The sequence below is a fragment of the Prevotella sp. P6B1 genome, from assembly GCF_000702825.1.
Classification (GTDB): domain Bacteria; phylum Bacteroidota; class Bacteroidia; order Bacteroidales; family Bacteroidaceae; genus Prevotella.
Map to the genome: position 1 here is coordinate 173,015 of NZ_JNKF01000014.1, position 115,343 is coordinate 288,357.

Here is a 115,343-nt window from a genome sequence, read left to right on the forward strand (position 1 = left end):
TGACGAGGAGCGCCAGATGCAGCTGTTGCAGCAGATAGCCCGCAAGTCGCTCGAGCAGGGCATTCCCCTATCCCACGCCCAGGGCATGACGCTGGAGCACCCGCTCTTCCACAACGATCCCGACCTGGTGAAGAGCGTATTCGCCACCACCTACGAGATACCGCTGATGGAGGACTATCGCAAGCAGCACAAAATAAAGCCGCTGAAGAGTGTGCCTCAGGAGACGCTACAGACGATGCGAACAGAGATATTCCTGACTGCCAACTACGACATGCGAAAAAACCTGATGACCGGCGTGGCAGAATATCGTATGAAATATGCTGAGGATCAGACCTTCAAACCTCTGACTGAGGAGGTGCGCAACGATATGACCATCGAGGCGCGCGAACAGGGACTGAAGTCGTGGGACCAGGACGTGAACCGCTTTATCGACTCGACCCGCATTGAGCAATACGACCCTGTGAACACCTGGCTCGACCACTTGCCCGAATGGGACGGGCACGACCATATAGCCGACCTGGCAGCCCGCGTGCCAACCACTCAGCCACATTGGCCCAAGTACCTGAGATACTGGCTGACGGGTATGGTGGCGCAATGGCGCGAGAGCGACAAGCAGCTGACTGGCAATGCGTTAACACCGCTATTGATAGGTCGCCAAGGCTGCGGAAAGACGCGATTCTGCAAAATCATCCTGCCTCCGGAACTGCGCGACTACTACAACGACAAGCTGAACTTCAAGAATGAGTTCGACCTGAATATCGCGCTGACGATGTTTGCCCTCATCAATCTCGACGAGTTCGACAAGACCACCAAGTCGCAGCAGATTGTGCTGAAATACCTGCTATCGTCGAGCGAAGTGAAATTCCGCCCACCCTACGGCAAGACCATCAAGCTGTTCCGTCGCTACACCTCGTTCATCGGCACCACCAACGAGCAGCAGCCACTGGTAGATCAGACGGGATCGCGCCGATTTGTCTGCGTGAGCATACCCAAGGACCAGAATATCGACTATACCGACAATGTAGACCACGAGCAGCTGTTTGCTCAGGCGCTCCACCTATTTAATAATAAGGAGCGCTTCTGGCTAGACGATGAGGAGATCAAGGAGCTGATAGCGGAGAACGAGCCTTTCCAGAAGACTGTTGATCTGCTGGATATGATCGAAGACAGCTTTGCCAAGCCCAACGGCAATGAGGGCCGATGGTGGAAGGCGAGCGAACTGCACGCCTACCTGGATGCGAAATACGCTTACTTCGACGCCAAGGTGAACACGCCCAGAGTGCTTGGCAGGGCGATGAACAACTATAAGTTCGGATTCAAGCGCCGCACTGTCAACGGCATCTCAGAATACTGGCTGCAAGAGAAATAACAAAAGAAATAGCCTCCATCAGCTGGAGGCTATTTCTTTTTGTTTATGAGATCTGTTACTTAATGCGGGGATGTGTGGGGCGAGCCTCAACGGCAGGGGCATCAATCATACCGCGGGTGTGATAATGAGTGCCTCCCCAGTTGTAATAGTCGGCAGACCTACGAGTAGAATTATGCAACTCGAAGCTTACTTCCTTGTCGCCATCCCAGAAGCGGCCACGGAACCGGTTTGAGGTCAATGAGTAGTTGCGGATCTCTACACGGGCGTTGTCCTCAAAGAGGATATAAACAGTACCGTACTCAACGTACCATGTAAAACGATATACCTCGTAGTCGTTGGGTCCATAGTAGTCGGCCCAGAGACCATTACCTTCTGTATATGAGCTGGGATAACGGAGGAATGTGATTTCTGACTCAACATACGACTCACCAAAATTATCGGCTATCGACATGTTACCTACCCATGTTCCTTCGAGATCGCAGGCGATTTCTTCATCGGTTTCGCAAGAGGTGAACGACAGTGTCATCAATCCCATCATTGCCATCATCAGTGTTGTGTAGAGCTTCTTCATAACTGTACCCTTTCTATTTCTTTTGTTAGACATTCGATTATTTTTTGATATTGCAAAGTTAGATAATTTAGTGAACTCCTACAAAGGAAAATCCATAAACCATGAGGGGGAATTCCCTAAAGTAGAGAGGAAAGTTGGTTAAAGTCCATATACCGATAATCGGATATCTGGATGTCGGACAATGCGCGGATTGAATCTGCCGGATTAGTGGTAGTCAATCCAACAACCTTCATCTTGGCAGCCTTGCCAGAGCGGAGGCCATTGAAACTATCCTCAAACACGATGCACTCATCGGTTTGAGCACCTAAGCGTTCGGCAGCTTTCAGATAGCAATCGGGATCGGGTTTCGAACGCTCGAAATCCTCAGAGGTGAGGATGGCATCGAAAAGCTGCTGGAAGGTTGGTTGATAGCGATACACAGCCTGCATCTTGGGCAGATTAGAGCTGGTGACGACAGCTGTCTTCACGCCATGGGCGTGCAGATCGGCTATCAGGCGCTCGAAGCCTTCGATATAGTCGTAGTGCATCTGGCTCTCGTAGTTGTTCAGGCGCTCAGTGATGATGGGCTGCTCTGAAAGCAAAGGGCCACTGAACCACTGATCATAGATCTGCGTGAGTGTCTGTCCTTTGATTTCGTGCTCCAATCCTGGGCGCTCAGGATGATAGAGACGACACTGAGAACCCCAGAAAATAGTATACTGGGGTTCTGTGTCGAATACTACACCGTCGAGGTCGAAAAGTGCGGCTTTCAATGTGCTCATTTCTTCTCCTCCACTGGTACAAGATATTTATCGCCTGTCTGCTTCAGCAGATCGCGGGCATACTGCTCTGGGAATCCTGGACGAACCACACGGGCACCATTGCCATAAGGTGTGCGCAGGAAAGTGCCGTTGGCATCTGTTGGCTTAATGGCCATATCGTTGAACTTCACAATCAGGAAGAAGGCCAGTTTCTGCCAACGGGCAATCATCTCGTCGCCCTTCTGACAGCTGTAGTTGGTGAGGAATTTCACACGCTCCTCAGCAGTAGGCAATGCGAGTGCCTTAGCCTCGATCTCAGGCTGCAGCTTGTCGTAAGAGGCATCGAGCGAGTCGCGCACCTCCTTGAGCGATGGGAACATCATCGAGTAGCGGGGATAGACCATGTTACTCACCCAGTTGCATACCCAGAAAGCGTTGTCCATCGAGAAAGTGACATCGTCGGCACCTTCCTCAGTAAAGCACTTGGGGCGACGTGTGATGCAAGAGTACATGGGGGTGTAAGCCACCATGTTGCCATCGTCGTTACCAAACCAGAAGCAGGCGCCTACCTCGCGGGGCATCCAGCTACGCATCTGTGAGATGAAACTCCAAGCGGTCTGCTGGGTTGAGATGGGGCGCTCGTTGAACACCTCCTGCTCGCCCACCTTGAATGAGAGTGGTGATGGACGATAAGGCATCTGGTAGATTCCGCCACCGATATTGGTATCGAGGGCGAATGGTGTGCCCTCATCGTGATCGCGCATGGCATCGCGCAGATCCTGAATAGTCACCTTCTTGTTGGGGATAATCCAGAGGGGCATCTCCTTGGCGTTCTGCTCCTTACCGGCTGCGTAAGGCACATACTCAGAGAAATCGTCGGCAAAGCGATTGAAGAAGCTCCATACACGAGCCTCGCAGTAGCGGCGACCAGAGAAATCAGGGGCAGCGTAGGCTGCGTTGTAGCTGAAGTCGGCATCCTTACCATCAAACCAGCCCATAGTGCGTGCGTAGCTCACTACATTGTCTGAGCAGAGCATCAGGTTGGTGATAGGCTTCTTGGCATTGAGCGCATACTTCTTGCTGAACAGGTCCTTCATCTTCACACGGGTGTAGCGACCATCAAGGAACTTGGTGATGCGGCTCTGGTTGGCGTGAGCTGCTACAGCATTATCAGGAATGCGGATAGCCACCCAAACGGTGCGCTCCTTCGACTTTTCGCGATCAGGACCGCAACCCATCATCTCCAGCATCCAGGCCTCGTCCTTATCTGCTACAGAGAAGGTCTCACCCTCAGAGTAGTAACCATACTGCTCTACGAGCGATGTCATAATCTGCAGGGCCTCGCGAGCGGTCTTAGAACGCTGCAGGGCGATGTAGATGAGTGAACCATAGTCGATGACACCTGTTGAGTCGGCCATCTCGTGGCGACCACCAAAGGTAGTCTCACCGATAGTTACCTGCCACTCGTTAGAGTTACCAATCACATTATAGGTCTCGGCAGCCTCAGCTATCTCGCCCAGATACTTGTTGGTATCCCACTCGTACACCTTACGCATATCGCCAGGCTGATGCTTGGCAGCGGGATAGTGATAGAGGGGCATAAATGCGCCGTACGAGTCGGCATTATAGGTGACAAACACCGAGCCGTCGGCGCTGGCTTTCTTGCCAACGATAAAGTTTGTACATGCCGATGCATCCATCACGGCCATCAGCGAAATTGCTAGTATCAGTTTTCTTTTCATATACCTTATTATATATTAGTCACAAGCCTTAAACGACATGTCGAGTCCCTTAACAGAGTGTGTAAGCGCACCAACGCTGATGAAATCAACACCCTGCTCAGCATAATCGCGGATGGTGTCGAAGGTGATACCACCACTCGATTCCGTCTCATAACGATGGTTGATAATCTCAACCGCCTTCTTGGTATCGGGCACGCTGAAGTTGTCGAGCATGATACGGTCCACACCACCATGATCGAGCACCTGCTGCAGCTCGTCGAACGAGCGCACCTCGATCTCAATCTTCAGGTTCAGGCCCTTCTCTTCGAGGTACTTGTGGCAACGGTCGATGGCGTTGGTGATACCACCAGCAAAGTCGACGTGATTATCCTTCAGCAGAATCATATCGAACAAGCCGATACGGTGATTACAACCTCCACCAATCTTAACGGCCTGCTTCTCGAGCATACGCATACCAGGTGTGGTCTTGCGGGTGTCGAGCACACGGGTATTGGTGCCCTCCAGACGCTTCACATACTTATCGGTCATCGTAGCGATACCACTCATGCGCTGCATGATGTTCAGCATCAGACGCTCTGTCTGGAGCAGCGAACGAATCTTTCCTGAAACAATCATCGCGATATCACCTTTCTTCACGCGGGTTCCATCCTGCATCAGCACCTCAACCTGCATGGTGGGGTCGAAACGGTGGAACACCTCTTTAGCGATTTCTACACCTGCCAAGATACCATCTTCCTTAATCAGCAGATGGCTCTTACCCATCGCATCCTCAGGGATGCAGCACAGGGTAGTATGGTCGCCATCGCCTATATCTTCGGCAAACGACAGATCTATCAGTCTGTCAACCAATTCATCAACACTTAACATATTTATATTACTAATTAAAAATAAAGTCCAAATCCTATGCGCACTCCGAAACCTGAATAGTTAGAATCCTTGGTACTGTGCTCATAATACACCTCAGGCTCAACAGTCAGTTTGCCTGTCAGGAAGTAAGCATAGCCTACACTCAGCTCAGGACGGAAATCGCTGAAGTCGTCGCACTTGGCATATTTGGCTGTAGCACCTGCGTACAGTCCGCAACTCTCGAAATAATAGCGTAAACCAGCACCTAGCTGTACGACATCAGGCATATCGGTCTGAGCGTCATAGCCCAACTGACCTACCACCATCCAGTCGTCGGCAATCAGATAGCCCGCCTTAGCCTGCAAGTTTAGATTCCAGTCGCTACCCTTATGATAGCTCAGACTGGCGCCTGAGGCCGAAGCTCCTACATAGAACTTACCCTGGCTGAAAACCTTTTCCGAATCGTTCAGATACTGTGCCTGAGCACCGATTGCCATCATTAAGGCGATGGCTGCCATCATAAGTTTTTTCATAATCATCCGTTTTAGTTTTTATTCTTTTTATACCATAATACAAACCAGGCGATAGCAATTATCAGGCAGACGATGCCGTAGATATAGCCATCGTTACCAAGACCTAACATCTGTTTCGAAACGAAGAAGTAGGTAGAGCAAACCGTTGTCATAAACAAGGCAGGAATCAGCGTAAGCCAGAAACACTTCTTGTTGCGAACCAGATAAACGGTGATGGTCCAGAGCGTGAATACGCTGAGTGCCTGATTGCTCCAGCCGAAGTACTGCCAGATGGTGTTGAAACCATCAGGATTCTCGATCTGCCAGATCAACATCGCGATAGAGCAAGCAAACATGGGGACGCAGATCATCAAACGCTTGGGGATGGGACGTTGGTCCATCTTCAACCACTCGGCCACAATCAGTCGGCCAGAACGGAAAGCTGTATCACCCGAAGTGATAGGCGCAGCAACCACACCCAACATGGCGAGGATAGCACCAACCACACCCAGCCAATCGTTGCATACCAAGTTGACAACTGCTGGTGCCGATGTATGGAATCCAGTTGTAGCCTGTTCGATGAGTTCGTAGCCAGGTGCTGGATTACCATAGAAGAACCACGATGATACCGTAGCCCAGATAAGCGCTACAATACCCTCGGTAATCATGGCGCCATAGAAAATAGGGCGGCCCATCTTCTCGCTCTTGACGCAGCGCCCCATCAGCGGGCTCTGGGTAGCGTGGAAACCAGAGATAGCACCACAGGCCACCGTGATAAAGAGGGCTGGGAAGATGTTATCCTTCCAGGTATCAGGCTCGGTAGCAGCACCCAAATTATAGAAACTGTTCCAAAGCTCAGGCACTGTGGGCCAATGCAGGAACAGCCACACCATCAGCGCACCTGCCATAAACAGCAGCGAGAAGGCGAAGAGTGGATATACCTTACCAATAATCTTATCGATAGGTAGCATAGTAGCAATGATGTAGTAGCAGAAAATAATGGCTACCCACATCATCGTCTCACCGCCGATAGAATGCAGAATCTCAGCAGGGCTGTAAACAAACACCGTTCCTACCATAATCAGCAGCAGCACGGTGAATACCAACATGATGTTCTTGGTGGTCTTGCCCAGATATTTACCGATCATCTCGGGCAGTCCGGCACCATCGTGGCGCATAGACAGCATACCAGAGAAATAATCGTGAGTAGCGCCGGCAAAGATACAGCCGAACACAATCCACAGATAGGCCACCGGACCAAACTTGGCACCCATGATAGCACCGAAGATAGGTCCTGTTCCAGCAATGTTCAGGAACTGAATCATAAAGATCTTCCACGAGGGCAACACGATGTAATCCAGTCCGTCGGCCTTCGCTACGGCGGGCGTCACACGATCATCTGGGCCAAATACACGCTCTACGAGTTTACCGTAGAACAGGTAGCCCATCACAAGAGCCGCAAGACTCAACACAAACGAAATCATCTTTCTTTAGCTGTTTTTGAATAATTTTTGTGCAAAAGTAGTGTTTTTATTTGAGAAATGGAAAAAATAAGCTAACTTTGCACCAAAATTCGTAAAAAAAGCAGCATTTTGAAGACAATTATACATATTTTCGTGCTTTTAGCACTAGTGCTAAGTACAAAAGCAAACAACCCGAAACATGAAGTCAGAGCCGTCTGGCTGACCACCATCGGTGGCATCGACTGGCCCCACTCCTACTCCTCGGCTAACCAACAGCGTGAACTGATAACGATTCTCGACCAATTGCAATTGGCTGGTATCAATACCGTCATGATTCAGACACGCGTCAGAGCAACCACTATCTTTCCGACAACTATCGAGCCTTGGGACGGATGCATCACGGGACATCCTGGTAAATCGCCAGGCTACGACCCGCTGCAGTTCTGCATCGAAGAATGTCATCGTCGCGGGATGGAGTGCCACGCATGGATTGTTACCATACCCGTTGGCAAATGGAACGGCACTGGTTGTAAACAACTCAGAATCAAATATCCCTCACTCATCCGCAAGATCGGCGATGAAGGATATATGGATCCAGAGAAGCCACAGACGGGTGACTATCTGGCACAATTCTGCGCAGAGGTAACACGACGATACGATGTGGATGGTATTCATCTCGATTATATCCGCTACCCCGAAACCTGGAAGCTGAAAGTGTCGCGTCCACAAGGTAGAGAGTACATTACTAACATCGTCAGGAAGATTAATCATAGGGTTAAAGCATTAAAGCCATGGATTAAGCTATCATGCTCGCCTATAGGCAAATACGACGACTTGGCTCGCTATCGCAGTTCAGGCTGGAATGCCAATACTACCGTATGCCAGGATGCCCAAGGATGGCTGCGCGACGGACTGATGGACGCCCTCTTTCCGATGATGTATTTCCAGGGTAATAACTTCTACCCTTTCGCGGTTGACTGGCTGGAGCATAGCTACGGACGTATCGTAGCACCAGGACTGGCAGTCTACATGATGCATCCCCGTGAGAAGGACTGGGCGCTCGAAGTGGTTACACGCGAGATGAGTGTACTGCGTGAACTTGGTATGGGCTACACCTTCTTCCGCAGTAAGTTCTTTACCGACAACACCAAGGGTATCTACGATTTCACTTACGATTTCAATAGCGTTCCCGCATTGATTCCGCCAATGACCTGGGCAGGCAAACTGGCACCATCGCCTGTAAGTAGGCTGGAACTGAAACGCAGTATGACCGCCGACAGACTCATCTGGCAACAGGCCGTCGACAATTCGGGTGCCGACTACCTATTATATAATGTGTACGCCTCGGAATCGCTGCCGGTAGATATCAGCAATCCTGAGAATCTGATAGCAACCCGCCAGCGCGAGTTAAACATCACCGTGCCCCACAAAGGGCGCACATTATACTATGCCGTTACGGCCATGAACCGCTATGGTATGGAGAGCGAGGCAGTAGCTATACCATCGTCAGCAACAGCCGGTCCAGGCAAACCATTGGATTTTAGAGCGCTGATGATGGGAAATAAGCTAAAAAAATACAAATCTGCAAAGAAATGAACTAAAATAGCAATGCTAATTGCTGAGAAATCACTAATTTTGCAACATTCATTACAACAAATCAAAAATAGAACTAATTATGGAAAGAACATGGAGATGGTTTGGCAAGAAGGACAAGATTACTCTTGCACAACTAAGACAGATTGGTGTTGAGGGCATCGTTACCGCCCTGCACGATGTGCCTCTGGGTGAAGTTTGGACACGCGAGAAGATCCGCGACCTGCGCGAGTACATCGAGAGCTATGGCATGAGATGGAGCGTGGTTGAGAGTCTGCCCGTCGTTGAGACAATCAAATACGGCGGTCCAGATCGCGATCATCAGATCGAAGTCTACAAAGAGAGTCTGCGAAACCTGGCTGCCGAAGGCATCCACTGCATCTGCTACAACTTTATGCCCGTACTCGACTGGGCTCGCACCGACTTGTTCCACGACAATCCCAACGGTGCCACTAACCTCTATTTCAACTATGCCGAATTTGCTTATTTCGACATCTATATCCTAAAGCGTCCAGGCGCTCGTGAGGAATGGGAGAAGTTCCAGTTCCCCGAGGGATGGGGCCAGGACCGTAACGTGATTGCCGAGTGCGACGAGCTGGCTAAGACCATGACACCCGAGAAGGACCACAAGCTGGTTGAAAACATTGTAATCAAGACACAGGGATTCGTAAGCGGTAACTTCAGCGAGAACGACGAGGCTCCTGTACAGAAGTTCCGTGAGTTCCTCGACCTCTACAAAGGGATTGACAAAGCTAAGCTGCGTGCCAACATGAAGTACTTCCTCGAGGCCATCATGCCTGTTTGCGAGGAGTGCAACATGAACATGTGCGTACACCCCGACGATCCCCCTATCGAGATTCTCGGCTTGCCACGTATCGTACGTACCGAAGAAGATATCCAGTGGTTCCTCGACGCTGTACCCAACAAGCATAACGGTCTGACATTCTGTGCTGGTTCGCTCTCAGCAGGTGCTTATAATAATGTGGTTGAGCTGGCCAAGAAGTTTGCTTCGCGCACACACTTCGTTCACCTGCGTTCGTGCCACATCTTCCCTAATGGCGACTTCACAGAGGCCTCTCACCTGGGCGGTCGTGCCGACCTGATTGAGCTCTGCCGTATCTTCGAGAAGGAGAATCCCGCTCTGCCAATGCGTGTGGATCACGGTATGACCTTCACCGACGAGCCTGGAGGTATTATGGACGAAAGCAGTCACGGTCATAATGCCGGTTACACCCTTTTGGGCCGTATGTTCGCCCTTGGACAGGTACAAGGTATTCTCGCCACCGTTGATCGCGAGTTAGGCATCGAATACAAGCAGCCTGGATTCTTTGATTAATTAATTTAGCAAAAATATGAAACTTAATGATATTTTTAGCGGTAATTATAATGCCGCAGAGTGGGAAGCCAAGGGCTACCAGCTTCCTAAGTTTGATATCAAGGCTGTACGCGAAAAGACAGCCAAAGAGCCCACATGGGTACACTTCGGTGGCGGAAACATCTTCCGCGCCTTCCCTGCTGCCATCCTGAACGATGCGCTGAACACAGGTAAGTACGACCGTGGTGTCATCGTGGCCGAGACCTTCGACTTCGAGGTGATCGACAAGGCTTACACCCCATACAACAACCTCTCGCTACTGGTATCGCTGCAAAGCACAGGCACCATCGAGAAGAAGGTGATTGCTTCAGTAACCGAAGCCCTGAAGGCCGACCCACAGTTTGAGGATTGGAACCGCCTGGTAGAAATATTCAAGACCCCAAGTCTACAGATGATTTCGTTCACCATCACCGAGAAAGGTTATACCTACAACGAGGCTGACCTGGCTCGTGGACTGAAGCCACTCTTCGCTATGGGTAAGGTTTGTGCCCTGCTGCTCGAGCGCTTCAACGCCGGACAGTTGCCACTCACCGTTCAGAGTATGGACAACTGCTCGCACAACGGCGACAAGGTGAAGGCTGGTGTATTTGCTTATGCAGAGCGTTGGGTGAACGATGGATTGGTACCCGCTGCCTTCCTCGACTACCTGAAAGATGAGAAGAAGATCACCTTCCCTTGGTCGATGATTGATAAGATTACCCCTCGCCCACACGAGAAGGTGAAGGAAATGTTGGCTGCTGATGGTTTCGATGACAACAACTACATTGAGACTGAAAAGCACACCTTCACCGCTCCATTCGTAAATGCCGAAGAGGTACAGTACCTCGTTATCGAAGATAACTATACCAACGGTCGTCCGCCATTGGATCTGGGTGGCGCACTCTACACCACTCGCGAAACCGTCGATAAGGTTGAGACCATGAAGGTGACTACCTGTCTGAACCCTCTGCACACAGCTATGAGTATCTATGGCTGCATGCTGGGCTATACGCTGATTTCTGCCGAGATGGCCGACGAAGACCTGCGCCCATTCGTTCAGAAGCTGGGTTATATCGAGGCGATGCCAGTAGTAGTTGATCCAGGCGTACTGAACCCCTACGAGTTTATCGGCGCTGTCATCAATCGCCGCTTGCCAAACCCATTCATGCCCGATGCTCCACAGCGTATCGCCATGGATACCAGTCAGAAGCTGCCTATCCGTTTCGGCGAAACCCTGAAGAAGTACATCGCTCGTGGTTTGGATAAGAGCAACCTGGTGCTGATTCCTCTCACTTTGGCTGGTTACGCCCGCTACCTGAAGGGAATCAAGGACGATGGTACAGCCTTTGATTGTTCACCCGACCCCATGCTCGAGGAACTGCAGGCTATCGTAGCTCCATTGCAAATTGGTAAGGCCGATCAGGATTGGAGCTGCCTGAAGACTCTTTACAGCCGCAAGGATGTGTTTGGACTCGACCTGTACGAGGCTGGCATGGGCGAGCAGATTGAAGGAATGGTTAAGGAACTGTTTGCTGGCAATGGTGCCGTTCGTAGCACGCTGCACAAATACGTTTCAGCCCGCTAACAATAAACCCCTAATAATAGAGCCCACCGTATTTGGTGGGCTCTATTATTTTATTTGCACTTATCGTACCATTCACGTAAAGCTGCACGCGGTGTTCCTTGTTTGACAGACTGGTCTAATGCCGCACGGGCCTCTTTCTTACGTCCTAAGCGCAACAGCACATCCACTTTTGATGCCGTAAGATCGACCTTCTCCGGAGCCAAGCGTAAAGCTTCATCCCAATCGTAAAGCGCCGCATCATACTGTTGCAGCTGGGTTTCGAAAGCCGCACGAGCCGCGTAAGCATCGGCACTATCAGGGAACTGCTGAACGGCGCGGTTCAACTCGTCGGCTGCTTCAGTACGGCGCCCCAACAGCTGCAGAACATGGGCCAGCCCCAAGCGCGCTTCGAGATGCTCGGGCTGAATGGCCAGAAAAGCATCGTAATCGGCACGCGCCGCATCGTAATGACGCAGTTGGGTATGACAGAAAGCACGGAAGTAAAGTGCCGCCAGATTACGTTCATCGAGCTTCAGAACAGCCGAGTATTCATCGCGTGCATACTCCCACTGCTGAAGATTGATATTAGCCTCAGCTTTCTTCAGTCGCAGGTCAATATTTCGCGGATGTAGGTTCACTTGCTCTATCAGCACCGATACCGAATCGCGCCACTGTTTGGACGTCTGAGCCGATACGTCCAGCACCGCAAACAAGGCTATCGTCAATAGATATTTACGCATTCTTGATATAGTTTACAATCCACTCTCCTACTTCGCGCGTACCGTATTTCTCGCCACCCTCGACCTGAATCTCAGGTGTACGTACATTAGCATCAAGCGAAGCAGTAACAGCCTGACGGATGAGTGCGCCCTCCTGGTTCAGTCCGAAGTGTTCAAGCAGCATAGCAGCAGAGAGAATCTGAGCGATAGGGTTAGCCAGATTCTGACCAGCAGCCTGAGGCCATGAGCCGTGTACGGGTTCGAACAGTGGTGTATGCACACCTAATGACGATGAAGGCTGCAGTCCCATCGATCCTGTGATACACGAGGTCTCGTCGGTCAGGATATCGCCAAAGGTATTCTCAGTCACAATCACATCGAAATAACGAGGCTCAGTGAGTACACGCATCGAGGCATTGTCGATAAACATGTAATCGGTGGTTACCTCGGGATACTGCGACTCCATCTCCTTGGCAATCTGACGCCACAGGCGACTTGAAGCCAACACATTGGCCTTATCAACAACCGTCAGATGCTTCTTACGGGTCATCGCCATCTCGAAACCTACTTTCAGGATTCTTTCTACTTCCGGACGAGTATAGATATTGGTATCGTAGGCCTTATCATTATCCTGATATTTTGCACCAAAATACATACCACCAGTCAGCTCACGAATCACCACGAAGTCGGCTCCCTTCAATAGTTCCTCCTTCAAAGGAGACTTGTGCAGCAGGCAGTCGAATGTAGCTACAGGGCGCACGTTGGCAAACAAGCCTAATTTCTTGCGCATAGCCAGCAATCCTGTCTCAGGACGTATCTTAGCGGTAGGATCATTATCGAACTTCAGCGAGCCAACAGCCGCAAACAATACGGCATCGGCCTGCATGCACACCTCGTGGGTGCTATCGGGATAAGGATCGCCCACCTCCTCGATGGCATGAGCGCCACAGATAGCGGGTGTATATTCAAACTCGTGACCGAACTTGGCGGCAATCGCATCCATTACAGCCACACCTTGTTTCATAATCTCTGGGCCTATTCCATCGCCCTCTAATACAGCAATCTTCAGTTTCATATTCTATAATTCATTGTTTTGTTCGTTCTCATAAATGTTCAGCATCTTGAAGGTAGCCTTGATGGCCGCCTCGGTCTGGTCGGCATCCAGTCCGCGTGTGCGCAGAATCTTACCATTGTCGTTCCAGGTGATGACGGTCTGCACCAACGCATCGGTTCGTCCACCAGGAGGAATAGTCACAGCATAGTTCTGCAGAATGGGGAACGTGCGATCGAGATACTTCTTGTAGATGTATCGCAGACTCTTCACGAAGGCATCATACTGACCGTCGCCCGTGGCGCTGGCCTCATACTCGCGTCCGTTAATCTCTACCTTGATATTCGCTCCAGGCTTCAGTCCATAAGCCGTTGATACCACATAGCTTACCAACTTAACCTTATCCTCAGGCGCATCATGTTTCAATACGTCGGAAACGATGAACGGCAGATCTTCCTGCGTCACTATCTCCTTCTTGTCACCTAATTCCGTGATTCGCTGAGTCACACGGCGTGTCTGCTCGGGCGTGAGTTCGAGTCCCAACTCTTCCAGATTCTTGGCAATGTTTGCCTTACCGCTATTCTTACCGAGCGCATACTCACGCTTACGTCCGAATCGTTCAGGTACCAGCGCATTACAGTACAGATTGTCCTTCTTGTCGCCATCGGCATGCACGCCAGCTACCTGAGTAAACACATTGTCGCCGATAATCGGCTGATTAGGCGCAACTGCAATACCGCTATAGCTCTCCACCATACGCGAGATATCGTTCAGTTTATCCTCACGGATATTGGTTCGGGCATTAAACTGGTCCTTCAGAATTACCTGAACACTCGATAGCGGTGCATTACCACAACGCTCACCCAGTCCGTTCACGGTTACGTGCAAGCCTTTCGCCCCACTCAGCACAGCAGCCAACGAATTTGATACAGCCAGATCGTAATCGTTATGAGCGTGGAAGTCGAAATGTGTATCGGGATAACGCTTCAGCATCTTACGGAAATACTCAATACACTGCAGCGGATTCATGATACCCAAAGTATCGGGCAACATAAAACGACGGATGCCCACATCGCACAGCGCATCCATCAACTGATACACGTAGTACGGCGATTCCTTCATGCCGTTACTCCAATCCTCAAGATACAGATTAACGGTAACGCCCTTTGTGTGGGCATATTTCACCTCGCGATGAATATCCTCAATGTGTTCCTCTGGTGTTTTCTTCAACTGTTGGGTGCAGTGCTTCAGCGAGCCTTTGGCCAACAGATTCACCGTCTTACAACCACAGCCAACCGCCCAGTCGATACTCTTACCGCCATCGATAAAGCCCAGTACCTCTACCCTCTCGAGGGCATCGATACGGGTAGCATAGCGACAAATCATGCTTACCGCCTCACGCTCACCATCCGATACACGTGCCGATGCAACCTCGATACGGTCCACGTTCAGATCGTTGAGTAGCATACGGGCCATCATCAGTTTTTCATGAGGCAAGAACGATACGCCACTGGTCTGTTCACCATCGCGTAACGTAGAATCCATGATCTCTACAAACGGCTGAATGCGCTTATACTTATTTACTTGTTCGCTTGTTCCCATGCTTCTGTTTTCTGTTTATTCTCAACCAAGAAGTCGATATCGTCTAATCCGTTCATCAGGCAATGCTTCTTGTAGCCATTGATATCGAAGTGTTCACTGCGACCTGTAGCCTTGTTGGTTACCGTCTGATTTGGCAAATCTACCTCTACTTCGGTCTTGGCATCAGTCGCTATCGAGGCAAAAAGTTCAGCCAAGAAGACTTCGCTCACCACTACGGGCAACACGAAGTTATTCAGTTCATTGTTCTTATGGATATCGGCAAAAAATGAGCTGATGACCACGCGGAAACCATATCCAGCGATAGCCCAAGCTGCATGCTCACGACTACTGCCAGAACCGAAGTTCTTACCAGCTACCAGGATGCAACCCGAATACGCCGGATTGTTAAGCACAAAGTTCTCGTTCAGCGTGCCATCGGCATTGTATCGCCAGTCGCGAAACAAGTTGTCGCCGAAGAATTTCTCCTCGCGGGTAGTAGCCTTCAAGAATCGGGCAGGTATGATCTGGTCTGTGTCCACATTCTCCATCGGAAGTGGCACACAAGTGGATGTTATGATGTCGAATTTCTGTTTCATTGTTCTATTCTTCTTAAATTAACTCTCGTGGATCAGTAATTACACCCGTAATGGCTGCTGCAGCAGCGGTCAGAGGCGATGCCAATATGGTACGGGCACCAGGACCTTGGCGACCTTCAAAATTGCGGTTCGAAGTTGATACCGCCAACTTGCCAGCAGGCACCTTATCATCGTTCATTGCAAGGCAAGCCGAACAGCCTGGCTGACGGATAGCGAAACCAGCTGCCTCAAATATCTGATCAAGACCTTCCTCACGTATCTGCTTATCAACAGCCCACGAGCCAGGCACCAGCCAGGCTACCACATCGGGCGACTTATGGCGACCTTTAACCAGATGGGCAAAAGCACGGAAATCCTCAATACGACCATTGGTACAAGCGCCTAAGAAGACATAGTCCACCTTCGTACCCAACAATTTCTGCCCTGCCTCGAAGCCCATATAGTTCAATGCCTTCTCGAAACCAGCTTCGGGTGAATTGGCTTGTTGCGCATTACCGGGTATTGCCTCAGTGATACCAATACCCATACCAGGGTTGGTGCCATAGGTGACACGAGGTTCTATGTCAGCCGCATCGAAGGTCAGTTCCTTGTCGAATACAGCATCATCACCGCTCTTCAGTGTCTTCCAGTATGCCACAGCCTTATCCCAATCCTCACCCTTTGGCGCATATTCGCGACCTTTCAAATAATTAAAGGTGGTGCTATCAGGTGCTATAAAACCACCACGTGCCCCCATCTCGATAGAGAGATTGCAAAGTGTCAATCGGCCTTCCATCGACATTGCCTTAACAGTCGAACCTGCATATTCGATGAAGTAGCCCGTTGCACCGCTGGTAGTGATCTGCGCCATCAGATAGAGTGCCACATCCTTGGGCGTTACCCCCTTACCTAATACACCATTAATCGAAATGCGCATCGATTTAGGTTTCTGTTGCAGGATACACTGCGAAGCCATTACCATCTCAACCTCACTGGTACCGATACCAAAGGCCACAGCGCCCATAGCACCATGTGTAGAGGTATGCGAGTCGCCACAGACAATCGTCATGCCTGGCAGGCTCAGGCCTTTCTCGGGACCTACCACATGGATAATACCATTATCCTTCGACATCATGCCATAGTGTGTCAATCCGAACTCAACCGCATTCTTTTCGAGCGTATCTACCTGCGCCTTCGAGATAGGGTCTGCGATAGGTTTGTCCTGATCATGTGTAGGTGTGTTATGATCGGGCATACAGTAGATTTGCTTCGGACGGAAACATTTCAATCCGCGAGCACGCATGCCGTCGAATGCCTGAGGCGATGTTACCTCGTGACAATACAAGCGGTCTATATATAACTGTGTGGGGCCGTCGGGTACTTGCTGCACCACGTGTTTATCCCATATTTTATCAAAGAGTGTATTCATTAGTCTTCCTCCTTCTTAAATTTGTTGATACAATCGACATAAGCCTCAACACTGGCGGTTACGATATCAGTATTGGCACCAAAACCATAGTAAAGTGCACCATCGTACTCCACTTGCATGTGAACTTTACCCACATCGTCAGAGCCCTTAGAGATGGCCTGAATGGTAAACTCCTTCAGCGTCATCTGTTTCATGATAATCTTCTTAAGAGCTTTGATAGCCGCATCCACAGGACCGTTACCAGAAGCTGCCGCCTCGAATTTCTGTCCACTGATGTCGAGCCCGATACTGGCCACACTCTTCACGCCCTTACCTGTAGTAACCTGCAAGAAATCAAGGCGAACGGCGTGTGTATCAGCTGTATCTGCACCAGCCAGCATCAGGGCATCAGCATCGCTCACCTCTTTCTTCTGATCAGCCAGCACCAGGAACTTCTCATATACTTTATCCAGTTTTTCCTCAGTCAGATCCACGCCGTTCACATGCAGACGATGCTTCAAGGCAGCTCGACCAGAGCGGGCGGTGAGTACAATCGAGTTATCATCAATACCCACGTCTTTGGGGTCCATAATCTCGTATGTCTGCACATTCTTCAGCACACCATCCTGATGGATACCGCTTGAGTGTGCAAAGGCATTACGCCCCACGATAGCCTTGTTAGGCTGAACTGGCATGTTCATCAAGCTCGATACCATACGGCTGGTGGGATAAATTTTGGTAGTATTGATATTGGTCTCGATGCCTAACTGCTTGTGACACTTCAGTATCATCGCGATTTCTTCGAGCGAGGTGTTACCAGCACGCTCGCCAATACCATTGATGGTTACCTCCACCTGACGGGCACCAGCCATCACACCACTGAAAGTGTTGGCTGTAGCCATACCCAGGTCGTTATGGCAATGGGTTGAGATAATGGCACGATCGATATTATCAACATGCTCCTTCAAGTACTTGATTTTCTCGAAATACTCCTGTGGCAGACAATACCCTGTGGTATCAGGAATGTTCACCACCGTCGCACCAGCCTTGATAACAGCCTCTACCACCTGAGCCAGATATTCATTATCCGTACGTCCAGCATCCTCGCAGTAGAATTCCACATCGTCTACAAATCGCTTGGCATATTTGGTAGCTGCAACTGCACGCTCCAGAATTTCTTCGCGGGTAGAATTGAACTTATACAGAATATGCTCGTCGCTAGTGCCGATACCCGTATGGATACGCTTGTGTTTGGCATACTGCAGGGCTTCGAAAGCCACGTCGATATCCCGTTCAACGGCACGTGTCAGCGCACAAATCACTGGCCATGTAACCGCTTTCGAAATTTCAATCACACTGTTAAAGTCGCCTGGACTTGAGATAGGGAATCCTGCTTCGATCACGTCCACGCCCAACTGCTCAAGCGCCTTTGCCACCTGTATCTTCTCTACAGTGTTCAATTGGCATCCGGGCACCTGTTCGCCGTCGCGGAGCGTTGTGTCGAAAATAAACAATCTGTCACTCATTTCTTTTGTTTCTTAATTAATTGTTTGACTATATATTCCAAGAAAAAAGCCTTTCACACTCGGAAGTGAGAAAGGCTCTATAACATTCAGTATCATTACATCTAACTTATATACGCACCTAAATCACTTCCGCCTGCCCCATGCAGTCGAATAATAATCAGGCCGTTAAGTAGATTCAGACTCTTCATTTTTGCTTACTTCATTATTTTCGGCTGCAAAAGTAATCATTTCTTCTGGAACAAACAAACAATTCGTAACTTTTTTATCTATTTTCCTATCATTTTATCGTTTTTACCCAATATTTACTTGTTGTTCGTTAGCAATCCGATAGATTTTACGCATATCGTCGGGTGTCAAAACCTCCATCGCACCGATATTCATCTTGCCACCTCTACTGCACTTATCAACGAGGGCATCAATTTCTTCGTCGGTAAGAAATCTATCCAGCACATCAGGTATTGTCAGCGGCATCTCTATCGACATGAAGAAATCCTCGAGCGCCTTGATACCGCGCATGGCTGTTTCGCGAGGATTGGTGAAATCCTGTGGTACACGCATCACATTGACGGCGAACTTAACGAAACGATTCAGATGCTTATCCATCACATAGTAAGCCCACGAACTCCAGATGGCAGCCAGACCAGCACCATGGGTCACACCGAACATACCGCTCAGCTCGTGCTCCAGTTTGTGGCAAGCGAAATCCTTCTCTGTGCCGCACTCCATCAGATCGTTATGTGACAGCGAGCTGGCCCACATGAGCGCAGCGCGATACTTATAGTCCTCCGGCTCGAGCAGCACCTCGGGCAACGCCTCAATGACGGTACGCATCAGCGCTTCGGCTAATGCGTCAGTAAGCATAGCATCCTCATATTTCGAGAAGTAGCGTTCCATCGTATGCATCAGGATATCTACACCTCCTGCAGCAGTCTGATACTCGGGCAAGGTGAAAGTACGCTCTGGATTCATGATAGCGAACTTACAGCGACACAGATCGCTATTCACGCCACGCTTCAGCATGCCCTCATCATTGGTAATCACACAACTCGACGACATCTCAGAGCCAGCAGCAGGAATGGTCAGCATGGCACCGATAGGCAGACACGACTGCGGTATTGCCTTTCCCGCCCAGAAGTCCCATACATCGCCCTCGTACCCCACACCGTAGCCGATAGCCTTAGCCGAATCAATCACGCTTCCGCCACCAACGGCTAAGATAAAGTCGACGTTCTCACGCTGACAGAGCGCAATTCCCTCACGTACCTTACTTAAAAGAGGATTGGGAACTACCCCAGCCAGCTCAACGTAAGCAATACCTGCTTCACCCAGCATCTTTTCGACCTTATCGAGTAATCCTGAGCGACGGGCACTACCTCTACCATAGTGTACCAGCACCTTCGTGCCACCATATTGCTTAATCAACTCTGGAAGTTTCTCCTCACTCTCACGACCGAATACCACGCGTGTTGGTGCATAAAAATTAAAATCCTTTATCATATCGCTAGTTTTTTACGTTATTTTGATTGCAAAGATAAGAAAATAATTTGTAACTTTGCACCCGAAAAGATGTAAATAAATGAAAAAGGTATTAATATCTATTATATCACCCTTTATACTGCTGTCGGCATCCACCTACCTGATTGGCAAGCCCATGCACCAAGGTATGCAGCTGAACACGCATTTCCAAGCATCAGCCACTCCTGTTAGCGATACACTGAAGCAGGATAGCAAACCAGATTTCGGCGACGAATTCAAATACTATTTCGACCGTCATAACGTGATGGACGAAGGTTATGAGATGGTGGCAGCTTTTGCCAACGGCAAGCGCCTGACAATAGAGCCCGCCCGCCGTCTGACCGTCTGGAACGTAGGTCGCTGGCGTAACCGCCAGCACGAGGGCACCGTCCTCACCACCGACTCTGCAGGTTTCACGGTTATAGGCATCTATGAGGCCGACACCATCAAGACAGGTATCCGTGTTGACACCTTAGGTACCTATTTGGGCGACTTCAAGGGCATAGAAGCCGACGGTCACGGCGCCTATATCGCCGAAGGCTGCTATTTCGAAGGCCACTGGGCAGAGAACCAGCGCGACGGTTTTGGCATCCAACTACTCACGCCTGCCAACGACAATCCCCGTCTGCAGGTAGGCGAATGGAAGAAAAACCGCTTCTGGGGCGAGCGCATGAAGTACACCTCGGAACGTATCTATGGCATCGACATTGCCCGCTATCAACACGGCAAGGGGCGCCAGGTATTTCCTATCAACTGGAAGCAGCTCGGCATCAGCTATTTAGGACGTAAAAGTCATAAGAATGTACACGGCACAGCCGATTATCCCGTATCGTTCATCTTCATCAAGAGTACCGAAGGTACCACGGTACGCAACAAATACTACGTTTCCGACTATGCCGCAGCACGCAAACACGGCATCCCCATCGGCGCATACCATTTCTTCTCACTCAAGACCTCGGGCGCAGCTCAGGCACAACACTTCATTAATAACACCCTATTCAAGAAGGGCGACCTCCCCCCCGTACTCGATGTTGAACCCAGCGATGCCCAGATAGCAGCTGCTGGCGGCCCTGAGAAGATGTTCCAACAAATCCGTATATGGCTTCAACTGGTAAAAAGACGCTGCGGCGTATCACCTATCCTATACATCAACCAGATGTTCATCAACAAGTACTTCTCGCTGGCGCCAGATATCAAGCGCGACTATGACGTGTGGATAGCCCGCTATGGCGAGTACAAGCCCGATGTGCGCCTGGCCTTCTGGCAGTTGTGCCCTGACGGACGCGTCAAAGGCATACACGGCGATGTGGACATCAATGTGTTTAATGGCTACAAGAGCCAGTTTGAAATATTCGTACAACAAAAATCCATCAAATGAAGACGATACTGATCCTGGTGGGCAAGACCACCGACAAGCATTTTCAAGCAGGCATCAACGACTACTGTGACCGCATAGGCCACTATATGCCCTTCGACTTGGTAACCATCCCCGAGCTCAAGAACACCAAGAGTCTTTCAGAAGACCAACAGAAACAAGCAGAGGGCGAACTGATACTAAAACAGATTCAGACCAGCGACACCGTAGTGCTGCTCGACGAGCATGGCAAGGAGTTTCGCAGCATTGAGTTTGCCAAGTGGCTGGAGCAGAAACGCAATACGGCCCGCCGACTGATATTCGTCGTAGGCGGACCGTATGGATTTTCACAAGATGTCTATGCCCGTGCCAACGAGCAGTTGTCGCTCTCAAAAATGACATTCTCGCACCAGATGATCCGCTTGGTATTTACAGAGCAGATCTATCGTGCCTGCACCATCATCAAGGGCGAGCCTTATCACCACGAGTAATTACAGATCATTATAGTTCTGAACGCTGAAGGTAGTGATACGCATATCACCCGTTTCGTAGCCGCGCTTCAGCCAACGCTTACGCTGATCGCTGGTACCATGCGTAAACGATTCGGGCGTAGCACGCCCCTGCGCCTTCTTCTGCAGCCAGTCGTCGCCGATAGCCTTTGCCAACTCCAAGCCCTTTTCCAGATCGCCATACTCCATTGAGTGATTGATGGCATCCTCATAGTGCGCCCAAACGCCTGCATAGTAGTCGGCCAATAGCTCCAGTCGCACACTAATCTGATTAGCCGTCACTTTATCTGTCTGATTCATAGCCGAATGTGCCTTATTCAATGTACCAGTCAGATACTCTACATGATGGCCAATCTCGTGGGCAATCACATACGCATAAGCAAAAGTATTACCTTCGACACCCAACTGACGTTTCATCTGCGTGAAGAACGACAGATCAACATACAGTTTCTGGTCGGCCGAACAATAGAACGGCCCTACAGCAGCCGTAGCCGAGCCACAAGCCGAGTTGACCTGGTTGGTAAACAGCACAAGTGTAGGATACTGATACTCACCCCAACCATTCTCCTGAAAGACCTTAGTCCACACCTCCTCCGTACTGGCCAGAATCTTCTTACAGTCAGAGGCCAACTCCTGTTCCTCCTCTGTAAAATGCTCCTCACCAACGGTCTCTGTAGGCGCCTGCATAGTTTGCTGTACCACATTCTGCACCACATCCGTCACATCACCACCCTGTAGAAATGTAAACAGCGCTATCAGAATAATGCCGCCGATTCCACCAATACCAGCCTTGACACCACCGCCCATGCCGCGACGGTCATCAACATGCGAGCTTTCACGTCTTCCGTCTAATCTCATAGCTTGAAGGTTTTATTTTTTAATATTCTTATCACCGTACCGTCATGTGAAAACAGCCTTGCTTCACCTCGTATTTGATGTAGCAGCGACCTTGTTCGCGCATATCGCGCAGCACCTCTGAGAGTACATATTTCAGCGAGTCATTACGCACCGCACGACGGGCTGGTCCATCAGGATCCTCCACCGTTTCATAACGGTTATAACAGATATCGAATGTGGTACCATAGAGGTGGCATGAGTTCTCTGTAGCGTTCCCATTGTGGCGACGCAGTTTGGCCACATCCTCCTGCGAGCGGAGTACGCTGGTCACTATCGGACGATGCAAGGGAATGCCCTTGACATAGAGACTGTCGAAAAACGCCTGACCGATATCCTGCAGTAACACAGCCGCACGAGGTACCAGATACGGGATGCTGGAATAGAGGCGATCGATATGATAATACGGATTTGCGCCCACATATACCAGTTCGTTTTTGCGTTTCTCTGCATCTTCGCGATTTTTTACGCGTTTCACCCCCCACTTCATCGCAGCAGTCAGCTGCACAGCCTGCGTATCTGGGAAACAAGCCTTGAAACTTGGTACTGAATATATTTTGTGAGGTTTATCAGTTTTCAACTGAGGACCGACGATTTCTTGAGCTACAGGCTCTACCGATGGCTCATCACTTTGGCTCTCAGCCACCTGTGGATACGCTGCACGAATTGCCGCCAGCAACAAAACCATCGCCGTAAACCCCATTAAATATCGTTTTTTTGTCAGTTTCATCTAAAAATTTTCTTTTGCGTTGCAAAGATACAAATAATTTTTGTAACTTTGTGCCCAAATTTTAAAAAACTTCAGCTTTTGATAGAGAAACATATCGTATTAGAAGACATTGACCCCGTCATATTCTATGGGGTTGGCAACGGGCACTTGCAGATGATTCGCTCGCTATATCCAAAACTGCGCATCATGGCCCGTGACAATGTCATCCGTGTGTTAGGCGACGAGGAACAGATGGCAGCTTTCGAGGAAAGTGTTGAGAAGCTGCGCGCCCACGTACTCCGCTTCAACTCCCTTGGCGACGAGGATATCCTAGACATTATTAAAGGTAAGCGCACGCGCGACGACGTGCCTGATGGCGTTGTAGTCTACTCCATGTCAGGACGCCCTATCAAGGCCCGTACACCCAATCAGCAACGACTCATCGAGGCCTACAACAAGAACGACATGGTGTTTGCCGTCGGACCTGCTGGTACAGGTAAAACCTATCTCTCTATCGCTTTGGCCGTCAAGGCGCTGAAGGACAAGACTGCCAAGAAAATCATCCTCTCACGTCCCGCCGTCGAGGCTGGTGAGAAACTCGGCTTCTTGCCAGGCGACATGAAGGAGAAGATTGATCCTTATCTGCAACCGCTTTACGATGCCCTTGAGGATATGCTTCCACAAGTGAAGCTGCAGGACATGATGGAGAAGCACATCATCCAGATTGCCCCATTAGCCTTTATGCGTGGTCGTACGCTCTCTGATGCTGTAGTGATTCTCGACGAGGCACAGAACACCACGCCTGCCCAGATCCGAATGTTCCTCACCCGCATGGGCTGGAATACCAAGATGATCATCACGGGCGACATGACCCAGATAGATCTGCCCCACTCACAGAAAAGCGGACTCATCGAGGCCTTGCATATATTAAATAATGTAGAAGGTATCGGGATTGTAAACCTGGACCGCGGCGACATCGTACGCCACAAGCTCGTAACCCGCATCGTGAATGCCTACGAGGAATTCGATAAGGAGATGAAAGGTGAATTTGATAATAACACAATAAAGAGATGAAAGCATTAACTAAGACGGACTTTAAGTTCGCAGGACAGAAGAGCGTGTATCATGGAAAGGTACGCGATGTGTACAACATCAACGACGATCTGATGGTGATGGTAGCCACCGATCGTATCTCAGCATTCGACGTTGTGCTGCCTAAGGGAATCCCTTTCAAGGGTCAGGTACTCAACCAGATAGCAGCCAAGTTCCTTGATGCCACTACCGACATCTGCCCTAACTGGAAATTGGCCACCCCCGATCCTATGGTTACCGTAGGTTTGAAGTGCGAAGGTTTCCGCGTGGAGATGATTATCCGCTCTATCCTGACGGGTTCAGCTTGGCGCGAGTACAAGAACGGTTGTCGTGAGCTCTGTGGCGTAAAACTGCCCGACGGCATGAAGGAAAACGAGCGTTTCCCCGAGCCCATCATCACTCCAACCACTAAGGCCGACGAAGGTCACGACATGAACATCTCGAAGGAAGAGATCATTGCTCAGGGCATCGTATCAGCTGAGGACTACGCCATCATGGAGGATTACACCCGCAAGATTTTCGCTCGCGGACAGGAGATTGCTGCCAAGCGTGGACTGATTCTTGTCGACACCAAGTACGAGTTTGGTAAGCGCGATGGAAAAGTTTACCTCATCGACGAAATCCACACCCCCGACTCAAGCCGCTACTTCTACGCTGATGGCTACGAGGAGAAACTCGCTAAGGGAGAGCCCCAGCGCCAGCTCTCTAAGGAATTCGTTCGCCAGTGGCTCATCGAGCACGACTTCATGAACGAGCCCGGACAGACAATGCCTGAGATTACCGACGAGTATGCAGAGAGCGTTTCCGACCGTTACATCGAACTCTACGAACACATTGTCGGCGAGAAGTTTGAGCGTGAAACCAGTGACGACGACATCGCCGAGCGTATCGAGAAAAACGTCAGCAACTGGTTGACAGCCTTCAAGTCTCGTTAATAGTCTACTTCAATTATCAATTGTCAACAAACATGTACGAGCAGGAGAAGATCAAGCCATACGGCGATGGCGAGAAAGCCTCACAGGTAGAACAGATGTTCGACAACATCGCGCCTACCTACGATAAGCTGAACCACCGTCTGTCGTGGGATATCGATAAGGGGTGGCGCCGCAAGGCCATCAAGGCTTTGCAGCCCTATACCCCACAGTCACTGCTCGATATCGCCACTGGCACAGGCGATTTTGCCATTCTGTCGGCCCAGATGCTGAAGCCCGCCCGCTTAGTGGGCGCCGACATCAGCGAGGGTATGATGGAGATAGGCCGTCAGAAGGTAAAGGCACTCGGTCTCGACCATATCGTGACTTTCGAGAAAGAAGACTGCCTGAACCTGTCATACCATAGCGACACTTTCGATGCCGTGACCGCAGCCTTCGGTATCCGCAACTTTGCCGACCTCGATGCCGGTTTACGCGAGATTTACCGTGTACTCAAACCAGGCGGTCACCTCTCTATCGTCGAACTTACGTCGCCCGTCTCGTTCCCCATGAAGCAGTTGTTCCATATCTACGCACACACCGTGCTGCCTGTATATGGACGACTGATCAGCAAGGACACCAGCGCCTACTCCTATCTCACCAAGACCATCGAGGCTTTCCCACAAGGTGAGCGCATGGTCGATATCCTGCTGAAGGCCGGCTTTGTCGAAGCTTCATTCAAGCGGTTAACGTTTGGCATTTGCACGATGTATTTCGCAACTAAATAGGTATTATAAAAAAATGGACAAGTACGGACTTATCGGCTACCCCTTGGGCCACTCATTCTCCATCAGCTACTTCAATCAGAAGTTTGCCGATGAAGGTATCAATGCCAAGTACGAGAATTTCGAGATTCCCACCATTGACGATCTGCCCGAGATCATTGACCGCAATCCCAATCTGAAGGGACTCAACGTCACCATCCCTTATAAAGAGAAGGTGATTCCTTTCCTCGACAGCATTTCGCCCGAGGCACGAGCCATTGGCGCTGTTAACGTCATCCGAGTGGTTCACGAGAAGAACAAGACGTTGCTCAAGGGCTACAACAGCGATGTCATTGGTTTTACTCAAAGCATCGAGAGCATGCTCGATCCAAAATGGCACAAGAAAGCCCTCATTCTGGGCACAGGCGGTGCCTCAAAAGCCATCAACTTCGGTCTCAAGTCATTAGGCATTGAGCCCGTGTTTGTTAGCCGCTACGAGCGCCCCGACACGATTCAATACAGTCAGATTACCCCCGAGGTAGTCAAGGAATACAACGTCATTGTCAACTGCACACCATTAGGCATGTACCCCAAGACCGACGAGTGCCCCGACCTGCCCTACGAGGCAATGGACTCACATACCATCCTCTACGACCTGATTTACAACCCCGACCAAACACTGTTTATGCGTAAGGGGGCAAAATACGGTGCCGAGGTGAAAAACGGTCTCGAAATGCTACTCCTGCAAGCCTTTGCCAGTTGGGAGTTCTGGCACGGAAACGATAAATAAAAAAAGATTATGGACAACAGATATATGATGCGAGGCGTAAGTGCCGCCAAGGAAGATGTGCACAACGCCATCAAAAACATTGATAAGGGTATTTTCCCACAGGCCTTCTGTAAGATTATTCCCGACATCTTAGGGGGCAACCCAGAGTATTGCAACATCATGCACGCCGACGGCGCTGGCACAAAATCGGCCCTTGCCTACATGTATTGGAAAGAGACCGGTGACCTGTCAGTATGGAAAGGTATCGCTCAGGATGCCATCGTTATGAATACCGACGACTTGCTCTGCGTAGGTGCCGTGGATAACATCCTGGTATCAAGCACCATCGGCCGCAACAAGATGCTCATCCCTGGCGAAGTTATCTCTGCCGTCATCAATGGTACCGACGAACTGCTCAGCGAGCTCCGCGAGATGGGAATCGGCATCTATCCCACTGGTGGTGAGACAGCCGATGTAGGCGATCTGGTTCGAACCATCATCGTCGACAGCACCGTTACCTGCCGTATGAAGCGCGCCGACGTCATCGACAATGCCAACATTCGTCCTGGCGACGTCATCGTCGGTCTTTCATCTACAGGTCAGGCCACCTACGAAAAACGCTACAACGGCGGTATGGGATCTAACGGTCTCACCTCAGCCCGTCACGACGTGTTCGCCAAGTATCTAGCAGAGAATTACCCAGAGAGTTATGATCACGCTGTACCCGAAGAACTCGTGTATAGTGGGAAATACAAGCTCACCGACACTGTAGAAGGCGCTCCCGTGAATGCAGGTCAGCTTGTTCTTTCGCCAACCCGCACTTACGCTCCTGTCATCAAGAAGTTGCTCGACGAACTCCGTCCTGAAATTCACGGTATGGTTCACTGCACAGGCGGTGCCCAGACCAAGGTGCTCCACTTTGTAAATGACAACTGCCGCGTAGTGAAGGACAACATGTTCCCCGTTCCCCCACTTTTCCGTGCTATCCACGAGTGTTCAGGCACCGACTGGAAGGAGATGTACCAGGTATTCAACATGGGGCACCGCATGGAAATCTACGTAAGTCCAGAGATTGCCGACAAGGTGATCGCGATATCAAAGTCGTTCAACATCGACGCTCAGGTAGTTGGTCACATCGAGGAAGGAAAGAAGAGCCTCACCATCAAGAGCGAATTCGGCACATTCGAATATTAATCATTTTTTTAACCTATACAAGCACAGCGGAGGCCCAATTGAGACCTCCGCTGTACTTTTAAAAGCCGTCATCGCCACGAAAAGAAGTACAAGCTATTAAAGCATACACGCGCGCGAACATTAAATATAATAGTAAATAAGCCCTAGCCCTTCTGGTACCAACAACTGCTTCGTGCAAAATTTTTTTGCACGTACAACTACCCAAAATGTAAACGCTTGCACGGCATTTTGTGTTAACATTTTATAAAATTAATCGCTGTGTAGGCACACATTGACGATTCATCAAAAAAAAACGCCAAAAAATTTGTAAGTTTCCGAAAAAACCCTTACCTTTGCCAACGTTATCCTGAAAACAATCTTTTTACCTTAGAAGACTAATACCTATTGAAGATATGGAGCGATCGCTTGCGAAAGTCATCGCTTTATTTTTTGCCCGCGCTCGAATAGTTAAACTTTCATAAATCTTACTACTTTTTACTATTTACTATTCACTATTATATAAAAATTATATACCTTTGCACCCCGTTAGAGTCCGTTGGGGCAGAGTTAAGTGTGTACGAACGTATGCCGCCTCGCGGAAAAACCCCTAAATACAAATAAAAGCAAAATGTACGCAATTGTAGAAATTCAGGGTCAGCAGTTCAAGGCAGAGGAGGGCAAGAAGCTCTTCGTGCACCACATCAAGGATGTTGAGGCAGGTAAGACTGTTGAATTTGACAAGGTACTGCTCGTAGATGCTGACGGCGCAGTGAAGGTAGGTGCTCCCACCGTAGATGGAGCAAAAGTAGTGTGTGAAGTAGTGAACCCACTCGTAAAGGGTGACAAGGTCATCGTTTTCAAGATGAAGCGTCGTAAGGACTATCGCGTTCGCAACGGTCATCGTGAGCAGTTCACAGAAGTAGTAATCAAGTCGGTAATCGCTTAAAAACGTAGGAGGAACAACATTATGGCACATAAGAAAGGTGTAGGTAGTTCTAAGAACGGTCGTGAGAGCGCAGCTCAGCGACTTGGCATCAAGATCTTCGGTGGTCAGCAGTGCGTAGCTGGTAACATCATCGTTCGCCAGCGTGGTACAAAGCACAATCCTGGTAACAACGTTGCCATTGGTAAGGACGACACTCTCTACGCTCTCGTAGACGGTACCGTAAACTTCCACAAGGGCAAGTACAACAAGAGCGTTGTATCAGTAATTCCTAATGCTGAGGCCTAAGGTAAAATTTTAAAGAAACAACTTATTCCAAACAAACAACAGATTCCCGCACTCCGCAAGGAGTAGCGGGATTTCTGCATTTTTAAGGCTATTTTCTTGGCTATTTAATCGATTATTTGTACCTTTGCGCCTTAGAAAAAAGAATATAAACAAATAAATACGTATTTGATATGTTAACACTCAAACTCATCAATGAGGAAACAGAACGCGTGATTCGCGGATTGGAGAAGAAACATTTTGCTGGCGCTAAAGAGGCCATCAATCAGGTTTTGGCCGTTGACAAGCGTCGTCGTGAGGCACAACAGGAGCTCGACAAGTGTCTGAACGAGCAGAAACAGCTCTCAGGACAGATAGGCCGACTGATGAAAGAAGGCAAGAAGGACGAGGCTGAGCAGGTAAAGGCTCAGGTGGCCCAGTTGAAGGAGAAATCAAAGGAAATGGACGAGACTATGGCCAAGGCTCAGGAAGAGATGACTACTCTGCTCTGCCAGATTCCTAACATTCCATACGACGAAGTGCCCGAAGGCAAGGCTGCCGAGGACAACCACGTAGTGAAGAGCAACCTGAAGGAGTGCACCGCCGACGATACTGTTGGCAACTGGGACGTAAACCCCAAACTGGGTATTGCCAATCCCCTGCCCCACTGGGAGCTCGCCAAGAAATACAACCTCATCGACTTTGATCTGGGCGTAAAGATCACTGGTGCCGGCTTCCCTGTTTATATCGGCAAGGGAGCCCGTCTGCAGCGCGCCCTCATCAACTTTTTCCTCGACGAGGCCCGCAAGAGCGGTTACACAGAGATTATGCCACCTACAGTAGTTAACGCTGCCTCAGGCTATGGCACAGGCCAGCTGCCCGACAAGGAGGGACAAATGTACCATTGCGAGGTAGATGATTTCTATCTCATCCCAACAGCCGAGGTACCTGTAACCAACATCTATCGCGACGTGATTCTCGACGAGAAGGATCTGCCTATCAAGAACTGTGCTTACACAGAGTGCTTCCGTCGTGAGGCAGGCTCATATGGTAAGGATGTTCGTGGTCTGAACCGTCTGCACGAGTTCTCGAAGATTGAGATTGTTCGTATCGATAAGCCCGAGCACTCAAAGGAGAGTCACAAAGAGATGCTGGAGCACGTTGAAGGCCTGCTCAAGAAGTTAGAGCTCCCCTATCGTATTCTGCTACTCTGCGGCGGCGATCAGAGCTTTACAAGCGCCATCTGCTACGACTTCGAGGTATACTCAGAGGCTCAGGGGCGCTGGCTCGAGGTATCAAGTGTATCTAATTTCGACACCTATCAGGCCAACCGCTTGAAGTGCCGCTATCGCAATAGCGAGACCAAGAAGACCGAGCTGTGCCACACGCTGAATGGTTCGGCTCTGGCTCTGCCAAGAATCGTTGCAGCTCTGCTGGAGAACAACCAGACAGAGAACGGCATTAAGATTCCTGCAGCACTCGTTCCCTACATGGGTTGCGACATGATTGATTAATCAACAACTTACAAATACTTATGAACAAAATCGTTAGAAAAGAGCAGTTCTCCGAGAAGGTTTTTCTTTTTGAGATCGAAGCTCCACTGATTGCGAAGAGCCGTAAGGCAGGCAACTTCGTAATCGTGCGCGTAGGCAAGAAAGGTGAGCGCATGCCGCTGACCATCGCTGGCGCAGACATCGACAAGGGTACCATCACACTCGTAGTACAGATGGTGGGACTCTCATCCAAAAAACTCTGTGCCCTGAATGTGGGCGACTATGTGACTGACGTGGTTGGTCCATTAGGTAACCCCACAAAGATTGAGAACTACGGAACAGTAGTCTGCGCAGGTGGTGGATTGGGCGTAGCACCTATGCTGCCCATTATCCAGGCACTCAAGGCCGCTGGCAACCGTGTGCTCTCAGTAATGGCTGGTCGCTCTAAGGACCTGATCATCCTTGAAGACAAGGTACGCGAAAGTTCTGACGAAGTAATCATCATGACCGATGATGGCAGCTACGGCGAGAAAGGCGTAGTAACCGTTGGTATCGAGAAATTCATTGAGCAGGAGCCACATGTGGACAAGGTATTCGCTATCGGCCCTCCTATCATGATGAAATTCTCAAACCTTACCGCTCAGAAGCACAACATCCCTTGCGAAGTCAGCCTGAACACCATCATGGTCGACGGAACAGGTATGTGTGGCGCATGCCGACTCACCATCGGAGGCAAGACCAAGTTCGTTTGTATCGATGGTCCTGAATTCGACGGCGCACTGGTTGACTGGGACGAGATGTTTAAGCGTATGGGCACCTTTAAGCGCGAAGAGCAGGAAGAACTGGCCCACTACGAGGAGCATCTGGACAGCCTTAATGCCGAGGAGAAGGTCGAGACCAAAAACACCGATGTGGTGATGGATGCCGACCCAACCAACGACACCATCGAGGTACTGACCGATCGTAACGCCGCTTGGCGCGATGAGCTCAGAAAGAGCATGAAACCCAAGGAGCGCACACAGATTGAGCGCGTAGTGATGCCAGAGCTCGACCCCGTTTATCGTGCAACCACCCGTACTGAGGAGGTGAATATCGGCCTGACCAAGGAGATGGCGATGACAGAGGCCAAGCGTTGTCTGGACTGCGCCAAACCTACTTGTGTTGAGGGCTGCCCTGTAAACATCAATATCCCCTCATTCATCAAGAACATCGAGCGTGGTCAGTTCCTGGCAGCCGCTAAGGTACTGAAGAACACCTCTGCCCTCCCCGCTGTCTGCGGACGTGTTTGTCCTCAGGAGAAACAGTGTGAGAGCAAATGTATCCACCTGAAGATGAACGAGCCCGCTGTAGCCATCGGCTATCTGGAGCGTTTCGCTGCTGACTTTGAACGCGAGAGTGGCAACATCTCTCTGCCTGAGATTGCACCAGCCAACGGCATGAAGATTGCCGTAGTAGGTTCTGGTCCTGCCGGACTGAGCTTTGCAGGCGATATGGTGAAGAAAGGTTATGATGTATATGTATTTGAAGCCTTACACGAAATCGGTGGTGTACTGAAGTACGGTATCCCCGAGTTCCGTCTGCCCAACAAGATTGTCGACGTAGAAATTGAGAATCTGGCCAAGATGGGTGTACATTTCCAGACCGACGTCATCGTAGGTAAGACCATCAGCGTAGAACAGCTTGAGAAGCAGGGCTTCAAGGGCATCTTTGTAGGTTCTGGCGCTGGTCTGCCGAACTTCATGAATATCCCTGGCGAGAACTGCATCAACATCATGTCGTCGAACGAGTATCTGACCCGTGTGAACCTGATGGACGCTGCCAACCCAACTACTGACACCCCATTGAATCCAGCCAAGAGCGTGCTGGTTGTAGGTGGTGGTAACACTGCTATGGACTCTTGTCGTACAGCCAAGCGTCTGGGCGCCGACGTGACACTGGTTTATCGCCGTTCTGAGGTAGAGATGCCAGCCCGTCTGGAAGAGGTGAAGCACGCCAAGGAAGAGGGTATCAAATTCCTCACACTCCACAATCCTATCGAGTACATCGCTGATGAGACTGGTGCTGTAAAACAGTCCGTTCTCCAGGTGATGGAGCTGGGAGAGCCCGATGCATCAGGTCGTCGCAGTCCTGTTCCTGTTGAGGGCAAGACCGTTACACTCGATGTCGATCAGGTGATTGTGGCTGTAGGTGTGTCGCCCAACCCACTGGTACCCAAGAGTATCGAGGGCTTGAAGCTGGGACGCAAGAACACTATTGCCGTAAGCGAGGAGATGCAGTCTTCACGTGCTGAGATCTTCGCTGGTGGCGACATCGTGCGTGGTGGTGCAACAGTCATCCTCGCTATGGGTGATGGCCGTCGTGCTGCATTGAATATGGATAAGCATCTGCGTGGAGAAGCCTAATCAAGATAAAGAGAGCCATCGCCTCTGGCATCGTCTCAATGAGCGTTTTGTCAAGGCGATGGCTACTTATCATCTGATAGAAGATGATGACCACATACTCGTGGGCCTATCGGGTGGCAAGGATTCGCTCCTGTTACTCGAACTGCTGGCCAGACGTTCGCGCATCCAGCATCCACGATTCAAGGTAGAGGCGCTGCACGTCAGGATGGAAAACATCCACTATGAGACTGACACCAGCTATCTACAGCAGTTCTGCGACAATCTGGGCGTCGAGCTTCATGTACTGACAACCCGCTTCGAGGTTGATGCTGCGACAGAATCGGGACAACCTACCGATGCAGCCCGTCGCCGCAAGCAGAAAACACCCTGTTTCCTGTGCTCATGGAACCGTCGCAAGCAGATGTTCAATCTGGCACAGGCGTTAGGCTGCAACAAGATAGCCTTAGGCCACCATCAGGACGACCTGCTGCACACAGCGCTGATGAACCTAACCTTCCAAGGGCGATTCGACACCATGCCTGCCCTGCTGAAGATGCGCAAGATGCCACTCGCTATCATCCGTCCGCTATGTATGATTGAGGAGAACGACATCAAGCAGTATGCCCAACTACAGGGCTATCAGAAACAGCAGAAGCTCTGTCCCTACGAGACCTACTCGCATCGCGCAGACATTAAGCAGCTATACGACGCCATTGAGCGTATGAATCCAGAGGCCCGCTACAGCATGTGGAACGCACTTAACGAAGACAATAAACTAATTGAAGAATAGATATGAAACTAAGGAAAATTACAATACTGATATTGGCACTCTTGCTGGCACTACCGATGGCAGCACAGAAGAAGAAGCGCATTAAACCACGCCCAAAGCCAGAGCCTGTAGTCGAAGAGCCACTGGAAGACCCACGTATCACCAACATGCGTGCGATGACCCAGCAGATTATCTTCATCGACAGTATTGTAACCAACAAAGAGCAGTTTCTCTCAGCCATCCGCCTATCGTCGGAATCTGGGCAGCTCATGAATACGGGCGCCTTCTTCCGCAATCAGCTCAAAGGCTGTCTCTACATCAACGAGATGGGCAATAAGATATATTTCAGTCAGCAAGAGGGCAAACAGCAGCAACTGTTCACATCCGATAAGTTAGGCAACGAGTGGAGCCATCCGCAGGCCCTGCAGGGCCTCAACGAAGGCATCGACGAGGCCTCCTACCCCTTCATGCTTTCAGATGGTGTCACCTTCTACTTTGCAGGCAAGGGCGAAGAGAGTATTGGCGGCTACGATATCTTCATGACACGCTACGACTCACGTAGCGGCAGTTTCCTGAAACCAGAGAATCTGGGCATGCCCTTCAACTCTGAGGCCAACGACTACATGTACGCTATCGACGAAACTAATCGTATTGGTTACTTTGCCAGCGACCGTCGCCAGCCTGAGGGTAAGGTCTGCATCTACATCTTCATCCCAGCCGATGCGCGTAAGACCTACGATGCCTCGAAATATTCAGAGGAGAAGATACGTCGCTTTGCCGACATCGCAAGAATCGCCGACACCTGGGGCAATGGTCAGGAACGGAAGGCCGCACTCGAGCGCATCAAAAACAAATATGCCGCTAATGGTGCTTCAGGCGAAATGGTGAGCACTGATGGCGAAGCTTCAGCAGTACATTTCCAGTCGAAAGAGGCAAAATCGCTTTACCAGAAGCTGATGAAAGAGCAGTATGAGCTCGAAATCGCCAACTCACGTCTGGACCAGCTGCGTCAGGAGTATCACAAGGCCAATACCAACGAGAGAAAGCAGATGAAGAGTGAGATTCTGAAGCTTGAAGACGAGGTCATCAAGCTGAACGCTCACGTCAAACAGTTGGACAAGGCCACACGTAATGCCGAAATCAGTAGTAAACAACAATAATACATACAGTCTATGAAAAAGAAATTTCCAGAATCAGAACTGATTATCAATGCCGATGGTTCATGTTTCCATCTGCATCTGAAGCCTGAACAGCTGGCCGACAAGGTGGTGCTGGTAGGCGACCCAGCCCGTGTTGACACCGTTGCTGCCCATTTCGACTCAAAAGAGTGCGAGGTGTCGAGCCGCGAGTTCCACACTATCACAGGTATGTATAAAGGCAAGCGTATCACCTGTCAGAGTCACGGTATCGGCTGCGATAATATCGACATCGTAGCCAACGAGCTCGACACGCTCGCCAACATCGATTATAACACCCGCGAGGAGAAAGCCGAGCACCGCACCCTCACCATGGTACGTATCGGTACCTGTGGCGGTTTGCAGCCCAACACCCCTACAGGTTGCTTCGTGGCATCGGTAAAGAGCATTGGTTTTGATGGTCTGCTCAACTACTATGCCGACCGTAACAAAGTGTGCGACCTGAAGCTTGAAGAAGCCTTCAAGCAGCACATGAATTGGAACCCCATCAAGGGCGCTCCTTACGTATCGGTAGCCGATGCTGAGCTCATCGACCGCATTGCCAAGGACGATATGGTTTGCGGCTACACCATCTCGTGTGGTGGATTCTACGGCCCTCAGGGACGTGTACTCCGTGCCAATATCGAGGATCCCAAACAGAACGAGAAGATTGAAAACTTTGAGTATGATGACCTGAAGATCTGCAATTTCGAGATGGAATCGAGTGCGCTCGCTGGTATGGCGTCGCTGCTGGGTCATCGCGCTATGACCTGCTGCATGGTCATCGCTAATCGCTACGCCCAGAAAATGAACACAGAGTACAAAAACTCTATCGACACACTTATCGAAAAAGTACTCAACCGCATTTAAATGAACGAAACAATCTGCGCTCTCGCCACAGCCCCAGGTGGCGCTATAGGAATTATAAGAATCTCAGGCCCTAAGTCGCTTGAGATTCTTTCTCATGTATTTTCAAAGGACCTTACACAAACTCAGCCCAACACCATTCATTATGGGCATATCAAGAACGGCGAAGAGATTATCGACGAGGTTCTGGTGAGCGTATTCCGTGCCCCCCACTCTTATACGGGCGAAGAGAGTGCAGAGATTTCCTGTCACGGCTCGCGTTACATTCTGAATAAGGTGATAGCCTTACTGATAGCCAACGGTTGCCGCCAGGCTGGCCCAGGCGAGTTCACCCAGCGTGCCTATCTGAACGGCAAGATGGACCTCTCGCAGGCCGAAGCTGTGGCCGACCTGATAGCCTCTACCAATCAGGCTACCCATCAGATAGCCATGAGTCAGCTGCGCGGTCATTTTTCATCAAAGCTCGCCCAACTGCGCGAACAACTACTCAAGCTCACCTCGCTCTTGGAGCTCGAACTTGATTTCTCCGACCACGAGGATCTGGAGTTTGCCGACCGTAGCGAGCTTACAGAGCTTACCCAAACAATTGACAATCATATCACCCGTTTAGCCCAGAGTTTCAAAACAGGGCAAGCCCTCAAGCAAGGCATCCCCGTGGCTATTGTAGGCAAAACCAATGTAGGTAAATCCACCCTACTCAATCGCCTACTGAAGGACGATCGCGCCATCGTTTCTGATATTCACGGCACCACCCGCGACACCATCGAAGACACCATCGACATCCATGGCGTCACCTTCCGTTTCATCGATACTGCAGGTATCAGAGAGACCTCTGACACCATCGAACAGATAGGTATCGACCGCACCTACCAAGCTATTCAAAAGGCCCGCATCGTTCTTTGGCTCATCGATACCAAACCTTCAAGAGAAGAAATAGACAATATTAAGCAACATTCTGAAAATAAAAAACTTATCATCATCAAAAACAAATCTGATAAAGATAGTAACAATAGTTACAATTTGTTAAATACGTCATTTATCGCCATCAGCGCGAAGTTTGGCACTGGGATCGATGAGTTAGAGCGAGCCATCTACGAGGCTGCCGACATTTCCACCCTCACAGAGAACGATATCATCGTCACCAACGCTCGCCACTACGACGCTTTGGTTCGCGCCCACGACAAGATCCAGCGTGTTATCGACGGACTCGAAATGCAACTAAGCGGCGACCTTCTCAGCGAAGACCTCCGCCAAGCCCTCGACACCCTTGCCGAGATCACCGGCGGCCAGATAACCCCCAACGAAGTATTAGGAAATATATTTAAAAACTTTTGCGTGGGAAAGTAGAATACGATTAACGGTCATCACTCGATATTACAAGATATGACATAAATCGTTTATTTCCAAGCAATTCCACACCCGCAATATCATCAGCGTTAATCGTTGATGATATTTTTTTCGCTCATTTTTGTACGTTATTTGTACGTTCGGGAAAAATCCCAACGTCGGCAAATGCTAACTCAATGTCTCCGACTGGCACACGTTGGACACCATTGGATTGCTAACTGATGTCCTCGCGTGGCACACGTTGGACACATTTGGACACTATTGGACACATTTGAACAGTATTAAGGAATAGTAACATACAAAAATTGGACATATGGAAATAGTTAAGAAATGCGAATGGTGTCACAAAACATTCATTGCACAGATGGTTACGGCAAGATTTTGCAGTAGTAAATGCTGTGATCATGCCTACAGGTACAAAAGAAAGATGCAATCAGGGAAATACACACCCGTAGATGGCAAAACTGATTTGAGTACCCTATCACGAAGAGTGGACGAACGTAAGCGTTTCAAGGAATCTCTAAAGGATAAGCAATTCCTTTCTCCCTCAGAGGCAGCAAAGCTACTTGGCGTTTGCAGAAGTACCATCTACAATTATCTTTGGCTACACGAACTGAAGGCCAAGCAGTTTCGTGGTAAGACTATCATCAGAAGAAGTGACATTGAGAAACTCTTCGATGCAGCTCCTTCCTACAAGAAGCGAGGCAATGTGCAAAAGGGAAAGAAAACTCAAAATGAGTATTACTCCCTTAAAGAGATGATGGAGAAATTTAAAATCAGCAAGCGAACTGTCTACCGTAGATGTGAACAGTTCGGTATTCCCCAAATCGTTGAGGGAAAAAGAACTTTCTGGCGAAAAGAAGACGTTGATGTGCATTTCGCTGAATTGCTTGTTCAATACGATTTAAAGGACTGGTATAATGCCCAGCAAATAGAGGAAATATACGGAATGAAGCGTTCCGCCCTTAATAGGTATGTCCTCCGTCATGATGTGCCACGTATCCAGTTTCAGAACGTCACTTATTACTCGAAGAACCACATCGATAATCTTAAACGGCTTGCAACAATGCCGGACGAGAACTACTACACCGTTCAAGACATTGTCAAGAACAGCAGTTTCTCTACGTTCCAAGTTCGATATTATACCAAAAACGAGAAACTGAAAGCGAAGAGAGTCAACAGGTTACTACTTATCTTGAAGACTGACTGGGATTCCTTTGTTGCAAAATATCAGGCAAACCATCTCCCAGAAGCTCCCAAGCCACAAGAACTCAACCCATTCTACACCATTGATGAGATTATAGATAAATATAAGGTAAAGGAAACAACGGTCTATCGCATTGCCAAAGCCCAGAATATTGATGTCTTTACTTTAGGGGATAAGAAATGCTTCCCTAAAGCAGCCATTGACAATTATTTCGTCAAGGACAATCCAAGCCCAGAACTGACACAATGGTACACTTGTGAAGATATCCAAGCGAAATACAGCATGACTTACAATCAAGTCGCTTCTTTCGTCTGTAAACATCATATCCCTCGAAAGTACGTCGGCACAAAGCCGTACTACTCAAAGCTGCATGTTGACAAAGAGAAGAACATACTCCAGCCTGAGGATGATTACAAGACAGTAGAGGAACTAATGGCCATGTATCAGATGACTGTCCATCAGGTAAGGGAAGTGATTCGATTCTATCATGTACCGAAGAAGAAATGTGGCAAGTACATCAAGCTCTGTTTACATGATTTCAACCGCATCATAGAGGAACGTAAGCAAGGCATAATACCTGCGAAATGTGATATGATGCCCCAAGATTCATTGTCAGTATAGTTTATTCACAGTTTATGGCGGTTTATGGATATACTGGCGATACACTCCCTAATTTTGCGCCCAGATTTTCAAAAAGAAGTATAAACGATTAAACATTAACGCATTATGAACAGAAGTAACACATGCACAAAGGTAACCGTTCGCCAGGCCAAACTCAAAAACGGAATGATCTCACTCTATCTGGATTTCTATCCTGCCATCCGCAATCCTAAGACAATGAAAATGACTCGTCGAGAGTTCCTTGGGATTTACATCTATGCCAATCCAAAGAATCAGACGGAAGATGGATTTAACAAAGACATGCTCATGAAGGCCGAAGGTATTCGTTGTATTCGTGTACAGTCGCTTATCAATGAACAGTTCGGATTTCTCGACAAGACAAAGCAGAAGGTTGACTTTCTCGCTTATTTCAAAGAAAAAGGCCGTACTAAGCAACAAAAGTGGGACATGGTGTACAAGCATTTTTTCAAGTACGTAAACGGGAAGTGTACCTTTGGGGAAGTCACTATTGAACTATGCAGAGGATTTCGCGAGTATCTTCTCAACGCCCATCAGTTGAAACACACCCGACTGATGCTAAGTCAAAATTCTGCGGCCAGCTACTATTCCATCTTCAAAGAATTATTGTATATGGCTTATAGAGAAAAGTGGCTGAATGAAAACATCAATGATTATCTCGAAAAGATTGAGACTGTCGATGTACGCAAGGAAACACTCACTCTTGATGAGTTGAAGAAACTAAACCAGACTCCCTGCAAGATTCCTGTATTGAAGCAGGCTGCACTATTCTCTTGTCTGACCGGATTGCGTGTTAGTGACATCCTTAGATTAAATTGGGATAATATCCGCATTGGTAGTGATGGTGGATATGTTATCCAATATCGTATAAAAAAGACTGGCGCAGAAGACACACTCCCTATAAGTGAAGAAACATTGGAGTTTTGCGGTGAACGCAGTACAGGCAAGGTATTCAAGGGACTTCGTTACAGTATTGTCGGCTATAACTTAAAAGAATGGCTGGAGGCTGCTGGTATTGACAAGCACATTACTTTCCACTGTCTTCGTCACACTTTCGCATCCCTTCAGGTAAGTATGGGATCTCCCATCTACACCGTATCGAAGATGCTTGGTCACAAGAATGTGACTACGACCCAAATCTATGCTGATTTGAACGATGCCAACAAGCGTAAGGCTTCCGAGCTCATTTCTCTGAAATAGTTGTCACAAGACATCATTAACAATCAAGCCCTATCTTTCTTATTTTCATAGTTTTATGGAGAGAAGGATAAGGCTCGATTTCCCTTAATAAAAAGTTTATTTTTCGCATCAAATATTACTCGTTATCACTAATAATTAGTACCTTTGCAGCCAGTTTTTAGGATAACAAGTAATGAGTATTGACGAATATTTTCACAAAACGCTGTTTGCAAGCATCATTGTTGGGCCAGCTCTGGCAATGACGCTGCCCTTGGCATACTGGGTTCAATACCAGCACATGTTGCTATTCCCCAGTCTACTCTACTATGTAGTGGCTACTGCATGTATCTCTGCTATGTTACACTTCTTCCTATACGTTGTACCAGAAAACTGGCGTAAACGAAAGAAAAAGATGAAGCACGTAGAACTACGGATGCTCCCCGTTCTCACATCTGATTCATCCCGAGAAGAAAACATACCTATAGCCGACTCCAATACATCCGAGCCTTTTGAGACAGCAGAATTTGTTGAAATAACAGAGCCTAATGAAACAGTAGAGCCTATTATATATAATAAGGTGATAGAGGAGCCTCCAACTCTTTCCCCTTTAAGCCCCAACGCAATTAATCAAGCTCAACAAGAAGAGTCAACAAAGTACAAGAACCTCTTTTATGCCTTTGTTGATAAACACGTTAAGGGGATTATACCAGATGAAGATGCCAATATTCTTTTGGATGATATTTACCTCGCTGTAGATAATCGGTTGTTGGAACTGAACACAACAGGACTAAAGCCCCATCTTCCCTACACAGTTAAGGCCACATCAAAATTCTCGGGTCTCGTTACGGAAGACATCTACCACATTGGTTTTGTAGTGAAGTTCTTCCTCAAAAAACGTAATGAATATGGTGCAGCCTTCATAAAAGAAGTATTTCCTCATCAGCTTAAAGACGTAGAATTCAGCACCGTTGCAACAAAGTTGTCTTCAAGCGAGTCGAAGAATCTATCTATTCCAATTCCAGAAGTATGTTGGGGTGACAATCGCTGTATATCGAAGAAATTCAGCGGTCGTATAACAGAAGAACTTATCAAACGAATATAAACGATAATCACTGGGAATAAGCTTAATAGTATAGTTTATTCCCAGTTTATTTTAGTTTATAGCGGTATAAGGATATACCATTGATAAACCCTGTTCCTTTGCGGCGATGTTCCACTAAAGGGACTGGATTTTATAATGATAGAAGAACAAATACAAAATCTGACAGAGAAAGTCAATCAGCTTACACAACTCGTTTATGAGTTGTCGAAAGCGATTACTCCATGTGAGCAATCATCAGTATCTAACCACCATGTCCTCACTGACATTGAAGGAGCCATGCGTATTACTGGCAAGGCAAAGCCCACCATCTATGCCAATGCCCGTAAAGGTATCATCCCCCACTACAAAAGAGGTAACAAGCTCTACTTCTACGAGGATGAACTCTACAAATGGATTGAGGGAGGGAAACAAGACTGCTATGGCATCAATTCCGAGGAGATGCTGAAGGAGATTCGGCAGCGAGTTCATCATCTGCCCAGTAATAACCGCTAATCGTCTGTACTATGATTAACCAGCAGTGTTTACCTTTTGAGTGTTTGCAGGTGGAGATTCAAGACATCATCAAGAACTTTGTTGATGTCTATCAGTGTGATGCAGACATCGTTATCACAACCATCTATGCCATTGTGAGTATTGCCGTCAACAAGTCCATCAAACTGTTTGACGGCAAATACACCAACTATCCCTCTATGTGGATATGCCATGTGGCTCCCAGTGGCAGTAACAAGAGTGCGCCAGTGAAGATGCTATTCAAGCCAATCAATGAGCTGAACGAGGAAGCTGTGATGGCTTATTACGAAGAACTACGTAATACCGATAGAGGCGATGGGAGCAATAAGCCTAAGCCCATCTGTAAGAAACTGTCACTCACAGATTCCACTCCTGAAGCCATTTACAAGGCTCTATCCTTTATGCCGCAGATGATATGTCGTGATGAAATCAAGGGAATGATTGATGACTTTGACCGCTATAATCGCAGCGGTATCATAAGTAACTTGCTTTCCATTTGGGACAGTACCAGTTTCTGCATAGACCGTAAGACAGAAGACCCTGCTTTTATCCGAGAGCCATTTCTGGACATGCTTGGTAGCATCCAACCAGGGCTATTAAAGTCCACGTTTGGTAATCCACAGTTGATGGTCAGCGGCTTTAACCAGCGTATCCTCTTTGTTTTTCCCGACAAGGTTCCTGTCAACTACTATTCAGACAAGCAGCTCAGTGAAGCTATTATGCCCTATTGGACGAACTTCGTGAGGGAACTCATTAAGTTGGAGCCTACTACGTTATCACTAACCCCTGAAGCGAAAGATTATTATTGCACATACTACAATATGTTGCAAGACAAAAAGAGTTCTGCCGATGATTACATGCAGTATGTCTATAGTAAGTTGCAGATTATCATCCTCCGCTGGTCTATCGTTACCCATCTGTTATGGGAGAAGAGTTTTGAGTACTATAAAAAAGACACTATCTCTGGAGATGAAATGCTTCATTCAGTCCAGTGTATGCTCTATTTTGAATGTGCTGCTGAGAAGGTCTATCAAGAAATAAGCGGAGGAATGTATCAAGGTTACACCAAAGAGCAGAGTTTGAAGATACTGTATAACTCCTATGGTGGTGAGGTTAATCTTCAGAAATTGGCTGACGCACTTGGCTGTTCACGCCAATATGTGAGCAAGGCAGTCAATAAGAAAGACCTAAGTTGACAGGTTGCGCTAAAATTTGAAGTTATGGACTGGTTATCAATAACATACATAACAAAAGACCGCAACCTCGCAACCTTTGCGACGAATATGGCAGACAAAAGCCCTCCGCAGGAGTTCTCTGCCACTCTTCCTCAGAAGGGTGGTAGCCCACTAGCACCCTAAAGAGTGCACATGGGCTCAGGGAAGCATTCCCTAAGAACCTTTCCACAAGGGCTTCGCCCCTTGACCCCATCTTTTGAAATATAAATCACTAAAGCAACAAAAACAATATGGGAAAAAAGACATGCATACATTTCGACCCTGTTAAGCCAGGGTGTGAGATTCACAATTGGCGTATGAAGGAACTTGATTATGTCATCAAGGGACTTACACTAAACAACGAACACTGGGTTGATCCTCGATACGAAGGAAAGACCTTATCAGATATTCGCAAAGAAATCGCAGAACGTTATCAGGCCACCGTCGGACAGAAGATGCAGGCAAAAGCAGCTCCTATCCGTGAGGCAGCTGTCGTCATCAAACCTGATACGACGATGGCTGACCTGCAACTGTTGGTAAAGCAACTTGAAAAGGAGTTTGGCATCAAGTGCATTCAGATTCATATCCATAGGGATGAAGGTTTCAGCAAGACCAATCCTGACCCTTCGAAGTTGAACCTGCATGCTCATTTTGTGGCAGATTGGACACACGACGATGGCACTTCACTTCGTCTGGGGCGTCCAGATACCTCAAGAATGCAGACCGTTGCGGCAGAATGTCTTAAGATGGAACGTGGCAGCAGTTCTAACGTAAAACACCTCAATGCCATACAGTACAAAGAGAAAAAGGCTCTTGATAATATCTCTTCCCTTAGGTCACTTGTTCGCAAGTCTTTTCTCTCCAAGGATGCTAAAAATGCACTCTACAAGAAAATCGACCAACTAGTAGAGGATCTAAAGGCAGACCCATTGAACATCGAACTTCAGCAACAGGTGGAGCAACTGACAGAAAAAGTCTTGCAACTTCAGGCGGATATAGAGCGACGGAAACAACTGCACGAACAGGATCAAAAAGTCATTTCGGCTTTAAGGGATGAAAACAAGCTTTTGCGCAACAACAATGAACAGAATGCAGCCCTCAACGAGAAGGCTCATAAAGAGATTGACAGCCTACGTAAGGAGAATATGGATTTGAGACGCAAAGCATATCCAGAGCGATATGTCCTACCCTCCTTCATCGACGTAGAAGCCACCCATGCTTATAAGGACAAACAGGGACAGTGTCACATTACGATGAAGTTTACAGGTGGCTCCAAGCAATATAATGAGATAATGAGCAACGAGGACTTTATGGCTTTCAAAAATGGTAGCCTAACGAAGGAAGAAGTTATTGCCAAGTATCACAAGTCCCGCATCGAAGCCTATATCCGCAGAGAGTTTTCACGACCCGACAAACGTTCTGCCACTTTATCCCTCATAGAGAGAACCATCTTCAGTTATATGAAACTCTACTCCAGTTCTGCTTACGTCCCTCTATCCAATGGTGACAACAACCCTCGCAAGCGAAGAAGCTATGATGACATAGACGATATGAACGACGAAGAACGTAAAGGGATAGCATATAAGTGATGCTTAACCTTCAGTTCATCTCTCATTATGAGTAGTCTTTACCGAAAAATTGACCAAATTCATCTCATTTTATGTAATTTTTGAACTTTAAGATACCATAATTGAAGAATAATGTGTATATTTGCATCGTGTTTCGTATGAGGCACAAGACATAATAGGCTCAACACTTCCAATCACCACCTCGGACAAAAGAGCCCAATTGCAACAAGAGCGTCAGCGCTTACTTGCGCAGGCGTTTCGACGGTTGCAATGGCTTGTGGTGAGCCGGAAGTGCGTAGAAATGGCCTGCGCATTTTGTATTTGAAAAAAGAAGCTCTGGAATGAATAGAATGAGATACTTTCGACTTATGGACGGTGTAGATGCCAATACTGAAATCCACCAATATATGGATTTGGACTACTTATTACGTCTTCTTGAAACACGTTCATACTATGTAAAACAGAAGCAAGAATTCCCAGATAAGCACGAAAGCAGATTACCACTAAAAGCGATGTTTAGTTTACAATCTGTTGAACTAAGGAGCTATAAAGGAAAAACAACAGATATAGCAGAATCTTTAGAAAGGAGAAGGAAATTCACAGAAAGTGGTCGTATGTTTACTGCTTGTTGGACTGAACGGAGAGGAGAAGGTGCTTTAATGTGGAAGAATTTCACGACAAAGATTGGAGGATGTATTAAGTCTACCATCAATAATTTCGTGGCTTCTTTTGCAAATGATGACTATGATATTTGTTGTGGAAGGATGTCGTATACAGGTATATATGCGGGACAAGATTTCGTGGAAAGCCTATTCACCAAAGACAAAGCATTTGAAGAGGAAAAGGAAATCCGCTATTATTTCACCCCGAAGAAGGATATTTCAAATAGTAAAGGTATATCTATACCTATCTTGCCTGATGTGATGATAGACGAGATAATACTATCCCCATATATTGAGTCTAAGGCACAGGACATATTAAAACAAATCATAAGCGAAAAATACGATATTAACGTTACATCCTCAAAAATAGAACTGAAATTATGAGACAACTATCTAAAATTGTAAGTCTGCTAACAATTATGCTTTCCCAAAGTATATGGTCATATTCTTATGATTTTGAAGTGGAAGGTATTTACTATGGTTATAATCCGAGTAGTCAAACTGCATATGTAACTAGTGGAGATAAAGAATATGAAGGAGATATTACTATTCCTTCGACAGTGACTTTCAATGGAAGAACCATGAATGTGACAAGTATTGCATCTAGATCATTTTATAGAAACCAAAAGTTACGTTCGATATCTATTTCAGACGGAATAACTTCCATTGGGGATGAAGCATTCTATTGTTGCACACTCTTAAGTAGTATTACGTTACCTAATACATTATCTTCTATTGGTATTGATTATTATGCAAGTCAAGGGGTGTTTTATGGTTGCCAAAGTCTTAAATCTATTATAATTCCTGATGGAGTAAAATGTTTGGAGCGCAGAACATTTAGAGTATGTATCTAAACGGGTATAAACAACCAGGAATATCTAATACTAACTGCGCATAAAGCGCTCATTTTCAATAGCTTTTGATTTTTAACACTTGATGGTTGGAATTTGGTAGTAACCGAATTTCAGTATATTTTTGCAACGTATTTCTACCGCGAGGAATTTACGGGGCTTCGATTTCATCACTTTGCGGACTCAGTTGACAAAGGGTTACGACGGGATGCAAAGGGTGACAAAAAGGGACGGACGGATTCAGTTAGAGTCACGAAGCGGACGGAGTTGGCATAGGTTGACGAACGTGGAGTATGGTTGACTTAACGGTAGGGATGACAAAATGAACGTTGAACCATCAAAAGTGACAAGGAAATGAAGCAAGTCAGAAAGTGCAAGTATTGTGGAAAGGAGTTCGTGGCAAGGAGCGGAATGCAGAAGTATTGTTGCGAGGAGTGTCAGACGAAGGCGAAGGAAGCCAGAAAGAAGCGGCAGCAGGACTTCATGAATGCTGTGGAGCCAGTCATTGGGTTACAGAATCAGGAGTACCTCACGTTTGCCAAGGCTGCAATACTGATGGGATGCTCTCGTCAGTATGTGTATAAACTGGTGAACGAAGGGAAACTGGCGGCATCGAGAATCAGCAGTCGTATGGCTTTTATCCGCAAGGCAGATATTGAGAAGATGCTGGCGGGGAATCCGTATCATCGGGTGTTACCAACGAATAGGCCGAAGAAGTCCACGCCCCAAACGACAAAGAGAAGTAAGTCAAATGTCATGAGTGTGGAGAGTAATGTCCAAGAGTCGAAGGTACTCGACTATATTTCCGGCGAGGAGGTCATGAGAATATATAAGGTCAAGAAGTCATGGCTCTATACCTCAGCGAAGCGGAACCAAGTGCCAGTATGCCGGATTGCTGGGATGAACTACTACAGCCGCAAGCACATGGACGCATTGTTTGGCAAGTCGGCTGAAGTGGAGGCCGTCAGTGAGTGGCTGACTATGAAGGAGGCTCAGGAACTCTACGGCATGAGTGCTGCATCTGTCCGCTCCAACGCTTATCGCCATCATATTCCTACAAAACGGGAATATGGCCAGACCTACTACTCAAAAGACCATTTTGGGCAATTGAGACGCACAGACATCGTGAATGATAACAGCTACTACACTGTGAGGGAGGCGGCAGAGAAATATGGGATGAGTACTGCCAACGTCGGCATCATCGCCAAGAAGAATAGCATCGTCACTGTCAAGGTTGGCGTGAAGAATCTTATTCCAAAAATGGACTTCGACAGGGTAATGGCTGAAAGACTGGCCCAATTTGGCAGCTACTCCCTTGTATGAATAACTAAGTAAATCCACCGATTATAAACAATCAGAATGGGCATTATCATGGTCAGCACCTCACCAACCAACATTATCTGTCAATTATTGACGCATTATGCGAAATAATGTTGATAATCGGGGAATAATGAGGTAATTTTGACCCCGTGAAGAAACACTTCACCGACGAGTATTCACAAAAATATAATAATGTATATGAGCAACATCTGTAAGACCGTGACCCTCCGCACACGGAAAATCAAAGGCGGAGAACAACTATCGTTCTATCTGGACTACTATCCGGGTTATCGCGACGAGTCAACAATGAAGGTTATGCGCCACGAAAGCCTTGGTATCTACATCTATGCCAAGCCGAAGAACCAGCGCGAGAAGGACTACAACGACCGTATGCGCGAGAAGGCCGAGGCCCTGCGCTGCCGTCGCTATGAGAGTATTGTCAACGAGCGCTACGACTTCTTCGACAAGGAGAAGATGAAGGGCAACTTCCTCGACTACTTCAAGGACAAGGCGTACAAGAAGAACACGAAGTGGGAGAATGTCTATCTCCATTTCAAACAGTTCTGCAATGGCAAGTGCCGCTTCGACGAGATCAATGTGGACTTGTGCAACCGCTTCCGTGAGTATCTCCTGACAGCCCACCAACTCAAACATACCGAGCAGCTTCTGCACATCAATAGTGCTGCGGGCTATTGGTCAACCTTCCGCGCCGTGCTCCACACGGCCTACCGCGAGCACAAGATTGTCGAGAATCCCAATGGCTTCCTGGAGCGCATCGACACCATCCCCACGGAAAAGGAGCACCTGTCTCGTCAGGAATTGGTCAACCTTGCCAATACGCCATGCTCTTCACCTGTGCTAAAGAAAGCCTTCCTCTTTTCTTGTCTGACGGGTTTAAGAAAAAGTGACATCAAGCAGCTGACTTGGAACAAGATCCAGCCCTATGGTGACGGTTCTATGTACATCACCCTCCGCATGCAGAAGACGAAGGAACTGGTGAACAACCCCATCAGCAACGAGGCTCTGGAACTGATAGGCTATAATGATGGCGATGAGAACCGTAAACCGACAGACAAGGTCTTTGTCGGCTTCAACGACAGCCTCACCCAGGCCCCGTTGAAGAACTGGCTGAAGGAGGCTGGCATCACCAAGCACATAACCTATCACTGTAGCCGCCATACACTGGGTTCGCTACAGGTTGAGGCAGGCACCAGCGTCTATACCGTCCAGCATATTCTTGGCCACAAGAACGTCGCCACGACGCAGATCTATGCCGCCATGGCCGACTCCAGTAAGCGCGAGTCCGTTGACAAAATTACGCTGAAATCCGCGAAAATAGCCCAAATGAAGGTCGAAGAGGTTAAAAAGGCTTTACAGGAGTGTTAAATTTTGAAGAATAATTTTCAAAGGCATGGTTATTTGTGGTTTTTGATTACCTTTGCCCGCAAATTTCAGGACAACAATTAAATTCAAGTAATTATGTATCACAAAACAGTTAGTATTTCAACTTCGACCGTTCTGCCTGCGGCATTCTTCGCAGCCATCAGTGCCGTGGCCTTGGTCGTGTCATTCATGGCTGCGTCATATCTCTACGCAAGAAGCACGCTCATTCCATATGGCGTACTTCTTGCCTTGTCGTTCATTCTGCTCGAACTTATGATTGTGGTCTATTTCTCATTGCTTTCAGAGTTCTGCAGCAGCATCTTTGGCAAGAAGAAAGACATTCCTGTTCTGGACCAGGTCGATATTGTGCAAGCCGTTCCTGCACAACTGATAGATGTGCAGGCAAGTCCTGTCCCGCCAGATCCTGACAACATGGGCCAAACACAGCCAGTCAATGAGGAACAAACGGAAGAGTTGCAGGCTCCAGACCCAACAAGTGAGGAACGTGCTATCTCAACCGGTCATGAGTCTGCATCCACCGATGTCACAGTTCCAAATCCTGCCCAGTCAGAAGAAACGAACAGGAAAATTGTTGAGCTCATGAGTCTCAGTGCAGAAGAGCAACAGAAGAAAAGAGAGAAGTTCGCCCAAGACCGAAAGGAAATCATGCAGGAGTATATCTATTACTCGCTCGGCCCTCTGCTGGACGAACAGGACATTCTTGCCGTATGGCTTGAATATGAGGGTTGGATAAGCAGCAGTACCTATCAGCCCAAGCCCAGACTCTGCAAGTGGAAGGAAAAGGTAACCAGCCGCGACGTGCGCCATCTGACATGGAACATAGCCAAGCGCATGGGCATGGAGAACGGATATAAGAGCGAGACTTGTGGCCGTTTCGTGAAAGCCATGTTCCCAGACCTGTGCGTCAAGCGTGACGGTTCACCTTGTACGGACAGCTACCTGTCGCAGAACCTACTGGAGGAAAAGCCCAATGACCTTATCAAGATTGACAAGCCTGAACCACATTCAATAGCTTTCCACTTCCGTAATATGGAAATGAAACAGGCTGTCTGATCATCTTACAATACTGACTCTGCACCGCCGTACAGATTCTTTGCTGGATCTGTGCGGCGATTTTCTATGCCTATAAGTGAACCTGACTATTAGCATACCCGCCCCTCCCGCTGCAATAAACAACCATTCATAACCAGAGGCGACCATAAAAAACCAGCGCCATCCACATTATACCATTATTATCTGTGCATGGTGCATCATAAACTTCATAACGCAATGATAATGCAGTTCCTTTGCAGCCGAGACACAAAGGTCTCATCGTATCATATGAAGAACGTCGAATTGACATTCAACGACCTTCCGCAGGTCGTTGCCGAGCTTCGGGATGAAGTCATCGGCATGAAGGTACTGCTGTCTGACCTTCAGAAAGGACAAACACAGCAAAAGATACAGCGCGTGCGTCGCACGATGAACGTGGAAGAAGCGGCAGACTATCTCCGCATGCCCCTGAACACCCTCTACATGAAGTTGCAGAAGGGCGAGGTGCCAGGATCGAAACCCGGCAAGCGTTGGGTCTTGTTCAATGACGAACTCGACAAGTGGTTGGAGGTGAAACGCAAGAATGCCGTACCCCTGACCACTGAGGAAGAGAATGATGCCATCCTTTCGTCCCATCGTCGTAAACCCAACAAGCGTGACTGGCAACATGTCTGACATGACTGAGTGTACAATGTATAGGGTGTATCAGTTGTATGCAATGAAGACAATGGCAACAATGTCCACAACGTATCTGGTTTCTGTATTGGCTACAGCGTATGTGTATATAATGTTTATACTGGCTACAGTATATACAACGGTTACAATGTCTGCAATGTATATGTTGTCTGCAATGAAGACAATGTATACAGAGTATTCAATGAATACAATGAACACAGGAAATACAATGTCTATAGCGTACAAACTGTATTCACGATATACAGAGTATACAAGGTCTATAATGGCTAAAATGTACACAATGTATTTAATTTAAACAACAAGATTATGAGTATAATCATCTTATTCACCAACATCAAAGGAGGCGTAGGAAAGACCTCCTGTTGTGCGCTCTTTGCGCAGTATTTGTGTGAGAATGGTTATCCCGTGAAGGTTCTGGATGCAGACATTCAGGCATCCTTGTCCCGTCACAGGGAGAGGGAATTGGCTGCCAACCCAGATGCGGTTATCCCATGGGAAGTGAGTACTGTTGATACGACGGACCGCCAGAGCCTGCAGTCATCCATTGAGGAGGCGATGCAGTTCGACGGTGTTGTCCTCTTTGACATGCCGGGAACCCTCAATGCCGCCAACCTCGACCTGCTGTACAAGGCGGCAGACCTCGCCGTGGTGCCTATCTCCTACGACTTCGACACCATCGATGCCACTGGTATCTTCATTAAAGTAATCAAGCGTGTGAAGGACATCCAACTTGTATTCCTGCCCAACCGAATCAACACGACCGAGAACCGTGCCGACGATATGAAGCAGCGCGAAGAGACGGTAAAAATTCTTGGCAGGATAGGCAGGGTTACACCGAGGATCAAGCAGAGTGTTGTCATCAAGCGTTACTCAACCATTTACGCACTTGACAAGTACCAGAAGGCTGCGGTTGAGCACGCTTTTAACGCTATTGTCGAACATATTAAACTGTAACGGATATGAGCGAGCAGACGTTTCCACTTGGTGATTTCAATGACCTCGAAAGCAGTGTCAGGAACATCACCCAGCAATCGAAGCCTCAGAAGCAGCAGGCGAAACCTCAGGAGCAGCAGATGCCCAAGGATGCCGACGCCAGCAAGCGGGACTGGATGCATTTCACGTTTATCTGTAGCATAGAGATTGTGGATAAGGTGAAGGCTATTGCACACAAGGAAGGTTTCTCAATTCGTGATGTCGTGGAGAAGTATCTGAAGGACGGTATCGCCCGCTACGAACAGAAGCACGGCGCAGTCACTAAACAGCGGAGGGACATCGATGAAATCCTGTAATCACGGCCAAGCAAACAGGACGTTCCCAACGGTCTGGGACACTCTTGTCGTACAGACAATGCCGGTAGAAACCGAAACTTGCCTTAAGATATGCCAGTTGGAGTTTCGTGCTACCAAAATCGCTATGGCTCTTTTGGCAGACGAACCGAACTGGCAATGCTCGCAGGCTCTCATTGGGGGAGGCGTTCGCTGGCTCACACCTTTAATAAATGTATACTTATGACAGTAGACAGAAACGAAATAGTGATATTCCAAGGCTCGCAGCTCATAGAGAAGACGAGACCTGAGAAGGGCTTCTTCATCAAGTCGAAGAAGCGGTACCTGTCGCCCAAGGACGGCAGGGAACACAGCAAGTTCTCATGGGAACCCGTAACGGTCGGTGACCTATGGGTGGATGAGACTGACAGGAAATGCCAGATGCACTTTGTCGTCTATCGGAGTAGTGGCAGCATCGAACAGGTTGACCAGCCTATCAGCCGACAGAGTTACACGTTGTTTGGCAGTTACAAGCTGGATGCCCATCGCGTGGACCTGATCGACAAGGTGCTGCGTAAGAATCGGACGGGACTGCGCATCCGCAAGTGGACTGCCACAGAGATGCTGCACCTGAAAGTGACGAAACGACTGATGGATGAACTTCTCGGGAATGCGGAAAAATGCGGACAGAATCTTTCGCAGTATTGTACGACGCTCCTGAGCGGCAAGCATCCCCGAGCAGCGTTTACCGACGAAGAACTGGACCTGCTCAGGAACCTGAAGAAGTCACGTGGCGACGTACTACTCCAGTTCAATGCAATGGTGGCAGAGTTTGCACATAAGCCGGACGAAGAACGTTTCAGGGCTGTCATCCACGGCAAGAGTTTTGACTGGTGGCGCAATCACCTTATTACTGCCCTGGAGTTCTTCGACAGAATGAGGGACAGGACGTTAAACATGGGAGGTTAGCGTATGGTCATCAAGATGGACACGATAGGCGGGGCGCATGCCGCCAACGCCATCAACTATGTGCTCGACAAGGAGAAGGCAAGGAAGGAGGACAAGCCCGTCTTCCTCGCCGCCAACAATATTGAACTGAATCCGATGACGGGTAAGCCGTACTCGCCCGTGGAGGTGCTGATGGACATGCAGCTGCTGCAGGCGGCATCCAGACACAGGGCAGAAAAGCCGTTCTGGCGCATCGAGCTGTGTCCGCCGCCGGAGGTCTGTCAGGACTGGACGATGGAGCAGTGGGACAAGTTCTGTAAGGACTGTGTGGAGGTACTGGACGCTACCCACTTCAAATGGGAGCCGGTGAAGGCCAAGGACGGCAGGCCAGTCATCGACAAGAGGACGGGACTGCCCAAGGTGAAGTTGAGCGGCAAACACACTATGCTGGCCAACAGCCAGTATGTAGCCACTATACACTTTGACACCGGCAAGCCGCATGTACACATTGTGGCCAACCGCCTGACGATGGACGGCGAGATGCAGGACACGCACAAATGCAAGGAGCGGGCGAAGATGGCGGCTGACATCATCGCGATGAAATACGGGTGGACGAAGGCCGAGGAGAGGGAGAACAAGCGGATGGAGCGGATTCACGATGCTGCAATGAAGGTGCTGAAGGGAATGGACAAGTGGGACATCGAAGCGTACTTTGCCGGGATGCGCAGGAACGGGTTCGAAGTGGAGCCGACGTACGACTCGAAGGGCATTTGCCGGGGCTACTCCGTTGGCGAAAAGTTGTATGACCTCGATGGGAACTATTCCAGTACGGTGATGTACAAGGCTTCGGCTAAAGGGTTCGGGCATGGGCGCGACCTGACGGTTTCCAAGCTGTTCGGCACTTGGCAGAAGCAGCATCCTGAGCAGGAAGAGGCGCGGACGGAGAGCTATCGTTGGCAGCAGAATCGGCAGGAAGAGGTGATTCCGCAGAAGCCGTCGAGGTCCTCGCAGTCAGATGATGACGATGCATATCTGCGACTATTGAGGATTAAGGAGGCGGCAGAGAGGAAGAACGCTGAGAAACCGGTAGTTCCGACGCCCGTGAAGCAGACGGAGCCTGCTCCCCGTAAGTCCACGGAGGCCGAGAGTGACCGTCGGACAGCCGTCTGGCTTGCGCTGAATGCCATCAAGCGCTTTGTGAAGAGTCCGTTCAGGACGGAGTTTAGCCCGCTTGATAAGGAGGACATCCTGCCAGAAGGCATCGTGGCTAAGGCTATCGATATGGGAGAGCGCGAAGGTTCTTCGTTCAGTGAGGAGAACCTGAAGAGTGCTGCAATGGAACTGCTTGATCAATTTGAATGTAGTGCCGAACGTGCGGGTGAAGCAGTCGAAGCTATGCTTGATGTCGTTGCGAACCTTGCCCTGCCGGAAACTCAGCCGTCCCTTGGAGGCGGTCAGAGCAATAACAACCTACCGAAGAAGAAGGACGAGGAATGGTATTGGTGGAAGAAGAACGGGTTTATCAGACAACAGAATAATAGAGGACGAAAAAGATAAGTTAAATTTATGTCTAAAGATTATCGAAGCATGCTTCCCTCTGGCGATAGTCAGATACAGGGAGGCAACAGTGAGACTGGGGGACGGCAGGAAAGCCCCCGAAAGCAGGAGAAGCCGCATACTATCCTGCAAGTTGTTAACAAGTTGAAGGAGCTTTTCTGTGGTGGTCATAAACGTGCGACGCTCTATGACCAGAAGGAGTATGAACGTGGCGTAAAGGCCGTGATGAAAGGGAAGTTTCTTGTGAAATCAACCCACGAGGCCATTGAAATGCTCATAGATCAGCAGACGCTCTTGGGCAGTATTCCACTTGATGCGATGAGGAACAACAGCAGCAAACTTGTCAACCAGGACATGGACGTTGTGCCGTTGGAAGAGATGAACTTATATGCGGGATGCATCCTGCGGCAAGTGGCTGAGAACATGCACGACTCGAAACTCATGAGCCGCTATGTCGAAGAACTGACGAAGAAAGACCGCGAGAAATGGCAGCAGTCTCAGGTTTGCATGGCAATGATGAAGGGTGGCGAGACTGTCTGCGAGTATATCGAGGCAAATGCTGAGGAACACCTTATCCGTCTGTCCTCGCGCATGGAGTGGTTCCCCATTGCCTACCATCTGGCAGACAAGGTGGCACTGATTGTCTTTCCAGTCCTTGCCTATTACACAGGCAAGTACCACCTGAACGATACCATGACATTCCTGTGGGCGATGGCCTTTATGCCAATCTTTGTCTTGTCGGCCATTTGGGCCATCAATGAGTTGGCGGCGTACTTGGAACGCAGAAAGAAGAAGCCGAAGTCACGCCGATAGGGTCCATCTACCTAAATCCTCTGTAAAGAAACGAGAGGCAAAGCCAGCCTCTCGTTTCTTCTATATATCCAGACTTATTGTTCAAAAAAGGCTCTTTGTTCACGAAAAATGAACGCGCATTGTATGTTGAACATGAAATCAGCCCCAATTATCATTATTTCTTAGTAATTCCACCAACGACATCATCATTTTCGATGCTATGCTCGGTTTTCTTGACGTTGGCTTTAAGAGACCCGAAGCGCCAAGTGACGGAGATACTGAACGAACGGGCACGATTCCACGACTTCTGATAATCGCGATAGTCACCATTGACGGTCTCGGCCTCTGATGTCCAGTAATTGTTGAATGGGGCGTTAGCACCAAGGCGCACCGTCAGGCGGTCATCCTTGAGGAACGAGCGTTGCAGGGAGAAGTAGTAACCATAATAGGAATGTTGCATGTAGTAGATGCCTGAGGGACTATGGCCAACCTTGCCGTATGTGACTGCATAGAATAGCAACTTCCAAGGTAGCTTTTGAGAGAGGTTCGCATAGAAGTTGTCAGACCACCCAAAGGTGCGATAGCCAAGGTTGGGGTTCTCGTTGTGCTCGTAATGCAGATTATTGTTGATGACAATCGTCGTACCATTGAATGGCTTCCACTGTATGTATTGCTCTATCGAGAATCGACGATAGCGAAGAATGTTATCGTATGTGTTATAACGGATGTCGTTTTTAGCGGTCTGGACGGAGCTGATGCCGCAGGAGCGGGCTATAGGTTGTTTTTTTATCACTTTTTTAAGAAAAAATTTGGTTTTGCCACAAATTTGCTGTAAATTTGTGGCAAAATTCGTTATCATGGCTAATCAAAGTACATATAATGACATTAAAAAGCAAGTGGAATTATCGGAAAGGGGAACACTCTTCTTTCCCGATACATTCTCCCAGACAGGCTCTTCGGATGCTGTCCGTTCCGCTTTGGTGCGGTTGTGCGAGAACAATGTCCTTATCCGTGTAGCACAGGGAATCTACTACTACCCCAAAATTGACACGAAATGGGGAAGTGGCCTGATACCTCCGTCTATAGAGGAAATAGCCAAGGGCATTGCCAAGCGGGATAAGGTGCGTATAGCCCCGACAGGCTCGTATGCCCTCTATCAGTTAGGTTTAAGTACCCAGATACCTGCCAACATCGTCTTTATCACAGACGGCTCTCCTCGCCGTATAACTATCGGGAAAGGTAGGGGAATACTCTTCAAGCATACCTCTGAGATGCGCACATTCGCATACCAGTCTCAGATTATGACGCTGATAGTGACCGCCATGCGAGAGATTGGCGAAGGCAATGTTACTGATGAGCAGATGGGGATTATAAAGACCCATCTGGAGAAAGTGAACGAAGAAGACTTCAAGCATGATATTCAACTTGCACCTATCTGGGTGCGCAAGGCGCTAATGAACAAATGAAATTCATAGAATTATCCTTAGAGGAACGACAGGACATACTCCGTAGGGTACAGGCAGAGAACGGAATGGACCTGCAGATAATAGAAAAAGACTGGTGGGTAACCGCAGTCCTTCATTCCCTGTTCTCACTTCCCTATGCCAGTCATATCTCCTTCAAGGGAGGAACGAACCTCAGTAAGTGCTGGGGACTTATCAAGCGCATGTCAGAAGATATAGACATCGCCATTGACAGAGAGTTTTTAGGCTTTGAAGGACAGTTGTCAAAGACACAGATCAGCGACAAGCTCCGCCGTGCAGCGTGTTCCTTTGTCCGTGAAAGGCTCCAATTTGAACTGGCAAACCAGATGGAGAAGGATGGCATCGGCAAGGACAGTTTCAATGTGCATGTCAACATTACGCCAATATCCACCACAGACCCGGAAATCATAGAGGTGGAATACAAACCCGTCTTCAACGATAATCCCTATATCCGGTCAAAGGTTATTGTTGAGGTTAGCGGACGTTCCATGAGTGAGCCTGTAAAGGAAGTCAGACTGCACTCATATATAGATGATGTATATAGAAATGCTCCTTTTACCGAGCCGGATTTTGAAGTGAGGGCTGTAGTCCCTGAGCGGACATTCCTTGAGAAACTGTTCCTCCTGCATGAGGAATACCACAAAGCGGCAGAAAACGTCAGGACGTCAAGGATGTCAAGACACCTGTATGACATCTGCCAGATAATGGACACTCCGATAGCAGAACAGGCATTGAAGGACAAGAAACTATATCTGTCTGTTATGGAGCACAGACGTGTATTCATCGGTCTCCGGGGCTTTGACTATTCAACACTGTTGCCACAGACTTTAAACATCGTGCCACCTGCTGACATTTTGGAAAAATGGAGGCAGGACTATAAGGAGATGCAGAACTCAATGATATACGGTGACTCTCCGACCTATGAGCATCTTATCGAGAAATTGCGGATGCTAAATGACAAAATCAATAAACTTGAATATTGAATCTGCCACAAAAATATGATAAATTTGTGGCAAAACACTGACAGGCTGTTGTTGAGTAAATCATCAGTTGCGACAGCCGCTTGTGGCGCGGACGCATGATGTTGTTGAGATAGAGGTAGCCATTGTAGGCATAATCATAAATCGTGTACATAAAAATTCGTTGCAGTTTCTATCTATAAAGTCTGAAACTGCAACGAATGACTGCACGGAGAGCGCGATTATACCTTTATGCATGGTGTCATAGCACAGTTGAAGCAACTGGGTAGAGTCCGAACTTCAGAGACCTATACCACCACTCTCAATAGCTTTATGGCATTCCGTGAAGAGCAGGATGTGCCACTTGATGGCATTAGTTCTGATTTGATGCTCATGTATGAAGCCTACCTGAAAGCCAGAGGTGTACGCATGAATACAATTTCGTTTTATATGCGTAACCTTCGGGCGGTCTATAACCGAGCCGTCGAGAAAGGACTGACGGCTCAGAACTATCCCTTCCGGCATGTCTATACTGGAGTAGATAAGACCGTGAAGCGAGCAATACCTATTAAGGATATCAAAGCCTTGAAGGAATTGGATTTATCCATGAAACCGTCATTGGACTTTGCCCGTGACATGTTCATGTTCAGCTTTTACACAAGAGGAATGTCCTTCGTGGATATAGCTTATCTCAAAAAGACAGACCTTCAGAATGGAATCCTAACTTATAGAAGACGGAAGACAGGTCAGGAATTGAGTATCATTGAGCAAAAAAGCTAACACTTAGAAAGAATAAAAATAGCAGGCCGTTTCAGAGGCCTGCTATCTCCATGAAGAGCAATGCTTAATGCCTGGTGTCCTTGGGTGGACATGGGTCATTTTCATAGCTGTTGGGATTTTGAATCTTACCATCTGTGCCGTGAGGGATAAGTTCTAGCCCTTCCCTCTTTGCCAGATCGCGACTCCACTCCATTGCTTCTTTCTTCGTATGGCTTGCAGCTGTCACCGTATCACCGTGCAGAGACGCATCACGTCATCGTCGAAGGTGTCTTTGTTGATGGCCTTGTTCTTGGTGACGGATCGGCAGTTGTAGATGGTCTGGTTGGAGAGGAAGAGCAGTCCTGCGATGTCAGCAGTGCTTTTCACTCCAAGACGGATCAAGGCAAAGGTGCGCAGTTCAGTGGTAAGCGTATGGGGTGATTTCTGCGCGATACGCCCATCCTCTGTGAGCAGGGCGTTGAACTCCTCGATGAAAGTGGGATAGAGCTCTTGGAAAGCCTTGTCGAAACGAGTGAGGAAAGTGGCTGCATCCTCCTCTGAGATACGGGTTGAAGAGATTGTCTGCAGCAATTCCTGCTCCTGGTGTGCCTTAATCTTGCGTTTGACGAGCGTCTGGTATTTGGCCAGCTTGTCGATGTACTTGGCACAAAGGTCGATATAGATGTTGGCCAGCCGCTCACGATGTTTGTTGGTATATACCAGTCGTTCGTTCAGCTCCTGCAACTGATTGTTCAGTTGTGCTTGGTGGCCGTTGCTCACGGCGAGTTGATTGTTCAAATCTGTAAGCTGCTGATTGCTTTCGGCCAGTTCATGACGACGGGCATTCAGTTTGCGGTTCTGCCTATAAATAAGGTATGCAGTGAAGAGCAGGGCCACGACCAATAGGGAGATGACCCCGATGGCATAGCACAGATGGCGGTTCTGCTGTTCCGTGATGTCCTGATAAGTATTCATAATCTGCGGCAGGATGCGAGAGATTTCAATGATACGCAGCCGGTTGTTGTAGAACTTGGCATCCTCCATCGACACATTGATGTACCGCTCGGCCCGCCCGATATGTTCCTCGCTTTTCTGGAAGAGATATACAGCCAGTGACTGTAGTGCCAAATTCTCCATAGTACAACATTTCAAGTCGCTCAATGCCGCATGAATCAGATACTCCTCGTATTTCTCTTCATCTCCATCTACACGGTAGTTACCTGCCAATGCGTAAGAAGCCATCGCATAGATGCGCGACTGTTCGTCGGCACTGTTCAAGATGTTGTGATAGAACTCCCTGGCTTTTTGTCCATCGGGTTCCACATACACATTCTGTTCCCCCTGATAAAATTTGAATATCGGATCGCTCTCATCGGCATACTGCATGGCTGATTTCAGATTCTCATTAGCTTTCTGGCGGTATAAAGGCGAAAACTTCTGGTCGCTACAATAGTCACTCCAATAAGAATAGATGGAAAAATAGGTGTAATAGTACTTAAACAACAGGTTCTTCTCTATCTCCCTGATGTTGTCAAGGTGGCTTATAGCCTCACTATAAAGACCTCCTATAGCCAGTATTTCTGCCAAATGGATGGTGAAAAGTGTTTTGTAGTGTTCATTCTTCTGACTTACTGCCAGTGCCAATCCCTTGTTGGCGTAAGTCATGGCCGAGTCAAACTTGAACACGTAGTATTCATTATACAAATCATCCGTGAATTTTAGAATAGCAGTACTGTCGGTCTCGTTGATGATTTTCTTCTTGAGAAAATCTATTTTTTCTTTCTTAGAATTGACAAATTGCTCTCTCTTACTAATGGCATGGTCGAGTTCTTCAAGCAACTGGCTGTTGTCTGCCGAACAGACTGTCGCAAAGGTCATCAGGAGTCCCAATAGATGTATTCTGCGCATATTTTGGAGATTTTGAGGGCAAATATAATCATAATTTCTTGAACAACAATCTTTACTACACAATTTTTAATAAACTTTATAACTACCTGATTATAAGATGATACGCAGGAATCCTATTTACTCCATTATTTACTATCACATTACCATAGGACATAATTAGACGGAATTATGTCTACCTTTGCAGCATATTTCTTTAATCAGTAACAAAAAGCTAAAAGTAATGAGAAGAATGAAGCAACTTCTAATGAAACGCCTAATGCTCAGCCTCCTTGCAGTGCTAATGCCATTAGGACTGCTTGCACAAGAAATCAAGGTGCAAGGTGTTGTGAAGGACCAGACGGGTGAGGCCGTCATTGGTGCCACTGTGATGCAGAAGGGAACAAGCAACGGAACCGTTACCGACTTCGACGGAAACTTCTCGCTGTCAGTTCCCTCTAAAGCTACGCTTGTCATCTCTTATATTGGTTATACCACACAGGAGGTGGCAGTGGATGGCAAGAGTAAGATAGATGTTGTTCTGAAAGAGGACAGCCAGACACTCAGTGAAGTAGTGGTTGTTGGCTATGGAACGATGGACAAGAAAGAACTGACCTCGGCCATCTCCCATGTAGGCGAAAAAGACTTTCTGACTACCAGCTCGCTCGACCCATCGATGATGATTCAGGGCAAGGTACCTGGCGTGTCTATCACCAACACTGGTGCCGGTGACCCCAACAACCAGGCTAGCATCCAGATACGTGGCGTCTCTTCGCGCTCAGCAGGCCTTGGCCCGTTGATTGTCATCGACGGTGTACCGGGCGGTAACCTGACCAATATCAATCCCAATGACATTGCCTCGTTCGACATTCTGAAGGATGGTGCTGCATCGGCCATCTACGGCACACGCGGCTCGAATGGCGTAATTGTGGTCACCACCAAGAAAGGCAGCAAGGACGGGGCTACCCATGCCACCTACAGCAGCCAGCTATCGTGGGACTTCATCAACAAGGAGCTGAAGATGATGGATGCACAGCAGTATCGTGACGTTCGCCTTGGCTGGGGCGACACAGGTGTGGATCTGGGAGGAAACATCGACTGGCTTGATGAGACCACGCGCACTGGCTTTACCCAGCAGCATACCCTGACGCTGAGCGGTGGCAACGACAAGAGCAATTATCGTGTCAGTGCCGATTACCGAAAGGCCTATGGCATCGACCTGCGTAGTGGACGTGAAGAATATGGCGCACGTGCAGCCCTGATGCACACCACGAAAGATGGGCTGTTGACGTTGACGGCCAATATTGCCCCGCGCATCATCTATCGCGACCAGGCCGACTGGAGCGTGTTTAAGGATGCCATTGAGGCCAACCCCACCACTCCGATGATGGACCCTAACAATCCAGTGAGCTACTACAACTTCCAAGGTCAGGTGGTAGGCAGCAACCCTGTGGAGCGCCAACGCCTTGAAAACGACCATGCCGACACCAAGCTGCTCGACTGGGATGCCACTGTGAAACTGAACATCCTGCCATTGTTTGGCGGCAAGGACATGACAGGCCAGAACCTTACCACACAACTCATGTTTGCCGACCATCAGTATGACAATAATAACAGCTGGTTCCGCCCCTCAACGAGTACTATTGCCGTGAACAACGGCCGTGAGGGAGAGGCCAGCCGCAGCTATGCAAAGGAGAGCCAGTATGTCGTGGAGTGGCTGACAAACTACATGGGTAGCTTTGGCAAGCACAATGTCAAGGGTATGGTAGGCTACTCATACCAGTACTCGCGCTATTCAGGATTTAATGCTGAGAACAAGGATTTCCCCAATGATGGTCTTGGCTCTGACAACCTCGGCTCTGGCGAATATGCCAAGGAAGAGGGTGAAGTGCTGATGGGCAGCTATAAGAACGACTCGAAGCTCATTGCCTTCCTGGGACGCGTCAGCTATGACTATGACGGGAAGTATCTTTTCACAGCATCCTTGCGCCACGAGGGCTCGTCAAAGTTCGGTGCAGACAACAAGTGGGGCAATTTTCCCGCTGTGTCAGCTGGCTGGCGCATCTCTTCCGAAAACTTCATGAAGGATATCACATGGATTGACGACCTGAAGCTGCGTGCCGACTATGGCGTGACGGGTAATCAGGACTTTGGCAGCTATCTTTCGCTGAACACGATGACAGGCTTCGGCTACTACTATTACAATGGCAGGTATTTCCAGGTGTGGGGCCCGGCCAAGAACGTTAATCCCGACCTGAAATGGGAAAAAGGCAAGAACTGGAATATCGGACTTGACTTCTCTCTGTTCAACGGTCGCCTCTATGGCTCGCTCAACTACTTCAGCCGCCGGCAGCAGGACCTGCTGGGCAACTACAAGGTCAGCGTACCTCCCTATCTGTTTGATGAGACCTTTGTCAACGTGGGAACGATGAAGAATTCAGGATTTGAGTTAGACTTGAATTTCCAGGTTGTGAAGAGCAAGGACTTTGACTATAGCATCAGTTTCGTCGGTTCAACAATGAACAACAAGTTTGTAGACTTCAGCAACTCCGAGTATGTTGGACAAGACTACTACGACGAGGCAAGCACTGAGGATCCATATCCGTTCTATTACTTGCAGCGCATAGAGAAAGGCCAGTCGCTGGGCAACTTTTATATGTGGAAATATGCCGGACACACCACTGACGGCGAATGGCTGGTCTACGACAAGGACGGTGACATCATCCGCGCCTCGCAGGCCAGCGATGCCGACCGCCGGAAGGTAGGTAACGGCATGCCTAAGTTCACCATGTCTATGACCCACACTTTCCGTTATAAAGATTTTGACCTTTCGCTCTTCTTCCGTGGTGCCTTCTTCTACGACATCTTCAACATCCACGATTTCTACTATGGCACCCGCAACTTCACGGGCAACCGCCTGCAGAAGGCCTATGGCAAGAATTTCGACATATCCGGCACGGCCAACCCCGTAGTGTGTGACTACTTCCTGGAGCGTGGCGACTACCTGAAGCTCGACATGGCCACGCTGGGATATACCTTCCGTCCGAAAGACTGGCGTTTCATCGATCGCATCCGCGTCTATGCCACCGGCAAAAACCTGCTGACACTGACAAAGTTCAGCGGTGTCGACCCCTCTACCTATCAGACCAACGGACTGACACCCGGCGCACAAGGTTCACGCACCTACTTCCCCTCTACCCGCCAGCTTATCGTTGGTTTGCAGGTGGACTTCTGACAATTGAAAACTGATAATTGAAACATACAAATTATTATCACAATGAAACCTATACATTATTATATATTAGCCGCAGCATTAGGGGTTAGCACCCTGACAGGCTGCACCGATTTGGACGAGACGCTTTACGACCAGGTGGGTACACAGAACTATTATAACACGAAAAACGATGTCGTCCGCGCTACGTTCCGCCCCTTTGAACATGCATTTTGGAGCATCCAGAGCCGCCATGTACTGAACGAGCTTACAGCCGACCAGCTCATTACTCCCACGCGCGACGGTTGGTGGGATGACGGTGGCAAGTGGCGTCGCCTGCACTACCATGAGTGGGATGTGGAAGACGGCGGTGATGCCCAGTCAGAATGGAATGGCTGTTTCCAAGGCATCATGCAGTGCAATTACGTCATTGAGGACCTTGACCAGCTTGATGCCTCCCGCTTCGGATTCTCCACTGCCGAGTTTGACAACCTGAAAGCTCAGTGCCGTGTGCTTCGTGCCTGGTTCTATATTCGTCTTTTAGACGGTTTCCGTAATGTGCCTCTGGCCATTAGCTTCAACGACGTAAGCAAGAATACCGAGACGCAGGTGGAGCCGCGCGTCATTTTCGACTTTATCGAAAACGACCTGAAAGAGTGTCTGCCCCTGCTGGCAGAAAAGTCGTCATTAGGAGGCAACGCCTCACTTCAGGGCCAGTGGACCAAGGCAGGTGCCGCAGCACTGCTGGTGCGCCTCTATCTGAATGCGCAAGTCTATATCGGCGAGGACCGCTATGCCGACTGCGCCAAGGTGGCACAGGACATCATTGATGGGGTGTACGGCAAATATGCTGTTGCCGACCGCTGGGATGCTGCATTCGACTGGAACAATGAAGAGTGTGACGAGGTCATCTTTGGCTTCCCCGGTGCTCCAGGTTATAGCTATTGGCACTATCAGGGCGACACCTATTGGTGGACAACACCTGCTCGCGCACGTTATTACCTGAACGACTCGAAGTGCAAGGCCGGCGACCACAATACCAAGTATGCCGCCTCGCCCAGCTATGCACCTAACGGCACGCTCTACACCTACGAGTTGGGTATGCCCATCGAGAAGTTCCGTAAATACGACGGCGATGTGCGCATGAAGCTCTATAAGAACCTGGGCAACAGCACCCGTGAGGGAATGTTCTTCTACGGCTATCTGGAGTACACCGACGAGAGTGGTGCTACCCGGCGGGTAAAGGCTCCCGAAGTGGACTATGAACTCTACATCCGCGATGCCGTGGGCAAGTTCCAAGGTCTCGACCCCAACCGCTGGCTCACAGCCACCAGCAGTACCCTGCGCGACGGTGACCACAACTCTGGCTGGCATTTTGCCAAGTATCCGTTCTATAGCGATGACGATGCTCACCAGATGGAGAGTGACTACACCGAAATTCGTCTGCCTGAGATTATCTACTCGCTGGCTGAGTGCAAACTGCGCGAAGGCAAAAAGGCTGAGGCTGCCCGCCTGCTGAACAGTGTGCGCAAGCGTAACTATCCGGCAGACAAACAGGCCAATGCGCTCTATGCTCCCGAGGGGAGTGCCAACCTTGACATGCAGGAAATGCTTGACGAGTGGGGACGCGAGTTCTTTGCCGAGAGCCGCCGACGCATCGACCTTATCCGCTATGGGAAATTCAGCACCAGCTCCTGGTGGGACAAGACGGCCGACGCTGACCGCCACACAGAGGTTTTCCCCATTATGCGCCCCATACTGAATGCCAACCCGAAGTTGGTGCAGAATCCTGGATATAATAATTGAGAATTGAGAATTTATAATTGATAATTAAGCTATGAAACTGAATCATTTATTTTCCGCTCTACTCGGCATCATGCTGACAGTGGGTTTCACGGCATGTGAGGGTGAAAAGGACCTGAACATCATTGAGGGGGAGTTGCCCATCAAGACCGGCACACTCTATATGGTAGGCGATGCAACGCCCAACGGTTGGGACATTGGCAACCCAACGGCACTGCAGGCTTCCGCTGACGATGCGCTGACGTTCACCTGGGAGGGCGAGCTACGCACTGGCGAACTGAAACTTTGTCTCACTACAGGTAGCTGGGATGCGCCTTTCATCCGCCCGGAGGTAAACGGCACTGAGATTGGCAAGACGGACATCAGCAATGCCAAGTTTGCCATGCACGCCGGCGACCCCGACGACAAATGGCGCGTGGCTGCTGCCGGCACTTATCGCCTGACATTCGACCTGCGCAACTGGACCATGTCGACAGCATTCCTGGCTGAACCAGAAGCACCTTCGAAAGAGCCTATTCTGGCTGAGAATGTCTTTATGGTGGGCGACGCCACACCTGCCGGATGGAACATCGACGCACCGACACAGCTGACCCGTCAGAGCCAATACATCTTTATATATGAGGGCACCCTCGCAGCAGGCGAAATGAAGGCCTACACTCAGAGCGGTGACTGGGGAGCCCCGGCCATCCGTCCCACCTTCGGCGGCTGCAAGATTGGCCGCAGTGGTGTGGAGAGTGCAGACTTCATCTACACGACAGGCCCCGATGACAAATGGCAGATAGAAGAGGCCGGACAGTACCGCCTGACTTTCGACCTGGAGCACTACACGCTGGCGGCAGAGTATCTGGGTGAGATACCCGCTCAGACGAACACCCCCATTGAGGCGGAGGCTGTCTACATTGTGGGCGATGCCACACCAAACGGGTGGAGCATTGACGCCCCGACGCAGCTCACCAAGCAGTCGCAGTACATCTTCGTCTATGAGGGCGAGCTGGTTCCCGGCGAGCTGAAGGCCTGCACACAGACAGGCGACTGGGGCGTGCCCTTCATCCGTCCCACCTTTGGTGGCTGCAAAATTAGCCTCAGTGGTGTGGAGAACGCAGAGTTCACCTTCACCGCCAACCCCGATGACAAGTGGCAGGTGACCGAGGCCGGACAGTATCGCCTGACCTTCGACCTGGAGCATTATACACTAAAGGCTGAAGCGCTCAGCATCAAGCAACCCCTTGAGGCAGAGGCCGTCTACATTGTAGGCGATGCCACGCCCAATGGCTGGAGCATCGACTCGCCGACGCAGCTCACGAAGCAGTCGCAGTATGTCTTTGTCTATGAAGGTCATCTGACATCAGGTGAACTAAAGGCCTGCATACAGACGGGCAGCTGGGATGTGCCCTTTATCCGTCCTGCGTATGCCAATTGTAAGGTGACCAAATCTGGCGTGGAAAGTCCTGATTTCGTATTCACCACAGGTCCGGACGACAAGTGGAGAGTGGATGAGGAAGCCGACTACCGCCTGACCTTTGACCTGGAACATTGGACCCTCAAAGTAGAATCATTATAAAAACCAAAACAAGCAACAATGAAAGCAATGACAATATTGATGGGCACATTGCTGAGTGCCACCCTGTGCTGCTCATGCAGCAAAGACATCGAAATGCGCTATCCGCCTAAGTATGAACTGCCCGAACTGCCTGTGGTGGAAGGCATCCACCAGGGCCAGAAGGCTCCGCTCTACTGGAGCATCTACGAGTATGCCTACTCGCTGGAGCAACAGGGCGTCAGCGGCAGCGACATGGATTTCACCAGCCAGCAGTGGGACGAAATTATAGACTGGGTGGCCCGCGACCTGAAGCCCTATGGCTACGACATGGTGTGTACCGACGGTTTCCTGCCCATGCAGGCCAACGACGCATCGGGATACATGACCCACTACGGCAGTGTCAGCCTGCGCGATCTGGCCGCCAAGTGCCAGGCCCGGGGCCTGAAGCTGGGCGTCTACGACAACCCTCTGTGGATTCACGGCTCCTTAGACACACCGATAGAAGGCACTACACGCACCTTCGGCCAGCTGCTCTACGACGGTAGCCAGGCGGTGCAGAACCCACAAGCCCAGGATCAGTGGTTCACGTGGATTGTCAGCACCAAAGAGGGTGCACAGGAGTACATCGACGGTTTCTTCCGTCACTACAAAGAACTGGGTGTCAGCTTTATCCGTATGGACTTCCTTTCCTGGTATGAGGACGGGCGCGATCGTGGCACCGGCATCGTGGGCCGTGGCTATGGCCGTGAGGCTTACGCAAGGGCACTGGCCTATATAGCTCAGTCGGCAAAGAAATATGGCATTTTTACCTCGCTTGTCATGCCCCACCTGAACAATGACGCTGAGGTAGAGGCAAGCTATGGCAACATGGTGCGCATCGTGGCCGACACCGGTAATGGCGGATGGCACCACACCTCAGCCCACGACAAGGGACGTTCATACGTCTCGTGGCCCAACTGCATGAACCAATTCGACGGTTTCAACTATTGGGCACACATCACTGGGCGCGACAAGGTAATCCTCGACGGCGACTTCCTCCGCCTGAACCGCTACGACACCGATGCCGAGCGACAGACGGCAGTAACGCTACAACTGATGGCCGGCGGCCCCGTGGCCGTGGCTGACCAGCCTTCTACAATAGGTAACAATCTGCAGTTCTACACCAACGGCGAACTGCTCGCGCTACGCCAGGATGGTTTCGTAGGCCAGCCACTCAACAGTGAGTTAGGTCAACAAAGCGAAACGTGGTACGGACAAATGAGCGACGGTAGCTATGTGGTGGCTATCTTCAACCGCAGTGACTCGCAGACTACGCTTTCCGCCGACTTCGCCGTATTGGGCATCAGTGGCCAGTGGCAGGTGCGCGACCTGTGGACCCACACCGATGAGGGCGTGGCTGGCAGCCTGACGGCAACCATTCCTGTGCACGGATGCAAAGTAGTAAGATTATCCAAGTAAAAACAACAAAAAAGCAATGAAGAAAATATTTTTCGCCGCTATGGCACTGATGATGGCAATGACAGTGCATGCCATCGAACAAAAGTCGCCCAATGGGAACATCGTACTGAACGTAGAGCTGAACGCAAAAGGTACGCCCGAGTATCAGGTCACTTACAAGGGACGCCCCGTCATCAAGCCCAGCACACTGGGCATAGAGCTCGCTGAGGAGAATTCACTGATGGACCAGTTCCGCATCAACAAGACTTCCACCTCTTCTTTCGACGAGACGTGGCAGCCCATATGGGGTGAGACACACGACATCCTCAACCGCTACAACGAACTGCTTCTGGAGATGGAGAAGCCCTCAAACGGACGCTACATGAATCTCCGCTTCCGTGTCTACGACGACGGCATCGGTTTCCGCTACGAGTTCCCACAGCAGAAGTATCTCAACTATTTCGTCGTGAAGGCAGAGCACACGCAGTTTGCCATGACGGGCGACCACACTGCCTGGTGGATTCCCGGCGACTACGACACGCAGGAGTACGACTACATGGAGACCCGTCTCTCCGAAATCCGCAGCCACATGCGTGAGGCTATCACGCCCAACGCCTCGCAGACCCCATTCTCAGAGACTGGTGTGCAGACCGCCCTGCAGATGAAGACCGACGACGGGCTTTACATCAACATCCATGAGGCCGCCCTGATAGACTATAGCTGCATGCACCTGAACCTCGACGACAAAGCTATGGTGTTTGAGTCGTGGCTCACGCCCGATGCCCAGGGAAATATGGCCCACATGCAGACACCCTGCCAGACTCCATGGCGTACTATTATGGTCAGCGACGATGCCCGCGACATTCTGGCATCGAACCTCATCCTGAACCTCAATGAGCCTTGCAAACTGGAGGACACCAGCTGGATCAAGCCTGTAAAGTACGTCGGTGTATGGTGGGAGATGATCAACGGTAAGAAGCAGTGGTCATACACCAACGACGTGCCATCGGTACACCTCGGTACCACTGACTATACGAAGGTGAAACCTCACGGTCAGCATGCCGCCAACAACGACAATGTGCACCGCTACATCGATTTTGCAGCACAGCATGGTTTCGACCAGGTGCTGGTTGAGGGTTGGAACATCGGCTGGGAAGACTGGTTCGGCATGTCGAAAGACTATGTGTTCGACTTCCAGACGCCCTATCCCGACTTCGACATCAAGGCACTCAACGACTATGCCCACTCCAAGGGTGTGCGCCTGCAGATGCACCATGAGACATCGGCCTCCATCCGTAACTATGAGCGCCACATGGAGGCTGCCTATCAGTTGATGAATAAGTATGGCTATACTGCTGTGAAGAGTGGCTACGTGGGCAACATCATCCCGCGCGGTGAGCACCACTATGGCCAGTGGATGAACAATCATTATCTCTACGCCCTGAAGCAGGCTGCCAAGCACCACATCATGGTAAATGCCCATGAGGCCGTGCGCCCCACTGGTCTCTGTCGCACCTGGCCCAACCTCATCGGCAACGAGGCCGCACGCGGCACGGAGTATGAGGCCACCAACGGCAGCAAGCCCTTTCACACCACCATCCTGCCCTTCACCCGCCTGCAGGGCGGTCCGATGGACTATACCCCGGGTATCTTCGAGATGGATATGTCGAAGAATAATCCCAAGAATCCGAACCATGTCAACTCCACCTTGGCCCGCCAGTTGGCTCTCTACGTCACGATGTACAGTCCGCTGCAGATGGCGGCTGACATGATCGAGAATTACGAGAAGCACATGGATGCTTTCCAGTTTATCAAGGACGTGGCAGTGGATTGGGACGACTCCCGCTACTTAGAGGCCGAGCCGGGCCGCTACGTCGTGGCAGCCCGCAAGGCTAAGGGCACAAGCAACTGGTTCGTGGGCTGTACCGCCAGCGAGCACGGTCACACCTCGACGCTGAAGCTATCGTTCCTCGACCCCGGCAAGAAATACATCGCCACCGTTTATGCCGACGCGAAGGATGCCAACTACAAGTCCAATCCCCATGCCTACGTCATCAGGAAGGGTGTCGTAACGGCCAAGTCTGCCTTGCGCCTGACGGCAGCATCGGGTGGCGGCTATGCCATCAGCATCATCGAGGCATCGAAAGATGAATTGAAGGGCCTGAAGAGTCTGCCGACAGTATGCCAGTAAAATGATTGTTTTCATTCATACATTTAGGTTAGTTATAGTTAGTAATTGTAAGTTGGAAGACACGATGTTTTCGTAATATCGTGCCTTCTCGTTTAAAAATAGGAAAGAAAATGCAACAAGATATATATGTAATCGGTCTGGACTTGGGTGGTACAAACTCTGTGTTCGGCATCGTGGATGCCCGTGGTGAAATCAAGGCGACAACAGCTATCAAGACAGGTGGCTACAGCAGGGTGGAGGATTATGTCAAGGCTTCTGTCGAGGCCCTGCAGCCCATCATCGAACAGGTGGGCGGCATGGAGCGTATCAAGGCGATGGGCATCGGAGCACCTAACGGCAACTATTACAAGGGAACGATAGAGATGGCACCCAATCTGCCATGGGCGCACGACTCTGTCGTACCCTTGGCTGACCTGTTCAGCGACGCATTGGGTATCCCCGTGGCACTCACCAACGATGCCAACGCAGCGGCTATCGGTGAGATGACTTACGGTGTGGCGCGAGGTATGAAAGACTTTATCGTCATTACCCTCGGTACTGGTGTCGGCTCTGGCATCGTAACGGGTGGCCATCTGCTCTATGGCTCCGACGGGTTTGCGGGAGAGTTGGGTCATGTGACGATGGTACGCGGTGAGGAAGGTAGATTGTGCGGTTGCGGTCGGAAAGGTTGCCTGGAGTGTTACTGCTCAGCAACAGGTGTGGCCCGTACAGCACGCGAATTGTTGGCAAAGAGCGACCGTCCTTCACTCTTACGCGAGATGAATCCCGAAGACATCACGTCACTTGATGTCAGCATTGCCGCAGGGAAAGGTGATGCGCTGGCCAGGGAAATCTATGACTTCACAGGCAAGATGCTCGGTGAAGCCTGTGCTGATTTTGCGGCCTTCTCCAGCCCCGAAGCCTTCATCTTCTTCGGTGGCATGACCAGGGCTGGCGATCTGATTATGAAGCCTATTAAGGAGGCTTACGACCGCCATGTACTCCCCATCTTCCGTGGCAAGGCTCAGTTTCTCATCAGTGGTCTCGACGGTGCCTCTGCCGCTGTTCTCGGTGCCTCTGCCGTAGGGTGGGATGTCGTTGCTTCAATCGAAAAGAGAGACTGATAGGTCTTGTTACATGGAAAGTTTTATTACAAGGAGATGTGATTTCTATTATCACATCTCTTTTTGGCTGGCTTATATTTTTTCTAAAAGATTATGATATCAGCTTTCCCCCTTAATAGTATGAATGATTTTAGAAGATTCTCGCGTGAATGAAGGTTAAATACGTTAAATCTTGCCCTTTAAAACCACAAATAATAACTCCGCTGTCACTTTTCTATCATTTAACGCTCAACTCACTGATTATCAACGTTTAATATATACGATGGTTGCAGTAATCTTGTTTCCGTTTCGTTAGGAAGAGGTGTAGAAGTAATTAACGATTATGTATTTGACGAATGTGTAAGTCTGAAAAAAGTGATTATACCAAGCAATGTAACAACCATTGGCGAAGCTGCTTTTAGTAATTGTTCGGGGTTAGACACTCTTGTTTTCGAGGACAGTGAAACACCGCTGGTTATAAAGTATAAGGAACGAAATGAATCTGACATTGTTGCGAGAATTTATGGACCATCAAATTGGTATTTTGGTAGAGATTGCCAAATGAAGAATGTACTTAATTATTGGCAAAATTTGAAGAATTTGTCAATAGGTAAAAAAGTAAAAAATCAAACATTTTCTTATTGTAATATTCTTGAAAACATATATTGTATGACAGATTCTCCAGAATTAGTCGCCTGCAATTTTAGTTCAGGAACATATGTAAATGCCCACCTTTATGTTCCAACTGGAACCATAAATAAATACAAGGCAGCAGAAGGTTGGAAGAACTTCTTCAATATTCAGGAAATGGATGTAAAAGACATGTGGAATGGTAACATTCAACCTACGAACGGTGATGAGAATGGCATTAACCCAGTTAGAGTAAATGCCGTCCTAATTCAAAGTAACAATGGCATACTGAATATTTCAGGTGCAGACGATGGAACCTGCATCGAAATCTATACAACATCAGGTATCATTGTCGGCTCTGCTATAGCTTCCAGTTCAGCAACTGCTATTAATACCGGTCTAAAGAATGGTGAAATCGCTATCGTTAGAATCGGCAACAAGTCAGTAAAGGTTATGATGAGGTAAACGCATCAATACTAAACAAAAGAACGGTAATCTTGTGCCAATATCCTTGGCAGATGATTCCCGTTCTCAACAATACTCCTCACCTCCAAAACTCACTTCCTCATCAGCTTGGCATACCACTCTTCGTCTGGATGGAATCCGAAGAAGGCTTTTCCATCACCACCTAAATCCCAAGAACGCATTACCTCGAAGGACTTGAAGGGAAGAAGATGATCATTACCCTGATGTAATAACACATGCGCCTTCCGGCGGAACTTGCGGCTACTTGCCTGCTTTCCTTTCTTCTGCGACTTACAGCAACACCATGTACTTCCAGGCATTCGTTTTCTACTTCTACTCATTGTCTCGTAAATGTTATGAGGCGACACGGATTTCTGTCTCATGCCGTCTCGGTTAAACATTACGAGGCTGTATTCTTAAGAATGTTCATAATCGTATTCCTTTCCCTTTAGGTTTCCTTTTGCTTAATATCCCAACATAGCGGCAGGTGTTATCCCTAAAGTGACACAAAGTAGACGGGCTATCTTCAGCGTTGGCTCTGCCCTACCTGAAACATAGTCGCTTATGCGTGAAGGACTGACCCCAATCTCTGAAGCCAATTGTTTCTGGCTCATCTTCTTCTCATCCAGAGAAAGTTGTATCAGCTGGGCAACGGTAGGTTTGCCAATGGGATAGTGCTCCTTTTCGTAGTCTATGACGACATCTGACATCATTGTCAACTCTACTGCATTTCGGTCATTGGAAGGCGTGTTGTCATCCACTACCGGCAACAGTTCCTCAATCCTTGCCAATGCGAACTCGTATTGTTCTTTAGTAATCCTTGCCATATTTGTACCTCCTTATATTATATCGTTGAAACGTCAATCTTATCGTATTCACTATGTGTACCCACAAATCGAATGAATATATGCCCGATCGTGAACTTCACGACCACTACTAGACGATATTTATTGCCCCTGATGTCAAAGACATAATGCTGGTTCCCAACGTAGTCTGTTGTTGGGAAGTCTGCCTTTATGTCCGACAGGTTCTTCCACTCTGCCTTTTCCGCGATATCATACCATCGTTCAAGTGCAGCCTGAGCGTCTCCATGTCCTTCTGAACTATAGAACTCAACTAATCGTCTATGTGATACAATTCTCATATTCGGTGCAAAATTACATAATTATTTTGAATTTCAAAAGAAAATCTATAATAATTTCTGATTTTTAGAACTTTTCTTCTGTTTTTCTTTGTTATTTCGTGATTATTAGTTATCTTTGCACCGCATAATGCAAAACAGATGATGATACTCTTCTGAGTGAAGAGCGAGTTAAGTGGAAGACCTGTCAATGAACTAAAAGGATAAGAACCACGAAATTCTATTTCCCAAAATTCATTTGTACGGTTTAAACTATAAAAAGCAGCATATCAACAAGATATAGATGCTGCGTGGGAAAGTAGATTTTGCGTGGGAAAGTGATATGAGACTACGTTATATCAATTTGTCATTACCTGCACCTATTTCAAATTCGTCATTCTGTCGGTTTGATGATGACTCTGCGATAAGCGGGCAAGGCGTACTTGCTTTGGTCGTCGTTCCAATAGCAAAGCAGATACACCAGCGACTCCGTATCATCAGGTTCAAGATCCGGTTGTCCGATGTAAGTCAAGATCACCACACGAGGTTTCAGTTGTGCCTGCGCTCCCATTGTCAGAAGGCAGAGTAGCAGGAAAATAAGCAAGTTCTTTCTCATCAGTATCTGTATAATTTGAAATGTTGAATCTGGAATGCTCCTACGGGTATGCGCACATGACGACCTTGATGCGTCTGGTCGCCATTCAGATGACGGATGATGCGCTGTTTGCCATCAACGATCTCCACCTCCTCGCATTTCGCCAACCCGATGCGCTGCTGAAAGGTAACCACCACCCCACTGCCTATCACCAGATAATCCTCTTTACCCAGTCTTAGGATGATGCAAGCCGTCTCTGGCCATTCCGCCCCCTTTGCACCTGGTTCCCAACCCAGCGAATAACTATGCCTGATGGTGAAGCGGAAACCATCAGCAGTGACGATCTCAGCCTCTCGCTGTTCGTTGTCGAGCAGCACGGCATCCATATCCTTCGTGCCCTGTCGCTCAAGAATCAACGGCTCTGTCTGCCGCAACAGCTGATAGGATGCCACAAGCGGCGACCGCGATGTGCCTACGGCAGAGAAGGCATTGAGCTGATCATCCTGCGAGAGATCCATCTGCTTCCAGTCGTTAGCATTAGAAACCGTTGTGAGCGGATAGTTCTCGATGCTGAACGGACAGAACCCCATCGCCCCATGATGCCCGAAGGCGTAGAGAGCATACATCGCGTCTTTATCCTCCAGTCGTATCTCTGGCACGAAGAGCGGATTGTTGGGCTGGTGGTATTTTGCCAGCCACGACTTGATGCCCTTGTCGTAGATATCCACCCCCAGCACATCGATAGATGGAGCCCCACAATGCCACAGGTCGATGAGATGAGCCAACGGACCGCCCGACGGATATTGCCCAGGCTTCCGGTCGCGGCTGTTGAGAGCCACATTAACGTACATTGGCAGATTGTAGATTTCACGTCCCGCCTTGGCTATCTGCTCCACATAGGTGGCGTAGGTCCACGTCTGGAAGATCTCCTCCGTATAGATGTCATCCCCAAACAGCTGCGCCCAGTTGGCACCCGCTTTAGCCTGCGGCTGCAGTTTCTCTTTCAGATAAGGGTGCAGCGACTTCTGATGCCTCTTCAGATAGTCGGTCAGCTGCTTGGGCACAGCGCTCTGGTACAACCGCGTCGCATTCGCCGAATAGTCGCGCGGCACCTCAATCATACCGATCTCATTCTCCACCTGCACCATGATCACCGTCTGCTCCAAAGCATCATGATCACGTAGATACGCCATCACATGACAGAAGGCACGCTTGTCGGCCTCCAGCACATTCTTACTCAGCGAAGAAGCCTCCTCAACGGGCACCCCTTCAGACGTATGGGCACGAGGGAAGCGCTTCACGTCTCGCTTAAACCACTCTGGCGCATAGCAACTCATCGAGTTTTTCCAAGCCCCAAACCACAACAGCACCACTTTCAGTTCGTTATGCCTTGCTTCGCTCAGAATCACGTCGAGCGTCCCCATGTCGAACTCACCTTCTTGGGGCTCAATCAACTCCCACGACACGGGAACGAGCACAGTGTTGAGTCCCATCTTGTGGAGATGCGAAAACGTACGCTTCACGTCCTCTGGCGTCGAGGCTGACGAGTTACCCAACTCACCACCAATCATCAGCATAGGCCTGTCGTTGACAACAATCCTAGCCGTACTATTATCACGATGCTCCAGGCGAGGCTGCCGTTGTGCCTGTGCTCCCATTGCCAGGATACAGAGCAGCAGGGAAATAAGCAAATTCTTCATATCATCTAAAAGTCTGCTGATTATTTTATGCTGCAAAAATAACAATTATTTTTCGAATGACATTGGATTTTTTGCGATTTTCACATTATTATTACACCAATCGTTCTGAAGAGTCACTTGACAAGTACCTTGTAGAGATAAACCGTATACCTATGATCACCCCAGATTAGGAGGTCGAATTAGCCCTATAGGGTGCAAAGATAATGATTTGTTTGCTAAAAATATGAGCACGGAGGCAAAAATATTGGTCTTTTAACAAATTATGAATGCATAAACAGCAAAAGTCCCACTATATCGACAGATGGAGCGCAGTTTTCAGGCCAAAAGAGACAAAAACATGTGTTAACACACAAATAATTCTTGAAGTGTTTGTTATATTAAACATTTTGCCGCTTATTGTATTCTATAAGATACATTTTGGAAAAGAATACATACAACGCACTATTTACATCTATCATTTACAACGAAAAGTTACAGCCATAAAATTTACAGCCATATAAAATAAATGCAGATTATTGTTTCTGGCATTAAATATTAAAAAGCACAAATATCATTTGAAATACTCAATAAGACATTTGCCGCGTCATTTTCCGGGCTTCCTTCCAACGGGGGAAATACATGTCCATCAACGCGTGGAAACGGGCATTGTGGCTGGGCTCGAGCAGGTGGCACAGCTCATGAACCACCACATGCTCCACACACCACTCCGGCAACAGCAGCAGATAGGCCGAGAAGCAGATGACCCTCGTTCTCACATGGCACACCCCCCAGCGCGATTTCATGGCCTTATAGGTGATGGCCGTCGGTTTCACGCCCATCACCTGGGCATGGCGCTCCACCATAGGCTCCACCAGGTTTTTCAGGCGTTTGAGTGCCTCGTTGGCCTGCGCTCTGGTTTGTAGTGGCAACTGATTGTAGAAGGCTGCCCTACGGTCTTGATGCTCCTGCGTTTTCTTTCTGGCCTCCGCTATCCACTCGCGATGTTCATCAATAAATCGCTCTATCTCTTTCCGAGGCAAACCGATGGGTGCCGACACATGCACATCGCCATTCTTCACGATGCGCATCGACAACCTCCTGGTTCTCCTGTATGTCACCTGTATTGCCATTTCCATGAGTTATTATAACACCTCCTCCCCCCGGCAAGCAAAAGTATGGATAATTTCCCAATCCACCAAACTTTTTAGGATAATTATTCGAACTTTCCATTTGTGCCATCGTTCTGCAATTCTCAAAAATACTCGCTTTTAGGTATTGTGCACGTGGTTTATTCGCCGTATCTTTGCAGCGAAGTAAAGTAGAATAGCGTTATGGGATTATTTAAGAAACTATTTACCAATTGCGCCTGTCCGCAAGGACGGATGGGACGTGCCATGCTGAAGTTTATGAACCTCTGTCATGCACCGTTAACAAATTGGGGATTGAATCTGGTCGGTATTCAGGACGGCTGGACCATACTCGACATCGGTTGTGGTGGTGGCGCCACCTTGCAACGGCTGCTGAAACGGAGCCAGGGCTCAACCGTTTATGGCATCGACATCTCTGAGGAGAGCGTGGCAAAAGCCAGGCAGGTGAATGCCCGTGTGCTCAACAAGCAGGTGTTCGTATGCCAGGGTTCTGCAGAGCAGCTGCCTTACGATGACGAGACGTTCGACCTCGTTACAGCGGTAGAGACGGTGTATTTCTGGCCCCATCTGCCAGCTTGTTTTCAGGAAGTGCGCCGTGTGCTGAAACAGGGTGGAAAATTCGCCATTCTGATTGAGGTGGTTGAAGGCGACTCCATGTGGACCAATGTGGTAGAAGGTATGAAGGTCTATTCGCCAGAGGAGCTGCAGGCGCTGCTCAACGAGGCCGGTTTCATCCACACAGAGATCCATCGCATGAAACCATCGAATGCCACGATTATCGGTGTAAAAGCATAAGAACCCACTTCTTGAACCAGGATATTACGTTTCTTAACTGGAGAAATGCCGTTTCTTGAGGGAAGAAATGGCAGCACCTTGTCGTTAACATTATTTAAGTGAACGTTTACTCAAATAATTTGGCGATGGATGATATTCGTTGTATCTTTGCAGTGTTTACCTGAAGAAGTACATGGTATATGAAGAAAAAAGTAGTATTAGCCGCAGTGCTGATGAGCGGGATGCTCACTGCCTGCATCAACAAAGAGCAACCTAAAACAGAAGAAGATATGACAACACTGCATTTGACACAGGAATGGGATAAGGTGTTTCCCCTGAGCGAGAAGGTGAACCACCAGAAGGTGACGTTTGAAACACAGTATGGTCTGACACTGGCTGCCGACCTCTATACGCCCAAGGCGGCGCAGGGCAAACTGCCTGCCATCGCGGTATCGGGGCCATTTGGAGCCGTGAAGGAACAGTGCAGCGGTCTGTATGCCATGAAGATGGCAGAGCGCGGTTTCGTGGCGCTGGCCTTCGACCCCTCATATACGGGTGAGAGCAGCGGTGAGCCGCGTCGCACGGCATCGCCCGACATCAACACCGAGGACTTCATGGCAGCTGTCGACTTCCTTTCGAAGCTCGACCAGGTGGATGCCGAGAAGATTGGCATCATCGGCATCTGCGGCTGGGGCGGCATCGCCCTGAATGCTGCTGCCAGCGACACCCGCATAAAAGCAACCGTGGCCTCAACGATGTACGACATGACCCGCGTGAGCGGCAACGACTATAATGATGCCTTTGACAACGAGCAATGGCGACACAGAAACCGTGAGAACCTGTCGAAACAGCGGCTTGCCGATCCCAAGGCGATGGCGGGCGGAGTGCCCGACACCGTGCCACCACAGGCGCCCAACTTTGTGCACGACTACTACGACTACTACAAAACCCCACGCGGCTATCACGCTCGCTCGGGCAATAGCAACGACGGCTGGCGCATGATCGGCACACAGGCCTATGCCAACAGCCGGTTCCTTTACTACATCAACGAGATACGCTCTGCCGTGCTGGTGATGCACGGGGCCGATGCGCACTCACGCTATTTTGGCGAGGCGGCCTATCACTATATGGTGGATGGCAAGGCCGAGGGCTACAAGTTTACAGGTGCGCCCAACCCCACCCCTGAGAACAAGCAGCTGCTCATCATCCCCGACGCCACCCATTGCGACCTCTACGACGGCGGCTACGAGGAGAAAGCGGGCAAGGGCCAACCCAAGAACATGATTCCCTGGGACACCCTGGCCGACTTCTTTAAGAAAAACTTTACTCTGTAAACTTAGCTTCTCCCCGCTGACCACAGGGGCAATCCGTCGTAATGAACACATTTTTCACATAAAGCATTATCGTGATGGAACAGTTTAGAGCTTTGGGTTCGTGGCTCTTATATCAAATCAACCAAGGTCGTATTGCAAAAGGCGAGGCTATCAATGAACAATTAGCTGAGCTTGGCAGTCTGCCATCGTCCTCATTTTCCTACTATTGCTCATAGCCTTGATGATATGGGCACTCATCAGCTTTGGCAGCTACCTGTATTCATTGGTAGCATCCATCTTCTAAAGAGTACTCGAAGAAAACATCGCAGGCGATATATTGTTAAACTCTCTTAAAGTTTTCAATAAATCGCTTGCGATATAAAACATTCTTCTTACCTTTGCATCGTGAACGATATAAACAGATAAAAGAGATGGATGACTACACGCTTCTGGCCAGTGAATTAGATTCAATCATCGAAACATTAAAGAAATAAACAACAGACACAAAAATGAAATATATCAAATTATGCTTCCGTCTGCTACTTGGTCTCTTCATGACCTACGCAGGCATCAGTCATCTGACGATAGCTCGTCAGGAGTTCGTAGCACAAGTACCTACATGGCTTCAGTTCAGTCCGGGCTTTACAGATTTTGTCGTGCTGGCATCGGGCGTGGTTGAGATTGCCCTCGGCCTTGGCATGTTGTTCCTCTGGAAAAAGAAAGCACTCGTCGGTGCGCTGCTCGCACTCTTCTATGTGCTCATCTTCCCAGGCAACATCAACCAGTATGTGAACCATATCGATGCCTTCGGTCTCAACACCGATCAGGCCCGTCTCATCCGACTGTTCTTCCAGCCGGTACTCATCTTCCTCGCCCTTTGGTCAACAGGTGGCTGGAAGTATTGCAAGAAACTCTGTAACAGCTGCAGGAAAGGATAACTTCGAATGGGCATGAAGATCAAAGAGTGGCTGCGATCCCTTTCGTTCAGGACAGGTGTCATCGTCCTGATGTGCTGCATACCCTTCTATATCCTGTCCTTTGCCCAAATGCTGCTGCCTATCAGTACAACAGCAAAAGGCGTGCTTTGGGCTGTGCTCTTCGGACTGGCCAAGACCTGCCAGTATGGAGGTCTGACGATTCTTGGGGTTGAAGGCTATAAACGGTTAAAGAATAAATTCAGAAAACATTAAATAAAACAATACAATATGATTTACGGACTTACAAAAGGAACAGATTTTGAGAAATTATGCGACGGAGCCGCCAAGGCAGAAGCCGCAGGAGTGATGACGTACTATGCCCTCGCACGTATGGCAAAGGAGCAAGGCTATCCCGAAGAGGTCTCGGAAACCTTCATAGAGATGGCCAATCAGGAGGCCGTTCATGCCGGATTCTATGCCACGCTCAACGGCAAGTATAATGCCGACATCTGGCAGATTGCAGAGAACTTTGCAACAGCTGAGGAAAAGGGAGAGGAACAGGTGAACCAGTTTGCCCAGGCATTCCGGGCTGCAGGCATGAACGAGGCTGCCGACGAGATGGAGATTTTTGCCAAGCAGGAAGGCCATCATGGTGCCACCTTGCGGGCTATGATCGAAAAATACAAGAAATAAAAGAATAAAGGTATGAAGATTTTTATGAAATCATCAGCCCTCGTGCTGACAGGCGTACTGCTCATTGCCGCCTGTGGAAACAAGGAGCAGAAGAGTGAGGCAAACGTCAATGAGAATCCTACTCAGGAGAAAGTCGAGGTAAAGGCAGTTGAGGGTCGCAAGAACTTCAGCGACAAGGCTGTTATCACACCACTGCCCGCCATCATGATTGCTACATGGGACGAAAACAAGAATCCCGACGTGATGATGGCAGCATGGGGTGGCCAGTGTGGCCCCAAACACATCACCTTCGAACTCTCGAAGCACAAGACCACGGACAATATCCGTCTGAAGAAGGCTTTCACCATCAGTTTTGCCACGAAGGGTGATATTGCTCAGAGCGACTATTTCGGCATCGTGTCCGGCAACGACGTGCCCGACAAGGTGGCTAAAGCGGGATTCACCATCACACCAAGTCCCAATGTCGATGCACCTATCATCAACGAGTACAAGCTGACGCTGGAGTGCAAGGTCGTGACCTTCGATGAAGACGAGAACGGTGGTGCCCGTGTCGTTGGCGAGATTGTCAACATGAGTGCTGACGAGAGCATCCTCGACGAGGAGGGTAACATCGACCTCGGCAAGCTTCAGCCCGTCATCTTCGATTCTGCCAAAAACGAATACCGTGTAGTCGGCGAGAAAGTCGGCACGGCTTGGGGATCTGGCAAGATCATTCAGGAACGTGAGGTGAAGTGATCAATTCTTGAACAACCTTCGATACTGCCGTCTGTAATAGATGGCAGTTAGCTCACGTGTACGCGGATTCCACTTTGTGTTCATTACGCCCTTCATGTGCTCTGCCTTTGCTACAACCTTCTTATGAGAGTCATGACGGCTCACTTTGAAAGTGCAGCCCAACGCCAAGCCCCGCAACGCCGAAAAGGTGAAGTTCATCAAGTAAGCAGAAATCTTATCTTACGCCTGTTGCCTGATGGGCGGACGGCGAAGTGCAGCCAGATGGCGCCGTTGATGATGATTCGACCATCCTATAGTATAAGAGCTGATAGTGTTATACTATAGGGAAGTTAGTATGATACTAAAGGGCTGTTGGTGTTATACTACAGCACCGTTAGTGTCATACCATAGGGGGAAGATGGGGAAGATGTTTTCTATATAATATTAAAATTAAATACCTAAATCACTTGCATTGACGATTGAGAGATTTAGGTATTTCTTTCGCATATTCCTATATATATATCTTCCCCATCTTCCCCCCAAAAAACAGCATCTATCGCGACTGCGATCGTTACTGCACTGGGAGCTACCTCGTGCATGGGGTATTAGAAAACGGCTCGACACAAAGTAGTAATAGTAGAAAAACCTATCGACTCAGGAGGGAACCAGCAGAAATGTTGGTTTCCTTTTTTCAAAAGGCAATTATAACCTTATCTCAAAGCCATTTCAACTTATAACTAAAGTAAAAATATAGAATAATGCATATTTTTTAACCACACATTTGGTTCTATCAAAGAAATAGTATATCTTTGCAGTTGAAATATTCAACGTATTATAAAATATGGCTATAGAAACAAAGAGCAAAATCAAGCGACTGTTATTCACAATCTCTATCGCTGTTATAGCTTCTTTGAACATCCTGGCCCAAGGCTATCGCAACCCTGTGCTTCCCGGCTTTCATGCCGACCCAAGTGTGTGTACAAACGGAAAGGACTTCTACCTTGTCAACAGCACGTTCCAGTATTTTCCAGGAGTACCTGTGTTTCACAGCAAAGACCTGATACATTGGGAACAGGTAGGTAATTGCCTCTCGCGCAAGTCGCAGCTTGACCTCTCGGGGCTTTACACACAAAACCAGCCTGAACTGGGTTGGACTAATGCAGGCATCTATGCTCCAACCATCCGCTATCATGAGGGGCGCTATTACATGGTGACCACCATTTTCCCATCACGTCGCCATTTCTACGTCTGGACAGACGACCCATCTAAAGAATGGTCCGACCCCATATTCATTGACTTTGCCATCGGCAGTTGCGACCCCACCCTCTTTTGGGACAAAGGAAAGTGCTATTTCTTATGGAAAGCAGCAGCAGACGAAACACGCCCAGGAATCATGCCGGGTGAAATCAACATCTGCGAGATTGACATTCATACTGGTCGGCGTATAGGCGATGTTCATCACTTGGGAACGGGACTCGGCGGACGTTATCCTGAAGGTCCACACATATACAAGAAAGACGATTACTACTATATGATGCTTGCTGAAGGGGGCACAGAACATGGTCACCACGTCAACATCTTGCGAAGCCGTTCTCTGTTCGGGCCGTATGAATCGAATCCTGCCAACCCCATCCTGACGCATTTCAGTATGAAGATGCAGAACAGCAATATTCAAGGACTCGGACATGCAGACCTCATACAAGCACCCGACTCCTCATGGTGGATGATTTGCCTGGGTTATCGCACAAGCGGTTACCTCCTGCATGTGATGGGGCGCGAGACGATGCTTGCACCTGTACGTTGGGACAAGGATGCATGGCCTGTGGTCAATGGTGACGGCACTTTGGCCATCAATATGAAATGTCAGACCTTACCTCAAGTTCCAATGCCCCTTGACCCTGTTCGCGAAGAGTTCAATTTCGTCAAGCGCGATGTACCAGCCGACAGCTACAGCAATATTGGATTGCCTTGGGGATGGATGAGTATCGGTAATCCCGATTATTCCCGCTACTCTCTTACTGAGCGGGAGGGCTGGTTGCGTCTGCGTCCCACTTCTACGCCTCTTGATGCAGCCACGTCGCCCACTTTCGTGGCAAGACGTCAGACTGAACTACGTTTCAACGCCACCGCACTCATTGACGCATCCCATCTGGCAGAAGGCTCTCAGGCAGGAATCACGGCCTATGCAGCACCCCTGAACCATTATGATGTGATTGTAGAACGAAAGAACGGAAAACTATTTGCCAAGTCGAACATACACCTGGGAGCACTCAGCCATGACGACCGACCCGTTGAACTGAAAGACGCACAGGCTTACTTACGCATCAGTTCCGACAAGGACTATTACTACATGCAAGTTTCCGTCGATGGCAAATCATTCACCACACTCAGCAAGATGGACTACCGCTACCTATCCACCGAGGTGATAGGTGGGTTCACAGGCGTGATGCTTGGCTTGTTTGCCCAGGGTGATGATGGATATGCAGATTTTGATTGGTTTGAATATATAACAGAGTAAAGAAAAGAGCAACATGGTTATAGATTTACAGGGTTTCTTCACATCGCTCTTGAGCGTGGTCTGCGAGATGGCTCCCTACCTGCTATTGGGATTCTTCATCGCAGGAGTGCTGCACGTATTCGTGCCGCAGAAGTTCTATGCCAACTATCTTTCGCGTAACAATAAGCTGTCCGTTGTTTGGGCGGCGCTGCTGGGTGTGCCCTTGCCGCTGTGTTCATGTGGAGTCATCCCTACGGCTATCGGTCTGAGGAACGAGAAGGCGTCGAAGGGAGCCATTGCCTCGTTTCTGATTGCCACACCTCAAACTGGCATCGACTCTATTCTGGCCACGTTCTCGCTGATGGGACTGGGCTTTGCCATTATCCGTCCTACAGCGGCACTTATCACTGGTGTTTGTGGAGGATTGCTGGTAAACCGTCTGGTTCGCGAGGATGACGTGAAGGAGGACGTGTCCGTTGCATGCCAAGTAGAAAGCGGAAACAGAATTTGGCGCGTACTGAAGTATGCCTATTATGATATGCTTCGCGACATAGGCCTGCGACTGCTTATCGGACTTATTGTTGCGGCATTGATTCAGGTCGCAGTGCCTGATGAGTTCTTCCTCGGTTTCGGCAGTCAGCCGTTGCTGCAGATGCTGGTTATACTCATCATCGCCATACCAATGTATATCTGTTCAACAGGTAGCATCCCCGTAGCAGCAGCCCTGATGATGAAGGGACTCTCACCAGGAGCGGCACTAGTAATGTTGATGGCCGGGCCTGCGGTAAATCTCGCCTCTATCCTCGTAGTTCATAAGTCGATGGGACACCGTTTCACTTCTATATATCTGATGACCATAGTAGGTTTCGCTGTCCTATTCGGCCTACTGCTCAATGCTACGGGAATCGTCTTCTCCGTCGCTGCCCAGGATGCTTGCTGCATGAGCACATCCGCCCTGCCCAATCCGTTCAAGATTGTTTGCGCCACAGTATTAACATTATTAATTATATTTGCTCTTATGATGAAGTTTTTCAGCAAGTTTACCGCCCAAAAGCCTTTAGACCCCGACGTGACCGTCTATCGTGTCGAGGACATGCATTGCAGCCATTGCGAGGCTGCTGTAGTCCGTGCCGTCGAGGAAGTGCCAGGCGTAGAGAAAGCCAAGGCCAGTGCCTCTGCCAGCACCCTCACCATCAAAGGCCCTGCTACGGAAGAAGCCATCCGCACAGCTGTCGAGGGTATCGGATATACGTTCAAAGGAAAGGCCTGAAACAATACCTGGCGGCTCGACACTTATCTTTGAAATTGAGCTCTTGAGCATCGTATAATCCTTAATAACTAATGGCACCTGATAGCGAGCATGGTCAGGTCGTCATTAGGCGCGGCACCATTGCGATGAGCTTCCACCGACTGGCTGAAGGCTTCGATAACCTGCTTGGCAGTATCTGATTTCATTTGTTGCATCATCTGTTGCAGCTGGTCGTCGCCATACTGCTCCTGTGCCTGGTTTTCGGCCTCATTCAGTCCGTCGGTATAGATGAAGAGCAGTTTGCCGCTGATACTGTCAAGCTCCTCACCCTCAAATTCAAGTTCAGGCCACAACCCGATTGGGGCATTCGATTCTACTTCGATAAACTCGCCATCGAGCAGTGGTGGATTATGTCCGGCATTACAGTAGTATAGATGGCCGGTGGTGAGGTCGGCTTCGCCTATAAACATGGTGACGAACATGCCGTTATCGTTGTTCTCCGACAGCTCATTGTTCAGGCGGTTGGCAATATCGCAGGGTTTACGCCGCTGCTTGGCCATAGCGCGGAAAAGGCGGATGGCCTGTGCCATGAACAGCGAGGCAGGAACACCCTTGCCGCTGACATCGCCCAGACAAAAGTAGAGCTGATTGTCGATGATTTCGAAGTCGAAGAGGTCGCCACCCACTTCCTTGGCTGGTGTCATCAGTCCATAGAGGTCCAGGTCGCTACGCTCTGGGAAAGCCTGTGGCACCATCGACATCTGAATATCGCGGGCAATGCGCAGTTCACTCTCAATACGCTCCTTAGCAGTTGTAGTCTCCTCAAGCTGGTCGTAGGCAACCGCCAGCTGGTGGTAGGCATGTTTCAGTCGGCGTGCTGACAGTTGACGGCGGTAGAGGTAGAAGCTAAGGAAGCAGATGACAAGCAGCGCTATGGCTCCAGCGGCGGCTATCATGATATGATGTGCATGCTCCTTCTCCTCTTGGGCATCGATCTTCGATTGGTATTCGCTCAGTTGCAGATTCTTGTTGTGGGCTTCAAGGCTGTCGTTCTCCAGCTGCATGTTAGCGTTGGCCAGTTCGGCTTCACGGTTCTTTAGTTTTAGCATCAGGGCCTCTTCCTCCAGCTTTTTGTTCTCGAGCTCTTCGGCCGACATGTCGAGTCGCATCTGCTGGTTACGCAACTTCAACTCCTTAGCCTCTAGTTCCACGCGTCCCAGATCCATAGTGGCTGTCATCTCCATCAGCAGGTGGTTGTTACGCCTGCTATTGATAGAGTCGCGCATCTCCCAGTATCTCTGTTGCGTGAAGTAAGCATTCCGGTAATCGCCCTTGCGCTTATGTATGAGGCTGAGCAGGTCATTCCTAAAGAGCGGCGACCTCAGTTTATTGCAGAGAGCGATGGCTTCGTCGTACTGATGGTCGTTGATTTTTCGCCACACAGCAATCACGGCACCGCTACTGTCATCGTGCCCGTATGCCTTCTTGGCTTTCTCGCGTTCACCCCATACATAGTCGAACTCCTTCTGATATTCAGCCGCATCCTTGACGTGATAAAAAGCAGTGTCGACCTTACTCAGACAGATGACCGACCATGCGTTCAGCCTGTGCATGGCGCTGATATGAGGTTCCTTCAGGGCTTGTTCGGCATCGAGGATAGCCTGATAGATTTTTCTGTTGGTCAGGCTGATTCTGGCCAGTTCTATCCACGAGGCTGCCGCACTCTCGTTGGGGAAGTTCTCGTGCAGATAGCTGATGGCTTTCTTGAAGTTCTGGATACCCTCCTGATAGTCACCCATCATGCTCTGTATGGTGCCCATCACATGGGTACCCGTATAGATGCCATACTTGTGGTCGTGGTTCAGGGCATACTGCTGCATATCCTTGGCAATGAGCTGCCCCTTGTTGCGCTGTTGGTGATTGGCAAAATAAAGTGCCTGATTGGCCCAGGCCTTATAGTAGGTACGCTCGTCGCCAGCCTTCTGGGCCGCTTCCTTCAGCTGGTTAGTAATATCAATGAAAGCCGTCTCGTCGTTTTTATTGTAGAGCTGGTACATCTGTTTCTGCAGTTGTACGATATCATCGGCAGCAGCCGACTGTCCCCACGTCGGGGACAAGCCAGACATCAGAAGCACAATAAGAAGGATTAGCTTTGCCATAGGCTGAGTTTTTTTATAATAATGTTCTCAGATATCACTTGGATTCCAGAAACCGAAGCTCTGCCTCCAGCATCTCCAGTTTCGGCATAGGACAGCCTGCCTCGCGGGCTATCTCCAAGGGACGCGTGTAGAGATAGTATATCTCCATGGGACGGTGGAAGTCGTAGTCCAATCGCATAGATGGCGAATAGGGTGTCATCGCATCAGTAGTCTCTATCATCTTATCTACAAACGCGGCATCCAGATTCTTCACCCCCAAGTGCTGGGCTGCACTGACTACCTCCATCATCTGTTCGCGAATCAACTGGCGGGTCGATTTATGCTTCAGCAAGTGGTCAGTCTGCGTGTGCAGTGCCACGGTCATGCCATTGAATGGCATGTTCCATACGGCCTTCTTCCATCGTGCCTCATGATATTCCACCAATCCTGTCTCGATGCCAGCCTGGCGGAACTCGTTGACCACTGACTGCATCAGCGCTTCGTCCTTGCAGGAATAGTTGGCCAGGTTGATGCTGCCATAACACTGGTGACTGACAAGTCCCGGCTCCGTCTTGGCAGAACAGATAAAGGCCAGTCCGGCAGCCAGTTGCACATCGGGAAACATTCTCTGTACATCCTCCTCAACCCCTATACCGTTCTGAATAAGCACCACCAGCGTGTGGGCATGGAGTAATGGTGGCAGCAACGACTGCAGTTTGTCATTATTGACAGACTTCAACCCCACAAGCACCACGTCGCACGACGGCATGTCTTCCGAATGCCGATAGACATTGACATCTGCCAGATGGAACGAGCCGTCGCAGGAGTCTACCTGCAGGCCGTGTTGTTTCACATACTCATAGTCGCTGTGCAGCAGGAAATGTACTTCCTGTCCTGCATGAGCCAATTTAGCTCCATAATATCCACCAATGGCACCTGTGCCGATGATTCCGTATCTCATTTTTTACTCTGTTTTGATTGTCACTACATGCCTGATTGTAGCATGATTCTGCGCAAAAGTAGCATTTTTCCTTCAAATAACCAAACCATTCGTCACAAAAATGAACAAATTATCCCAAATAGTTGGTAGATTCCGCAACAATCTGTATTTTTGCAGCGTCAAACAAAAAATGACGATTACGAACTAAATAACAAAATCTTAGATAGAAATGGAATTCTACAAAACCCGCAATCTCGTGAACACGCGTATTGATGTGGCCGATGCACTGAGAGGCATCGCTGTGGCTGGCATCATCCTGTATCACTCTGTTGAGCACTTTAACATCTTCACCCAAGAGCCTATCGTGCATACGTTGCCGAGCGACCAAGGAGTGGCCAATGTGCTGGCCTGGCTGCTATCGGGTAAAATGTATGGCATCTTTGCCATGCTGTTCGGACTGAGTTTCTTCATCATGAACGATAACCAGCAGCAGAAGGGCAAGAACTTCTCTGCCCGCTTTGCCTGGCGCATGTGTCTGTTGTTTATGTTCGGTATCGTCAACGTGGCCTTCTACGATGGCGACATATTGATGCTTTATGCGTGCTATGGTCTGCTACTCATCCCTATTAGTTATCTGCCGTCGAAATGGGTGTGGACCATAATTATCCTACTAGCCATCCAACCCGTAGAACTGTTCTGTCTGCTGACTGGTACCACCATCGACCACAGCACCATGTGGGAACTGTATAGCAAAATCAATAGCACACACGAGCATGGCACTTTCCTGGAAAACGCCATCACCAACCTACGATATGGCTTTGAGGTAAACTTCCGATTCAACATCTTCAGCGGACGACTGACGCAGTTGCTCTGCCTGTTTATCCTCGGCATGCAGTTAGGTCGCCAGCGAATGTTCTACAACGAGGGGCGCCACTTACAGATATGGCATAGCCTTCTCGTCACATCGGTCCTCGGCCTTGGTGCACTGATTAATCCAGATTTCGGCGAACTGGAATCATGGCTGAAACCCATCTGCAACCTCATCATCCTATTGCTGATTGTGTCGGCAACTGTCTCTGCCTGGTATGCCTTCGAGGGTGTGCGCCGAGTGCTCCACCATCTCTGCATCTTCGGTCGTATGAGTCTGACTAACTATCTGCTTCAGTCCATCATCGGCTGCGCCATTTTCTGCGGCTATGGACTGGCCTGCTATCATCTGCTGGGCGTCACCTACGCCGTCATGGTGGGATGCGGAATGGTCATCGTACAATACCTCTTTGCCCGTTATTGGTTCAGCAATCATCCACGCGGACCGTTAGAGGGACTCTGGCGAGAACTAACCTGGATAAATAAAAAATAAAGTTATGAGTATTAATCATAAACATTTGGCTTTAGGCAGTTGGCTGGTTGCTCTGATAGCAATAGCCAGCTGTTTACTCATCTTTGAAAGTGACCAACTCTGGAAGATTGAGCAGAAGAATATTTTCCTCTTTTCCACATTATTTCTAAAAGAGCAGTTGGTAGTTCCTGGTGGAATGCTCACGTGGGTGGGCACGTGGTTCACGCAGTTCCTGTACCATCCATGGTTAGGCGTATCGCTACTCTGCCTCTGGTGGGGGCTACTGATGTTCATCATTAAACGAGCCTTCCGTATCCCTGACCGCTGGGCTATACTGATGCTGATACCCATCGCCCTCCTACTGCTCACCAATATGGCTATGGGCTACTGGATTTACATCCTGAAGTTGAAAGGGCATTTCTTTGTATCTACCATTGGTACCACAGCCATTGCAGCCCTGCTGTGGGGCTTCCGGAGCATACCCGCCAGACATTATCTACGTCCCATCGCCATCGTCCTCACAGCAGCGATAGGCTATCCGCTCATGGGCATCTACGCGCTGGCAGCCGCCTTACTCATGGGTATCTGGTCGTGGCGGTTAACACCACATCGTACAGAGGCTATCGTCCAAAGTGCAGCAGCCATCCTCAGCACGGTGGCAGTTCCCCTACTCTGTTACCGCCTTATCTACTACCAGACCAATCTGGCTGATATCTACTGGGCAGAACTGCCACTCTTCTATACCACTGAGGCGTATCCTAACTATTATATCACTTATGGGCTGTTAGCGTTGTTCTTTGCACTGTTAGCAGTCACCTATCGCGACAACCGTCAGTCAGTCAAGCCCATGAAGCCACGCACTTATCTGCTATGCCAGGTCGCCATCGGACTCCTGCTACTGGGTAGTGTCTACCACTTCTGGATGAAGGATGAGAACTTCCACCACGAGCTGACCATGCAGCATCGTATCGCCAACCATGACTGGCAAGGCGTGCTGGACGAGGCAGCCACCCAGAAGGATGAGCCCACTCGCGCCATCGTCATGATGCGTAACCTCGCCCTCTCACGTATTGGTCGTCAAGGCGACGACATGTTCCGCTACAAGAATGGTTCCAAGGCCTACGCTGCTCCCTTTGGCATGCGCCTGATGCTGGTTGTAGGCCCGCTGATGTACTACCAGTACGGTATGCTGAACTACTGCAACCGACTGTGTATGGAACTGGGCGTAGAACTCGATTTCCGTACAGAGGACTATCGGCTATTAGCCAACTGCGCCTTACTCGACGGCGACAAGCCACTGGCCCGTAAGTATCTCCATATCCTGAAACAGACCCTGTTCCATCGCAACTGGGCCGAGCAGACCGAAGTACTTATCGACCACCCAGAACAGTTGGCCCTGGATGTGGAACGCGAGCCCATCACCCATATGCTCCACTACAAGAACATGCTCGGTGGCGACGACGGCTTCACAGAACGTACCCTCATGAACCAGTTGGCAACAAACACTTATACCGGCGACCCCATCTTTCAGGAGCAAACGCTGCTGGCCACCTTCTGGACCCAGGACATCAATCAGTTCTGGTATCATTTCAAGGACTACACACGTCTGCACCCGCAAGGTCCTATGCCGCGTTACTATCAGGAAGCTGCCTATCTATATGGTAAGATAGAAAAGCGGCAGGAAGTGGAGAATATGCCATTCAATCCTACCGTCAAAGAAACCTTCATGCGCTTCATCACTGCCGCATCCAACTATAACAATCAGGATCTGGAGGAGGTACGTCGAGGCCTCTACCCCCTCTTCGGCGACAGCTATTATTACGATTTCTACGTGATGAAGCCATTAGCAGAATACTAAATCAACAAGAATATGAACATCAGAAATATAGCATATATAGGATTGACACTGGCTATGATGGGCTGTGCAGGTCCTTCGGTACCAGAGGTCTTCACCGAATCAAAGACCTTGCCCAATATCTATCCCGACTATACCAACGTGACCATCCCCATCAATATCGCCCCGCTCACCTTTGAACTCGATGAGCCAGCCGACGAGATGATTGCCCGTTTAGCCGTAGGCAACGAAGAGCTGGTGTTTGCCAATCAAGCACAGCCCTCCATGGACGACTGGCACCAACTGACTGAGAAAGCCAAAGGTGGCGCTATCAGCGTGGATGTCTATGTCCGTAAGGCCGACCAGTGGACCCACTATAAGCCATTCAGTATCTTTGTATCGCCCGACAGTATCGACAGCTACCTGAGCTATCGTCTGATTCATCCTTCATTCGTTAATTACGAAGCGCTTACCATCAACCAGCGATGTTTAGAGAATTACAACGAGAGTGTCATCTACGATAATATGCTCTGCAGTTTCGAGAAGGACGGCCAGTGCATTAACTGCCACAGCTACCAGCAGTACAACCCTGAACGCATGCAGTTCCACGCCCGTCAGCAGAATGGCGGAACCGTCATAGCCTACGACGGAACCATCAAGAAGATCGACATGAAGCACGACTCCATCCTCTCGGCGGGCGTCTATCCTGCCTGGCACCCCTGGCTGAAACTCATAGCCTACTCCACCAACCTGACAGCACAGAGTTTCCATACCACCCATCGCAATAAGATTGAGGTGTTTGATTCGCAAAGCGACCTCATCGTCTACGATCTCGACAAAAACCAAGTCACCAACATCGAGAACGACCCCAACGAGCTGGAGGTGTTCCCCACCTGGGCACCCGATGGCAAAGCGCTCTATTACTGCAGCGCACACTTCGAGTGGAAAGACTCTACCCTGAACCCCATAGACGAAATCATCAAGCGCTCTCAGGACATCAGATACAACATCTATCGCAAGCCTTTCGATCCGGAGACGAAGACCTTCGGTCCCCGCGAGCTCGTATTTGCTGCCGACAGCCTCAACAAAAGTGCTACGCTGCCCCGCATCTCGCCCGATGGGCGCTACCTGATGTTCGCCATGGCCCAGTATGGTGTATTCCACATCTGGCACCATGATGCCGATCTATGGCTGCTCGACCTACAAGTTCCCGTGGACTCACAGGATGGTCACAGCAATCCCCACCCGCTCAAGGAGCTCAACTCGCCCGACACAGAGAGCTACCACTCCTGGTCGAGCAACGGCAGATGGGTTGTATTCAGCAGCCGCCGCGACGATGGCACCTATACCCGTCCGTTCTTCGCCCATATCGACCAAAAAGGCATCGGCACCAAGCCTTTTGAATTGCCCAGTGCCGATCCTGACTACCACCGTCAGTTCATGAGGTGTTATAATATCCCAGAGTTTATGCGCGGCCCAGTCATCATCAAGCCGCAGGCGTTTGCCGATGTACTCAAAGGTGATGGTGAACCAGTGAGATGAAACTATCTCCTGATTAAAATAGCAAGTTTTAGGTATTGTTGGTCTCGAATAATCATCGTACCTTTGCAGCCGGAAATAATTCATGTTATATGCAAAGATTGATTATAATACATAAGGATGTTCCAACAATAGGAAGAGAAAGAGAAGACTCGCGTCAATGCGGGTCTTCTTTTTTTTGTGAACAAAATGGAACATTGTTCGTTTTTAACTATTGGTAAGTTATGCAGATAAAGAAGGATTATACACGCGAAAAGATTGTAGAAGTGGCCAGACGCGAATTTCTGTCAAAAGGCTACGCCAAGACCTCAACACGCGACATCGCGACGGGTGCTGGCAACGACTGGTCGCTCTCAGCCCAGTATGCACACAAGTATGTGGCTTGGGGCAATCATCGCGATTCCGGACTTGCTACCCTTCGCATATCAAAGGACCTGCTGCACAACACCATGGCGCTTCAGACCTTTGCCTATATCGACGTGACCAATGGAGGTCTCTTCAATCGCCTGAGTGCCGACTATGCCCTGAACGACCAGTTACATGCAATCGTAGGTTACGACCTTTTCCATGCTGACAGGGGAATGTTCGCAACCTACGATAACAATTCTGAACTCTGGTTCAAGCTGAAATACAATTTCTAATTGTGGGGCTTATCCTTGCCGTGTACGCTCTTGATCTTCATGCCTAACCTACCAGGCAGGATGGCATTGAGCGTCACACCAACGATGGCCGAGAGTGCCAGACCTGAGAAGTGGATGGGGCCGATGCTTACTTCGTCATTGGCTCCGTATTTCACACCGATGGCAATCACCAGGATCAGGGCTGCCACAAACACATTGCGTGAAGAGTTGAAGTCAACGCTGTCCTCTACCAGATTACGCACACCCACAGCCGAGATCATTCCGTAGAGAATCAGACTCACACCACCAATCGTAGCTGCTGGCATCAAGCCTATCAAGCAGGCGAATTTAGGACAGAACGACAACAGAATGGCAAAGCAGGCAGCCAGACGAATCACGGCTGGATCAAACACCTTGGTAAGGTTCAACACGCCAGTATTCTCGCCATATGTGGTGTTAGCAGGTGCGCCGAAGAGCGATGCCAAAGCAGTGGCCAGTCCGTCGCCCATCAGGGTGCGATGCAGACCTGGCTCCTTCAGGAAGTCCTTGCCTACTGTCGACGAGATGGCACACATATCACCGATATGCTCCATGATAGTAGCAATGGCGATAGGCATGATTGCAATGATGGTTGAGATGAGGAATGTGGTATCCATATGGTCAAGAACAGCCAGCACGGTCTGCTCTCTGCTGAATGGCAATCCAATCCAAGCGGCCTCGCTCAGCGACGTGAAATCCACCTCGCCCATCACCACGGCCAACGCATAGCTCACCACTACACCCAGCAGGATAGGAATAATCCTGATGATACCCTTACCATACACACTGGAGAGAATCACCGTGACCAGCGCCACAAGAGCCAAAGGCCAGTTGGTGGCACAGTTCTGGATAGCGCTACCCGAGAGCACCAATCCGATGGCTATAATCATAGGACCTGTGACCAAAGGTGGAAAGAAGTGCAGCATTCGCTCAATGCCGTACGACTTGATAAGGCCGGCCATCACGAAATAGCACAAGCCGGCAAAGAATACGCCGATACACGCATAGTCCAGAGCCAACGTCTCGCTCATTCCCTGCTCTATGCCCAGCGCTTTTACCGACATATAGCCGCCTAAGAAAGCAAACGAGGAGCCCAGGAAGGCAGGCACCTTAAACTTGCTGACACAATGGAAGACCAATGTGCCGATACCTGCAAACAACAGGGTTGACGACACAGAAAGGCCTGTTAACACAGGTACCAACACAGTGGCACCAAACATAGCGAACAAATGTTGGACACCCAAAATGACATACTTTGGCATGCCCAGTTCTCTGGCATCGGTGATGCCTTCTTTTTCTACTATCTGATTCATGTGATTAAAAAGTTATTCCTCCATCAATTTACGGTAACGGGCACGCTTGGGCTCCTCTAAGCCTAAGCGCTGCGCCTTGTTGCTCTCGTACTCGCTGTAGTTACCCTCGAAGTAGAACACATTCCCCTCGCCTTCGAAAGCCAGGATGTGCGTACAGATACGATCCAGGAACCAACGGTCGTGACTGATGATAACCGCGCAACCGGCAAAAGCCTCAAGACCTTCCTCCAGCGCACGCAGGGTGTTTACGTCGATATCGTTAGTAGGCTCGTCGAGTAACAACACATTTCCTTCCTGTTTCAGGGCGATGGCCAGATGCAGGCGGTTACGCTCACCACCCGACAGCACGCCACACTTCTTCTCCTGATCGGCACCACTGAAGTTGAAACGTGAGAGATAAGCACGCACGTTGATATCCTTGCCACCCATGCGGATAGTTTCATTGCCCTGACTCACCACCTCATATACCGATTTCGTGGGGTCGATATCCTTATGCTGCTGATCCACATAACTCAACTTCACGGTCTCGCCCACGGCGAACTGTCCGGCATCAGGCTTATCCAATCCCATAATCAGACGGAACAGCGTGGTCTTACCCGCACCGTTAGGACCAATCACACCCACGATACCGTTGGGTGGCAGGTTGAAGTTCAAATCGGTGAACAGCGTCTTCTCAGGGAACGACTTAGCCACATGCTCGGCCTCAATCACCTTATTACCCAAACGTGGTCCGTTAGGAATAAATATCTCCAGTTTCTCTTCCTTCTGTTTCTGTTCCTCGTTCAGCATCATCTCGTACGAGTTCAGTCGGGCCTTACCCTTGGCATGACGGGCCTTGGGGGCCATACGTACCCACTCCAGCTCGCGCTCCAATGTCTTACGGCGCTTCGAGGCCGACTTCTCCTCCTGAGCCAGTCGCTGACTTTTCTGCTCCAGCCAGCTCGAGTAGTTACCTTTCCAGGGGATACCCTCGCCACGGTCCAGCTCCAGAATCCACTCAGCCACATCGTCCAAGAAGTAACGGTCGTGCGTTACGGCAATCACTGTACCCTCGTACTGCTGCAGGTGCTGCTCCAGCCAGTCGATACTCTCAGCATCCAGGTGGTTGGTAGGCTCATCGAGCAGTAACACATCGGGCTTCTGTAGCAACAAGCGGCATAGCGCTACACGGCGACGCTCACCACCCGAGAGGTTCTTCACACTCCAATCGCCAGGAGGACAGTTCAGCGCAGCCATAGCACGGTCTAGTTTCGAGTCCATGTTCCACGCATCTGTGGCGTCGATAATATCCTGAAGTTCAGCCTGTCGTTGCATCAGCTTGTCCATCTTATCAGGATCCTCGTAGTATTCGGGCAGACCGAACTTCACGTTGATCTCGTCGTATTCAGCCAGCGCATCGTACACGTGCTGCACACCCTCCATCACATTCTCCTTCACCGTCTTCTCCTCGTTCAATGGTGGTTCCTGCGGCAGATAGCCCACGCTATAGCCAGGGCTCCACACCACATTGCCCTGATACTGCTGATCCAGACCAGCGATAATCTTCATCAGGGTTGACTTACCTGCACCGTTCAATCCGATGATACCGATCTTGGCACCATAGAAAAAGCTCAGGTAGATGTTTTTCAGTACTTGTTTCTGGTTCTGCTGGATGGTCTTGCTCACGCCTACCATCGAGAAGATAATCTTCTTATCGTCAACTGTTGCCATATATATGCTTTAAAATTAAATCAATGAGAATGCTACTTCCATCATTTTGGTAAATGTGTTCTGTCGCTCTTCGGCAGTGGTCTCCTCGCCTGTCAGCACATGGTCGGAAATAGTACAGATGGCCAATGCGCGATTGCCCGAACGGGCTGCATTCATATAGAGTGCGGCAATCTCCATCTCGATGGCCAGCACACCCATGTTTGTCCACTTATCCACGTGTGAGTTCTCATTATAGAACACATCCGACGTCAATACATTACCCACGCTGTATTTGAATCCCAGACGATCGCAGCTATCGGCAGCCCTGCGCACCAGGTCGAAATTGGCAATCGGTGCGAAGGTGCCTGGCAGTTCGTAACTGGCAGCATAGTTCGAATTGGTGCATGCGCCCTGTGCGATGACCAGATCGCCCACATGCAGACTCCCCTGAATAGCACCAGCCGAACCAACACGGATAATGGTCTTGACACCATAGAAATTAAACAACTCGTACGAATAGATACCCATCGAGGGCATACCCATACCGTGTCCCATCACGCTCACACGCTTTCCCTTATAGGTGCCGGTATAGCCCAGCATACCACGCACATTATTAAATAGTACGGCATTCTCGAGAAACATCTCGGCCATCAGTTTCACACGTAGCGGATCGCCCGCCATAATTACGGTCTCAGCAATTTCGCCAAGCTTTGCCCCGATATGAGGCGTTGGAGTTGTAGCCATATTATGATTCTTTTGTATTTATTTGTGCAAATATACAAAAAAATCCTCAACAAACAGGTGTTTTAAGGTGTTTTTCTTTGTCAAACAGAATATTTTTCCTATTTTTGCAACTTACAAACACAAATTATTTATTGTTTATGGTAAAGCATATTATTCTCTGGACACTGAATCCAGAACTCTCTGAAGAAGAGAAGCAGACAGTTAAAGCCGGCATCAAGGCAGGTCTTGAGGGATTGGTAGGAAAAGTTCCCGGACTGCTCGATGTCAAGGTTCATATTGATGGCCGTCTGGCCTCATCAAATGCCGACGTGATGCTCGACAGCACACTCGAAAGCGAGGATGCTTTGAAAGGCTACGCTGTTCATCCAGAACATGTAGCAGTAGCCAACGGCAAGGTTCGCCCCTACACCGTTCAGCGTAGCTGTCTCGATTTCGAGATCTAAATAAAAAGCGGTGCCTGCAAGCACTGCTTTTTTTATTTAAAACTGTTATATTAAAGTATAGACACTAAACTGACATAAACTGACAATTTACATTCTGGATTTTGTATTTTTGCAACATCTACGGCGTTTGCCAGATGGGGAGAGTACTGGCAAATGCATTCCCAACATTCGGATAATTGCATCACTGCGTTCAGATAGTTTCTTTGAGGTGTTCAGATAATCTTTATGCCCCATAAGGGATTATCTGAATAAGACGTTAAGATTATCTCATTAACGTATGGAGAATATCGCAATTGAAAAGTAGTTAGAGATATTTGTAGATAATAAAAAAAAGCCCCGCCGATTGGCGAGGCTTAAATTATTTAATCGCACTGCGAATTACTTCTTGTTCAGGGCGAGGTCGATAGCAACGGCTACAGAAACTGTTGCACCTACCATTGGGTTGTTACCCATACCCAGGAAGCCCATCATCTCAACGTGAGCAGGAACTGAAGAAGAACCTGCGAACTGAGCGTCAGAGTGCATACGACCCATGGTGTCGGTCATACCGTAAGAAGCAGGACCAGCAGCCATGTTATCTGGGTGCAGAGTACGACCAGTACCACCACCAGAAGCTACTGAGAAGTAAGGCTTACCAGCGAGTACGCGCTCCTTCTTGTAGGTACCAGCTACTGGGTGCTGGAAACGTGTTGGGTTGGTAGAGTTACCAGTGATTGATACGTCAACGTTCTCCTTCCACAGGATAGCTACACCCTCACGTACGTCGTCAGCACCATAGCACTTAACCTTCAGACGGCTGGGGTTGTTACCGTAAGGAACCTCCTTAACCACGTTCAGATCACCAGTGAAGTAATCGAACTTAGTCTGTACGTATGTGAAACCGTTGATACGGCTGATGATCTGAGCAGCGTCCTTACCAAGACCATTCAGGATAACGCGCAGAGGATTCTTACGAACCTTGTTAGCCATCTCAGCAATCTTGATAGCACCCTCAGCAGCAGCGAAGCTCTCGTGACCAGCGAGGAATGCGAAGCACTCAGTCTCCTCGCGGAGCAGACGAGCGGCGAGGTTACCGTGACCGATACCTACCTTACGATCGTCGGCTACTGATCCGGGGATACAGAAGCTCTGCAGACCGATACCGATGGCCTCAGCAGCCTCGGCAGCTGTCTTAACACCCTTCTTGATGGCGATAGCAGCACCACAAACATATGCCCATTTAGCGTTCTCGAAGCAGATCAGCTGTGTGTCCTCACACATCTGATATGGATCGATACCAGCCTTTTCACAAATCTCATTGGCCTCCTCGATAGAGTTGATGCCATTCTCCTTCAGAGCAGCAAGAACCTGGTTGATACGGCGCTCCTGACTCTCAAACTGTACTTTTCTAATCATTGTCGTATCCTCCTATTATTCTTTACGTGGATCAATAGCCTTAACTGCACCCTGCTCCTCGGTTGTACGACCGTAAGAACCAGTGAACTTCTTCATAGCCTCGTTGGCGTCCATACCGTTCTTGATGGCCTCCATCATCTTGCCGAGGTGTACATACTCATAACCGCAAACCTCGTTGTTAGCATCGAGGTACTGCTTTGTGATGTAACCCTCAGTGAGCTCGAGGTAACGTGTACCCTTGGCAACAGTACCATAGAGAGTACCAGTCTGTGAACGCAGACCCTTACCCAGGTCCTCAAGACCAGCACCGATAGCCAGACCGCCCTCAGAGAAAGCACTCTGTGTACGTCCGTAAACAATCTGCAGGAAGAGCTCGCGCATAGCGGTGTTGATAGCATCGCAAACAAGGTCGGTATTCAGGGCCTCGAGGATGGTCTTACCAGGCAGAATCTCAGAAGCCATAGCAGCTGAGTGAGTCATACCAGTACATCCGATGGTCTCAACAAGAGCCTCCTGGATCACACCGTCCTTCACGTTCAGGCTCAGCTTGCAGGCACCCTGCTGAGGTGCGCACCAGCCAATACCGTGGGTGTAACCAGAAATTTCCTTGATTTCCTTTACTGCTACCCATTTGCCCTCCTCGGGGATAGGTGCAGGTCCATGGTAAGCGCCCTTACAAACGCTACACATGTTCTCCACTTCTTTTGAATAAATCATTGATAATAAAACATTTAAATGTTAAACAACTTGATATTTCCTTCTTTTTGACCTACAAAATTACTCGAATTATTTGATATTTGCCTTGTTACGGCTTATCATTTAGGAATTATTAACCAACCAACGGACTTACAGACCACGATACTTCAGGAATCCTGAGGCATCGGGAGTCTTCATGCCTGTAAAGTCGGTAAACATCTCCATCTGGTCCTTGGTATTTCCACGGCTCAGAATCTTCGAGCGGAATGCCTGACCTGTCTCGGGCTTCAGCACACCAAGCTTCTGGAAGGTATCGGCCACATTGCAGGCCAGTACCTCGGTCCACAGATAGCTGTAGTAGCCAGCGGCATAGCCTCCACCCCAAACGTGGTTGAAGTAAGAGGTGCTGTAACGAGGAGGTATCTGAGTATCGTAGATGCCGATCTTCTTCAGAGCATCGATCTCGAACTGCTCTGCCTCATCGGCAGTAGGTATCTCGTTTGACGACAGATGATGCCAAGCCAGATCAAGGCAGGTAGCTGCCAGATTCTCACCCAGTGCGTAGGCTGTCTGGAAGTTGATGCTCTTCAGCATCTTCTCCTTCATGTCGGCAGGCATAGGCTCACCCGTAACAGCATGTTTGGCGTAGTGGTCGAAGATCTCAGGGATAGAGGCGAATGTCTCGTTGAACTGCGAAGGCATCTCCACAAAGTCGCGTGCCACAGCTGTACCGCTCAAGGTATTGTAGTTGCAGTTTGAGAGCATGCCGTGCAGCGCATGACCGAACTCGTGGAACAGGGTGGTCACCTCGTCCCAGGTGATGAGCGTGGGCTGTCCCTCAGGCGCCTTGGCATAGTTGGTGACATTATAAATAATAGGTAGCTGATGGCGGAAGCGGCTCTGCTTGGCAAAAGCGCTCATCCAGGCACCGCCACGCTTGGTAGGACGGCGATAGGGATCGCTATAGAACAGCGCCAGCATCTTACCATTCTTGTCGCGCACCTCAAACACCTTCATATCAGGATGATAGGTAGGGATGTCCTTACGCTGCACGAAATTCAAACCGTAAACACGATGAGCGGCGTAGAACACACCATTCACAATCACACTGTCGATATTGAAATAGGGTTTCACCTCGTCGTCGCTCAGGTCGAGCAGTTCCTTCTTCATCTTAGCCGAATAGTAGAAACGGTCGTAAGGCTGCAGCTTGAAGTGAGGTCCCATCTGCTTCTTGGCATAGTCCTCGATAGCCTTGGTCTCAGCCTGAGCCTTAGGGGTATATTCAGCAATCAGCTGCTTGAGGAAGTTATACACATTGTCAGAGTTTTTAGCCATCGTACGCTCGAGTGAATAAGAGGCATAGTTCTGATAGCCCATCAGCTCACCCTTCTCTGCACGTAGCTTGGCAATCTCAACAACAATGGGGAATGTGTTGTACGTGCCACCACCATCAGCACGACGGCGAGAAGCATCAAACACGCGGCGACGCAGGTCGCGATTATCCAGGCTGGCCAGGATAGCCTGCTGGGTAGTATTGACAATGACAATAGCGTAAGGCGCCTTACCACCACGGCTCTCGGCATCCTTCTTGCACTGGGCGATATCAGCCTCGCTCAGACCTGCCAGTTCCTCCTTGGTGTTCACCCATACCACCGCATTATTGGTGGCAGCAGGCAACAGGTCGCCCCACTGCTGCTGTAGCTCAGAGATGCGCATATTGATCTGCATCATACGTGCCATCTTCTCATCACTGAGCAATGCGCCCGAACGTACAAAGTCCTTATAAACCACCTCCGTGAGTCGCTGGTCCTCGCCTTTCAGGGTCTTGAACTCATGGTCGTAAACATATTTAACCTTCTTAAAGAGCGCTTTATTAAAGGTAATCTCGTTTTCAAGCTCTGTAAGCAGTGGCGTGATTTTCTTCTCGGTCTCGGCGATGGCTGGTGTCTTATGCGCACTGGCCAGCCCCTCAGCCACGTTCAACCATTTGTCGAATTCCAGTCCACTCTTCTCCAAGGCCAGAATGGTATTCTTGAAAGTTGGCTTCTGCTTGTTGGCCACAATCTGATTGATTTCCTGACGCTTCAGTTTGATAGCCTTCTCGATGGCAGGCAGGTAATCGGTTTCCTTAATCCTGCTGAAGTCGGGTGCACCCTGAGGCAGACCGTCGGCAGCAAACGTGGGCAGCATCATGGCTGCGAAACTCAAAGTCATGAGCGTTTTTGTTACTTTCATATTCGTTTATTGATTGGTCATTATTTCTTGGAATGGGGCAAGTGGAACTTGTACTGGTTGGTGAGCACTTCCTTGACGGTATTAATCTCCAGGAACTTGGTACCACCACCCTCGCCGATGTTTCCACTCAGATAAGCAATCTTATCCTCCTCCTGCACGTAACCCTTCTGGCGCAGCATACGCACAGCAGCGTGGAACAACTCCTCGTTGTCGATATGCTCCTTCTGGAAAACAGGTATCACACCATACGACAGATTGAGCAGACGCTGCAGCTTGTCATTGTAGCAGATAGCCAGCACGGGGTTAGGACCACGGAAGGCAGCCAGGTTGCGTGCGGTGTCGCCAGAGCTGGCATCGGTAATGATACCCTTGACACCCAGTTTCTCGGTAGCCTCGATAGCAGAGTGCGACATAAACTCACGGATATCGCAGTTGGGCGACAGGGGCACCTCGATATCATTCTCACGCATCTTGTCCTTCTCGGCCTGCTCGGCAATAGCCGCCATCGTACGTACTGCCTCTACAGGATATTTTCCGCTGGCAGTCTCTCCCGACAACATCAGCGCATCGGTACGATAGTAGATAGCGTTGGCAATATCCGTCACCTCTGCTCGTGTAGGACGTGGGTTACTAATCATTGTATGAAGCATCTGAGTAGCTACGATAACGGGCTTCTTGGCACGTACGCACTTACGGATAATCTGACGCTGGATACCAGGAATACGCTCAATGGGCACCTCGATACCCAAGTCACCACGTGCAATCATGATACCATACGAAGCCTCGATAATCTCGTCGATATTATCCACACCCTCCTGATTCTCGATCTTAGAGATGATCTTGATGTCAGAGTTGTAGGCATCGAGAATGGCCTGTACCGCACGCACGTCGGCAGCCGATCGCACAAACGAGTGAGCAATAAAGTCGATATCCTGATCGATGGCCAGCATGATGTTCTTACGGTCCTTCTCTGTCAGTGTAGGCAGGGCGATATGTACACCTGGCACGTTCACACTTTTGTGCGAACCCAGCACGCCATCGTTCTGCACCTGGGCAATGACCTGCGGACCGTTGATACCAATAACCACCATGTCGAGCGCACCATCATCGAACAGGATGTGGCAGCCCTCATGCACATCGGCCGCAAAGTCGGCATACGACAGATTGATAATGTCGTGGGTAGTATCCATCTCCGGGCGCCCGAAGATTTTCACCACATCTCCCGTCTTGTAGGCGATGGGCTCAGCACAACCTGTGGTACGCACCTCAGGGCCTTTGGTATCAATCAATATACCAATGTGATGACTCACACTACGTACATTATTAATAATATTCTTGATACCCTGCTCATCGGCATGAGCCGTATTCATTCTCACCACATTCATACCTGCCTCGAAAAGACTACGGATGAAATCCTGATCACATCTTCTGTCACTAATGCTAGCTACAATTTTTGTCTGCTTCATGTTATTTTTCCTTCATTTTGTGCTGCAAAGGTACAAAAAAACGACCAAAAAGAGACGAAAATCATCATTTTTTGAAAAAAAATCTATAAATATTTTCGTAATCGGCTGAAAATTAGTAACTTTGCAGTCCGAAATCGAAGAATTTCGAGTTTACACATTATTAATATATAAAGAAGAATAAGGAATAAAGAAATGACAAAGGCAGAAATCATCAACAAGATTGCTGAAGAGACAGGCCTGGCGAAGAAAGATGTAGCCATCTCGGTTGAAGCCTTCATGGAGACTATCCGCGAGAGTCTCGCAGACGACAAGGAGAACGTATATCTGCGTGGTTTTGGCACCTTCATCGTGAAGCGTCGCGCCCAGAAGACCGCCCGCAACATCTCTAAGAACACCACATTGGTTATCGAGGCTCACGACTATCCCGCTTTCAAGCCATCAAAGAGCTTTATCGAAAAAATGAAGTAATTAACATTATAAATTATTAGTATTATGCCAAACGGAAAGAAAAAGAAGGGCCACAAGATGGCTACACACAAGCGTAAGAAGAGACTGCGCAAGAATCGTCATAAGAGCAAGTAAATCTTGATCCTCTGTGACCAATAAAAAAGAAATGAAAGGAGTGTGCCTGCTAATCCCTATCAGGATAGCGACACACCCTTTTTAGTACTAACGACAACCCTGTCAACAACAAAAGTAACGCAAGACAATGACAAGTGAAGTAATCATCGATGTGCAGCCGAAGGACATTTCTATAGCCCTGCTCGAAGACAAACAGCTGGTAGAATACCAGCAGGAGCAGCGCACAGCTTCGTTCTCGGTGGGCAACATTTATGTGGCGAAAGTCAAAAAACTGATGCCAGGACTCAACGCTTGTTTCGTTGATGTCGGAGCTGAACGCGTGGCATTCCTGCATTACCTTGACCTGGGAACTCAATTCAACTCTTACGAGAAATACCTGAAACAGGTAGTAAGCGACCGCAAGAAACTCTACCCCATCCAGAAAGCCAGCATTCAGCCTGAACTGAAAAAGGATGGAAGTATCGCCAACACCCTGAAGGTTGGACAGGAAATACTGGTACAGATTGTCAAAGAACCTATCAACACCAAAGGTCCGCGCCTTACATGCGAACTCAGCTTCGCCGGACGCTACCTGGTGCTGATCCCATTCGAAGACAGTGTTTCCGTTTCCACCAAAATCAAGAAAGGCGAAGAACGTAGCCGACTGAAGCAACTCATCCAGAGCATCAAGCCCAAGAACTTCGGTGTCATCGTACGTACGGTGGCCGAAGGCAAGCGAGCAGCTGAACTTGATGCCGAGCTGAAGATTCTGTTGAAGCGTTGGGAAGACGTGATCACCAAAGTCCAGAAGACCACAGAGCGTCCACAACTCTGCTTTGAGGAGGAAAGCAGGGCCGTAGCACTGTTGCGTGATCTCTTCAATCCCACTTACGACGGCATCCACGTGAATGATAGCGACATCTACGGCGAAATCAAGAATTACCTGGGACTCATCGCACCTGAGAAGGAGGACATTGTGAAGCTCTATAACGGCACAGTCCCCATCTTCGACAATTTCGATGTAACCAAGCAACTGAAGTCTGGCTTTGGAAAGACGGTCAATTACAAACATGGCGCCTATCTGATTATTGAACACACAGAAGCCATGCATGTAGTTGATGTGAACAGCGGTACACGCATTAAGAAAGAGAACAATCAGGAGACCAACGCCCTCGAGACCAATCTGGGAGCCGCCGATGAGCTGGCCCGCCAGCTGCGACTCAGGGATATGGGTGGTATCATCATCGTCGACTTTATCGACATGAAACTGCCCGAGGATCGCCAGTTGCTCTACGAACGCATGTGCAAGAACATGCAGAAGGACAGAGCCAAGCACAACATCCTGCCTCTCTCTAAGTTCGGCCTGATGCAGATTACCCGTCAGCGCGTTCGCCCTGCCATGAGCGTGAACGTGGAGGAAACCTGCCCCACCTGTTTCGGAAAAGGAACTATCAAGTCGAGCATCCTGTTCACTGACACCCTCGAGAGTAAGATCGATACCCTGGTCAACAAGATCGGAGTCCGCAAGTTCTATCTGCACGTCCATCCCTACATCGCCGCCTATATCAACAAGGGCTTCATCAGCATGAAGCGCAGGTGGCAGATCAAGTACGGATTCGGCATCCACGTGATCCCGTCGCAGAAACTGGCATTCCTTCAGTACGAGTTCTATGATGCCAACAAGCAGTTTATAGACATGAAGGAAGAAATCGAAACAAAGTAAAACAAACAATCCTCTACCTATGATTACACTGAAAATTCTTTTTTGGGCCATGCTGCTCATTGTATTCTATACCTACATCGGGTACGGAATTCTATTATACCTCATCATCCGGCTAAAGCGAATCCTTGCGGGCACTCCCCGCAAGGTCGCAACGCCTGGCGATGACGAACTACCCACCATGACACTCATGATTTGCGCCTACAACGAAGAAGACGTTGTAGCCGAGAAGATGGCCAACACCCTGGCTATCGACTATCCGCGTGACAAATTCCGCATCATGTGGGTGACTGATGGCAGCAACGACCGTACCAACGAGCTACTGAAGGCCTACCCCGAAGTCGACGTGGTATTCAGCCCCGAACGTAAAGGCAAGACAGCAGCCCTGAAACACGGCCTGCAGGAACTCCAGACGCGCTACGTGGCATTTACCGATGCCAACACCATGATCAATCCAGGCGCTATGAAGGAGATTGCCCGTCTGTTCATGGACCCCACCATTGGCTGCGTATCAGGCGAGAAGCGCGTAGCAGCCCGTAAGGAAGGCGAGATGGCAGCCGAAGGCGAAGGCCTTTACTGGCGTTACGAAAGCACCCTGAAGAAGTGGGACAGCGAACTCTATTCAGCCATGGGTGCTGCCGGCGAGCTCTACGCCATCGACCCCACTCTGGTACACGAGGTACCCGATTCAGCCCTGCTCGACGACTTCATGATGTCAATGTTCATCGTAAAAGATGGCAAGCGAATCGCCTATACCCCCGACGCCTACGCACAGGAATACGGCTCGGCCAATATGTTCGAAGAATCCAAACGTAAACGCCGCATTGCTGCAGGTGGTCTGCAAAGCATCTGGTGGCTGCGCAGTTTGCTCAATCCGTTCCACCAGCCATTAGTAACCTTCCAGTACATCAGCCACCGCGTCCTAAGATGGAGTATTACTCCAATCGCCATGGTAATCCTACTGGTTATCAATGCATTATTAACAGCACTAAACGCAGGTTTATTCTTCAATATTGCACTTGCGCTCCAGATAATTTTCTATCTGACAGCCTTCTTGGGATGGCAGCTCAGCCGACGAGGCGCCAAGAACAAGTTGCTCTATACGGCCTACTATTTTGTGTTCATGAATCTCAATGTTTTTCGCGGAATGGCCTATCTGTGCAAGCATAACAACAGTGGCGCATGGGAAAAAGCTAAAAGAAGTTGAAAAAAATCCTATTTTTCTTTTGTATTACAAAAAAAAACATTACCTTTGTCCCGAATTAGTGTATTTTCGTTGAATGGACAGAACCGAAAAAGACATATTGCTACAGAAATATGCAGATGCAAACCGCAGGTTAACACTTGCGCAAGAGCAGCTTGCTATTGCCAATCAGAAGCTCAAGGAATATGAGGAAAAAGCCCAGAAGGCAGAGAAGGCAAGCAAGATGAAATCGCTCTTCCTGGCTAATATGAGCCATGAAATCCGTACGCCCCTTAATGCCATTGAGGGTTTCTCTCGTGTGTTGGTAGAGACCGATTCACAGGAAGACCGCATGAAGTTCTTCGAGATTATCGAGAGCAACAACAACCGCCTGATGAGCCTTGTTAACGAGATTCTCGATTTGTCGCGTGTAGAATCAGGCGAGATTGTCATGAAGAAATCGAGCACCGACCTCAACCAGCTTTGCGAGAGCATCCGCAATATCTTTAAGTTCCGCTGTCCAGAAACGCTAAAACTCGAATGGAAGAAGCCTAACATGGCAGTCACCTTTGTCACCGACGCCAACCGTATCACCCAGGTTTTCTCCAATCTTATCAGCAATGCCCTCAAGCATACGCACACAGGTAGCATCACCTATGGCTATCGCATGCTCGACGAGGGATCACACATCGAATTCTATGTTCAGGATACCGGTTCCGGTATCGCTCCCGAGGATATTCCCCACTTGTTTGAGACCTACGTTTCGCGCGATGCCGAGACCAAGAACAATGGTTACGGTTTAGGATTAGCACTTTGCAAGATTATCGTTGAGAAACTGGGTGGAAATATTTACGTCGACTCTAAGATGGGCGAAGGCTCACTGTTCCGATTCGTTCTGCCTTTCGAGGGCACCATCGGCGGCATGTCGCCAGTTCGCAACACCACCACCTCGAATGTTCGCACCATCCGTGTTAGCGGCCGTCCCGACAACATGAATAAGAAGAGCATCCTAGTGGCCGAAGACGAGGACAGCAACTACGAGCTGGTAAAGATTGTGCTCCACAAGCGCTATCGCCTGATTCGCGCCCATAATGGTATTGAGGCTGTAACACTCAACGAAGAGGAACATCCCGACCTGATACTGATGGATATCCGTATGCCCGAAATGAACGGCCTCGATGCCACCCGTATCATCAAAGAGGTAGACTCGAACACACCAGTCATCGCCCTCAGTGCCTATGCTTTCGAGGAGAACATCCGCGAAGCCAAGAACGCTGGTTGCGACGAGTTTATGGCCAAGCCATTCAAGGTTGAGAACCTGATTGAGATGGTTGGCAAATATCTCGACTAAAAATCATTACACATATTATGGGAAAATTAGCTGTACAGAAGTACTTTTCATTCACCATCCTTATTCTTACAGTCTTAGTTATGATTTTCACCCTCGTAGGTCTCTACGGAGGTGATGTTCAGCCTGCAGGAAACACGGCACGCGCCATGCTGGTATATGCGTTGCCGGTACTGATAGGAGCCAATTTGATATTGCTGGTTTTCTGGCTTATCATGCGCCGATGGCACTGGGCCATCATTCCGCTTATAGCCATCCTTTGCTGCATCCCATATGCTGGCACCATCTATCAATTCGGCTCATTGGATCCTGCTGCCGATTCCAAGCCCGGCATCAAGATTGCCACCTACAACGTGGCCATGTTCAGCCGTGAGACTTCAGGATTCATCGCTCAGGACATTCTCTCTGAGATGAAGAAACAGAAAGTGGATGTGGTTTGTTTCCAGGAATATAACGACCACTGTGGCGACAAGAAGAACTCCGATTCCTACAAGGATTATTTCCCCTATATGGCACAGGGCGAGAGCGACATGATGATCTATAGCCGCTACCCCATCACCAAATCGAAAAATCTTAACTTCGAGATGACCAACAACAGTGCTATGTGGGCCGAGATCAACGTGAAGGGCACCGTGCTGCGCGTGTATAATGCGCACTTGGAGACCACTGGTATCAACTCCACCCTCCACAGAGCCAGCAAACTGATCAATCAGGGAATGGATATTGAGAGCAACGCGCTGATACGCGCCTTCTATGGCAACTATACACTGGGCATGATAGCCCGTTCGGGCCAGGCCAACATTCTGTCGATGGACATGCGCGAGTGCGAAGCCCCCATCATTGTATGCGGCGACTTCAACGATGTGCCCTACTCTTACGTCTATAACACCATGCTTGGCGACAAAGTTGATGGTTTCAAGGAGTGCGGTAGCGGATTTATGTACACCTTCCGTGGTGGCAACAAGAAGGTCCGCATCGACTACATCTTCCACGACAAGGGCATGGAGGGCATCACCTACTACAAGCGTGAGCTCAGCTACTCCGACCACAACCCCGTGTTTATGAAGATAGCACTCAATCAGCAGAAATAAAGAATCCCGCTACACGCGGGATTTTTTTTGCTTTACAGAGTCACACAATCTTGAACCTTACCCTGAACGAATGCTCTTGTTCGTCCCAGTTGGTGCCCAACAGTTCGAAGCGTCCTATCTGCGAGGTAGAGCGCACATGCTTGCCGATACAGGGGCACACATCATAATCGCCTATACGTACCAGTCGGATAGTCTCCGAGGCATCGTCGGGCAGTCGGTCGAGCGATACGTCATCAGGCAGATTGTCGCGCGTAACGAATTCGAAAGTCACAGGCAGGTCCTCTTCTATCAGTTCGTTCATCCGTCGCTCAATCTCACGTTCGTCAACGCGCGAAGGCTTCTGCTCGAGATGGAAACTCATCTTGCTCTTCTTGCGCTCCACATGGGCATTGAACGAGCGCCCGCAATCAAACATGCGGATCATTGTCTGATTCAACAAATGCTCAGCCGTGTGGGCTGGCGGAAACTCCTCCTTATTGTGCTCATTGAGTATATAATCAGCCATAACATTAAAAATTTGGCGCAAAAATACGAATTTTGATTAAAAAAAACAAGTTTCTTGCAACTTTTTCCTACCTTTGTGCGTCAAACCTATAAAATAAACCAATTAAAATAGTAGAAAGTATGAAAAAAGTATTGTTTCTGATGGTAAGCGTTCTGGCACTTACATCATGCAAAGTCGATTTAGCCAACTGGGGTGCTAACCAAATCAAGCCAAGCGACGAGATTGTCACCAAGACCTACCAACTTGATGCCTTCGAAGAGGTCAACATGAGCGGCGTGGGACATATCGAGCTGATACAGGACGAGAAGAAAAGCGGCACCATCGAGCTGACCGCCCCCGATAACTATGTCGAGCTTTACAAGTTTGAGAGCAAAGACGGCAAGCTGTCTATCGGCTTCACCAAGAACAATATCAACCTGAACACCAAGCACGTCGATATCAAGGTTTATACCGCCGACCTCATCAAGCTGAAGAATGGCGGTGCTTCGAGCATTAACATGGAAAAGCTGGATACCGACCAGCTCACGATTATCAACAGCGGCGTGGGCAGCATCAAGATTGCAGGTATTGCCGACAATGTGGAGATGACCAACAGCGGTGTGGGCAGCATCGACGCTCAGCGTCTGAAAGCGCTCAACGTCAAAGCCACCGTATCAGGTGTAGGCAGCATCACCTGCTATGCCTCCGAGAAGATTGAAAGCAGAGTATCAGGCGTTGGCTCACTGAAATATGCAGGCAACCCCAAGCAGACCGACAATCACCGCTCAGGCGTTGGCAGCATCAGCGAAATGTAAGAACAAAGCTGCAAACAGCAAGCCATAAATTAGGGCGACCACGATGGCCGCCCTTTATTTATGCTCTGAACTTCAGCACCATAGCGCTGAGTGGTTTCATCTCCAATGCCACAGCGCCATCGCGCTTCAACGTCAGCTTCAGCTTATGGCCCGAAAGCAGATCGGTGGCTGTAGCCCCCTTCTCTTTCAGCCTCAGATAGGCGAAGGCATGATCGGGAATCGTGATATTCACGGTTACCGGCAGCTCGTCGAAATTCACCACCACCAGTAATGTCTCACTGCCCGCCTTACGCAGGAACGCATACTGACGCTGCAGATGCCCGTTCACATACATCAGATCGAACGAAGCACCCTCCGTAACCGCCTTCTCGTTCTTAGCGATGTTCATCAGCTTCACATAGATATCGTGAAGATACTTCTCACGGATAGTGAATTTGCGGTTAGCCGCACGCACCATGGTGTCAACGCTCCAGTAATCGAAGATGGTAGTACGCCCATCCTGTCCGCTGAATCCCTCGGCATCCATACCACGCTCGCCATACTCCTGTCCGAAATAGATCATGAGCGGATTCTGGTACAACAGCGCCGATACAGCCAGCGCCGGCACCCCCTTCAGCCCGTCGCCGGCAAAGAAATCGCTGGCAATGCGCTGCTCGTCGTGATTCTCCAGGAAGTAGAGCATATGCTGACGGATATCGTCAGTCTGCTGCCAGGCGCCCGTGATGGCGTGAGCCGACTGTCGGCCGCACATCACATTGCGCAGCGTGTCGTACATGCCCACCTTATCATAGAGATAGTCGAAGCCAGCGCCCAGATAGTTGCGATATTCAGCCGGGTTATACACCTCGCCAATAAAGATGATCTCCGGATAGCGGTACTTCACCTTGTCGGTAGCCCACTGCCAGAAGGCCGTTGGCACCATCTCAGCCATGTCGCAACGGAATCCGTCTACCCCCTTGGCAGCCCAGAACAGCAGGATATCCGTCATCTTATCCCACGTATTGGGGATAGGCGAAAAGTGCCCCACTCTGCCGGCATAGTAATCAAGACCGTAGTTCAGCTTCACCGTCTCATACCAGTCGTTCTGGCCCGGCGCATTGTTGAAACAGTCGTTACCCGTGGCCTTGGCCGGCTCCTCGGTATAAGGCTCGTTCTCGCCATGATACAGGTCGAAGTAAGGATGGAAACACTGTCCTGGACAATAGTAGAAGTTGTTCTGCGGCGAGAATCCCAGTTGCGGATTATCCTCCTCGCCCAGATCCTTCACGCCCTCAGGCTTACAGATAGAGTGATACTGACGTGCCACATGATTAGGCACAAAGTCGATGATCACCTTCAGTCCGGCTTGATGGCTACGCGCCACCAGTGCCTCGAACTCCTGCATGCGCTGGTCCACATCCACAGCCAGATCGGGATCGATATCATAGTAATCCGTGATGGCGTAAGGCGAGCCCGCCTTACCCTTCACCACAGCCGGATGCTGACGTGGAATGCCATATTGAGAGTAATCCGTTTGCGAAGCATGACGGATAACACCAGTGTACCAGATATGACTCACGCCCATCGCCCTGATTTTTTTCAGGACAGTGGGCGTGAAGTCGTTCAGTTTTCCGCAACCGTTCTCCTCAATCGTACCATCGTGCTTGCACGTGGTATTGCGATTGCCGTATAAACGGGTGAAAACTTGATAAAGGATGATCTTACTCGATGCCATGGGCAGCTACCTCTTTGTTGATCTTAACGATCATGCCCTGGAGGGCCTTACCAGGACCACACTCAGTGAAGTCGTCGGCACCGTCGGCAATCATATTCTGCACGCTCTGAGTCCAGCGAACCGAACTTGTGAGCTGCGCAATGAGGTTAGCCTTGATCTCAGCGGGATCGGTATGAGGCTTAGCGTCAACATTCTGATAAACAGGGCACTTAGGCGTCTTGATCTCAGTAGCCTCGATAGCAGCCTGGAGCTCGTCCTTAGCAGGCTGCATGAGTGGAGAGTGGAAAGCACCACCCACCTTGAGCACGAGTGCGCGCTTAGCACCAGCAGCCTTGAGCTGCTCGCAAGCCTCCTCGATAGCCTCTACATTACCACTGATAACCAGCTGTCCTGGGCAGTTATAGTTAGCAGCTACTACTACACCCTTGCCCATCTTGCTCACCTCGGCGCAAACCTCCTCAACCTTCTCATCAGGCAGAGCGATGATAGCAGCCATAGTTGAAGGCTGAGCCTCGCAGGCCTTCTGCATAGCCATAGCACGTGCATAAACCAACTTCAGTCCATCCTCGAAGCTCAAAGCACCAGCAGCAGTCAGAGCAGAGAACTCACCCAGTGAGTGGCCAGCAACCATCTTGGGCTCGAAAGCCTCACCCATGCAGAGTGCTGAAATCACGCTGTGCAGGAAAACGGCAGGCTGAGTAACCTTGGTCTGCTTGAGTTCCTCATCAGTTCCAGCGAACATAATGTCGGTGATGCGATATCCGAGAATGTCGTTTGCTTTCTCAAAAAGTTCCTTTGCCAGTGGGTTGGTATCGTAGAGATCCTTACCCATTCCTACAAACTGTGCTCCCTGTCCGGGAAAAACAAATGCTTTCATCTTTTAATTTACAATTTTATTATTTACGATTTACAATTTATTTCCAATTTGGATATTTGTGCCATTTTGGTTCTTTCAGGATGCAAAATTACTAAAACTTTCTGAAAAATGCACCTCGAGCGCCATTTTTTTAAAGAAAGTGGTCATAATATCGAAAAATCTGTGTAATTTTGCACTTAGAAAGAGAATAGATGGCAAAAATGAAGTTAATTGTAATGACGAAACCCACATTCTTCGTCGAAGAGGACAAGATACTAGCAGACCTCTTCGAAGAGGGATTGGAGAATCTTCACCTCTATAAGCCAGGCGCCTCACCAATGTATTCTGAGCGCTTGCTTACCCTTCTTGGCGAAGATTATCACAACAAGATAACCGTTCACGGACACTTCTATCTGAAAGAGGAATATCACCTGCGTGGTATTCATATAGACGATGCGCACACCGAGCCCCCAATAGGCTATAAGGGGAATATCAGCCGTACGTGCCACGCAATCGACGAGCTGAAGGACACGAAGAAGAAATCGAACTACGTGTTCCTGCACTCTATCTTTGACAGCCAGACCAATGCCAACGAGAAGCAGTCGTTCACGATGGACGAGCTGCGCGAGGCCTCGAAGCAGGGCCTCATCGACAAGAAGGTCTATGCCCTTGGCGGCATGAATCTCGACCGCGTGAAGGAGATCAAGGATCTGGGCTTTGGCGGCCTCGTGATATGTGGTGACCTGTGGAACCGATTCAACATCCACAACGAGATTGACTACAAGGCGCTGCTCACTCACTTCGAGAAGCTGCGCAAAACCATAAAATAGGGAAAAATGAACTAACTTCAAAAAAATAGGTATTTAAATCATGAGTGAAAAAAGCTCTTACATGGTATTCTCAGGCACAGCAACGAGATACCTGGCAGAAAGAATCTGTCAAAGTCTGGGTTGCCCATTAGGCCAGTTGCAAATCACCAAATTCTCAGATGGAGAGTTTGCCGTTTCTTACGAGGAAAGTATTCGTGGACGCGACGTCTTCCTGGTACAAAGCACCTTCCCCAATTCCGACAATCTGATGGAGTTGCTGCTGATGATCGATGCAGCCAAGCGTGCTTCGGCCCGCACCATCAACGCCGTCATCCCCTACTTCGGATGGGCACGTCAGGATCGCAAGGATAAGCCACGTGTCAGCATCGGTGCCAAGCTGGTTGCCGACCTGCTGAGTGCAGCTGGTGTGAACCGTGTGATCACGATGGACCTCCATGCCGATCAGATTCAGGGATTCTTCAATGTGCCCGTTGATCATCTGTATGGTTCCAACGTCATCCTGCCCTATCTCCAGCAGCTGAACCTCGACGAGCTGGTGATTGCCTCTCCTGATGTGGGTGGTTCTAAGCGTGCCAGCACCTATGCCAAGTACCTGGGTTGCCCCCTGGTACTGTGCAACAAGACCCGTGCGCGCGCCAATGTAGTAGCCACCATGCAGATCATTGGTGAGGTAGAAGG

At 49.2% G+C, this 115,343-nt stretch carries 102 protein-coding genes and 4 pseudogenes (2 of these 106 running past the window's edge); 69 read left to right on the plus strand and 37 right to left on the minus strand.

Annotation, left to right across the window (positions count from 1 at the left end; all coding sequences use genetic code 11):
- On the plus strand, nucleotides 1-1,369 hold the 3' portion of the coding sequence (locus T495_RS0111620; protein ID WP_033148783.1) for a VapE domain-containing protein. 773 nt of this gene lie to the left of the window's left edge; 1,369 of the gene's 2,142 nt are visible here — the last part of the coding sequence; the start codon falls outside the window, past its left edge; the stop codon is at nucleotides 1,367-1,369.
- A 55-nt stretch (nucleotides 1,370-1,424) separates the two neighbouring features.
- On the opposite strand, the gene T495_RS0111625 is transcribed toward T495_RS0111620, so the two are convergent.
- From T495_RS0111625 to T495_RS0111650, 6 genes are all read right to left on the minus strand, one after another.
- The gene (locus tag T495_RS0111625) at nucleotides 1,425-1,940 is read right to left on the minus strand and encodes a hypothetical protein (protein ID WP_155993624.1); all 516 of its coding nucleotides are present in this window, start codon (nucleotides 1,938-1,940) and stop codon (nucleotides 1,425-1,427) included.
- Between the two features lie 116 nt (nucleotides 1,941-2,056).
- A complete protein-coding gene (locus tag T495_RS0111630; protein WP_033148785.1) occupies nucleotides 2,057-2,701 on the minus strand; it encodes an HAD family phosphatase in 645 nt (214 codons plus the stop codon).
- Entirely contained in the window at nucleotides 2,698-4,422 is a 1,725-nt protein-coding gene (locus T495_RS0111635; protein WP_033148786.1) for a C69 family dipeptidase, read from the minus strand. Before T495_RS0111635 ends, T495_RS0111630 begins: the two co-directional genes overlap by 4 nt.
- A gap of 15 nt (nucleotides 4,423-4,437) precedes the next feature.
- On the minus strand, nucleotides 4,438-5,289 hold the full coding sequence (gene nadC, locus T495_RS0111640) for a carboxylating nicotinate-nucleotide diphosphorylase (RefSeq protein ID WP_028903461.1): 852 nt from the start codon (nucleotides 5,287-5,289) through the stop codon (nucleotides 4,438-4,440).
- A gap of 14 nt (nucleotides 5,290-5,303) precedes the next feature.
- Nucleotides 5,304-5,801 carry an outer membrane beta-barrel protein gene (locus T495_RS0111645; RefSeq protein ID WP_081773306.1) on the minus strand — a complete coding sequence of 166 codons (498 nt, stop codon included), beginning with the start codon at nucleotides 5,799-5,801 and terminating at the stop codon, nucleotides 5,304-5,306.
- An 11-nt stretch (nucleotides 5,802-5,812) separates the two neighbouring features.
- The gene (locus T495_RS0111650) at nucleotides 5,813-7,264 is read right to left on the minus strand and encodes a carbon starvation protein A (protein WP_033148787.1); all 1,452 of its coding nucleotides are present in this window, start codon (nucleotides 7,262-7,264) and stop codon (nucleotides 5,813-5,815) included.
- 117 nt (nucleotides 7,265-7,381) lie between these two features.
- On the opposite strand from T495_RS0111650, the gene T495_RS0111655 reads away from it, so the two are divergent.
- From T495_RS0111655 to T495_RS0111665, 3 genes are all read left to right on the plus strand, one after another.
- Nucleotides 7,382-8,839 carry a glycoside hydrolase family 10 protein gene (locus T495_RS0111655; RefSeq protein WP_231495105.1) on the plus strand — a complete coding sequence of 486 codons (1,458 nt, stop codon included), beginning with the start codon at nucleotides 7,382-7,384 and terminating at the stop codon, nucleotides 8,837-8,839.
- Nucleotides 8,840-8,918: 79 nt separating this feature from the next.
- Nucleotides 8,919-10,172 carry a mannonate dehydratase gene (uxuA, locus tag T495_RS0111660; protein WP_033148789.1) on the plus strand — a complete coding sequence of 418 codons (1,254 nt, stop codon included), beginning with the start codon at nucleotides 8,919-8,921 and terminating at the stop codon, nucleotides 10,170-10,172.
- 16 nt (nucleotides 10,173-10,188) lie between these two features.
- Nucleotides 10,189-11,775 carry a mannitol dehydrogenase family protein gene (locus T495_RS0111665; RefSeq protein ID WP_033148790.1) on the plus strand — a complete coding sequence of 529 codons (1,587 nt, stop codon included), beginning with the start codon at nucleotides 10,189-10,191 and terminating at the stop codon, nucleotides 11,773-11,775.
- A gap of 50 nt (nucleotides 11,776-11,825) precedes the next feature.
- Here T495_RS0111665 and T495_RS0111670 read toward each other — a convergent pair whose 3' ends face one another.
- The 7 genes from T495_RS0111670 to T495_RS0111700 form a co-directional block, all read right to left on the minus strand.
- Nucleotides 11,826-12,494: a tetratricopeptide repeat protein gene (locus tag T495_RS0111670; protein WP_033148791.1), complete on the minus strand. Its 669-nt coding sequence runs from the start codon at nucleotides 12,492-12,494 to the stop codon at nucleotides 11,826-11,828.
- A complete protein-coding gene (gene leuB / locus T495_RS0111675) occupies nucleotides 12,487-13,548 on the minus strand; it encodes a 3-isopropylmalate dehydrogenase (RefSeq protein WP_028903455.1) in 1,062 nt (353 codons plus the stop codon). Before leuB ends, T495_RS0111670 begins: the two co-directional genes overlap by 8 nt.
- A 3-nt stretch (nucleotides 13,549-13,551) precedes the next feature.
- Nucleotides 13,552-15,126 carry an alpha-isopropylmalate synthase regulatory domain-containing protein gene (locus T495_RS0111680; protein ID WP_033148792.1) on the minus strand — a complete coding sequence of 525 codons (1,575 nt, stop codon included), beginning with the start codon at nucleotides 15,124-15,126 and terminating at the stop codon, nucleotides 13,552-13,554.
- The gene (leuD, locus tag T495_RS0111685) at nucleotides 15,105-15,701 is read right to left on the minus strand and encodes a 3-isopropylmalate dehydratase small subunit (protein WP_033148793.1); all 597 of its coding nucleotides are present in this window, start codon (nucleotides 15,699-15,701) and stop codon (nucleotides 15,105-15,107) included. The genes T495_RS0111680 and leuD overlap by 22 nt, the downstream gene beginning before the upstream one ends.
- A 13-nt stretch (nucleotides 15,702-15,714) precedes the next feature.
- Nucleotides 15,715-17,109 carry a 3-isopropylmalate dehydratase large subunit gene (gene leuC, locus T495_RS0111690; RefSeq protein WP_033148794.1) on the minus strand — a complete coding sequence of 465 codons (1,395 nt, stop codon included), beginning with the start codon at nucleotides 17,107-17,109 and terminating at the stop codon, nucleotides 15,715-15,717.
- A complete protein-coding gene (locus tag T495_RS0111695) occupies nucleotides 17,109-18,614 on the minus strand; it encodes a 2-isopropylmalate synthase (RefSeq protein WP_028903451.1) in 1,506 nt (501 codons plus the stop codon). Before T495_RS0111695 ends, leuC begins: the two co-directional genes overlap by 1 nt.
- A gap of 291 nt (nucleotides 18,615-18,905) precedes the next feature.
- A complete protein-coding gene (locus T495_RS0111700; RefSeq protein WP_033148890.1) occupies nucleotides 18,906-20,108 on the minus strand; it encodes an iron-containing alcohol dehydrogenase in 1,203 nt (400 codons plus the stop codon).
- A gap of 82 nt (nucleotides 20,109-20,190) precedes the next feature.
- Between T495_RS0111700 and T495_RS0111705 the strand changes: the two genes are divergently transcribed.
- Nucleotides 20,191-21,507: a GH25 family lysozyme gene (locus T495_RS0111705; protein ID WP_033148795.1), complete on the plus strand. Its 1,317-nt coding sequence runs from the start codon at nucleotides 20,191-20,193 to the stop codon at nucleotides 21,505-21,507.
- Nucleotides 21,504-21,974 (plus strand): 23S rRNA (pseudouridine(1915)-N(3))-methyltransferase RlmH, encoded by a 471-nt coding sequence (gene rlmH / locus T495_RS0111710; protein ID WP_028903448.1) that lies wholly within the window; start codon nucleotides 21,504-21,506, stop codon nucleotides 21,972-21,974. The genes T495_RS0111705 and rlmH overlap by 4 nt, the downstream gene beginning before the upstream one ends.
- Here the strand turns inward: rlmH and T495_RS0111715 are convergent, their stop codons facing one another.
- Nucleotides 21,975-22,850 carry a neutral zinc metallopeptidase gene (locus T495_RS0111715; protein ID WP_028903447.1) on the minus strand — a complete coding sequence of 292 codons (876 nt, stop codon included), beginning with the start codon at nucleotides 22,848-22,850 and terminating at the stop codon, nucleotides 21,975-21,977.
- A gap of 31 nt (nucleotides 22,851-22,881) precedes the next feature.
- Nucleotides 22,882-23,616 (minus strand): DUF5715 family protein, encoded by a 735-nt coding sequence (locus tag T495_RS0111720; protein WP_028903446.1) that lies wholly within the window; start codon nucleotides 23,614-23,616, stop codon nucleotides 22,882-22,884.
- 78 nt (nucleotides 23,617-23,694) lie between these two features.
- Between T495_RS0111720 and T495_RS0111725 the strand changes: the two genes are divergently transcribed.
- From T495_RS0111725 to T495_RS0111870, 30 genes are all read left to right on the plus strand, one after another.
- The gene (locus T495_RS0111725) at nucleotides 23,695-24,669 is read left to right on the plus strand and encodes a PhoH family protein (protein ID WP_033148796.1); all 975 of its coding nucleotides are present in this window, start codon (nucleotides 23,695-23,697) and stop codon (nucleotides 24,667-24,669) included.
- Complete coding sequence (locus tag T495_RS0111730; RefSeq protein WP_028903445.1) at nucleotides 24,666-25,622, plus strand: phosphoribosylaminoimidazolesuccinocarboxamide synthase; 957 nt, start codon at nucleotides 24,666-24,668, stop codon at nucleotides 25,620-25,622. Before T495_RS0111725 ends, T495_RS0111730 begins: the two co-directional genes overlap by 4 nt.
- A gap of 32 nt (nucleotides 25,623-25,654) precedes the next feature.
- Nucleotides 25,655-26,386: a bifunctional demethylmenaquinone methyltransferase/2-methoxy-6-polyprenyl-1,4-benzoquinol methylase UbiE gene (gene ubiE, locus T495_RS0111735; RefSeq protein WP_033148797.1), complete on the plus strand. Its 732-nt coding sequence runs from the start codon at nucleotides 25,655-25,657 to the stop codon at nucleotides 26,384-26,386.
- A 13-nt stretch (nucleotides 26,387-26,399) separates the two neighbouring features.
- Nucleotides 26,400-27,152: a shikimate dehydrogenase gene (locus tag T495_RS0111740; RefSeq protein WP_028903443.1), complete on the plus strand. Its 753-nt coding sequence runs from the start codon at nucleotides 26,400-26,402 to the stop codon at nucleotides 27,150-27,152.
- 9 nt (nucleotides 27,153-27,161) lie between these two features.
- Complete coding sequence (locus T495_RS0111745) at nucleotides 27,162-28,325, plus strand: AIR synthase-related protein (RefSeq protein ID WP_033148798.1); 1,164 nt, start codon at nucleotides 27,162-27,164, stop codon at nucleotides 28,323-28,325.
- A gap of 607 nt (nucleotides 28,326-28,932) precedes the next feature.
- Complete coding sequence (gene rplU, locus T495_RS0111750) at nucleotides 28,933-29,250, plus strand: 50S ribosomal protein L21 (protein ID WP_028903441.1); 318 nt, start codon at nucleotides 28,933-28,935, stop codon at nucleotides 29,248-29,250.
- A 21-nt stretch (nucleotides 29,251-29,271) separates the two neighbouring features.
- Complete coding sequence (gene rpmA / locus T495_RS0111755) at nucleotides 29,272-29,535, plus strand: 50S ribosomal protein L27 (protein ID WP_013064241.1); 264 nt, start codon at nucleotides 29,272-29,274, stop codon at nucleotides 29,533-29,535.
- A 170-nt stretch (nucleotides 29,536-29,705) separates the two neighbouring features.
- Entirely contained in the window at nucleotides 29,706-31,025 is a 1,320-nt protein-coding gene (gene serS, locus T495_RS0111760; RefSeq protein WP_028903440.1) for a serine--tRNA ligase, read from the plus strand.
- A 20-nt stretch (nucleotides 31,026-31,045) separates the two neighbouring features.
- Complete coding sequence (locus tag T495_RS0111765; RefSeq protein ID WP_033148799.1) at nucleotides 31,046-33,406, plus strand: bifunctional dihydroorotate dehydrogenase B NAD binding subunit/NADPH-dependent glutamate synthase; 2,361 nt, start codon at nucleotides 31,046-31,048, stop codon at nucleotides 33,404-33,406.
- On the plus strand, nucleotides 33,393-34,175 hold the full coding sequence (locus T495_RS0111770) for a tRNA 2-thiocytidine biosynthesis TtcA family protein (protein ID WP_033148800.1): 783 nt from the start codon (nucleotides 33,393-33,395) through the stop codon (nucleotides 34,173-34,175). Before T495_RS0111765 ends, T495_RS0111770 begins: the two co-directional genes overlap by 14 nt.
- Nucleotides 34,176-34,177: 2 nt before the next feature.
- Nucleotides 34,178-35,314, plus strand: coding sequence for a hypothetical protein (locus T495_RS0111775; protein WP_028903437.1), 1,137 nt, complete (start codon nucleotides 34,178-34,180; stop codon nucleotides 35,312-35,314).
- A 12-nt stretch (nucleotides 35,315-35,326) separates the two neighbouring features.
- Entirely contained in the window at nucleotides 35,327-36,199 is an 873-nt protein-coding gene (locus T495_RS0111780) for a nucleoside phosphorylase (protein WP_033148801.1), read from the plus strand.
- Nucleotides 36,200-37,543, plus strand: coding sequence for a tRNA uridine-5-carboxymethylaminomethyl(34) synthesis GTPase MnmE (mnmE, locus tag T495_RS0111785; protein WP_033148802.1), 1,344 nt, complete (start codon nucleotides 36,200-36,202; stop codon nucleotides 37,541-37,543). It abuts the gene before it with no gap.
- 469 nt (nucleotides 37,544-38,012) lie between these two features.
- Entirely contained in the window at nucleotides 38,013-39,371 is a 1,359-nt protein-coding gene (locus T495_RS0111790) for a helix-turn-helix domain-containing protein (RefSeq protein WP_197020393.1), read from the plus strand.
- A 105-nt stretch (nucleotides 39,372-39,476) separates the two neighbouring features.
- On the plus strand, nucleotides 39,477-40,589 hold the full coding sequence (locus T495_RS0111795; RefSeq protein WP_033148804.1) for a site-specific integrase: 1,113 nt from the start codon (nucleotides 39,477-39,479) through the stop codon (nucleotides 40,587-40,589).
- A gap of 172 nt (nucleotides 40,590-40,761) precedes the next feature.
- On the plus strand, nucleotides 40,762-41,670 hold the full coding sequence (locus tag T495_RS0111800) for a hypothetical protein (protein ID WP_033148805.1): 909 nt from the start codon (nucleotides 40,762-40,764) through the stop codon (nucleotides 41,668-41,670).
- A 135-nt stretch (nucleotides 41,671-41,805) separates the two neighbouring features.
- Entirely contained in the window at nucleotides 41,806-42,162 is a 357-nt protein-coding gene (locus tag T495_RS0111805) for a helix-turn-helix domain-containing protein (protein WP_033148806.1), read from the plus strand.
- Nucleotides 42,163-42,173: 11 nt separating this feature from the next.
- Nucleotides 42,174-43,376 carry a DUF3987 domain-containing protein gene (locus T495_RS0111810; protein ID WP_081832107.1) on the plus strand — a complete coding sequence of 401 codons (1,203 nt, stop codon included), beginning with the start codon at nucleotides 42,174-42,176 and terminating at the stop codon, nucleotides 43,374-43,376.
- Nucleotides 43,377-43,645: 269 nt separating this feature from the next.
- On the plus strand, nucleotides 43,646-44,983 hold the full coding sequence (locus T495_RS15325; RefSeq protein WP_051652024.1) for a hypothetical protein: 1,338 nt from the start codon (nucleotides 43,646-43,648) through the stop codon (nucleotides 44,981-44,983).
- 347 nt (nucleotides 44,984-45,330) lie between these two features.
- Nucleotides 45,331-46,008, plus strand: coding sequence for a hypothetical protein (locus T495_RS0111820; RefSeq protein ID WP_155993627.1), 678 nt, complete (start codon nucleotides 45,331-45,333; stop codon nucleotides 46,006-46,008).
- Nucleotides 46,005-46,478 carry a leucine-rich repeat domain-containing protein gene (locus tag T495_RS15630; RefSeq protein ID WP_081832108.1) on the plus strand — a complete coding sequence of 158 codons (474 nt, stop codon included), beginning with the start codon at nucleotides 46,005-46,007 and terminating at the stop codon, nucleotides 46,476-46,478. The genes T495_RS0111820 and T495_RS15630 overlap by 4 nt, the downstream gene beginning before the upstream one ends.
- Before the next feature lie 351 nt (nucleotides 46,479-46,829).
- Nucleotides 46,830-47,798, plus strand: coding sequence for a helix-turn-helix domain-containing protein (locus T495_RS0111825; RefSeq protein ID WP_033148809.1), 969 nt, complete (start codon nucleotides 46,830-46,832; stop codon nucleotides 47,796-47,798).
- Between the two features lie 195 nt (nucleotides 47,799-47,993).
- Nucleotides 47,994-49,181, plus strand: coding sequence for a site-specific integrase (locus tag T495_RS0111830; protein ID WP_051652039.1), 1,188 nt, complete (start codon nucleotides 47,994-47,996; stop codon nucleotides 49,179-49,181).
- 93 nt (nucleotides 49,182-49,274) lie between these two features.
- Nucleotides 49,275-50,252, plus strand: a complete 978-nt coding sequence (locus T495_RS0111835) for a hypothetical protein (RefSeq protein ID WP_033148810.1) — start codon at nucleotides 49,275-49,277, stop codon at nucleotides 50,250-50,252.
- A 267-nt stretch (nucleotides 50,253-50,519) separates the two neighbouring features.
- On the plus strand, nucleotides 50,520-50,906 hold the full coding sequence (locus tag T495_RS0111840; RefSeq protein ID WP_033148811.1) for an excisionase family DNA-binding protein: 387 nt from the start codon (nucleotides 50,520-50,522) through the stop codon (nucleotides 50,904-50,906).
- Between the two features lie 327 nt (nucleotides 50,907-51,233).
- On the plus strand, nucleotides 51,234-51,881 hold the full coding sequence (locus T495_RS0111850) for a ParA family protein (RefSeq protein ID WP_033148813.1): 648 nt from the start codon (nucleotides 51,234-51,236) through the stop codon (nucleotides 51,879-51,881).
- Nucleotides 51,882-51,886: 5 nt separating this feature from the next.
- Nucleotides 51,887-52,216: a hypothetical protein gene (locus T495_RS0111855; RefSeq protein WP_051652025.1), complete on the plus strand. Its 330-nt coding sequence runs from the start codon at nucleotides 51,887-51,889 to the stop codon at nucleotides 52,214-52,216.
- Nucleotides 52,217-52,435: 219 nt separating this feature from the next.
- Entirely contained in the window at nucleotides 52,436-53,161 is a 726-nt protein-coding gene (locus T495_RS0111860; RefSeq protein ID WP_155993630.1) for a hypothetical protein, read from the plus strand.
- Nucleotides 53,162-53,164: 3 nt separating this feature from the next.
- The gene (locus tag T495_RS0111865; protein ID WP_033148815.1) at nucleotides 53,165-54,697 is read left to right on the plus strand and encodes a relaxase/mobilization nuclease domain-containing protein; all 1,533 of its coding nucleotides are present in this window, start codon (nucleotides 53,165-53,167) and stop codon (nucleotides 54,695-54,697) included.
- A 9-nt stretch (nucleotides 54,698-54,706) separates the two neighbouring features.
- Nucleotides 54,707-55,510, plus strand: a complete 804-nt coding sequence (locus T495_RS0111870; RefSeq protein WP_155993633.1) for a hypothetical protein — start codon at nucleotides 54,707-54,709, stop codon at nucleotides 55,508-55,510.
- Nucleotides 55,511-55,664: 154 nt separating this feature from the next.
- On the opposite strand, the gene T495_RS0111875 is transcribed toward T495_RS0111870, so the two are convergent.
- The gene (locus T495_RS0111875; RefSeq protein WP_197020394.1) at nucleotides 55,665-56,282 is read right to left on the minus strand and encodes an outer membrane beta-barrel protein; all 618 of its coding nucleotides are present in this window, start codon (nucleotides 56,280-56,282) and stop codon (nucleotides 55,665-55,667) included.
- 103 nt (nucleotides 56,283-56,385) lie between these two features.
- Here T495_RS0111875 and T495_RS0111880 point away from each other — a divergent pair, with 103 nt between their 5' ends.
- The 3 genes and pseudogenes from T495_RS0111880 to T495_RS14940 form a co-directional block, all read left to right on the plus strand.
- On the plus strand, nucleotides 56,386-56,955 hold the full coding sequence (locus T495_RS0111880; protein ID WP_231495099.1) for a DUF6088 family protein: 570 nt from the start codon (nucleotides 56,386-56,388) through the stop codon (nucleotides 56,953-56,955).
- Entirely contained in the window at nucleotides 56,952-57,956 is a 1,005-nt protein-coding gene (locus T495_RS0111885; protein ID WP_033148819.1) for a nucleotidyl transferase AbiEii/AbiGii toxin family protein, read from the plus strand. Before T495_RS0111880 ends, T495_RS0111885 begins: the two co-directional genes overlap by 4 nt.
- A 219-nt stretch (nucleotides 57,957-58,175) precedes the next feature.
- Nucleotides 58,176-58,706, plus strand: a pseudogene (locus tag T495_RS14940) (tyrosine-type recombinase/integrase); the annotation flags it as partial.
- A 70-nt stretch (nucleotides 58,707-58,776) separates the two neighbouring features.
- Here T495_RS14940 and T495_RS16385 read toward each other — a convergent pair.
- Both T495_RS16385 and T495_RS0111895 read right to left on the minus strand, forming a co-directional pair.
- Entirely contained in the window at nucleotides 58,777-58,938 is a 162-nt protein-coding gene (locus T495_RS16385; RefSeq protein ID WP_081832109.1) for a DUF2188 domain-containing protein, read from the minus strand.
- Entirely contained in the window at nucleotides 58,935-60,599 is a 1,665-nt protein-coding gene (locus T495_RS0111895; RefSeq protein ID WP_033148820.1) for a DUF6377 domain-containing protein, read from the minus strand. The genes T495_RS16385 and T495_RS0111895 overlap by 4 nt, the downstream gene beginning before the upstream one ends.
- Before the next feature lie 220 nt (nucleotides 60,600-60,819).
- Here T495_RS0111895 and T495_RS0111900 point away from each other — a divergent pair, with 220 nt between their 5' ends.
- The 7 genes from T495_RS0111900 (at nucleotide 60,820) to T495_RS0111930 (ending at nucleotide 72,934) form a co-directional block, all read left to right on the plus strand.
- Nucleotides 60,820-63,810 (plus strand): TonB-dependent receptor, encoded by a 2,991-nt coding sequence (locus T495_RS0111900; RefSeq protein ID WP_155993636.1) that lies wholly within the window; start codon nucleotides 60,820-60,822, stop codon nucleotides 63,808-63,810.
- Between the two features lie 42 nt (nucleotides 63,811-63,852).
- The gene (locus tag T495_RS0111905) at nucleotides 63,853-65,592 is read left to right on the plus strand and encodes a RagB/SusD family nutrient uptake outer membrane protein (protein WP_033148822.1); all 1,740 of its coding nucleotides are present in this window, start codon (nucleotides 63,853-63,855) and stop codon (nucleotides 65,590-65,592) included.
- A 31-nt stretch (nucleotides 65,593-65,623) separates the two neighbouring features.
- The gene (locus T495_RS0111910; protein ID WP_081832110.1) at nucleotides 65,624-67,150 is read left to right on the plus strand and encodes a SusF/SusE family outer membrane protein; all 1,527 of its coding nucleotides are present in this window, start codon (nucleotides 65,624-65,626) and stop codon (nucleotides 67,148-67,150) included.
- An 18-nt stretch (nucleotides 67,151-67,168) separates the two neighbouring features.
- On the plus strand, nucleotides 67,169-68,587 hold the full coding sequence (locus tag T495_RS0111915; RefSeq protein WP_231495100.1) for a glucan 1,6-alpha-isomaltosidase: 1,419 nt from the start codon (nucleotides 67,169-67,171) through the stop codon (nucleotides 68,585-68,587).
- 16 nt (nucleotides 68,588-68,603) lie between these two features.
- The gene (locus T495_RS0111920; RefSeq protein WP_033148824.1) at nucleotides 68,604-70,757 is read left to right on the plus strand and encodes a glycoside hydrolase family 97 protein; all 2,154 of its coding nucleotides are present in this window, start codon (nucleotides 68,604-68,606) and stop codon (nucleotides 70,755-70,757) included.
- Nucleotides 70,758-70,867: 110 nt separating this feature from the next.
- Entirely contained in the window at nucleotides 70,868-71,860 is a 993-nt protein-coding gene (locus T495_RS0111925; protein WP_033148825.1) for an ROK family protein, read from the plus strand.
- A gap of 255 nt (nucleotides 71,861-72,115) precedes the next feature.
- Nucleotides 72,116-72,934 carry a leucine-rich repeat protein gene (locus tag T495_RS0111930; protein WP_081832111.1) on the plus strand — a complete coding sequence of 273 codons (819 nt, stop codon included), beginning with the start codon at nucleotides 72,116-72,118 and terminating at the stop codon, nucleotides 72,932-72,934.
- A gap of 92 nt (nucleotides 72,935-73,026) precedes the next feature.
- Here T495_RS0111930 and T495_RS0111935 read toward each other — a convergent pair whose 3' ends face one another.
- From T495_RS0111935 to T495_RS0111965, 6 genes are all read right to left on the minus strand, one after another.
- Nucleotides 73,027-73,275 (minus strand): hypothetical protein, encoded by a 249-nt coding sequence (locus T495_RS0111935; RefSeq protein WP_033148895.1) that lies wholly within the window; start codon nucleotides 73,273-73,275, stop codon nucleotides 73,027-73,029.
- Between the two features lie 123 nt (nucleotides 73,276-73,398).
- Nucleotides 73,399-73,761: a type II toxin-antitoxin system HigA family antitoxin gene (locus tag T495_RS0111940; RefSeq protein ID WP_033148827.1), complete on the minus strand. Its 363-nt coding sequence runs from the start codon at nucleotides 73,759-73,761 to the stop codon at nucleotides 73,399-73,401.
- Between the two features lie 17 nt (nucleotides 73,762-73,778).
- Entirely contained in the window at nucleotides 73,779-74,078 is a 300-nt protein-coding gene (locus T495_RS0111945; RefSeq protein ID WP_033148828.1) for a type II toxin-antitoxin system HigB family toxin, read from the minus strand.
- 370 nt (nucleotides 74,079-74,448) lie between these two features.
- Nucleotides 74,449-74,670: a hypothetical protein gene (locus T495_RS0111950; protein ID WP_033148829.1), complete on the minus strand. Its 222-nt coding sequence runs from the start codon at nucleotides 74,668-74,670 to the stop codon at nucleotides 74,449-74,451.
- The gene (locus tag T495_RS0111955; RefSeq protein WP_033148830.1) at nucleotides 74,670-76,349 is read right to left on the minus strand and encodes a DUF5597 domain-containing protein; all 1,680 of its coding nucleotides are present in this window, start codon (nucleotides 76,347-76,349) and stop codon (nucleotides 74,670-74,672) included. The genes T495_RS0111950 and T495_RS0111955 overlap by 1 nt, the downstream gene beginning before the upstream one ends.
- 563 nt (nucleotides 76,350-76,912) lie before the next feature.
- Nucleotides 76,913-77,464, minus strand: a complete 552-nt coding sequence (locus tag T495_RS0111965; protein WP_033148832.1) for a M48 family metallopeptidase — start codon at nucleotides 77,462-77,464, stop codon at nucleotides 76,913-76,915.
- 195 nt (nucleotides 77,465-77,659) lie between these two features.
- Between T495_RS0111965 and T495_RS0111970 the strand changes: the two genes are divergently transcribed.
- The 6 genes from T495_RS0111970 (at nucleotide 77,660) to T495_RS0111995 (ending at nucleotide 81,908) form a co-directional block, all read left to right on the plus strand.
- Complete coding sequence (locus T495_RS0111970) at nucleotides 77,660-78,271, plus strand: class I SAM-dependent methyltransferase (protein WP_033148833.1); 612 nt, start codon at nucleotides 77,660-77,662, stop codon at nucleotides 78,269-78,271.
- Between the two features lie 221 nt (nucleotides 78,272-78,492).
- Entirely contained in the window at nucleotides 78,493-79,584 is a 1,092-nt protein-coding gene (locus T495_RS0111975) for an alpha/beta hydrolase (RefSeq protein ID WP_081832118.1), read from the plus strand.
- 488 nt (nucleotides 79,585-80,072) lie between these two features.
- A complete protein-coding gene (locus T495_RS0111980; RefSeq protein WP_033148834.1) occupies nucleotides 80,073-80,501 on the plus strand; it encodes a membrane protein in 429 nt (142 codons plus the stop codon).
- Nucleotides 80,502-80,513: 12 nt separating this feature from the next.
- Nucleotides 80,514-80,753 (plus strand): hypothetical protein, encoded by a 240-nt coding sequence (locus T495_RS0111985; protein ID WP_369793255.1) that lies wholly within the window; start codon nucleotides 80,514-80,516, stop codon nucleotides 80,751-80,753.
- Nucleotides 80,754-80,768: 15 nt separating this feature from the next.
- A complete protein-coding gene (locus T495_RS0111990) occupies nucleotides 80,769-81,173 on the plus strand; it encodes a ferritin family protein (protein WP_033148836.1) in 405 nt (134 codons plus the stop codon).
- A gap of 12 nt (nucleotides 81,174-81,185) precedes the next feature.
- Entirely contained in the window at nucleotides 81,186-81,908 is a 723-nt protein-coding gene (locus T495_RS0111995; RefSeq protein WP_231495101.1) for a flavin reductase family protein, read from the plus strand.
- Here the strand turns inward: T495_RS0111995 and T495_RS15935 are convergent, their stop codons facing one another.
- Nucleotides 81,909-82,106, minus strand: coding sequence for a hypothetical protein (locus tag T495_RS15935; protein WP_155993637.1), 198 nt, complete (start codon nucleotides 82,104-82,106; stop codon nucleotides 81,909-81,911).
- Nucleotides 82,107-82,406: 300 nt separating this feature from the next.
- On the opposite strand from T495_RS15935, the gene T495_RS16300 reads away from it, so the two are divergent.
- From T495_RS16300 to T495_RS0112010, 3 genes are all read left to right on the plus strand, one after another.
- Nucleotides 82,407-82,496: a DUF6486 family protein gene (locus T495_RS16300; RefSeq protein ID WP_255347606.1), complete on the plus strand. Its 90-nt coding sequence runs from the start codon at nucleotides 82,407-82,409 to the stop codon at nucleotides 82,494-82,496.
- Nucleotides 82,497-82,728: 232 nt separating this feature from the next.
- A complete protein-coding gene (locus T495_RS0112005; RefSeq protein WP_051652026.1) occupies nucleotides 82,729-84,405 on the plus strand; it encodes a glycoside hydrolase family 43 protein in 1,677 nt (558 codons plus the stop codon).
- 13 nt (nucleotides 84,406-84,418) lie between these two features.
- A complete protein-coding gene (locus tag T495_RS0112010) occupies nucleotides 84,419-85,654 on the plus strand; it encodes a permease (protein ID WP_033148838.1) in 1,236 nt (411 codons plus the stop codon).
- Between the two features lie 68 nt (nucleotides 85,655-85,722).
- Here the strand turns inward: T495_RS0112010 and T495_RS15330 are convergent, their stop codons facing one another.
- Together T495_RS15330 and T495_RS0112020 are read right to left on the minus strand one after the other, a co-directional pair.
- On the minus strand, nucleotides 85,723-87,792 hold the full coding sequence (locus tag T495_RS15330; protein ID WP_081832112.1) for a PP2C family protein-serine/threonine phosphatase: 2,070 nt from the start codon (nucleotides 87,790-87,792) through the stop codon (nucleotides 85,723-85,725).
- A gap of 34 nt (nucleotides 87,793-87,826) precedes the next feature.
- Nucleotides 87,827-88,732 (minus strand): putative 2-dehydropantoate 2-reductase, encoded by a 906-nt coding sequence (locus tag T495_RS0112020; RefSeq protein WP_033148839.1) that lies wholly within the window; start codon nucleotides 88,730-88,732, stop codon nucleotides 87,827-87,829.
- Between the two features lie 208 nt (nucleotides 88,733-88,940).
- Here T495_RS0112020 and T495_RS0112025 point away from each other — a divergent pair, with 208 nt between their 5' ends.
- The 5 genes and pseudogenes from T495_RS0112025 to T495_RS0112040 all read left to right on the plus strand — a co-directional run.
- Nucleotides 88,941-90,071 carry a DUF418 domain-containing protein gene (locus T495_RS0112025; protein ID WP_033148840.1) on the plus strand — a complete coding sequence of 377 codons (1,131 nt, stop codon included), beginning with the start codon at nucleotides 88,941-88,943 and terminating at the stop codon, nucleotides 90,069-90,071.
- Nucleotides 90,072-90,075: 4 nt separating this feature from the next.
- On the plus strand, nucleotides 90,076-91,908 hold the full coding sequence (locus tag T495_RS0112030; protein ID WP_033148841.1) for a DUF6057 family protein: 1,833 nt from the start codon (nucleotides 90,076-90,078) through the stop codon (nucleotides 91,906-91,908).
- A gap of 12 nt (nucleotides 91,909-91,920) precedes the next feature.
- A complete protein-coding gene (locus T495_RS0112035; protein ID WP_033148842.1) occupies nucleotides 91,921-93,426 on the plus strand; it encodes a PD40 domain-containing protein in 1,506 nt (501 codons plus the stop codon).
- Nucleotides 93,427-93,647: 221 nt separating this feature from the next.
- A pseudogene (locus T495_RS16220) lies at nucleotides 93,648-93,749 on the plus strand (TetR family transcriptional regulator); the annotation flags it as partial.
- Nucleotides 93,750-93,758: 9 nt separating this feature from the next.
- Nucleotides 93,759-94,064: pseudogene (locus T495_RS0112040) on the plus strand (hypothetical protein); the annotation flags it as partial.
- On the opposite strand, the gene T495_RS0112045 reads toward T495_RS0112040, so the two are convergent.
- Genes T495_RS0112045 through deoD form a run of 3 tightly spaced genes read right to left on the minus strand, consistent with a single transcriptional unit; the run spans nucleotide 94,061 to nucleotide 97,828 of the window.
- A complete protein-coding gene (locus T495_RS0112045) occupies nucleotides 94,061-95,395 on the minus strand; it encodes a uracil-xanthine permease family protein (RefSeq protein WP_231495102.1) in 1,335 nt (444 codons plus the stop codon). The pseudogene T495_RS0112040 and the gene T495_RS0112045 overlap by 4 nt on opposite strands.
- Before the next feature lie 12 nt (nucleotides 95,396-95,407).
- The gene (gene ettA / locus T495_RS0112050; protein ID WP_028904233.1) at nucleotides 95,408-97,105 is read right to left on the minus strand and encodes an energy-dependent translational throttle protein EttA; all 1,698 of its coding nucleotides are present in this window, start codon (nucleotides 97,103-97,105) and stop codon (nucleotides 95,408-95,410) included.
- Nucleotides 97,106-97,120: 15 nt separating this feature from the next.
- Nucleotides 97,121-97,828, minus strand: a complete 708-nt coding sequence (gene deoD / locus T495_RS0112055; protein ID WP_028904232.1) for a purine-nucleoside phosphorylase — start codon at nucleotides 97,826-97,828, stop codon at nucleotides 97,121-97,123.
- A gap of 137 nt (nucleotides 97,829-97,965) precedes the next feature.
- On the opposite strand from deoD, the gene T495_RS0112060 reads away from it, so the two are divergent.
- Complete coding sequence (locus T495_RS0112060; RefSeq protein WP_028904231.1) at nucleotides 97,966-98,271, plus strand: Dabb family protein; 306 nt, start codon at nucleotides 97,966-97,968, stop codon at nucleotides 98,269-98,271.
- Between the two features lie 378 nt (nucleotides 98,272-98,649).
- Here the strand turns inward: T495_RS0112060 and T495_RS0112065 are convergent, their stop codons facing one another.
- The 4 genes from T495_RS0112065 to pyk form a co-directional block, all read right to left on the minus strand.
- Nucleotides 98,650-99,666, minus strand: coding sequence for a GGGtGRT protein (locus T495_RS0112065; protein ID WP_013063070.1), 1,017 nt, complete (start codon nucleotides 99,664-99,666; stop codon nucleotides 98,650-98,652).
- A gap of 15 nt (nucleotides 99,667-99,681) precedes the next feature.
- The gene (locus T495_RS0112070; RefSeq protein WP_013065322.1) at nucleotides 99,682-100,383 is read right to left on the minus strand and encodes an iron-sulfur cluster assembly scaffold protein; all 702 of its coding nucleotides are present in this window, start codon (nucleotides 100,381-100,383) and stop codon (nucleotides 99,682-99,684) included.
- Between the two features lie 129 nt (nucleotides 100,384-100,512).
- Complete coding sequence (locus T495_RS0112075; protein WP_081832113.1) at nucleotides 100,513-102,555, minus strand: M3 family metallopeptidase; 2,043 nt, start codon at nucleotides 102,553-102,555, stop codon at nucleotides 100,513-100,515.
- Between the two features lie 62 nt (nucleotides 102,556-102,617).
- The gene (gene pyk / locus T495_RS0112080) at nucleotides 102,618-104,063 is read right to left on the minus strand and encodes a pyruvate kinase (protein ID WP_033148845.1); all 1,446 of its coding nucleotides are present in this window, start codon (nucleotides 104,061-104,063) and stop codon (nucleotides 102,618-102,620) included.
- 192 nt (nucleotides 104,064-104,255) lie between these two features.
- On the opposite strand from pyk, the gene T495_RS0112085 reads away from it, so the two are divergent.
- The 5 genes from T495_RS0112085 (at nucleotide 104,256) to T495_RS0112105 (ending at nucleotide 109,966) form a co-directional block, all read left to right on the plus strand.
- Complete coding sequence (locus T495_RS0112085) at nucleotides 104,256-104,531, plus strand: HU family DNA-binding protein (protein WP_028904228.1); 276 nt, start codon at nucleotides 104,256-104,258, stop codon at nucleotides 104,529-104,531.
- Between the two features lie 241 nt (nucleotides 104,532-104,772).
- Nucleotides 104,773-106,347 (plus strand): Rne/Rng family ribonuclease, encoded by a 1,575-nt coding sequence (locus tag T495_RS0112090; RefSeq protein ID WP_028904227.1) that lies wholly within the window; start codon nucleotides 104,773-104,775, stop codon nucleotides 106,345-106,347.
- Between the two features lie 19 nt (nucleotides 106,348-106,366).
- Nucleotides 106,367-107,551 (plus strand): glycosyltransferase family 2 protein, encoded by a 1,185-nt coding sequence (locus tag T495_RS0112095; protein ID WP_033148846.1) that lies wholly within the window; start codon nucleotides 106,367-106,369, stop codon nucleotides 107,549-107,551.
- Nucleotides 107,552-107,624: 73 nt separating this feature from the next.
- On the plus strand, nucleotides 107,625-108,878 hold the full coding sequence (locus T495_RS0112100) for an ATP-binding protein (RefSeq protein ID WP_051652028.1): 1,254 nt from the start codon (nucleotides 107,625-107,627) through the stop codon (nucleotides 108,876-108,878).
- A 17-nt stretch (nucleotides 108,879-108,895) separates the two neighbouring features.
- On the plus strand, nucleotides 108,896-109,966 hold the full coding sequence (locus tag T495_RS0112105) for an endonuclease/exonuclease/phosphatase family protein (protein WP_081773383.1): 1,071 nt from the start codon (nucleotides 108,896-108,898) through the stop codon (nucleotides 109,964-109,966).
- A gap of 40 nt (nucleotides 109,967-110,006) precedes the next feature.
- Here the strand turns inward: T495_RS0112105 and T495_RS0112110 are convergent.
- Nucleotides 110,007-110,465 (minus strand): annotated as a pseudogene (locus T495_RS0112110) (hypothetical protein); the annotation flags it as partial.
- Nucleotides 110,466-110,590: 125 nt separating this feature from the next.
- Here T495_RS0112110 and T495_RS15335 point away from each other — a divergent pair.
- Complete coding sequence (locus T495_RS15335; RefSeq protein WP_081832114.1) at nucleotides 110,591-111,265, plus strand: head GIN domain-containing protein; 675 nt, start codon at nucleotides 110,591-110,593, stop codon at nucleotides 111,263-111,265.
- Between the two features lie 58 nt (nucleotides 111,266-111,323).
- Here the strand turns inward: T495_RS15335 and T495_RS0112120 are convergent, their stop codons facing one another.
- Together T495_RS0112120 and fabD are read right to left on the minus strand one after the other, a co-directional pair.
- Nucleotides 111,324-112,979, minus strand: a complete 1,656-nt coding sequence (locus T495_RS0112120) for an alpha-amylase family glycosyl hydrolase (RefSeq protein WP_033148848.1) — start codon at nucleotides 112,977-112,979, stop codon at nucleotides 111,324-111,326.
- Nucleotides 112,966-113,856 carry an ACP S-malonyltransferase gene (gene fabD, locus T495_RS0112125; protein WP_033148849.1) on the minus strand — a complete coding sequence of 297 codons (891 nt, stop codon included), beginning with the start codon at nucleotides 113,854-113,856 and terminating at the stop codon, nucleotides 112,966-112,968. Before fabD ends, T495_RS0112120 begins: the two co-directional genes overlap by 14 nt.
- Nucleotides 113,857-114,056: 200 nt before the next feature.
- On the opposite strand from fabD, the gene T495_RS0112130 reads away from it, so the two are divergent.
- Complete coding sequence (locus T495_RS0112130; protein WP_033148850.1) at nucleotides 114,057-114,665, plus strand: thiamine phosphate synthase; 609 nt, start codon at nucleotides 114,057-114,059, stop codon at nucleotides 114,663-114,665.
- Between the two features lie 40 nt (nucleotides 114,666-114,705).
- Nucleotides 114,706-115,343 carry the 5' portion of a ribose-phosphate pyrophosphokinase gene (locus tag T495_RS0112135; RefSeq protein WP_028904219.1) on the plus strand. 301 nt of this gene lie beyond the right edge of the window, so 638 of the gene's 939 nt are visible here — the first part of the coding sequence; it begins with the start codon at nucleotides 114,706-114,708; its stop codon lies off the right edge, out of view.

Coding starts and splice junctions, on each gene's coding strand:
- T495_RS0112100 (WP_051652028.1), top strand. CDS start 107,625: ATGGACAGAACCGAAAAAGACATATTGCTACAGAAATATGCAGATGCA.
- leuB (WP_028903455.1), bottom strand. CDS start 13,548: ATGAAACTGAAGATTGCTGTATTAGAGGGCGATGGAATAGGCCCAGAG.
- T495_RS0112030 (WP_033148841.1), top strand. CDS start 90,076: ATGAGTATTAATCATAAACATTTGGCTTTAGGCAGTTGGCTGGTTGCT.
- T495_RS0112060 (WP_028904231.1), top strand. CDS start 97,966: ATGGTAAAGCATATTATTCTCTGGACACTGAATCCAGAACTCTCTGAA.
- rpmA (WP_013064241.1), top strand. CDS start 29,272: ATGGCACATAAGAAAGGTGTAGGTAGTTCTAAGAACGGTCGTGAGAGC.
- T495_RS0111780 (WP_033148801.1), top strand. CDS start 35,327: ATGAAAAAGAAATTTCCAGAATCAGAACTGATTATCAATGCCGATGGT.
- T495_RS0111920 (WP_033148824.1), top strand. CDS start 68,604: ATGAAGAAAATATTTTTCGCCGCTATGGCACTGATGATGGCAATGACA.
- T495_RS0111905 (WP_033148822.1), top strand. CDS start 63,853: ATGAAACCTATACATTATTATATATTAGCCGCAGCATTAGGGGTTAGC.
- T495_RS0112120 (WP_033148848.1), bottom strand. CDS start 112,979: ATGGCATCGAGTAAGATCATCCTTTATCAAGTTTTCACCCGTTTATAC.
- T495_RS0112085 (WP_028904228.1), top strand. CDS start 104,256: ATGACAAAGGCAGAAATCATCAACAAGATTGCTGAAGAGACAGGCCTG.
- T495_RS0111645 (WP_081773306.1), bottom strand. CDS start 5,801: ATGAAAAAACTTATGATGGCAGCCATCGCCTTAATGATGGCAATCGGT.
- T495_RS0112075 (WP_081832113.1), bottom strand. CDS start 102,555: ATGATGCTGCCCACGTTTGCTGCCGACGGTCTGCCTCAGGGTGCACCC.
- T495_RS15335 (WP_081832114.1), top strand. CDS start 110,591: ATGAAAAAAGTATTGTTTCTGATGGTAAGCGTTCTGGCACTTACATCA.
- T495_RS0112095 (WP_033148846.1), top strand. CDS start 106,367: ATGATTACACTGAAAATTCTTTTTTGGGCCATGCTGCTCATTGTATTC.
- T495_RS0111910 (WP_081832110.1), top strand. CDS start 65,624: ATGAAACTGAATCATTTATTTTCCGCTCTACTCGGCATCATGCTGACA.
- T495_RS0112005 (WP_051652026.1), top strand. CDS start 82,729: ATGGCTATAGAAACAAAGAGCAAAATCAAGCGACTGTTATTCACAATC.
- T495_RS0111995 (WP_231495101.1), top strand. CDS start 81,186: ATGAAGATTTTTATGAAATCATCAGCCCTCGTGCTGACAGGCGTACTG.
- T495_RS0111870 (WP_155993633.1), top strand. CDS start 54,707: ATGTCTAAAGATTATCGAAGCATGCTTCCCTCTGGCGATAGTCAGATA.
- mnmE (WP_033148802.1), top strand. CDS start 36,200: ATGAACGAAACAATCTGCGCTCTCGCCACAGCCCCAGGTGGCGCTATA.
- T495_RS0111665 (WP_033148790.1), top strand. CDS start 10,189: ATGAAACTTAATGATATTTTTAGCGGTAATTATAATGCCGCAGAGTGG.
- rplU (WP_028903441.1), top strand. CDS start 28,933: ATGTACGCAATTGTAGAAATTCAGGGTCAGCAGTTCAAGGCAGAGGAG.
- serS (WP_028903440.1), top strand. CDS start 29,706: ATGTTAACACTCAAACTCATCAATGAGGAAACAGAACGCGTGATTCGC.
- T495_RS0111805 (WP_033148806.1), top strand. CDS start 41,806: ATGATAGAAGAACAAATACAAAATCTGACAGAGAAAGTCAATCAGCTT.
- T495_RS0112035 (WP_033148842.1), top strand. CDS start 91,921: ATGAACATCAGAAATATAGCATATATAGGATTGACACTGGCTATGATG.
- T495_RS0111670 (WP_033148791.1), bottom strand. CDS start 12,494: ATGCGTAAATATCTATTGACGATAGCCTTGTTTGCGGTGCTGGACGTA.
- T495_RS0111795 (WP_033148804.1), top strand. CDS start 39,477: ATGAACAGAAGTAACACATGCACAAAGGTAACCGTTCGCCAGGCCAAA.
- T495_RS0112070 (WP_013065322.1), bottom strand. CDS start 100,383: ATGATTTATTCAAAAGAAGTGGAGAACATGTGTAGCGTTTGTAAGGGC.
- T495_RS0111985 (WP_369793255.1), top strand. CDS start 80,514: ATGAAGATCAAAGAGTGGCTGCGATCCCTTTCGTTCAGGACAGGTGTC.
- leuC (WP_033148794.1), bottom strand. CDS start 17,109: ATGAATACACTCTTTGATAAAATATGGGATAAACACGTGGTGCAGCAA.
- T495_RS0111965 (WP_033148832.1), bottom strand. CDS start 77,464: ATGGAAATGGCAATACAGGTGACATACAGGAGAACCAGGAGGTTGTCG.
- pyk (WP_033148845.1), bottom strand. CDS start 104,063: ATGAAGCAGACAAAAATTGTAGCTAGCATTAGTGACAGAAGATGTGAT.
- T495_RS0111835 (WP_033148810.1), top strand. CDS start 49,275: ATGTATCACAAAACAGTTAGTATTTCAACTTCGACCGTTCTGCCTGCG.
- T495_RS0111840 (WP_033148811.1), top strand. CDS start 50,520: ATGAAGAACGTCGAATTGACATTCAACGACCTTCCGCAGGTCGTTGCC.
- T495_RS0112090 (WP_028904227.1), top strand. CDS start 104,773: ATGACAAGTGAAGTAATCATCGATGTGCAGCCGAAGGACATTTCTATA.
- T495_RS0111765 (WP_033148799.1), top strand. CDS start 31,046: ATGAACAAAATCGTTAGAAAAGAGCAGTTCTCCGAGAAGGTTTTTCTT.
- T495_RS0111970 (WP_033148833.1), top strand. CDS start 77,660: ATGGGATTATTTAAGAAACTATTTACCAATTGCGCCTGTCCGCAAGGA.
- nadC (WP_028903461.1), bottom strand. CDS start 5,289: ATGTTAAGTGTTGATGAATTGGTTGACAGACTGATAGATCTGTCGTTT.
- T495_RS0112065 (WP_013063070.1), bottom strand. CDS start 99,666: ATGATTAGAAAAGTACAGTTTGAGAGTCAGGAGCGCCGTATCAACCAG.
- T495_RS0111680 (WP_033148792.1), bottom strand. CDS start 15,126: ATGGGAACAAGCGAACAAGTAAATAAGTATAAGCGCATTCAGCCGTTT.
- T495_RS0111635 (WP_033148786.1), bottom strand. CDS start 4,422: ATGAAAAGAAAACTGATACTAGCAATTTCGCTGATGGCCGTGATGGAT.
- T495_RS0111705 (WP_033148795.1), top strand. CDS start 20,191: ATGAAAAAGGTATTAATATCTATTATATCACCCTTTATACTGCTGTCG.
- T495_RS0111825 (WP_033148809.1), top strand. CDS start 46,830: ATGAAGCAAGTCAGAAAGTGCAAGTATTGTGGAAAGGAGTTCGTGGCA.
- T495_RS0111715 (WP_028903447.1), bottom strand. CDS start 22,850: ATGAGATTAGACGGAAGACGTGAAAGCTCGCATGTTGATGACCGTCGC.
- leuD (WP_033148793.1), bottom strand. CDS start 15,701: ATGAAACAGAAATTCGACATCATAACATCCACTTGTGTGCCACTTCCG.
- T495_RS0112010 (WP_033148838.1), top strand. CDS start 84,419: ATGGTTATAGATTTACAGGGTTTCTTCACATCGCTCTTGAGCGTGGTC.
- T495_RS0111720 (WP_028903446.1), bottom strand. CDS start 23,616: ATGAAACTGACAAAAAAACGATATTTAATGGGGTTTACGGCGATGGTT.
- T495_RS0111990 (WP_033148836.1), top strand. CDS start 80,769: ATGATTTACGGACTTACAAAAGGAACAGATTTTGAGAAATTATGCGAC.
- T495_RS15935 (WP_155993637.1), bottom strand. CDS start 82,106: ATGAACTTCACCTTTTCGGCGTTGCGGGGCTTGGCGTTGGGCTGCACT.
- T495_RS0112105 (WP_081773383.1), top strand. CDS start 108,896: ATGGGAAAATTAGCTGTACAGAAGTACTTTTCATTCACCATCCTTATT.
- ubiE (WP_033148797.1), top strand. CDS start 25,655: ATGTACGAGCAGGAGAAGATCAAGCCATACGGCGATGGCGAGAAAGCC.
- fabD (WP_033148849.1), bottom strand. CDS start 113,856: ATGAAAGCATTTGTTTTTCCCGGACAGGGAGCACAGTTTGTAGGAATG.
- T495_RS0111900 (WP_155993636.1), top strand. CDS start 60,820: ATGAGAAGAATGAAGCAACTTCTAATGAAACGCCTAATGCTCAGCCTC.
- T495_RS0111980 (WP_033148834.1), top strand. CDS start 80,073: ATGAAATATATCAAATTATGCTTCCGTCTGCTACTTGGTCTCTTCATG.
- T495_RS15630 (WP_081832108.1), top strand. CDS start 46,005: ATGAGACAACTATCTAAAATTGTAAGTCTGCTAACAATTATGCTTTCC.
- T495_RS0111940 (WP_033148827.1), bottom strand. CDS start 73,761: ATGGCAAGGATTACTAAAGAACAATACGAGTTCGCATTGGCAAGGATT.
- T495_RS0111865 (WP_033148815.1), top strand. CDS start 53,165: ATGGTCATCAAGATGGACACGATAGGCGGGGCGCATGCCGCCAACGCC.
- T495_RS15330 (WP_081832112.1), bottom strand. CDS start 87,792: ATGGCAAAGCTAATCCTTCTTATTGTGCTTCTGATGTCTGGCTTGTCC.
- T495_RS0111730 (WP_028903445.1), top strand. CDS start 24,666: ATGAAAGCATTAACTAAGACGGACTTTAAGTTCGCAGGACAGAAGAGC.
- T495_RS0111775 (WP_028903437.1), top strand. CDS start 34,178: ATGAAACTAAGGAAAATTACAATACTGATATTGGCACTCTTGCTGGCA.
- T495_RS0111630 (WP_033148785.1), bottom strand. CDS start 2,701: ATGAGCACATTGAAAGCCGCACTTTTCGACCTCGACGGTGTAGTATTC.
- T495_RS0111695 (WP_028903451.1), bottom strand. CDS start 18,614: ATGAGTGACAGATTGTTTATTTTCGACACAACGCTCCGCGACGGCGAA.
- T495_RS0111860 (WP_155993630.1), top strand. CDS start 52,436: ATGACAGTAGACAGAAACGAAATAGTGATATTCCAAGGCTCGCAGCTC.
- ettA (WP_028904233.1), bottom strand. CDS start 97,105: ATGGCAACAGTTGACGATAAGAAGATTATCTTCTCGATGGTAGGCGTG.
- T495_RS0111850 (WP_033148813.1), top strand. CDS start 51,234: ATGAGTATAATCATCTTATTCACCAACATCAAAGGAGGCGTAGGAAAG.
- T495_RS0111745 (WP_033148798.1), top strand. CDS start 27,162: ATGGACAACAGATATATGATGCGAGGCGTAAGTGCCGCCAAGGAAGAT.
- rlmH (WP_028903448.1), top strand. CDS start 21,504: ATGAAGACGATACTGATCCTGGTGGGCAAGACCACCGACAAGCATTTT.
- T495_RS0111955 (WP_033148830.1), bottom strand. CDS start 76,349: ATGAAGAATTTGCTTATTTCCCTGCTGCTCTGTATCCTGGCAATGGGA.
- T495_RS15325 (WP_051652024.1), top strand. CDS start 43,646: ATGGGAAAAAAGACATGCATACATTTCGACCCTGTTAAGCCAGGGTGT.
- T495_RS0111915 (WP_231495100.1), top strand. CDS start 67,169: ATGAAAGCAATGACAATATTGATGGGCACATTGCTGAGTGCCACCCTG.
- T495_RS0111975 (WP_081832118.1), top strand. CDS start 78,493: ATGCTCACTGCCTGCATCAACAAAGAGCAACCTAAAACAGAAGAAGAT.
- T495_RS0111925 (WP_033148825.1), top strand. CDS start 70,868: ATGCAACAAGATATATATGTAATCGGTCTGGACTTGGGTGGTACAAAC.
- T495_RS0111935 (WP_033148895.1), bottom strand. CDS start 73,275: ATGAGTAGAAGTAGAAAACGAATGCCTGGAAGTACATGGTGTTGCTGT.
- deoD (WP_028904232.1), bottom strand. CDS start 97,828: ATGGCTACAACTCCAACGCCTCATATCGGGGCAAAGCTTGGCGAAATT.
- T495_RS0111650 (WP_033148787.1), bottom strand. CDS start 7,264: ATGATTTCGTTTGTGTTGAGTCTTGCGGCTCTTGTGATGGGCTACCTG.
- T495_RS0111810 (WP_081832107.1), top strand. CDS start 42,174: ATGATTAACCAGCAGTGTTTACCTTTTGAGTGTTTGCAGGTGGAGATT.
- T495_RS0111740 (WP_028903443.1), top strand. CDS start 26,400: ATGGACAAGTACGGACTTATCGGCTACCCCTTGGGCCACTCATTCTCC.
- T495_RS0112020 (WP_033148839.1), bottom strand. CDS start 88,732: ATGAGATACGGAATCATCGGCACAGGTGCCATTGGTGGATATTATGGA.
- T495_RS0111895 (WP_033148820.1), bottom strand. CDS start 60,599: ATGCGCAGAATACATCTATTGGGACTCCTGATGACCTTTGCGACAGTC.
- T495_RS0111830 (WP_051652039.1), top strand. CDS start 47,994: ATGAGCAACATCTGTAAGACCGTGACCCTCCGCACACGGAAAATCAAA.
- T495_RS0111885 (WP_033148819.1), top strand. CDS start 56,952: ATGAAATTCATAGAATTATCCTTAGAGGAACGACAGGACATACTCCGT.
- T495_RS0111820 (WP_155993627.1), top strand. CDS start 45,331: ATGGACGGTGTAGATGCCAATACTGAAATCCACCAATATATGGATTTG.
- T495_RS0111800 (WP_033148805.1), top strand. CDS start 40,762: ATGAGTATTGACGAATATTTTCACAAAACGCTGTTTGCAAGCATCATT.
- T495_RS0111945 (WP_033148828.1), bottom strand. CDS start 74,078: ATGAGAATTGTATCACATAGACGATTAGTTGAGTTCTATAGTTCAGAA.
- T495_RS0112025 (WP_033148840.1), top strand. CDS start 88,941: ATGGAATTCTACAAAACCCGCAATCTCGTGAACACGCGTATTGATGTG.
- T495_RS0112130 (WP_033148850.1), top strand. CDS start 114,057: ATGAAGTTAATTGTAATGACGAAACCCACATTCTTCGTCGAAGAGGAC.
- T495_RS0111625 (WP_155993624.1), bottom strand. CDS start 1,940: ATGAAGAAGCTCTACACAACACTGATGATGGCAATGATGGGATTGATG.
- uxuA (WP_033148789.1), top strand. CDS start 8,919: ATGGAAAGAACATGGAGATGGTTTGGCAAGAAGGACAAGATTACTCTT.
- T495_RS0111950 (WP_033148829.1), bottom strand. CDS start 74,670: ATGAGAAAGAACTTGCTTATTTTCCTGCTACTCTGCCTTCTGACAATG.
- T495_RS0111855 (WP_051652025.1), top strand. CDS start 51,887: ATGAGCGAGCAGACGTTTCCACTTGGTGATTTCAATGACCTCGAAAGC.
- T495_RS0112045 (WP_231495102.1), bottom strand. CDS start 95,395: ATGAATCAGATAGTAGAAAAAGAAGGCATCACCGATGCCAGAGAACTG.